General features: G+C 72.3%; 98 protein-coding genes, 3 tRNA genes, 1 pseudogene and 1 riboswitch (2 of these 103 only partly in view). Of the genes and pseudogenes, 59 read left to right on the top strand and 43 right to left on the bottom strand.

The genetic code is table 11. The features are described from left to right. The 4 genes in view from mqnC to mqnE are tightly spaced (at most 55 nt apart) and all read right to left on the bottom strand, a layout consistent with a single transcriptional unit that may run on beyond the window. Positions 1–571 carry the 5' end (the start) of a cyclic dehypoxanthinyl futalosine synthase gene (gene mqnC, locus E4198_RS18000; protein ID WP_136184067.1) on the bottom strand. Its footprint begins 638 nt before the window's first position, so the window shows 571 of its 1,209 coding nt (coding positions 1–571); the start codon lies at positions 569–571; its stop codon lies off the left edge, out of view. 46 nt (positions 572–617) lie between these two features. Further along, positions 618–1,523 carry a menaquinone biosynthesis protein gene (locus E4198_RS17995; protein WP_136184066.1) on the bottom strand — a complete coding sequence of 302 codons (906 nt, stop codon included), beginning with the start codon at positions 1,521–1,523 and terminating at the stop codon, positions 618–620. Next, positions 1,523–1,816, bottom strand: coding sequence for a ferredoxin (locus tag E4198_RS17990; RefSeq protein ID WP_027764860.1), 294 nt, complete (start codon positions 1,814–1,816; stop codon positions 1,523–1,525). Before E4198_RS17990 ends, E4198_RS17995 begins: the two co-directional genes overlap by 1 nt. Positions 1,817–1,871: 55 nt before the next feature. Next, on the bottom strand, positions 1,872–3,038 hold the full coding sequence (gene mqnE / locus E4198_RS17985) for an aminofutalosine synthase MqnE (protein WP_136184065.1): 1,167 nt from the start codon (positions 3,036–3,038) through the stop codon (positions 1,872–1,874). Positions 3,039–3,457: 419 nt separating this feature from the next. Here mqnE and E4198_RS17980 point away from each other — a divergent pair, with 419 nt between their 5' ends. The 5 genes from E4198_RS17980 to E4198_RS17960 all read left to right on the top strand — a co-directional run bounded on the left by E4198_RS17980 (position 3,458) and on the right by E4198_RS17960 (position 8,865). Then, on the top strand, positions 3,458–3,886 hold the full coding sequence (locus E4198_RS17980; RefSeq protein WP_136184064.1) for a DUF6069 family protein: 429 nt from the start codon (positions 3,458–3,460) through the stop codon (positions 3,884–3,886). Positions 3,887–4,076: 190 nt separating this feature from the next. Next, positions 4,077–5,819 carry a thiamine pyrophosphate-binding protein gene (locus E4198_RS17975; protein ID WP_136184063.1) on the top strand — a complete coding sequence of 581 codons (1,743 nt, stop codon included), beginning with the start codon at positions 4,077–4,079 and terminating at the stop codon, positions 5,817–5,819. After that, entirely contained in the window at positions 5,791–6,444 is a 654-nt protein-coding gene (locus tag E4198_RS17970) for an SRPBCC family protein (protein WP_136184062.1), read from the top strand. Before E4198_RS17975 ends, E4198_RS17970 begins: the two co-directional genes overlap by 29 nt. Then, positions 6,441–7,448, top strand: coding sequence for a 3-oxoacyl-[acyl-carrier-protein] synthase III C-terminal domain-containing protein (locus E4198_RS17965; protein ID WP_136184061.1), 1,008 nt, complete (start codon positions 6,441–6,443; stop codon positions 7,446–7,448). Before E4198_RS17970 ends, E4198_RS17965 begins: the two co-directional genes overlap by 4 nt. Before the next feature lie 61 nt (positions 7,449–7,509). Next, the gene (locus tag E4198_RS17960; RefSeq protein WP_136184060.1) at positions 7,510–8,865 is read left to right on the top strand and encodes an aminotransferase class III-fold pyridoxal phosphate-dependent enzyme; all 1,356 of its coding nucleotides are present in this window, start codon (positions 7,510–7,512) and stop codon (positions 8,863–8,865) included. Between the two features lie 82 nt (positions 8,866–8,947). On the opposite strand, the gene E4198_RS17955 is transcribed toward E4198_RS17960, so the two are convergent. From E4198_RS17955 to E4198_RS17930, 6 genes are all read right to left on the bottom strand, one after another. Continuing rightward, positions 8,948–9,676, bottom strand: coding sequence for a 4'-phosphopantetheinyl transferase superfamily protein (locus E4198_RS17955; protein ID WP_136184059.1), 729 nt, complete (start codon positions 9,674–9,676; stop codon positions 8,948–8,950). A 151-nt stretch (positions 9,677–9,827) separates the two neighbouring features. Then, positions 9,828–12,599 (bottom strand): LuxR family transcriptional regulator, encoded by a 2,772-nt coding sequence (locus E4198_RS17950; RefSeq protein WP_136184058.1) that lies wholly within the window; start codon positions 12,597–12,599, stop codon positions 9,828–9,830. Positions 12,600–12,978: 379 nt separating this feature from the next. Then, positions 12,979–14,493, bottom strand: a complete 1,515-nt coding sequence (locus E4198_RS17945) for an acyl-CoA carboxylase subunit beta (RefSeq protein WP_247597948.1) — start codon at positions 14,491–14,493, stop codon at positions 12,979–12,981. Positions 14,494–14,619: 126 nt separating this feature from the next. Further along, a complete protein-coding gene (locus E4198_RS17940) occupies positions 14,620–15,483 on the bottom strand; it encodes a metallophosphoesterase (RefSeq protein ID WP_136184056.1) in 864 nt (287 codons plus the stop codon). Between the two features lie 199 nt (positions 15,484–15,682). Then, positions 15,683–16,045 carry an NAD(P)-binding protein gene (locus E4198_RS17935; protein ID WP_247597726.1) on the bottom strand — a complete coding sequence of 121 codons (363 nt, stop codon included), beginning with the start codon at positions 16,043–16,045 and terminating at the stop codon, positions 15,683–15,685. Positions 16,046–16,316: 271 nt separating this feature from the next. Next, positions 16,317–16,919 carry a response regulator transcription factor gene (locus E4198_RS17930; protein ID WP_136184055.1) on the bottom strand — a complete coding sequence of 201 codons (603 nt, stop codon included), beginning with the start codon at positions 16,917–16,919 and terminating at the stop codon, positions 16,317–16,319. Positions 16,920–17,722: 803 nt separating this feature from the next. Next, positions 17,723–17,880: riboswitch (cyclic di-AMP (ydaO/yuaA leader) on the top strand. A 2-nt stretch (positions 17,881–17,882) separates the two neighbouring features. Here E4198_RS17930 and E4198_RS17925 point away from each other — a divergent pair. Further along, positions 17,883–18,530 carry a transglycosylase family protein gene (locus tag E4198_RS17925; RefSeq protein WP_136184054.1) on the top strand — a complete coding sequence of 216 codons (648 nt, stop codon included), beginning with the start codon at positions 17,883–17,885 and terminating at the stop codon, positions 18,528–18,530. Between the two features lie 577 nt (positions 18,531–19,107). Continuing rightward, on the top strand, positions 19,108–20,043 hold the full coding sequence (locus tag E4198_RS17920; protein ID WP_136184053.1) for an aminoglycoside phosphotransferase family protein: 936 nt from the start codon (positions 19,108–19,110) through the stop codon (positions 20,041–20,043). A gap of 52 nt (positions 20,044–20,095) precedes the next feature. Here the strand turns inward: E4198_RS17920 and E4198_RS17915 are convergent, their stop codons facing one another. Continuing rightward, positions 20,096–21,202 (bottom strand): helix-turn-helix domain-containing protein, encoded by a 1,107-nt coding sequence (locus tag E4198_RS17915; RefSeq protein WP_136185460.1) that lies wholly within the window; start codon positions 21,200–21,202, stop codon positions 20,096–20,098. 293 nt (positions 21,203–21,495) lie between these two features. Here E4198_RS17915 and nhaA point away from each other — a divergent pair, with 293 nt between their 5' ends. Further along, positions 21,496–22,884 (top strand): Na+/H+ antiporter NhaA, encoded by a 1,389-nt coding sequence (gene nhaA / locus E4198_RS17910; RefSeq protein ID WP_136184052.1) that lies wholly within the window; start codon positions 21,496–21,498, stop codon positions 22,882–22,884. A gap of 419 nt (positions 22,885–23,303) precedes the next feature. On the opposite strand, the gene E4198_RS17905 is transcribed toward nhaA, so the two are convergent. Further along, complete coding sequence (locus E4198_RS17905; protein ID WP_136184051.1) at positions 23,304–23,585, bottom strand: hypothetical protein; 282 nt, start codon at positions 23,583–23,585, stop codon at positions 23,304–23,306. Between the two features lie 89 nt (positions 23,586–23,674). Here E4198_RS17905 and E4198_RS24985 point away from each other — a divergent pair, with 89 nt between their 5' ends. Beyond that, positions 23,675–23,830, top strand: coding sequence for a hypothetical protein (locus tag E4198_RS24985; protein WP_168711464.1), 156 nt, complete (start codon positions 23,675–23,677; stop codon positions 23,828–23,830). A gap of 10 nt (positions 23,831–23,840) precedes the next feature. Here E4198_RS24985 and E4198_RS17900 read toward each other — a convergent pair whose 3' ends face one another. From E4198_RS17900 to iolC, 4 genes are all read right to left on the bottom strand, one after another. Then, the gene (locus E4198_RS17900; protein WP_136184050.1) at positions 23,841–24,491 is read right to left on the bottom strand and encodes a hypothetical protein; all 651 of its coding nucleotides are present in this window, start codon (positions 24,489–24,491) and stop codon (positions 23,841–23,843) included. A 164-nt stretch (positions 24,492–24,655) separates the two neighbouring features. Then, positions 24,656–26,548 carry a 3D-(3,5/4)-trihydroxycyclohexane-1,2-dione acylhydrolase (decyclizing) gene (gene iolD / locus E4198_RS17895; protein WP_136184049.1) on the bottom strand — a complete coding sequence of 631 codons (1,893 nt, stop codon included), beginning with the start codon at positions 26,546–26,548 and terminating at the stop codon, positions 24,656–24,658. Next, positions 26,545–27,444 carry a 5-deoxy-glucuronate isomerase gene (iolB, locus tag E4198_RS17890; protein WP_136184048.1) on the bottom strand — a complete coding sequence of 300 codons (900 nt, stop codon included), beginning with the start codon at positions 27,442–27,444 and terminating at the stop codon, positions 26,545–26,547. The genes iolD and iolB overlap by 4 nt, the downstream gene beginning before the upstream one ends. Positions 27,445–27,518: 74 nt before the next feature. Then, complete coding sequence (iolC, locus tag E4198_RS17885) at positions 27,519–28,550, bottom strand: 5-dehydro-2-deoxygluconokinase (protein ID WP_136184047.1); 1,032 nt, start codon at positions 28,548–28,550, stop codon at positions 27,519–27,521. A 120-nt stretch (positions 28,551–28,670) separates the two neighbouring features. Here iolC and E4198_RS17880 point away from each other — a divergent pair, with 120 nt between their 5' ends. The 3 genes from E4198_RS17880 to E4198_RS17870 all read left to right on the top strand — a co-directional run bounded on the left by E4198_RS17880 (position 28,671) and on the right by E4198_RS17870 (position 30,369). Beyond that, positions 28,671–29,573, top strand: a complete 903-nt coding sequence (locus E4198_RS17880) for a sugar phosphate isomerase/epimerase (protein WP_136184046.1) — start codon at positions 28,671–28,673, stop codon at positions 29,571–29,573. Positions 29,574–29,800: 227 nt separating this feature from the next. Continuing rightward, entirely contained in the window at positions 29,801–29,998 is a 198-nt protein-coding gene (locus E4198_RS17875) for a MerR family transcriptional regulator (RefSeq protein ID WP_136184045.1), read from the top strand. A gap of 152 nt (positions 29,999–30,150) precedes the next feature. Further along, on the top strand, positions 30,151–30,369 hold the full coding sequence (locus tag E4198_RS17870) for a heavy-metal-associated domain-containing protein (RefSeq protein ID WP_136184044.1): 219 nt from the start codon (positions 30,151–30,153) through the stop codon (positions 30,367–30,369). A 404-nt stretch (positions 30,370–30,773) separates the two neighbouring features. Here E4198_RS17870 and E4198_RS17865 read toward each other — a convergent pair whose 3' ends face one another. Continuing rightward, positions 30,774–32,075, bottom strand: a complete 1,302-nt coding sequence (locus tag E4198_RS17865) for a citrate synthase (protein WP_136184043.1) — start codon at positions 32,073–32,075, stop codon at positions 30,774–30,776. A 127-nt stretch (positions 32,076–32,202) separates the two neighbouring features. Next, the gene (locus tag E4198_RS17860; RefSeq protein ID WP_136184042.1) at positions 32,203–34,488 is read right to left on the bottom strand and encodes an ATP-dependent RecD-like DNA helicase; all 2,286 of its coding nucleotides are present in this window, start codon (positions 34,486–34,488) and stop codon (positions 32,203–32,205) included. A 232-nt stretch (positions 34,489–34,720) separates the two neighbouring features. On the opposite strand from E4198_RS17860, the gene E4198_RS17855 reads away from it, so the two are divergent. Continuing rightward, positions 34,721–35,644 (top strand): bifunctional helix-turn-helix transcriptional regulator/GNAT family N-acetyltransferase, encoded by a 924-nt coding sequence (locus tag E4198_RS17855; RefSeq protein ID WP_136184041.1) that lies wholly within the window; start codon positions 34,721–34,723, stop codon positions 35,642–35,644. 48 nt (positions 35,645–35,692) lie between these two features. Here E4198_RS17855 and E4198_RS17850 read toward each other — a convergent pair whose 3' ends face one another. The 4 genes from E4198_RS17850 to E4198_RS25190 form a co-directional block, all read right to left on the bottom strand. Continuing rightward, positions 35,693–37,108 carry a S28 family serine protease gene (locus tag E4198_RS17850; protein ID WP_136184040.1) on the bottom strand — a complete coding sequence of 472 codons (1,416 nt, stop codon included), beginning with the start codon at positions 37,106–37,108 and terminating at the stop codon, positions 35,693–35,695. Beyond that, a complete protein-coding gene (locus E4198_RS25200; protein ID WP_210732847.1) occupies positions 37,093–37,650 on the bottom strand; it encodes a hypothetical protein in 558 nt (185 codons plus the stop codon). Before E4198_RS25200 ends, E4198_RS17850 begins: the two co-directional genes overlap by 16 nt. Next, positions 37,647–37,820 carry an FG-GAP repeat protein gene (locus E4198_RS25195; RefSeq protein ID WP_210732846.1) on the bottom strand — a complete coding sequence of 58 codons (174 nt, stop codon included), beginning with the start codon at positions 37,818–37,820 and terminating at the stop codon, positions 37,647–37,649. Before E4198_RS25195 ends, E4198_RS25200 begins: the two co-directional genes overlap by 4 nt. A 64-nt stretch (positions 37,821–37,884) precedes the next feature. Continuing rightward, positions 37,885–38,097: a hypothetical protein gene (locus tag E4198_RS25190; protein WP_210732845.1), complete on the bottom strand. Its 213-nt coding sequence runs from the start codon at positions 38,095–38,097 to the stop codon at positions 37,885–37,887. Between the two features lie 109 nt (positions 38,098–38,206). On the opposite strand from E4198_RS25190, the gene E4198_RS17840 reads away from it, so the two are divergent. Beyond that, on the top strand, positions 38,207–38,692 hold the full coding sequence (locus E4198_RS17840; RefSeq protein ID WP_136184039.1) for an NUDIX hydrolase: 486 nt from the start codon (positions 38,207–38,209) through the stop codon (positions 38,690–38,692). Positions 38,693–38,706: 14 nt separating this feature from the next. After that, positions 38,707–38,931, top strand: a complete 225-nt coding sequence (locus E4198_RS17835; protein ID WP_136184038.1) for a hypothetical protein — start codon at positions 38,707–38,709, stop codon at positions 38,929–38,931. A 13-nt stretch (positions 38,932–38,944) separates the two neighbouring features. On the opposite strand, the gene E4198_RS17830 is transcribed toward E4198_RS17835, so the two are convergent. Together E4198_RS17830 and speB are read right to left on the bottom strand one after the other, a co-directional pair. Next, positions 38,945–42,763 carry an ABC transporter ATP-binding protein gene (locus E4198_RS17830; RefSeq protein WP_136185459.1) on the bottom strand — a complete coding sequence of 1,273 codons (3,819 nt, stop codon included), beginning with the start codon at positions 42,761–42,763 and terminating at the stop codon, positions 38,945–38,947. 570 nt (positions 42,764–43,333) lie between these two features. Continuing rightward, the gene (gene speB / locus E4198_RS17825) at positions 43,334–44,332 is read right to left on the bottom strand and encodes an agmatinase (RefSeq protein ID WP_136184037.1); all 999 of its coding nucleotides are present in this window, start codon (positions 44,330–44,332) and stop codon (positions 43,334–43,336) included. 113 nt (positions 44,333–44,445) lie between these two features. Here speB and E4198_RS17820 point away from each other — a divergent pair, with 113 nt between their 5' ends. From E4198_RS17820 to erm, 3 genes are all read left to right on the top strand, one after another. After that, on the top strand, positions 44,446–45,252 hold the full coding sequence (locus tag E4198_RS17820) for a phosphatase (RefSeq protein WP_210732844.1): 807 nt from the start codon (positions 44,446–44,448) through the stop codon (positions 45,250–45,252). Between the two features lie 88 nt (positions 45,253–45,340). Next, positions 45,341–45,478 (top strand): hypothetical protein, encoded by a 138-nt coding sequence (locus tag E4198_RS24980; RefSeq protein WP_168711463.1) that lies wholly within the window; start codon positions 45,341–45,343, stop codon positions 45,476–45,478. 190 nt (positions 45,479–45,668) lie between these two features. Then, complete coding sequence (gene erm, locus E4198_RS17815) at positions 45,669–46,430, top strand: ErmE/ErmH/ErmO/ErmR family 23S rRNA (adenine(2058)-N(6))-methyltransferase (protein WP_136184036.1); 762 nt, start codon at positions 45,669–45,671, stop codon at positions 46,428–46,430. 47 nt (positions 46,431–46,477) lie between these two features. On the opposite strand, the gene tesB is transcribed toward erm, so the two are convergent. The 3 genes from tesB to E4198_RS17800 are packed head-to-tail and all read right to left on the bottom strand — an operon-like array spanning position 46,478 to position 49,244. Next, positions 46,478–47,395 carry an acyl-CoA thioesterase II gene (gene tesB / locus E4198_RS17810; RefSeq protein WP_247597725.1) on the bottom strand — a complete coding sequence of 306 codons (918 nt, stop codon included), beginning with the start codon at positions 47,393–47,395 and terminating at the stop codon, positions 46,478–46,480. A 5-nt stretch (positions 47,396–47,400) separates the two neighbouring features. Beyond that, complete coding sequence (locus E4198_RS17805; RefSeq protein WP_136184035.1) at positions 47,401–48,558, bottom strand: acyl-CoA dehydrogenase family protein; 1,158 nt, start codon at positions 48,556–48,558, stop codon at positions 47,401–47,403. 50 nt (positions 48,559–48,608) lie between these two features. Next, entirely contained in the window at positions 48,609–49,244 is a 636-nt protein-coding gene (locus E4198_RS17800) for a TetR/AcrR family transcriptional regulator (protein WP_136184034.1), read from the bottom strand. 96 nt (positions 49,245–49,340) lie between these two features. Here E4198_RS17800 and E4198_RS17795 point away from each other — a divergent pair, with 96 nt between their 5' ends. Genes E4198_RS17795 through E4198_RS17780 form a run of 4 tightly spaced genes read left to right on the top strand, consistent with a single transcriptional unit; the run spans position 49,341 to position 55,205 of the window. Next, the gene (locus E4198_RS17795; RefSeq protein ID WP_136184033.1) at positions 49,341–50,972 is read left to right on the top strand and encodes a carboxyl transferase domain-containing protein; all 1,632 of its coding nucleotides are present in this window, start codon (positions 49,341–49,343) and stop codon (positions 50,970–50,972) included. A 17-nt stretch (positions 50,973–50,989) separates the two neighbouring features. Further along, positions 50,990–53,077 carry a biotin carboxylase N-terminal domain-containing protein gene (locus E4198_RS17790; protein WP_136185456.1) on the top strand — a complete coding sequence of 696 codons (2,088 nt, stop codon included), beginning with the start codon at positions 50,990–50,992 and terminating at the stop codon, positions 53,075–53,077. Beyond that, positions 53,074–54,042 (top strand): hydroxymethylglutaryl-CoA lyase, encoded by a 969-nt coding sequence (locus tag E4198_RS17785; protein WP_136184032.1) that lies wholly within the window; start codon positions 53,074–53,076, stop codon positions 54,040–54,042. The genes E4198_RS17790 and E4198_RS17785 overlap by 4 nt, the downstream gene beginning before the upstream one ends. Positions 54,043–54,044: 2 nt before the next feature. Next, on the top strand, positions 54,045–55,205 hold the full coding sequence (locus E4198_RS17780; protein ID WP_136184031.1) for an acyl-CoA dehydrogenase family protein: 1,161 nt from the start codon (positions 54,045–54,047) through the stop codon (positions 55,203–55,205). An 84-nt stretch (positions 55,206–55,289) separates the two neighbouring features. On the opposite strand, the gene E4198_RS17775 is transcribed toward E4198_RS17780, so the two are convergent. Continuing rightward, positions 55,290–56,273, bottom strand: coding sequence for a sigma-70 family RNA polymerase sigma factor (locus tag E4198_RS17775; protein ID WP_136184030.1), 984 nt, complete (start codon positions 56,271–56,273; stop codon positions 55,290–55,292). A gap of 104 nt (positions 56,274–56,377) precedes the next feature. Between E4198_RS17775 and E4198_RS17770 the strand changes: the two genes are divergently transcribed. Together E4198_RS17770 and E4198_RS17765 are read left to right on the top strand one after the other, a co-directional pair. Continuing rightward, positions 56,378–57,139 (top strand): SDR family oxidoreductase, encoded by a 762-nt coding sequence (locus E4198_RS17770; protein WP_136184029.1) that lies wholly within the window; start codon positions 56,378–56,380, stop codon positions 57,137–57,139. A gap of 30 nt (positions 57,140–57,169) precedes the next feature. Continuing rightward, positions 57,170–58,097 (top strand): annotated as a pseudogene (locus tag E4198_RS17765) (DUF4429 domain-containing protein). 49 nt (positions 58,098–58,146) lie between these two features. Here E4198_RS17765 and E4198_RS17760 read toward each other — a convergent pair. Beyond that, a complete protein-coding gene (locus tag E4198_RS17760) occupies positions 58,147–59,772 on the bottom strand; it encodes a beta-N-acetylhexosaminidase (protein ID WP_281727994.1) in 1,626 nt (541 codons plus the stop codon). Positions 59,773–60,007: 235 nt separating this feature from the next. On the opposite strand from E4198_RS17760, the gene E4198_RS17755 reads away from it, so the two are divergent. Together E4198_RS17755 and glmS are read left to right on the top strand one after the other, a co-directional pair. Then, entirely contained in the window at positions 60,008–60,286 is a 279-nt protein-coding gene (locus E4198_RS17755; RefSeq protein ID WP_136184027.1) for a hypothetical protein, read from the top strand. 74 nt (positions 60,287–60,360) lie between these two features. After that, positions 60,361–62,175: a glutamine--fructose-6-phosphate transaminase (isomerizing) gene (gene glmS / locus E4198_RS17750; protein WP_136184026.1), complete on the top strand. Its 1,815-nt coding sequence runs from the start codon at positions 60,361–60,363 to the stop codon at positions 62,173–62,175. A gap of 321 nt (positions 62,176–62,496) precedes the next feature. On the opposite strand, the gene E4198_RS17745 is transcribed toward glmS, so the two are convergent. Further along, on the bottom strand, positions 62,497–63,039 hold the full coding sequence (locus E4198_RS17745; RefSeq protein WP_136184025.1) for a universal stress protein: 543 nt from the start codon (positions 63,037–63,039) through the stop codon (positions 62,497–62,499). Between the two features lie 612 nt (positions 63,040–63,651). Between E4198_RS17745 and E4198_RS17740 the strand changes: the two genes are divergently transcribed. The 6 genes from E4198_RS17740 (at position 63,652) to E4198_RS17715 (ending at position 73,853) form a co-directional block, all read left to right on the top strand. After that, complete coding sequence (locus tag E4198_RS17740; RefSeq protein WP_136184024.1) at positions 63,652–64,920, top strand: helix-turn-helix domain-containing protein; 1,269 nt, start codon at positions 63,652–63,654, stop codon at positions 64,918–64,920. A gap of 10 nt (positions 64,921–64,930) precedes the next feature. Then, positions 64,931–65,536, top strand: coding sequence for an oligoribonuclease (gene orn / locus E4198_RS17735; RefSeq protein WP_136184023.1), 606 nt, complete (start codon positions 64,931–64,933; stop codon positions 65,534–65,536). A 109-nt stretch (positions 65,537–65,645) separates the two neighbouring features. Next, positions 65,646–65,721, top strand: a tRNA-His gene (locus tag E4198_RS17730). A gap of 470 nt (positions 65,722–66,191) precedes the next feature. Continuing rightward, positions 66,192–66,803: a hypothetical protein gene (locus E4198_RS17725; RefSeq protein WP_136184022.1), complete on the top strand. Its 612-nt coding sequence runs from the start codon at positions 66,192–66,194 to the stop codon at positions 66,801–66,803. Between the two features lie 26 nt (positions 66,804–66,829). Beyond that, the gene (locus tag E4198_RS17720; protein WP_136184021.1) at positions 66,830–68,839 is read left to right on the top strand and encodes a flotillin family protein; all 2,010 of its coding nucleotides are present in this window, start codon (positions 66,830–66,832) and stop codon (positions 68,837–68,839) included. A gap of 91 nt (positions 68,840–68,930) precedes the next feature. Further along, on the top strand, positions 68,931–73,853 hold the full coding sequence (locus tag E4198_RS17715; RefSeq protein ID WP_136184020.1) for a DNA repair ATPase: 4,923 nt from the start codon (positions 68,931–68,933) through the stop codon (positions 73,851–73,853). A gap of 146 nt (positions 73,854–73,999) precedes the next feature. Here the strand turns inward: E4198_RS17715 and E4198_RS17710 are convergent, their stop codons facing one another. Further along, positions 74,000–74,635 (bottom strand): M23 family metallopeptidase, encoded by a 636-nt coding sequence (locus E4198_RS17710; protein ID WP_136184019.1) that lies wholly within the window; start codon positions 74,633–74,635, stop codon positions 74,000–74,002. A gap of 301 nt (positions 74,636–74,936) precedes the next feature. Between E4198_RS17710 and E4198_RS17705 the strand changes: the two genes are divergently transcribed. The 4 genes from E4198_RS17705 (at position 74,937) to E4198_RS17690 (ending at position 79,755) form a co-directional block, all read left to right on the top strand. Further along, the gene (locus tag E4198_RS17705) at positions 74,937–76,262 is read left to right on the top strand and encodes an extracellular solute-binding protein (RefSeq protein WP_136184018.1); all 1,326 of its coding nucleotides are present in this window, start codon (positions 74,937–74,939) and stop codon (positions 76,260–76,262) included. Between the two features lie 14 nt (positions 76,263–76,276). After that, entirely contained in the window at positions 76,277–77,338 is a 1,062-nt protein-coding gene (locus tag E4198_RS17700) for a sugar ABC transporter permease (RefSeq protein ID WP_136184017.1), read from the top strand. An 11-nt stretch (positions 77,339–77,349) separates the two neighbouring features. Then, a complete protein-coding gene (locus tag E4198_RS17695) occupies positions 77,350–78,222 on the top strand; it encodes a carbohydrate ABC transporter permease (RefSeq protein WP_136184016.1) in 873 nt (290 codons plus the stop codon). A gap of 84 nt (positions 78,223–78,306) precedes the next feature. Then, positions 78,307–79,755, top strand: a complete 1,449-nt coding sequence (locus E4198_RS17690) for a GH1 family beta-glucosidase (RefSeq protein ID WP_136184015.1) — start codon at positions 78,307–78,309, stop codon at positions 79,753–79,755. Between the two features lie 38 nt (positions 79,756–79,793). Here E4198_RS17690 and E4198_RS17685 read toward each other — a convergent pair whose 3' ends face one another. Together E4198_RS17685 and E4198_RS17680 are read right to left on the bottom strand one after the other, a co-directional pair. Beyond that, a complete protein-coding gene (locus E4198_RS17685) occupies positions 79,794–80,672 on the bottom strand; it encodes a fused MFS/spermidine synthase (protein WP_136184014.1) in 879 nt (292 codons plus the stop codon). Between the two features lie 56 nt (positions 80,673–80,728). Then, entirely contained in the window at positions 80,729–81,115 is a 387-nt protein-coding gene (locus E4198_RS17680) for a hypothetical protein (protein ID WP_247597946.1), read from the bottom strand. A 184-nt stretch (positions 81,116–81,299) separates the two neighbouring features. On the opposite strand from E4198_RS17680, the gene E4198_RS17675 reads away from it, so the two are divergent. After that, complete coding sequence (locus E4198_RS17675) at positions 81,300–82,772, top strand: tetratricopeptide repeat protein (protein WP_136184012.1); 1,473 nt, start codon at positions 81,300–81,302, stop codon at positions 82,770–82,772. Positions 82,773–82,782: 10 nt separating this feature from the next. After that, positions 82,783–82,968: a hypothetical protein gene (locus tag E4198_RS17670; protein ID WP_136184011.1), complete on the top strand. Its 186-nt coding sequence runs from the start codon at positions 82,783–82,785 to the stop codon at positions 82,966–82,968. A gap of 49 nt (positions 82,969–83,017) precedes the next feature. On the opposite strand, the gene E4198_RS17665 is transcribed toward E4198_RS17670, so the two are convergent. Next, a complete protein-coding gene (locus E4198_RS17665) occupies positions 83,018–83,638 on the bottom strand; it encodes a histidine phosphatase family protein (protein ID WP_136184010.1) in 621 nt (206 codons plus the stop codon). A 186-nt stretch (positions 83,639–83,824) separates the two neighbouring features. On the opposite strand from E4198_RS17665, the gene E4198_RS17660 reads away from it, so the two are divergent. The 6 genes from E4198_RS17660 (at position 83,825) to E4198_RS17635 (ending at position 89,578) form a co-directional block, all read left to right on the top strand. Next, on the top strand, positions 83,825–85,030 hold the full coding sequence (locus tag E4198_RS17660; RefSeq protein WP_136184009.1) for a hypothetical protein: 1,206 nt from the start codon (positions 83,825–83,827) through the stop codon (positions 85,028–85,030). A 115-nt stretch (positions 85,031–85,145) separates the two neighbouring features. Beyond that, positions 85,146–86,774: a hypothetical protein gene (locus E4198_RS17655; protein WP_247597724.1), complete on the top strand. Its 1,629-nt coding sequence runs from the start codon at positions 85,146–85,148 to the stop codon at positions 86,772–86,774. Between the two features lie 38 nt (positions 86,775–86,812). Then, on the top strand, positions 86,813–88,156 hold the full coding sequence (locus E4198_RS17650) for an AAA domain-containing protein (RefSeq protein WP_136185455.1): 1,344 nt from the start codon (positions 86,813–86,815) through the stop codon (positions 88,154–88,156). Positions 88,157–88,297: 141 nt separating this feature from the next. Further along, positions 88,298–88,669 (top strand): hypothetical protein, encoded by a 372-nt coding sequence (locus E4198_RS17645; RefSeq protein ID WP_136184008.1) that lies wholly within the window; start codon positions 88,298–88,300, stop codon positions 88,667–88,669. 188 nt (positions 88,670–88,857) lie between these two features. Further along, a complete protein-coding gene (locus E4198_RS17640; protein ID WP_136184007.1) occupies positions 88,858–89,514 on the top strand; it encodes a hypothetical protein in 657 nt (218 codons plus the stop codon). After that, positions 89,505–89,578, top strand: a tRNA-Lys gene (locus E4198_RS17635). Before E4198_RS17640 ends, E4198_RS17635 begins: the two co-directional genes overlap by 10 nt. 74 nt (positions 89,579–89,652) lie before the next feature. Here the strand turns inward: E4198_RS17635 and E4198_RS17630 are convergent. Further along, positions 89,653–90,927, bottom strand: a complete 1,275-nt coding sequence (locus E4198_RS17630; RefSeq protein WP_210732843.1) for a M6 family metalloprotease domain-containing protein — start codon at positions 90,925–90,927, stop codon at positions 89,653–89,655. A 358-nt stretch (positions 90,928–91,285) separates the two neighbouring features. Between E4198_RS17630 and E4198_RS17625 the strand changes: the two genes are divergently transcribed. Next, complete coding sequence (locus E4198_RS17625) at positions 91,286–93,076, top strand: EAL domain-containing protein (RefSeq protein WP_247597723.1); 1,791 nt, start codon at positions 91,286–91,288, stop codon at positions 93,074–93,076. A gap of 121 nt (positions 93,077–93,197) precedes the next feature. Continuing rightward, on the top strand, positions 93,198–94,049 hold the full coding sequence (locus E4198_RS17620) for a pentapeptide repeat-containing protein (RefSeq protein WP_136184005.1): 852 nt from the start codon (positions 93,198–93,200) through the stop codon (positions 94,047–94,049). 37 nt (positions 94,050–94,086) lie between these two features. On the opposite strand, the gene E4198_RS17615 is transcribed toward E4198_RS17620, so the two are convergent. The 3 genes from E4198_RS17615 to E4198_RS17605 all read right to left on the bottom strand — a co-directional run bounded on the left by E4198_RS17615 (position 94,087) and on the right by E4198_RS17605 (position 97,257). Continuing rightward, a complete protein-coding gene (locus tag E4198_RS17615) occupies positions 94,087–95,175 on the bottom strand; it encodes an LLM class flavin-dependent oxidoreductase (protein ID WP_136184004.1) in 1,089 nt (362 codons plus the stop codon). 170 nt (positions 95,176–95,345) lie between these two features. After that, positions 95,346–96,071 carry a decarboxylase gene (locus tag E4198_RS17610; protein WP_136184003.1) on the bottom strand — a complete coding sequence of 242 codons (726 nt, stop codon included), beginning with the start codon at positions 96,069–96,071 and terminating at the stop codon, positions 95,346–95,348. 181 nt (positions 96,072–96,252) lie between these two features. Further along, positions 96,253–97,257: an aspartate/glutamate racemase family protein gene (locus tag E4198_RS17605; protein ID WP_136184002.1), complete on the bottom strand. Its 1,005-nt coding sequence runs from the start codon at positions 97,255–97,257 to the stop codon at positions 96,253–96,255. 250 nt (positions 97,258–97,507) lie between these two features. On the opposite strand from E4198_RS17605, the gene E4198_RS17600 reads away from it, so the two are divergent. Both E4198_RS17600 and E4198_RS17595 read left to right on the top strand, forming a co-directional pair. Further along, positions 97,508–98,470, top strand: coding sequence for a D-2-hydroxyacid dehydrogenase (locus tag E4198_RS17600; RefSeq protein WP_136185453.1), 963 nt, complete (start codon positions 97,508–97,510; stop codon positions 98,468–98,470). Between the two features lie 43 nt (positions 98,471–98,513). Continuing rightward, on the top strand, positions 98,514–99,920 hold the full coding sequence (locus tag E4198_RS17595; protein WP_247597722.1) for an amidase: 1,407 nt from the start codon (positions 98,514–98,516) through the stop codon (positions 99,918–99,920). 119 nt (positions 99,921–100,039) lie between these two features. Here E4198_RS17595 and E4198_RS17590 read toward each other — a convergent pair whose 3' ends face one another. Continuing rightward, positions 100,040–100,540, bottom strand: coding sequence for a DUF3830 family protein (locus E4198_RS17590; protein WP_136184000.1), 501 nt, complete (start codon positions 100,538–100,540; stop codon positions 100,040–100,042). Between the two features lie 210 nt (positions 100,541–100,750). Between E4198_RS17590 and ehuB the strand changes: the two genes are divergently transcribed. The 9 genes from ehuB to E4198_RS17545 all read left to right on the top strand — a co-directional run bounded on the left by ehuB (position 100,751) and on the right by E4198_RS17545 (position 108,788). Continuing rightward, positions 100,751–101,665 (top strand): ectoine/hydroxyectoine ABC transporter substrate-binding protein EhuB, encoded by a 915-nt coding sequence (ehuB, locus tag E4198_RS17585; protein WP_136183999.1) that lies wholly within the window; start codon positions 100,751–100,753, stop codon positions 101,663–101,665. 2 nt (positions 101,666–101,667) lie between these two features. Next, entirely contained in the window at positions 101,668–102,411 is a 744-nt protein-coding gene (gene ehuC, locus E4198_RS17580; protein WP_210732938.1) for an ectoine/hydroxyectoine ABC transporter permease subunit EhuC, read from the top strand. Beyond that, positions 102,408–103,061, top strand: a complete 654-nt coding sequence (ehuD, locus tag E4198_RS17575) for an ectoine/hydroxyectoine ABC transporter permease subunit EhuD (protein ID WP_136183997.1) — start codon at positions 102,408–102,410, stop codon at positions 103,059–103,061. Before ehuC ends, ehuD begins: the two co-directional genes overlap by 4 nt. After that, positions 103,051–103,866 carry an ectoine/hydroxyectoine ABC transporter ATP-binding protein EhuA gene (gene ehuA / locus E4198_RS17570; protein ID WP_210732842.1) on the top strand — a complete coding sequence of 272 codons (816 nt, stop codon included), beginning with the start codon at positions 103,051–103,053 and terminating at the stop codon, positions 103,864–103,866. The genes ehuD and ehuA overlap by 11 nt, the downstream gene beginning before the upstream one ends. A gap of 229 nt (positions 103,867–104,095) precedes the next feature. Beyond that, positions 104,096–104,854 carry an IclR family transcriptional regulator C-terminal domain-containing protein gene (locus tag E4198_RS17565; RefSeq protein ID WP_136183996.1) on the top strand — a complete coding sequence of 253 codons (759 nt, stop codon included), beginning with the start codon at positions 104,096–104,098 and terminating at the stop codon, positions 104,852–104,854. Between the two features lie 79 nt (positions 104,855–104,933). After that, a tRNA-Lys gene (locus E4198_RS17560) sits at positions 104,934–105,007 on the top strand. Between the two features lie 217 nt (positions 105,008–105,224). Beyond that, positions 105,225–105,929: a GAF and ANTAR domain-containing protein gene (locus E4198_RS17555; protein ID WP_136183995.1), complete on the top strand. Its 705-nt coding sequence runs from the start codon at positions 105,225–105,227 to the stop codon at positions 105,927–105,929. Between the two features lie 794 nt (positions 105,930–106,723). Next, positions 106,724–107,194, top strand: coding sequence for an ANTAR domain-containing protein (locus E4198_RS17550; protein WP_136183994.1), 471 nt, complete (start codon positions 106,724–106,726; stop codon positions 107,192–107,194). 217 nt (positions 107,195–107,411) lie between these two features. Further along, positions 107,412–108,788, top strand: a complete 1,377-nt coding sequence (locus E4198_RS17545; RefSeq protein ID WP_136183993.1) for an N-acetylmuramoyl-L-alanine amidase — start codon at positions 107,412–107,414, stop codon at positions 108,786–108,788. Between the two features lie 80 nt (positions 108,789–108,868). Here the strand turns inward: E4198_RS17545 and E4198_RS17540 are convergent, their stop codons facing one another. Then, positions 108,869–109,876, bottom strand: coding sequence for a helix-turn-helix domain-containing protein (locus tag E4198_RS17540; RefSeq protein WP_136183992.1), 1,008 nt, complete (start codon positions 109,874–109,876; stop codon positions 108,869–108,871). Positions 109,877–110,264: 388 nt separating this feature from the next. Here E4198_RS17540 and E4198_RS17535 point away from each other — a divergent pair, with 388 nt between their 5' ends. Then, positions 110,265–110,699 (top strand): hypothetical protein, encoded by a 435-nt coding sequence (locus E4198_RS17535; protein WP_136183991.1) that lies wholly within the window; start codon positions 110,265–110,267, stop codon positions 110,697–110,699. 107 nt (positions 110,700–110,806) lie between these two features. Beyond that, on the top strand, positions 110,807–112,153 hold the full coding sequence (locus E4198_RS17530; RefSeq protein ID WP_136183990.1) for a VanZ family protein: 1,347 nt from the start codon (positions 110,807–110,809) through the stop codon (positions 112,151–112,153). 137 nt (positions 112,154–112,290) lie between these two features. Here the strand turns inward: E4198_RS17530 and E4198_RS17525 are convergent, their stop codons facing one another. From E4198_RS17525 to E4198_RS17510, 3 genes are all read right to left on the bottom strand, one after another. Next, on the bottom strand, positions 112,291–113,610 hold the full coding sequence (locus E4198_RS17525) for an ATP-binding protein (RefSeq protein ID WP_136183989.1): 1,320 nt from the start codon (positions 113,608–113,610) through the stop codon (positions 112,291–112,293). A 1,260-nt stretch (positions 113,611–114,870) separates the two neighbouring features. Then, on the bottom strand, positions 114,871–115,140 hold the full coding sequence (locus E4198_RS17515; RefSeq protein ID WP_136183988.1) for a DUF397 domain-containing protein: 270 nt from the start codon (positions 115,138–115,140) through the stop codon (positions 114,871–114,873). Beyond that, positions 115,124–115,343: the end of a helix-turn-helix transcriptional regulator gene (locus E4198_RS17510; protein WP_136183987.1), read on the bottom strand. Its footprint extends 605 nt past the window's final position; 220 of the gene's 825 nt are visible here — the last part of the coding sequence; its start codon lies beyond the right edge, outside the window; it ends in the stop codon at positions 115,124–115,126. The genes E4198_RS17515 and E4198_RS17510 overlap by 17 nt, the downstream gene beginning before the upstream one ends.

Here is a 115,343-nt window from a genome sequence, read left to right as displayed (position 1 = left end):
TCCGCGGCCGTTCCGGCAGCAGCTCCGCGCCCGCCCCCGCGAACGAGTCCAGACCCGCCTCGTGGATGCGGCGGACCGCCTCCTCGGGAGTGACCTCGGAGACCTTCGACATGTGCGCGACCTCGGAGGCTCCCAGGGAGTGGATGACCAGCTCCGGGTAGGCCTTCTTGATCTCGCTGAACATGCGCTCGTAGTACTCGACGCCGTGGTCCGGGTGGTGGCCGCCCTGGAACATGATCTGCGTGCCGCCCAGCTCGACGGTCTCGCCGCAGCGGCGCAGGATCTCCTCCAGGTCCCGCTCCCAGCCCGCCTCCGACTTCGGCGGGGCGTAGAACGCGCAGAACTTGCACGCCGTCACGCAGACGTTGGTGTAGTTGATGTTCCGCTCGATGATGTACGTCGCCAGGTTCTCGCGGCCGGCGTACCGGCGGCGGCGCACGGCGTCGGCGGCCTGCCCGAGCGCGTGCAGCGGAGCGTCGCGGTAGAGCTCCAGCGCCTCTTCGGGCGTGATGCGGCCTCCCTCGGCGGCACGGTCCAGAGCAGCGGTGAGACGACTGGTCGGGTTGGCCACTTCGGGCCGCCTTTCTCTCTCGGGTGAGGTGCGCAGACCGGCGGCGTCAGGCCGAGGGTCCGGTCTCCAGCAGGTCGATCCGTACGTCCGGCGGGAAGCCCGCCTCGGCGCCGCCGACGCGGCGGGCGAACTCCTTGAGGCCGGCGAGCTGCCGCTCGCCGAGCCGGAAGTCGAGGGCGGACAGGTAGTACCGCTTCAGCGTCTCCGCGTCGAAGTCCTCCCAGCGCGCGGCCTTGGTGCACACCTCGTCGATCTCGTCGAGGAACAGCTCGCGGGAGGCGAGGAATCCGGCGTGCACCTCGCGGACCGTCTCCGGACGGGCCTTGAGGAATTCCCGCCGCGCCGCGAAGACGGCGAAGACGAAGGGGAGGCCGGTCCACTCCCGCCACATGTCGGCCAGGTCGTGGACCTCGAAGCCGAACGTGCCGGCGTCGAGCAGCGAGGCGCGCAGCGCCGCGTCACCGATGACCACGGCCGCCGGGGCGCCGGCCATCATGGTCGGTAGGTCGGGCGGGCAGCTGAAGTACTTCGGCTTCACCCCCACCGACTCGGCGAGCAGCAGTTCGGCGAGCCGCACCGAGGTGCGGCTGGTCGTCGTGCAGGCCAGCGGCACGTCGTCCAGCTCGTCCAGCGGCACCTTGCTGAGCAGGAGGCAGGACATCACCGGGCCGTCGGCGCCGACCGCGATGTCCGGCAGCAGGACCAGGTCCTCGGCGTTGCGCAGGTACTCCATGACGCTGATCGGGCCGACGTCCAGTTCTCCGGCCACCAGCGCGTCGCTCAGCCGCTCGGGCGACTCCCTGCGCAGGTCGAAGTCGAGCAGGTGGCCCGTGCGGGCCAGGCCCCAGAACAGCGGGAGGCAGTTCAGGAAGTCGATGTGTCCGACCCGGGGACGGCGCGCCGTCTCCCGGGTCTCCCCTCCGGCGGACGGCCGGCCCGCGACGACCGGCATCAGTCGTCTTCTGCGTTCGGTCCGTACACCTCGACGCCGTCGCTCTGCCGGCGCACGTGGATGCAGTCGCCCGGACAGTCCTTGGCGGAGTCGCGGACGTCGCGGACGGCGATGGTGGGGACGAGGACGGAGGAGCCCTCCTTCTGCAGGAGCTCGCCCTCCTCGTCCTTCACGTACGCCAGACCGTCGATGTCGAGTTCGAAGATGTCGGGCGCGTACTGGCAGCAGATGCCGTCACCCGTGCACAGGTCCTGGTCGATCCAGACCTCGAGCTTCTCGTCCTGGTCAGTCATCACGTGCCTACCGATCTGTGAGGTCGTCTTCGGGTCGCCGTGTGCAGCGGGCGGTTCACACCCGCATCGGCTGCGGGGTGTCGCGTCGCGCGGCGTCCGGGCCGTCGAACTCGGCGATGACCTCGTAGCGGGTGTTGCGCTCCACCGGCTGGAAACCCGCGTCCCGGATCAGGTCGAGCAGGCTCTCGCGGTTCATCTTGTCGGGGGTGCCGTAGGCGTCGGCGTCGTGCGTGATCTTGTACTCGACGACCGAGCCGTCGATGTCGTCCGCGCCGTGCGAGAGGGCGAGCTCGGCGGTGCGCAGGCCGTGCATGACCCAGAAGACCTTCACGTGCGGCACGTTGTCGAACAGCAGACGGGAGACGGCGAAGGTCTTCAGCGCCTCGGCGGGCGAGGCCATCTTGGTCCGCTCCATGAGGCGGTTGCGGACCTTGCCGTCCATGGAGTCGTGGAAGTCGTGCTGGTAGCGCAGCGGGATGAAGACCTGGAAGCCGCCGGTCTCGTCCTGGAGTTCACGCAGCCGCAGCACGTGGTCGACGCGGTGGCGCGGCTCCTCGATGTGGCCGTACAGCATGGTGCACGGGGTCTTGATGCCCTTGGAGTGCGCGAGGCGGTGGATGCGCGACCAGTCCTCCCAGTGGGTGTCGTGGTCGACGATGTGCTGGCGGACGTCCCAGTCGAAGATCTCGGCACCGCCGCCGGTCAGCGACTCCAGGCCGGCGTCGATCAGCTCGTCCAGGATCTCCGAGGCGGGCATGCCGGAAATCCGCTCGAACCAATGGATCTCGGTGGCGGTGAACGCCTTGACCGCGACGGTGTCCGGCAGCGCCTCCTTCAGCGCGCGGATGGAACGCGGGTAGTAGCGCCAGGGCAGCGTGGGGTGCAGGCCGTTGACCACGTGCAGCTCGGTGAGCTGCTCGTTCTCCATGGCCTTGGCGAGCTTGACGGCCTCCTCGATGCGCATGGTGTAGGCGTCCTTCTCCCCCGGCTTGCGCTGGAAGGAGCAGTACGCGCACGACGCCGTGCACACGTTGGTCATGTTCAGGTGCCGGTTGACGTTGAAGTGGACGACGTCGCCGTTCTTCCGCGTCCGCACCTCGTGGGCGAGACCGCCGAGCCAGGCCAGGTCGTCGCACTCGTACAGCGCGATGCCGTCCTCGCGGCTGAGCCGCTCGCCGGCCGCCACCTTCTGCTCGACCTCGCGCTTGATCCCTGCGTCCACCCGTGCCATCTCCTCAGGTATGTGTTCGGCATGAGTACAGTCCGGTCGGCACCGCACGGGTCGTCCGCGCCGGTCCCCGCGAACGCCACCGCGCCGACGCGGCTTTCCGCGCGGTTCGGCGCGTCGGTGCGTACGGGACGCCCGAGGTGCTCCGGGCATGCGGAGGGAACGGCTCGTCACGGGGAGCGGTCGGTTCGCGGTCGCCCTGGACCGGTCGGCCGAGCGAGCACAACACCCCAAGCCAGTGCGGCTCCAGCCTGGACGAGAGGCCCCTAAGGGAATCCCTACAGGCCAGCCCGGACGGTCCGCGCGCCGCCCGCAGCGGGTGCCGCTGCCGTTACCGTCAGCCGCGCCGAGAGCCTCCGCGCACCCATGCCGGGGATCGGCACACCCCCACCCCCCAGCAGGAGGCTGACGCCATGACCAGCACGAACGCCGCCCCCGGCCTGACGCCGGTGAAGCAGAGCACCAACGGCCCCCGAATCGTCACCATGGTCGTGGCGACGCTGGTGGGGGCCGCGGTGTGGTTCGTCGCCCGGGTCGCCTTCGACGTGAAGGTGATCGCGAAGACGGGTGCGACCGAGACGACCGTCCAGCTGCCGTCGGTCATCGTCGCCGGCGTCCTGTCCGGCCTGCTCGGCTGGGGCCTGCTGGAGCTGCTGGAGCGCAAGGCGTCGAAGCCCGGAACCGTGTGGAGCGTCATCGCCTCGGTGGTGCTGGTGCTGTCCCTGTTCACCGGCCCGCTGAACGGCGTCACCACGGGTGCGAAGGTCACCCTCGTGCTGCTGCACCTGGCCGTCGGTCTGGTGCTCATCGCAGGGCTCGCCCGCACCGCGCGCAAGCGCTGAGCGCTGCCGACGGCGCAGGGTTGGCCCGGCCGGGGAGGCTCTAGAACAACCACTACCGTCTGCCCACGACCGTGGCCCGCCCCGACGGCGCGTCCCTACGCTTCCGGCCTGTTCCGACCGTTTCTCCCGGCAGGCCGCACCCGGGTGCAGCCTCCCGTGGAGACGGGTCACCTGCTCCACGGGAGGCTCCATGCACAGCGGTGGGCCGCGCGTCGCCGACTACCTGGTGGAATCCCTGGCAGCGCTGGGGGTCCGACACGTCTTCGGCGTCGGTGGCGCGAACATCGAGGACCTCTACGACGCCGCCCACCACTCGGGCCGCCTCACCCCCGTGGTGGCCAAGCACGAGTTCGCCGCGGCCTGCATGGCCGAGGGCAGCCACCGCACGGGCGGCGGCCTCGGCGTCGTGATGACCACCTCCGGCGCCGGAGCGATGAACCTGGTGCCGGGCGTCTCCGAGGCGTACGCCGCACGGGTCCCGCTGCTCGCACTCGTCGGCCAGCCGCCCCGCCCGCTCGAGGGTCGCGGCGCCTTCCAGGACTCCAGCGGCCTCTCCGGCTCGCTGGACGCCGTACAGCTCTTCGGCTCCATCAGCCGCTTCTGCGCCCGGATCGACGATCCCGCCGACGCCGGCGAACTGCTCGCGGCGGCGGTGGACGCCACCCGCGGCCCGCGCGGCGGCCCTGCGGTCCTGCTGCTGCCCAAGGACGTCCAGCAGGCGGCCGCCGAGGGGCTGCTCCCCGTGCGGGACCTGCTGCCGGTCCGCGAGGAACCAGCCGCCGTCCTGCGCGGCGCCGCCGCCGAACTGCTCACCACGGAGGCGGCGCGCGGCGCGGACGTGGTGCTCGTCGCGGGCGACGGCGTGGCGCACCAGGACGCCCGCGCCGAACTCGCCCGGCTGGCCGCACTACTGGACGCCACGGTGGCCGTCACCCCGGAGGGCAAGGACGCCTTCGACAACCACGATCCGCGGTTCCTGGGCGTCACCGGTGCGATCGGCCACCCCACGGTGCTGCGCGGCATCGAGAAGGCAGCGGTGTGCGTACTGGTCGGGACCCGGCTGCCGGTGATGGCGCGGGCGGGCCTCGACGTGGCGCTCGCGGATACCCCGCTGGTCGCCTACGACCCCGAGCCGCCCTTCCCCGAACCGCGCCCGGGGGGCCCTCCCGCCCTGCACGTGGACGGCTGCCTGCGCACCGAACTGCACGCGCTCAACGAGGCGCTGGCCGCTCTCCCCGAGCGCCCCGCGACCTGCGCGGCGGAGGGTCCCGAGCACCTGCTGCTGCCCGACACCGGCACCAGCGGCGTACGGCTGGTGGACGCGGTTCGGGCCATCGAGGCCGCCGTGCCCGATGACGCCACCGTCGTCTCCGACGCGGGCAACGCCAGCGCCGCGGCCATCCACTACCTGGCGACGCCCCGCCGCGGGAACTACGTCATCGCCATGGGCATGGGCGGCATGGGCCACAGCTTCGGCGCAGGCATCGGTGCCGCCTTCGCCACCGGCCGCCGCACCTACGTGCTCTCCGGCGACGGCGGGTTCTACGCCCACGGCATGGAGCTGCACACCGCCGTCGAGTACGGCCTTCCGGTGACGTTCGTGATCTTCGACAACAACGCGCACGGCATGTGCGTCACCCGCGAACAGCTCTTCTACGAGGGCACCTACTCCTACAACTCCTTCAAGCCCGCGGACATCGCGGCCGGAGCTCGGGCGATGTTCCCGTCGCTCACGGCCGTCGAGGCGCACACCGCCGAGCAGCTCCGCGACACGCTGCTCGACACCAACGAGACGGCGGGTCCGGCGCTGATCGGCGTCCGATGCGACCCGGACGACATACCGCCGTTCACGCCGTTCCTCCACCTGCTGAACGCCCGGAACACCCACACCTCAGGAGCACCACATGGCCACCCTGCCCCCCCAGTTGGCTGACATCCCCGGCATCGTCCACTGCGAGATCACGCCCCCCGAGCAGCTGATCCAGGACGCCCGCGAGATGCAGAAGGACGCCTACCCGCACGACGAGATGTTCGGCGACTTCTGCCCGATCCAGAGCTACATCGACTGCCCGCCGGAGGACGTCTTCCGCTACCTCTGCGACGTCAAGAGCCTGGAGGAGTACACGGTCAGCACCCGTGACTTCGAGCCCACCGACGTCCCGGGCGTCTACCTGGGCCGGGACATCATCGTGCCGGACACCAAGATCTACATGCGCCTGGTGGCGAGCGCCGAGGCAATGACGCTGGACTACCACTGCGCGTGGGACCAGGGCGACGACCTGTGGATGCGTTACTTCTTCCGGGTGCTGCCCGCCGAGGAGGTCCTGGGCAAGCCGGGCTCGGTGGTGACCTGGATCAACTGCCACCACCAGAACTACGACAAGAACCCCTACCCCGAGCTGGCCCCGAACTCCGAGCGCCCCTGGGTCGGCGACCTGTGGGACATGTTCTACGCGGGCCACATGATCGAACTGACCAACCTCAAGCGGATCCTGGAGTACCGGCACGCCAACGGCCTGCCGATCCTGGGCTCCGAGCAGCCCGGGGCCGCCGAGTGATACCGGTCAGCCTGGTCGACGTCGACGCGTTCCTCCCGGAGCGCGTCGTCGGCGCCGACTTCTACCTCGCCCCGGACGCGGAGGAGGCCGACTCCGAGAACCACTTCCTGCGGGCGCCCTCCGAGCGGCGGCACATCGACCCGCGGGAGACTGCGTCCCAGCTGATGGAGCGGGCTGTCGCACCGATGCTCGAACGCGTCCGCGCCCGGGGCGAGGACGCCCACGTGGACATGGTGCTGACCAACGTCACCATCCCGGACCGCATCATCAACGGGTCCGGGGCGGAGCTGGTCAACCGGCTGGGCCTGAAACCGGCTCCCGAGTGGATCATCGACGTCCACAACAGCGGGTGCATCTCCTTCGTCCACATGATCAAGATCGCGCGGCAGGTCATCGCGAGCGGAGGCGCCCGCAGCGCACTGATCTGCAACGTGGCCAACATGGCCGGCCAGTTCTTCGCCCGGCCCGAGATGCGGCATCGGCGGCACGCGCCGATCCCGGGCGACGGTTGCGGCGTCGCGTTCCTGCGGGCCGGGGACGAGTCTCCGATCCTGGACGCGGTGACGCTGCACGAGCCGCGCTACACCTACGACATGAACCTCTCCGTCGACACCCGCAAGTACTGGGAGCCGGGCGAGGGCGAGGTCGACTTCGGGTTCACCAACTCCGGTGTGCAGGAGATCGTCGAGCGGGGCAACCGCATGGTTCCCCGCGTCACCACCGAGCTGTGCGAGCGCCTGGGCACCCGGACGGCGGACATCGACCTGCTGGTCACCAACCAGCCGAACCGGATGTTCCTCGCCAACTGGCGGGAGTCGCTGGGGGTCAAGCCCGAGCGGCACCCGGACACCTTCGACTCCTACGGCAACCTCTTCGGCGCCGGCGTCCCGGTGACCCTGGCCAAGGCACGCGACGACGGAATGCTGCGCAAGGGCGACCTCCTGGTGCTCTCCGGCTTCGCCTACGCGGGTGACTTCGCCGCCGCCACGGCCGTCCGCTGGTGACCTTCCGCGCCAGGCGCCGCACGCACCCGACTCCCCCGGTCTTCCCCTGGAGATACCGCCGATGAACGACACCCCGTCCACCGCACCGACCTCGCCGAGCGGTGACGAGCTCGTCGCCCTGGACCGCCGACACCTGCTGCACCCGTGGACCCCACACGGGATCTCGGAGCAGCTGATGATCGTCGCCGGGCAGGGCTGCGAGGTGACCGACACGCACGGCCGCACCTACCTCGACGGCCGCAGCGGCCAGTTCAACGCCACCCTGGGCTACGGCAACAAGCGGGTGCTGGACGCCCTCTCGGAGCAGGCCGGCAAGCTGATGACGTACGCCTTGCTGGGCGCGTCCAACGAGCCGGCCGTGCTGCTGGGCGCCCGCCTGGCGGAGCTGCTGGGCGAGCCGCTGACCCGGACGCTGTTCTGCAACTCCGGTTCGGAATCGACCGAGGCGGCGCTGCGCATCGTCCGCATGTACCACGCGATCAGCGGGCGTCCGGAGCGGACCACGATCATCTCGCTGGCCGACTGCTACCACGGCACCACCACCGCGGCCACCGCCATGATGGCCAACCCCATGGCCTGGACCGGCTGCGGGCCGCGTCCCGAGGGCTTCGTCCAGATCCCCTCGCCGACGCGCTGCGGCGCGTGCGCCGCGGGCGCGGAGCACGAGGAGTGCGTGGCCCCGGGCCCGGAGGCGCTGGAGGAGGCCATCCTCGCGGCGGGCGCCGACACCGTCGCCGCGTTCTTCGTCGAGCCGGTGCTCGGTGTGGGCGGCATCCGCCCGCTCCCGGACGGCTACCTCCGCACGGTGCGCGAGATCTGCGACCGGCACGGTGTCCTGCTCGTGCTCGACGAGGTGACCACCGGACTGGGCCGCACCGGCGCCTGGTTCGCCCACCAGCGGGAGGGGATCACACCCGACCTGGTCACCATGGCGAAGGGCCTGACCAGCGGGTACGCGCCGCTCGCCGCCGTCACCATGACCGAGCGGATCGCGGACGTGTTCGCGACGGACCCGATGCTGGGCGGCCTGCGCCACGGCCACACCACCAGCGGGCACGGCCTCGGCACGGCGGTGGCGCTGTCCGTGCTGCGGGTCATCGAGGAGGACGGCCTGGTCGAGAACGCCGCGGCGATGGGCGGCCGGCTGCAGAACGGGCTGCGGGAGCAGATCGGTTCCCTGGACGGCGTGCGCGACGTGCGCGGGCTCGGCCTGATGGTCGGCGTCGAGTTCGACTCCATGGCCCGCGGCTTCGAGGTGCAGGCCGCGTGCGCGGCCGCCGGCGTGATCGTGCGCTGCGAGGGGACCGTGCTGTCGGTGGCGCCGCCGCTGATCGTCACAGCCGAGCAGGTGGACCGGATCGTCGAGGCCCTGCGGGGCGCCGTGGCGGCGAGCACCGGGGAGTTCCCGGGCGTCTGACGCGGGACGGTGAGACGCCCGGTGGCGGCGCCCCTGCGTGGGGCGCCGCCACCGGCATGTCAGGGGGTCCGGGGGGTGCGCCTCAGGCGAACACCTCGTCGCCGGCGCGCCGTGCGTCGCGGCCGGTGCCCACTCCGAGGCCGGCGGGGACGCGTGCGGGGAAGGCTATGGCGGTGACCAGCAGGCCGTGTGCGGCGGCCCAGCGCCCGGTGAACTCCTCGGGCGCTCCGGAAATCCCGCGTACGGCGTGCGGAAGCAGTCGAGCGGTGAACTCCCCGTCGGCGGGGTCGAAGGTGATGAGGGCGTCCTCGAATTCCAGCGGACGGCGCATCATCGGAAACCACGTCTTGTAGACGCTTTCCTTGGCGCTGAAGAGCAGCTTGTCCCAGTGCACGGCGGGCAGGTCGCCGAGCAGTTCCTTGACCGCCACCTGTTCCTCGGGCAGGGCAACGGCTTCCAGGACGCCTTCCGGAAGCGGTGCGTCCGGTTCGGCGTCGATGCCGAGGGAGACGGTGCGGGACACGTCGGCGACGGCGGCGGCGCGGTAGCCGCGGCAGTGGGTGATGGTTCCGGTGACGCCGGCGGGCCAGGTCACGGCACCCCGGGGGCCGCGGGGCAGCGGCTGCGGGGTGGCGACGCCGAGGCGGGTCAGGGCGGTGCGGGCGCAGTGCCGGCCGGTGGTGAACTCGCGTCTTCGGGACTCCACGGAATCCCGTATCAGCGCTCTCTCCTCCGGGAAGAGATAGGCGTCGGGCCGGTCGTGGAACGTGTCGAAGGTGGCGACGTGCGTCGGCAGGATCTGTTCAATCATCAGCTTTCCATGGATGAGGGGCCATGACCGTGCGACAGCGGTGTACCGACTCTCCCGGGGAGGTCCCGGGCTCAGCCCGGAGCCTAGGGAGCCGGGCTGCGCGGCGGCAGCCCCGGAAGCCCCCTTGTAGGGGGTTCACCAGGGAATTTCCTCACCGCACGGAAGGCGGAGCGAGTTCGAGTTCGAGCTCCAGCTCGACGGGGAGATCCGTGCGGCTCTTCACCTTGAGCTTGCGGAAGACCTTCGTCAGGTGCTGTTCCACGGTGCTGACGGTGATGAAGAGCTTCGCGGAGATCTCCCGGTTGGTGTAGCCGAGGGACGCGAGCGCGGCCACTTTGCGTTCGGAGAGCGTGAGCACGTCCGTCGCCTTGACCGGGGGCGGCGGCGTGACCGGCCACCGGTCGGCGTCGGAGGGGAGGAGGACGGCGGGCTCCTCCTCCTTCACGGCCGCGGGCTGGGCCGGAGGCTGCGGGGCCCCGCACTCCCGGGCCAGGCGCGCCGCCCGGCGGGAGATCATGCGGGCCTTGCCGACCTCGCCGGCCGCCTGGTGCGCCCGGCCCAGGTCGTGCAGCGCCTGGGCGAGCTGCAGCCGGGCGCCGCGGGCCTGGAGCACCTCGACGGACTCCTGGAGGAGCCGCAGCCGGTCCCGGACACCGGAGGTCGCGGCGAGCAGGCGGAGCGCCGTGCCGTGGGCACGGCCGCGGCGGGAGCCGTCCAGTGCGAGCTGTTCCTCCGCGTAGCGGCGCGCGGTCTGCTTGTCCCCCATGCGCAGGTGCACCTCGGCCAGGTCGTTGCGCCAGGGGAGGAAGGCAGGGGCGTCGATGCCCCAGGAGGTCATCAGCTCCCCGCAGTAGCGGAAGTCGTCGAGGGCGGCCTGGAGACGGTCGGTGGCCAGATAGAAGTGGCCGCGCGCCTGGAGGAACTGGAGGCCGTACCGGGTCTGGAAGGTGCCCTCGGGCACGGGCTTGCGCAGGTACGCGCGGGCGCTGTCGAAGTCGCCCATCGCGGTGGAGACCCGCAGCAGCATCCCGAGCGGTGCGCCGACGACGACGCCCCAGCCGGACATGCCGATCAGCGACAGCGCACGGGCGGCGTACCGTTCGGCCTCGGTCAGTTCACCGCCGCGCAGCGAGATCTCGGCACGGCAGCCGGTGAGGATGGCCTGCCACCAGGCAACCTTTCGGGTGGCCGCCTCGGCGAGCAACTCGTCGCACCAGCGGGCGGCCAGCGGAAGGTGGTCGGTGAAGATCAGCGTCTGGAGCGCGGACGCCACCGGTTCGATGGAGTCGTCGGAGAGCGGGGTGCTCTGGAGGATCTGCTCCGCGACCCGGCTGCACCGCTCGTCCTCCTCCGGCCCCTCGGTGAGGAGGACACTGAGCAGCGTCGCGGCCTGCGTCTTCCGGCCGGGCGGCCGGGCGGTGGGACGGTCGGCGTCCCGGGGGGCCAGTTCGGCTCCGTGCGGCAGGAAGTGCGGGAAGGCGTGCCGCAGCCAGTGCTGGGTGCTGGTCAGCACCGATTCGGCGTGCTCGCTGCGGGGCGGCGTGGCCGCCGCGAGGTGGTCGATGATCTCGGCGCCGTCCCGCATCCGGCCGTGCCACATGCCCACCCGCAGCAGGGCGGTGAGCTGGGAGGTGTCCAGCAGACCGGCGTGGTGGGCGCGCATCAGCTGCTGCCAGTGCCGGTCGACGGCCTCCAGGTCGTTGCGTCGTTCGGCTCGCAGCAGCCGCAGGCGCAGCGCCGCGCTCTCCTCGGGGTCGCCGCACACCGACAGGGCGAACTCGAGGTAGCGCACGGCCGACTTCTCGTCGTCCTCCGCCAGGGCCTCCTCGGCGGCGCGGCGGAGCTCGGCGACGGCCCAGTCGGCGTTGACGCAGCGGGCGGAGACCAGGTGCTCGGCGACCTCGCTGAAGTGGCCGTCCTTGCACATCAGGCGGGCTGCGCGGGTGTGGAGGTCGGAGAGTTCCCCGGTGTCGAGGTCGTCGTAGACGGCGGACCGGGCGTGCGGGTGACGGAAACGGCCGTCGGCGACCAGCCCCACGGTGGCAAGTCCCTGGAGGGCGCGGGTCACGACGTGCGGGTCGCGGTCGAGGAGCTGGGCGATGCGGCTCACCGAACCGGTCGCGTCCAGCACCGCCATCGCGCGGGCGGCCTCCAGCACCTCGGGCCCGCTGCGGTGCAGGCAGGTGAGGACGGCCTGCCGGTAGCTCTCGCCGACCTCCCAGGCGCCGCCGCCGACGTGGTCGAGGGAGTCGAAGTAGTCCTCCACCAGCGCTCGGACGAGGAGCTGGTTGCCGCCGGTGGTGCGGTGAACCTCGGCGGCGATGCTCCGGGCCGCCTCCGGGCCGAGGTGCCGGGAGAGGACCTCGCAGACGCCGCCGATGCTGAGGGGCGCCAGCCGTATGCGGCGGAAGTGCGCCTGACGGACCAGCTCGATACGGCAGCCGACGTGCGTCGGCCAGTTGGAGGCGGATTCCGCGAGGGTCAGCACGATGCGTTCGGAGCGGATGCGGTTGGCGAGCCGCAGCAGCCATTCCATGGACGCGCGGTCGGTGAAGTGGACGTCGTCGACGACGATCACGAGCGGTGCGGTGGTGGAGAGGTCGAGCAGTGCGGTGGCGGCCGCCCGGGCGGTGTTCGGGCCGACGTCCTGCACCGCGAACTCCTCGAGGCCCGGTGCGTCGGCGGGTACGCAGTCGAGGAGCTGACGGACGACGCCGAACGCGTCCTCACGGTCCGCCGTGCTGGCCGTGGCGGACAGGACCAGGCCGCCGTCGGTCGCGCACGCGTCGGTGAAGGAGCGCAGCAGCTCGGTCTTCCCGCTGGCGACGGCCCCGCTGATCAGCGCAATGCGGCCATGCCCCTGGACGCATTCCGAGAATGCCGTCTCGAGAAATCTGATTTCACTTTCTCGTTCCACCAACATTGTCGGGATACACCTTCCCCCGCAATTCCATTCCGAATGCCAAGAAGGGAGCGAGGCCGCCGACCGGACTTCCGTCGAAAATTCTTCCAGCTGAGGTGCGCCGGCAACCTGACGTTCTCTCAATCATGCTGTGACCTGGCCCCTCGTGGTCGTCGAGCCCTGGTCATGCCCGGAACACTAGGCGGCGGTCAGCGGACTGTAAACCCTCGCCCAAGGCACTCCGTGCCACCCCGGAAACCGTCATTGGACGTGACCAATCCGGGCGGGCGGCGCTGCGGGCGCCCTCCGTCGCAGGTCGCACCGTCATGACGTCGGCGGGTCAAATCGGGGCCCGTCACCGGTGAGGTTCAGGCCAGCCCGGCGAATCCCATGACACCTGTCACTGGGGCGGGTTGCCGTGCTTGCGGGAGGGCAGGTCCGCGTGCTTGCTGCGCAGCATCCGCAGCGAGTCGACGAGCACCTGCCGCGTCTGCGCCGGGTCGATCACGTCATCGACCAGCCCCCGCTCGGCCGCGTAGTACGGGTGCATCAGCTCCGCCTTGTACTTCTTGACCATCCGGGCCCGCATCGCCTCCGGATCGTCCGCCGCCGCGATCTGCCGCCGGAAGATCACGTTCGCCGCGCCCTCCGCGCCCATCACCGCGATCTCGTTCGTCGGCCACGCGAACGTCAGGTCCGCCCCGATCGACTGCGAATCCATCACGATGTACGCACCCCCGTACGCCTTGCGCAGCACCACCGAGATCCGCGGCACCGTCGCATTGCAGTAGGCGTACAGCAGCTTCGCCCCGTGCCGGATGATCCCGCCGTGCTCCTGGTCCACTCCTGGGAGAAAACCCGGAACGTCGAGCAACGTCACAATCGGGATGTTGAACGCGTCGCACACCTGCACGAACCGCGCCGCCTTCTCACTGGCCTCGATGTCCAGCACACCCGCCAGCACCTGCGGCTGATTGGCCACGATCCCCACGACCTGGCCACCCATCCGCCCCAGCACGCACAGGATGTTCCCCGCCCACCGCTCGTGGACCTCCAGCAGCTCACCGTCGTCGACGAGCTGCGAGATCACCGCCCTCATGTCGTAGGGCACCTGGCCCTCGGAGGGCACGAGTTCCAGCAGCGCCTCGCTCCGCCGGTCCGCTGGGTCCTCGCAGTCGGTGAACGGCGGCAGTTCGCGGTTGTTCTGCGGGAGGAGGGACAGCAGGTACCTGACCTCCTCCAGACACGTCTGCTCGTCGTCGTACGCGAAATGACACACACCCGACGTCGCCGCGTGCACATCCGCACCACCCAGACCGTTCTGCGACACCTGCGCACCGGTCACCGCCTGCACCACATCCGGACCCGTGATGAACATCTGCGAGGTCTCCCGCACCATGAACACGAAATCCGTCAACGCCGGCGAATACGCCGCACCCCCCGCACACGGCCCCAGCATCACACTGATCTGCGGAATCACCCCCGACGCCCGCGTGTTCCGCTGAAAAATCCCCCCATACCCCGCAAGCGCCGAAACACCCTCCTGAATCCGCGCCCCCGCACCGTCGTTCAACGACACCAACGGCGCACCCGCCGCAATCGCCATATCCATGATCTTGTGAATCTTCGCCGCATGCGCCTCCCCCAGCGCACCACCGAAGATCCGGAAATCGTGGGCGTACACGAACACCGTCCGCCCCTCGACCTCACCCCACCCCGTCACCACACCATCGGTGTACGGCCGCTTCGCCTCCAGCCCGAACCCCGACGCACGATGCCGCCGCAACGTCTCCACCTCACGGAACGACCCCGCATCCATCAGCAGATCGATCCGCTCCCGAGCCGTCAGCTTGCCCTTCGCATGCTGCGCCTCCGTCGCCCGCTCACTCGGCCCCGCATGAGCCTGCTCCCGCATCGCCTGCAGTTCGGTGACCAGGCGCCGTGTGGTGGCTGCGGGCGGCGCATTCTCGGTGCCGCCGTGCGGGACGGTCATCTCACACCACTCCAACTCTGCGACGGCCCGGGCCCCGAGCCGGATCGGTCAGGAAGGGGAACGCGCGGGTTCGGCCTCGGGCAGGACGGGCACCAGCCGACCGGGCACGCCCTGCCGCCGCTGCCACTCGCGCGGGTAGCCGAGCGAGACCTCCCGGTGAGGGACCCCGTCCCGGCTGATGGTCCGTGGGATGTGCAGGTGTCCGTAGACGACGGTCCGGGCCCGGAAGCGCCGGTGCCAGTCGGCCGTGGCGGTCGTTCCGCACCACAACGCGAACTCCGGGTGCCACAGCACGCGTGTGGGTTCGCGGATCAGCGGCCAGTGATTGATCAGGACGGTGTCCCGGTCGGAGGGGATCTCCGCAAGGCGCGCCTCGGTGGCCGCCACGCGCGCGCGGCACCAGGCCTCCCGGCTCGGGTACGGGTCGGGGCGCAGCATGAACTCGTCCGAGCAGATGACTCCGGCCTCGTCGGCGACCCGCAGGGCCTCCGTCTTGTCTGCGGTGCCGTGCGGGCGGAAGGTGTAGTCGTAGAGCAGGAACAGCGGAGCCACGACGACGGGCCCGCCCCGGCCCTCCCACAGCGGGTACGGGTCCTCGGGCGTGACCACGCCGAGGGCACGGCACATCTCGACCAGATGCCGGTACCGCTTCTCGCCGCGCAGCTGCAACGGATCGTCGGGGACGGTCCACAGCTCGTGGTTGCCCGGCGTCCACACCACCTTGGCGAAGCGACGGCTCAGCGTGCGCAGCGCCCATTCCACGTCGGCCGCCGTCTCGCCGACGTCTCCGGCCACGATGAGCCAGTCCTCGTCCGACTGCGGCCTGAGCTCGTCGACGATCCGCCGGTTCTCGGCGTAACGGACGTGCAGGTCGCTGACGGCGAAGAGCCCTCCCGGCCGGTTCTCAGACACACGTCCACTCCATCGCAGACCCCGGAGTGCGACAACCCCTAACCGACGGTCGCGTACCCCTGTCCGGGGCGGCCGGCGTCGTAGGTGTGGAGCGGGGCGCGGTGCGTGCCGCCGTCCGCGCAGTGCAGGGGCACGCCGTCGGCGTCCTCGGTCAGTGCGGTCGCGGTCCGAGCGGTGTGCAGCGCCCCGGCCGGGACGCCTACCCGCAGGGCGGCGCGGAGGTCGGTGTGCCGGACGGCGTAGTGGGGCGCGCCGAGAGCCGTTCGCAGGGAACGCCGTGGGGGATGCGGGCGACGGGACGGCCGTCCCCTCCACGGATCCCGGTCGCCTCCACGCGGCCGGCACAGGCCCTCAGTACGGGTCCGAGGCCGAGCCGGCGCAGGGGCCGGACCGCGTTCGGCGCGAGTTCCTCACCCGCGCCGTCCCCGGCCGACTCCCGCTCCCGCTCGAAGACCTCGCACCGCGTACCGGACGCGGTGAGTGCGGCCGCCGGTGCCAGTCCGCCGATACCGGCACCGACCACAGCGATGCGCGGCCGGTCCTCCACTCCTGCAACGCGCACCGCTCTGCCTTCTCTCCACATCTCAGGCACAGAGGATGTCCACGCCGCGGGGCGGGCACAACGCCGCCCGGAAGGCTGCTGACTTCTGTCGCGTGTGGCATGACATCGGTCATCGTCCCGGCCGTACCGGGTCGCGTCCCGGCCGGGGGTCGCCGCAAGCTGACGTCACCGCAGCGGCGCACCGGCGGCGTCCGGGTCATCCGGGCGTGCGTCGCGGCGGGGCGCCGAATGTGGAGGACTGAGAAGGAGAGGGGCTGAGGCGATGGCGTGGTCAGAGCCAACCGCGGCTGTTCGCTATCCGGGCGGCGTCGAACCTGTTGCGCCCCTCCAGCTTCTTGATGGCGCTGGAGGTGACGTTGCGGACCGTGCCGGGTGACAGGTAGAGCTCCGCAGCGATCTCCTTGATCGGTGCTCCGCCGGCCGTCAGTCTCAGCACTTCTCTCTCCCGGTCGTTCAGCTGGCGGCTGTTGCGGGAGGGAGGGCGCAGCAGGGACGGGTCGATCGTCGGACAACCCGCCACGATGCCCCGGATGGCATGCACCAGATGAGTTAAACGGGCGTGGTTCGGGATGACGCTGAAGACGCCGGCCATGGCGCGGTCCAGGACCGCCCTGCTGGGCTCGGCCGCGATGACGGCGATGCCGCAGTCGGGTGCGGCGGCGCGCAGTTCGTCGGCGAGGTGGAGCTCGTCGCGACCCGTGGTGGTCGCGCCGAGGACGGCGACGGTGGGACGTACGCGCAGCACCGCCGGGACGATCTGCCGGCTGTCGTTGACGGTCTCCACGACGTCGAAGTCCCGTACCTGCTTGAGGGTTTCGGCCAGAGTCTCCGAGATCAGGCGACGTTCGTCGGCCACTAGGATGCGAATTGTCACTGCTTGAACTCCCCGCGTGGACCCGGTGAGCCCGTGGTTCCCAGGCACGCCGAAGTCCCAGCTTGAACGTGAACATACACTGGCCCGTACCGCGAAAACGCCCCGGAGGGTGCCACCCCTCCAACCCCAGTGTCGGCACAAATTCAAACGAACAGCAGAACCCTCTCGGACGCTCTGCCGTGCTCCACCCCTGTCGGTTCACCCCCGTTCGGCGTTGCTCCAGGGTGGAGATCCAAGGCGATCGACCACACCGCCTGCGTTCCGTAGAGTTACAGACCGACTTGAGACCGGTCAATGGCCCTTCACAAAGAGAAGGCGCCCAGGATGTCGCTCTACCTCCCGCTATGCCGGGAAGGCCGATGTCGATTTGAGCTGGACCTGAGCTTCTCCGGTGTGCTACCTACGCGTAGCCGACACGCGCGTATCAGCTGTAACACCCACGACTCCGCCCCGGCGCTTCCACGGTCGCACTCCCTCTCTTCACAAGGTGAACGTCCGGACCCCTGCCTCCCGGCCCATCCCTCCCCGAGTGCGATCGACCGGCTCGACGCCACGTCAGGAGAAGGGCTGCGGCGGCGCGTTCGGTCTCCCTCCAGAGGAGTGACGCTCGCGCGGCGGCATGCACGTCCGACACACCGTCACCACCTGCGGAATCACCGGTTCGGCGCAACACCGGAACACCCGGACGTCCTGTATGTCGGTTTTTGAACACTCCGGTGCGATGTGCTTACGGTCGCATCGCTCGTCGCCTGACGGGCACCGCGGCCGTCACGCCGAATCCTGCCGGCGGCCGGGGGCACTTCGTCGCGTGAGCGCCGTAGGCAGGAGCGGGGGACCCAGGTAGGCCGCCGCACCCGAAGGAGGGAGCGGCTCGGGGCGTATCCGCCCGCGTCAGCGGACGGACGGGCACTCTCCGGCCCGAGCCCGACAGCTCACCTCGCAGGCGTCGGTGAGGAGACGAACATGCTGTTCACTGGCAAGTACCGGGCACACCTGTCCAGCACCCGCGCACGCGTCGCGGCCCTGGTGAGCACGGCGGGAGCCGCGGTCGCGCTTCCGCTGATGTCGGCGTCCAACGCCAGAGCCGCTTCCGTCGACACCTGGGAACAGGTCGCCGCATGCGAGTCGAGCGGAAACTGGCGCATCAACACCGGCAACGGCTACTACGGCGGGCTGCAGTTCTCCCAGTCCAGCTGGGAGGCCGCCGGCGGCACGCAGTACGCCCCGCGTGCGGACCTGGCCAGCAAGCAGGAGCAGATCGCCGTGGCCGAGAAACTGCTGGAGATGCAGGGCCCGGGTGCCTGGCCGGTCTGCGGCAGCGAGGGCGGGCTGACCGCAGGGGCTCCCCCCGCGGAGGCGGCTCCCGACACCGGTGTGCCGGACCAGCAGGCGACGGAGCCGACGGCACCGTCGGCTCCCCAGCAGCAGTCCCAGCCCGTGCAACCGGTGCAGCCGACCGGGTCGGACTACACCGTCCGCTCGGGTGACACCCTCGGCGCCATCGCCGTCGCGTACGGCACCACCTGGCAGCAGATCTACGAGGACAACCGCTCGGTCGTCGGCGACGACCCCGATTTCATTCTTCCCGGTCAGCAGCTCGTGATCCGCTGACCCGCCGTCAGGCCGCCCGCACGACCTTTCCGGCCCCGCGGTCCGCGCCCGCCCGGCTCCCCTCCGGCGCAGGCGCGGACCGCCCCCCCCGTCTCCTCCCCGTTCCTCCACCCCCGAGGCAAGAACCGGGCAACCAGGCCCGGCAGTCGCCCTCCCCCGGCCGGGCGGGCCGGGATCTCCCCGGCGCGGGCCGCCCTCGGGCCGCAGGCGGCTCCGGCGTACCGGCGCCGATACCCCCACCCCCGTGGGAGGTATCGGCGCCCACGCCTTTCACCTGCACAGACAGCCGGTGTCCGATCCCCTCCCATGGGCGGACCCGATCGGACCGGCGCGGGAACCCGGCGCTTGACGCGCCGAGGACTCCTGCGCCGCACCCCCGTGCCGACTGCCTTGCGGGCCTCATCGTGACACGCGGCGCAGGACCCGCACATTGCCAGAACCCGGCAAAGTTCACGGCGCGTTGACGTCCGACTCCAGCGAGCACGCCCCCGTTCCGCCCCGGCGGGGCGCTCAGTGGTTCTCCTACATCGGCGACGACGGGGAGCCTCCCCTCCACGCGCGGCCGTACGTTGCACCGATGACACGTGAAATCCCGCTGCTGTTCGCGCGGAGCATCGTCGACCGGGAGGGGGCCTCCGGCGAGAGATGGCTGGCGGACCTGCCGGGCATCGTGGAGGCCCTGCTGGGCCAGTGGGGCTGCGTACCGGACGGCGAGGCGGCGCACGGCGGCATCGGGGTGGTCATCCCGGTGTCCGGGCCCGCCGGGCGGCGCTGCGTGCTGAAGGTGTCGTTCCCGCACCCCGACCGCGTCCACGAGCCGGACGCGTTCGCGATATGGGCCGGGCGCGGAGCCGTCCTGCTGCACGAACGCGACGACGGCCGGTGCGCGATGCTCCTCGAGCGCGCCCGCCCCTCGACGCTGGCCGACGTCGCGGACGGCGACGAGGTGATGGAGGTCGCCGGACGGCTCAGCCGCCTGCTCGCCGTGCCGGCTCCGCCCGGCCTGCCCAGGCTGCGGGACCGGGCCGACGCCTGGGAGGAGCAACTGCTCAAGGACGCCGCGGAACTGGAGCCGCGGCTACCGGATCACCTGGTGGACGCCGCCCTGGCGACCGTCCGCGAACTCGGCCGGGACCAGCCGGACACGCTGCTCCACGGCGACCTGCACGAGCGCAACATCCTGCGCGCCGACCGGGAGCCGTGGCTGGCCATCGACCCCGAGGGCTGGGCGGGGGACCCCGCGTTCGACGCCGGGACGCTGCTCAAGTCCCGCGCCCTGACATTCCTGACGACCGGCGAGGTGCCGAAGGCCGCCCTGCTCCGGGCGCTGAACGTGTTCGCAGACGCCGCGGAAGTCGACCGTGAACGGGCCCGTCGCTGGGCCCAGCTGCACGCCGTCCAGGACGCGTTCCACGGGCGCCGCCACGGCATCCGCACGGGCACCGGCCCCTCGGGACTGGACTGGCTCACCGCGCTCGGCGACCACGTGGCCGAGTCTCTGACGCAGCGGTAGGGACCCTGGCTCCCGGCCCCGGCCCGTCCTCGCCTCGGGGAAGGCAGCCTCGTCACAGCCCGTCGGCGGGCCAGTTCAGCAGGCGCGCACCCATCGCGGCGGTCTCCAGGGTGTAGCGGTGCAGGGCGTCGCCGGGGTCGTATCCCGTGAGGCTGCGGATGCGCTCCAGCCGGTACGACAGAGTGCGCACGCTGACGCCCAGCCGGCGCGCGGCCTCGGCGTTCACGTAACCGGCGGCGGCGCACTCGGACAGGGTCTCGAGCAGGGGTTCGGCGCCGCCGCGCGCCTCCATCAGCGGGCCGAGCACGGTGCGGACCAGGTCGGCCATCGCCTCCCGGTCGCGCAGCAGCACCGGAAAGACCAGGAGTTCCGACGCGTGCAGCCGCACGCCGTCCAGACCCAGGCGGTCCGCGAGGTCGAGGGCGTTCAGCGCCTCCTCGTAGGAGCGGACCACCCCGCTCGCACCGCTGTGCTGCCGCCCGAACGCGACCCGCCGGGCCGGGGCGTAGGCGGGCCCGCCCGCCTGCGCGTGCGCGGCGAACGCCTCCAGCACGGTGGCCTCGGTGCTGGGCGCGATGCACACCAGCCGGCCGTCCTTGGTGGACAGCAGCACGTCCCGCTCGCCGAACCGGCCCAGCAGCTCGCGCTCGATCCAGCGCACCTTGGGGTGCACGTCGTCGTACTTCTCCGGTCCGCTCGCCACCGCCACCGCGTGCGCGCCCGCAAGCCGCAGCCCGAAGCGCTGCGCGCGTTCGGCGAGGCGGCCCAGGTCGCTGCGCCCGTACAGCAGGTCGTCGATGAACTCGCGGCGCTCGCCCTCCTCCTGCCGCATGGCGAAGCGCAGCGCCCGCTCGTGCCCCTCGCCGAGCGCGGCGACCGCGGCGTCGAGCGCGGCGAGCAGGGCGTCGCCGGTACGGGCCCGCTCAGCACCCGTCGCGGAGCGGGCGATGCCGGGCAGCGAGCCCCACAGCGCCCGGGTGGAGCCGATGTACAGGCCGGCGAGGCGCCGCAGGCCGTGCCCGCGCTCGGCGGCCCGTTCGCCGAGTTCGCGGAACGCGTCCAGTTCATCCCGGCGCGGCAGGCGGCCGGTCTCGGAGACCTCTGTCAGCAGCTCCGGGTAGGGACCGAGGAACTCGTCGGAGATCGCGTCGTCCTGCACCGTGGCGTCCGCCCCCCTGGCGTCGTTCGGCCGTGCTCCGGCCCTGTTCGGGGGCTCAGCGTAGGCGAGCGGGATCTTCGGGGCCACGGACGGGCCCGGCACCGATGGCGCGTCGCGACCCCCGAGGGCGAGCCCGACGGCGATCGAGGTGCCGGCGACTGTGACGGCGACCACTGTGCCGACCTCGGGTGATGCGTATACGGTGGAGGAACAACGTCAAGATCGCACCATGGTGAGCCGGGAAGTCTGGTCGGCAGCGCTTCGCCCTGCCCAGACGCACTCCGGAGTCCCTGATGCGCCTCTTTTCCGACAAGCAGCCCACAGCCCTGTTCGGGCTGCCCTCCGCCCGTGAACGGAAGCTGCTCACCGACGCGCTGCGCACCGAGACGGCCGGCGGCCTCCTGCTGCTGATAGCCGCGGTGGTGGCGCTGGTCTGGGCGAACAGTCCGCTCGACGACGTGTACGAGACCGTCCGCGACTTCCACTTCGGCATCCCGGCTCTGGGCCTGGACCTGTCCGTCGGCCACTGGGCCTCGGACGGCGTCCTCACCATCTTCTTCTTCGCCGCGGGCATCGAGCTCAAGCGCGAACTGGTGGTGGGCGAGCTGCGCCGGCCCGCCGCCGCCGCGCTGCCGATCGTGGCGGCCGTGTGCGGCATGGTCGTGCCCGCGCTGTTCTACGTGGGAGTCAACGTCGCGGGCGGCGGGCAGCTGGACGGCTGGGCGGTGCCGATGGCCACCGACATCGCCTTCGCGCTCGGCGTGCTGGCCGTGATCGGCACCAACCTGCCGTCCGGCATCCGCGCCTTCCTGCTGACGCTGGCGATCGCGGACGACCTCGGCGCCATCCTGGTCATCGCCGTTTTCTTCACCTCGACGCTGAACCTCTTCGCCTTCGCCGGAGCGGTCGCCGGCCTGGTCCTCTACTGGCTGCTGCACCAGAAGCTGCGTGTCCACGGCTGGTACGTGTACGTGCCTCTCGCCGTGGTGATCTGGGCGCTGATGTACAACAGCGGCGTCCACGCCACCATCGCCGGTGTGGCGATGGGTATGCTGCTGCGCTGCACCCCGCGCAACGGCGAGGAGACGTCGCCGGCCGAGCACATCGAACACCTGGTGCGTCCGCTGTCCGCGGGCTTCGCCGTGCCCTTCTTCGCCCTCTTCGCGGCGGGGGTGAGCGTGTCCGGGTCGGCGCTGGCCGAGACCTTCCGGGAGCCGGAGGCCCTCGGGATCATCCTCGGCCTGGTCGCGGGAAAGTTCCTGGGCATCTTCGGCGGCACGTATGTCGCGGCCCGCTTCACGAAGGCCAAGCTCAGTCCCGGCCTGTCCTGGACCGACGTGGCGGGTCTCTCCCTACTCGCCGGCATCGGCTTCACCGTGTCGCTGCTGGTGGCCGAGCTGGCCTTCACCGACGCGGCCACCCGGGAGCACGCGAAGGCGGCGGTGCTGATCGGCTCGCTGATCTCCGCGGTGCTGGCCTGCGTGCTGCTGAAGCTGCGCGACGCGCAGTACGCGAAGCTGTGGGAGGACGAGATCCGGGACGAGGACCTCGACGGCATACCGGACATCGACCAGCCGGAGGACCTGGAGCACCGGCCGACGGAGTACAAGCGCCGCGCGATGGCCGCCGCCAAGGCCCGCATGGAGGCGGAGGCCCAGCGTCGCGTGGAGCAGGAGGAGTAGGGCAATCCGGTCCGGGTCGGGCCGGTCGGTCCGGTCAGCCCCGTCCTCCCGGTCGAGATCGACACGCAGGAAGCGCGACCGGTACCGGGCCACGTCCGCCTGCACGGCGCTCGGGTCGCCCACCACGTCGACGTCGCAGGCGAGCAGCAGCCCGGGCCCGTCGTGGTCCCCGTGGGCCTGCACGTTGTACGCCGTCGCCCAGGCCTGCCGCCGCCCGGCGGCAGGCCGGGGACGGTCACCGCGTCCGGCCCGTGCGGTGTGCACGACCGGTACGACACGACCGTCTGCGAGGGGCGCCCGTCCGGCCCGCCCGCATCCATGCTGAACCGCAGCCACGTGCCGCCGGGTCGTCGAGGCTGCCGCACGGGGCCCGCGCCACGTAGGTGCGGGACGGGCCGCCGCCCTCCGCACCCCGCTCGTCAGACCCCGAAGACGTAGGTCCAGCCGCCGTCCCGTACCGCCGAGGTGCCCCACAGGACGCGATCCCCCGGCGGGGACGAGAGCGGCGGCCGGTGCACCTCGGGGATGTTCTCCAGGCTCGGCCCGGGCAGGGACAGCATGGCCACCTCCGTCGCCCGCGGGACGCCGAAGAGCCACGGCGCTCCGGCCGCCTCCCGCTGCCACAGCAGCACCCGCACCACCCGCGCGCCGGAACCGGGACGGCGCGGCTCCACCACCGCGTCGACCGGCCACCGCCACACCTCCCGGCCGTCCGGCGTGGCCGTGCCGGGGAAGAGGGCGGTGGGGCGGCCGTCGGCGGCCGGGAGGTCGCCCGTGAGGGTCCGCGGGCGTGACGCCCCGGCTGGACGTCACCCGGCAGCGCGACGACCAGCGCGGCGACCACCACCAGCAGCAGCACGAGCGGCACGGCGTGCCGCGGGCGCGGCGGGCGCCACCCGAGGGCCTGGGGTCGTACGGCCGGTCGCTCCATCACGCGTCAGCGTAGGACCTGCCGGTCAGCACCAGGGGATCTCCGCGCACCGGGAGGGGGTGGGCCAGCTGGAGGGCCAGGAGAACGAGGGCCGGGGAGTGGTGGGGGCCGGTTCCGGTACGGCCGGAGTCGGGGCGGGCGGCGTCGGCGACGGTGGCGGCGGTGACGGCTCCGCCGTCTTGGTGGAGGGCGCGGGGCGGGGGTCGGAGCCGGCGATCCGCGGGCTGGGCGTGCCGGAGGGCGTCGGGGCGGAGTCGCTCGGGCGGTCCGTGCGGGGCTGCTCGGTGCGGCGGGTCCCGGGCGTGCCCCCGGCCTGTTCACCGGCGGGCGCGAACACCAGGAAGCCTCCGCACGCGAGCGCGGCGACCAGGACCGCCGCAGCCGCGCCCTTGGCCAACGGCCCGCCCCGGCGACGCCGGTCCGGTACCGCGGGCGGCTCGGCCGGAGGGACGGCGCCGCCCCTCGGTGCGGCGGGCACCGCGGGCGGCAGCGGTCCCGGGCCGACGGGCGGCACACCCACGGATATCGGCGCCGCGTCGGGGGCGTCCGCCTCGGGTGGCAGCGGGCCGGGCCCCGCTGCGGAGCCGTCCGGCTCCACCGGCGTACCGCAATCGGGGCAGCACAGCGACCCGTTGAGGGTTCTCCCGCAGGTCTGGCAGGAGGTGGCGGGTGTCATGGGCGGTCACCTTGTCGCGACGGGCCGGGCGGGGGGCCGCTGCATCCTCCCACCCCCGCCCGGACCGCGGGCAACCCCCGTACGCCGGGATCGCGTTCGCACCTCCGGTCGCTGACGCACCGTCATGCACGTGCCGGGGCACCGCCGGCCAGGGCCCGTGAAGGTCACAGGTGCCGACGGCGGTCGGCGGCGTGCCGGTCGTACTCCCGGCGCGCCTCGACCGCGGCCGGCCGGCTCGCCGTCTCGGCGACGGGCACGTCCCACCAGGCCTGCGGCGCCAGCGCCTCGCGCACCCGGGGGCGCTGGTCCGCGTCGGCGGCACGCGTCTCCACGTACACGCAGGTGGGGCGGCTGGACGCGCGCGCCGCGCGCAGCGCGGCCCGCAGTTCGTCGACCGTTCCGGCGCGCAGCACCTCCAGGCCCAGCGAGGCGGCGTTGGCGGCGAGGTCCACGGGCAGCGGGTCGCCGGTGAAGCGGCCGTCAGCGTCGCGGAAACGGTAGGCGGTGCCGAGGCGTTCGCCGCCGGTGGCCTCGGACAGACCGCCGATGGAAGCGTAACCGTGGTTCTGCACCAGCACCACGTTGATATTCAGGTTCTGCTGGACGGCGGTCACCAGTTCGGTCGGCATCATCAGGTATGTGCCATCGCCGACCAGCGCCCACACCGTGCGGCCGGGAGCGGCGAGGCGGACGCCGAGGGCGGCGGGGATCTCGTAACCCATGCAGGAGTACCCGTACTCCACGTGGTACTGCTGCCGGGAGCGGGTGCGCCACAGCTTGTGGAGGTCGCCCGGGAGCGAGCCCGCGGCGTTGATCACCACGTCCTCGTCGCCGACGACGGAGTCGAGCGCACCGAGGACCTGCACCTGGGTGGGCCGCACCCCGCCGTCCTCGGCTCCCAGCGCCGTCTGCACGAGGCGGTCCCAACGGGCCTTCGCCCCTTCGTACTCCGTCTCGTACCGCGTCGGCACCCGGTGGCCGTCCAGTGCCCCGGCGAGGGCCTCCAGACCGGCCCGGGCGTCGGCGACGAGGGGCAGTCCGCTCATCCGGCCGCCGTCGCACGGCGCGATGTTGAGGTTGACGAAGCGGACTCCCGGCTGCCGGAAGAGCGTCATCGAGGCGGTGGTGAAGTCGGTCCAGCGGGTACCGACGCCGAGCACCACGTCGGCCTCGCGGGCGCGGTCGTCGGCGTTCGGGGTACCGGTGTGGCCGATCCCTCCGAGGTCGCAGGGGTGGTCGTGGCGCAGGGAGCCCTTCCCGGCCTGGGTGGAGGCGACGGGGATGCCGGTGGCCTCGGCGAAGGCGGCGAGGGCCGCCTCGGCCCCGCTGTGGTGGACGCCGCCGCCGGCGACGATCAGCGGGCGTTGCGCCGCGCGGAGGACGGCCGCCGCCTCGGCGAGGGCGTCGGGGTCGGGGAGCGGGCGGCGCACCCGCCAGACGCGTGGCGCGAAGAAGTCCTCCGGCCAGTCGTACGCCTCGGCCTGCACGTCCTGCGGCAGGGCGAGGGTGACGGCGCCGGTCTCCGCCGGGTCGGTGAGCACCCGCATCGCCTCCAGCGCGGCGGGGATCAGCACCTCGGGGCGGGTGATCCGGTCGAAGTAGCGGGAGACCGGCCGCAGCGCGTCGTTGACGGACACGTCGCCGGCGTAGGGGACCTGGAGCTGCTGGAGCACGGGGTCGGCGGGGCGGGCGGCGAAGACGTCGCCGGGCAGCAGCAGTACCGGCAGCCGGTTGACGGTGGCCAGTGCGGCGCCGGTGACGAGGTTGGTGGCGCCGGGGCCGATGGAGGTGGTGACCGCGTGGGTGCGCAGCCGATCGCTCTGCCGTGCGTAGCCGACGGCCGCGTGCACCATGGCCTGTTCGTTGCGGCCCTGGAGGTAGGGCATGGCGTCGCCGCTCTCCAGCAGCGCCTGTCCGACGCCGGCCACATTGCCGTGGCCGAAGATGCCCCAGCAGGCGGTGACCAGGCGCTGCCGGACGCCGTCCCGTTCGGTGTGCTGGGCGGCGAGGAAGCGGAGCAGGGCCTGGGCGACGGTGAGCCGTCGGGTCGGGGTCATCGGGGCGTCTCCTCCCGGGCGGTCGTCAGCGGCAGCCGCGGGTCGATCTCCTGGTCGCGCCAGCTCCGCCGGATCCAGGCGTGGTCGGGGTGGTCGCGGATCAGCCACCGGCGTTCCGTGTCGGGGCCGGCCATCACGTTGAGGTAGTACATCGGGTGGCCGGGGGCGGCGATGGAGGGTCCGTGCCAGCCGTCGGGGATGAGGACCGCGTCACCGGTGCGCACCTCGGCCAGCACGTCGGTGCCGGCTCCCCGACCCGAAGGGGTGACGCGCTGGTAGCCGACACCCTCGGTGCCGTCGTGCGGGGCGATCTCGAAGTAGTAGATCTCCTCCAGTTCGCTTTCCTCCCCGGGCCGGTGCTCGTCGTGCTTGTGCGGCGGGTAGGAGGACCAGTTGCCCCCGGGGGTGAGGACCTCGACGGCGATCAGCCGGTCCGCCTCGAAGACGTCCGCGGCGGCGAAGTTGTTGACCTGCCGGGAGCAGTTCCCGGCGCCGCGCAGTTCGACGGGGACGCCGGACGCGGGCCCGTAGCGGGCGGGCAGCCGCTCCGTGCAGCGTGCGCCGGCCAGGGCGAAGCGCCCGCCGGCGGAGCTGTCGATGCGGACGTGGGCGTCCCGGGGTACGTAGGCGAAGTCGGTGACGGCGGTGAACGGGGACGCGCGGCCGCCGAGGAGGAACGTCTCCCCGTCGGCGTTGACGCCGCAGCCGCCGGACAGCGGCAGCACGATCCATTCGCTGTCTCCGGTGTCGAAGCGGTGGCTGCCGCGTGGCGGGAGTTCCAGCACACGCAGGGCGGAGTGCCGCCATCCGGCGTCAGCGGGCGTGATGTCCAGCCGGTACGGGCCGGGGGCGGCGTCGGCCGGGGTGCGGTGGTGGTGGCCGTGGTGCGAAGTCATGTCGTTCAGCCTCCCCCGGGAGGGGCGTGGTGATGACTTCCCGCGCGCGGATGCGGTGAACCCGGGCCGGGGTGTCAGCCGGTCGGCGTGCGCGCGGGCGGGTTCCCGTCGGGTGCGCCGAGGAAGTCGTCCAGCTCGGCGTCGGTCGGCATGGCAGTGGAGCAGGCGAGGCGGGAGGCGACGAGAGCACCGGCCGCGTTGGCGCGGCGCACCGTGTGCTCGAGGTCCCAGCCGGCGAGCAGTCCGTGGCACAGCGCGCCGCCGAACGCGTCGCCGGCACCCAGGCCGTTCAGCACCTCCACCGGGTGCGGCGGGACCTGCACCCGGGTGCCGCCGCGGTGGGCGGCGAGGACGCCGTCGCCTCCGAGTTTCACGACGGCGAGTTCGGCGCCGCCGTCCAGCAGGGCGTCGGCGCAGGCGGCGGGGTCGCGCACGCCGGTGGCGACCTCGCATTCGTCGAGGTTCCCGACCGCCACGGTGGCGTGTGCGAGTGCGGCGCGGTAGATGGGGCGGGCGGCCTGCGGGCCGTCCGGCCAGAACACCGGACGCCAGTCCAGGTCGAGGACGGTGGCGACGGTCCCGGGGTCCCGGTCCGCTCCGCCACGGGAGTCCGCTCCGCCGCCGCGGGCCGCCAGGGCGGCCAGGGTGGCTTCGCGGCTCGGTTCCTCGCACAGACCGGTGCCGGTGGCCCAGAAGACGCGGGCGTCCCGCACACCCGCCAGGTCGAGTTCGCCGGCGACGATCCGGAGGTCGGGAGCGGACTGCCGGTAGAAGTACAGCGGGAAGTGGTCGGGAGGGAAGATCTCGCAGAAGGTCACGGGCGTGGCCAGACCGGGCACCGGCGTGACCCAGCGGTCGTCGACGCCGAAGTCGGTCAGGGCGCGGTGGCAGTAGTCGCCGAACGGGTCCTGCCCGGTGCGGGTCACCACGGCGGTGCGGCGGCCGAGCCGGGCGGCGGCGACGGCCACGTTCGTCGGGGAGCCGCCGAGGAACTTGCCGAACGTCTCGACGTCGCTCAGCGACACGCCTGCCTGCAACGGATAGATGTCCACGCCGATGCGTCCCATGGTGACGACGTCGAAGCGGTCGGCGGGCGGGGCGGTCATCGAATCGGCCCTCCTGTGGCGTGGACGGGGGTGATCGCACACGGCTCGGTGTCCCATTGTGGACCTGGGCGGTGGTGGCATGGGTAGTTTGAGGCGACAGCGACGTGAGGAGTCCTCTCCATGACCGTCACCCTCGACCGCCTGCGCGTCGGCTCCGCACCCGACTCGTGGGGTGTCTGGTTCCCCGACGATCCGCAGCAGGTCCCCTGGCAGCGCTTCCTGGACGAGGTCGCGGCGTCGGGCTACGAGTGGATCGAGCTGGGTCCGTACGGCTATCTGCCGGTCGATCCGGGCCGGCTGGCCGACGAGGTGGGCAGGCGGGGGCTGCGCGTCTCGGCCGGCACCGTCTTCACCGCCCTGCACCGGGGGCCCGCCGTGTGGGAGGAGACCTGGGCGCACGTGCGGCGCGTCGCGGAGCTGACCCGCGCCATGGGTGCGGAGCACGTGGTGGTGATCCCGTCGTTCTGGCGGGACGACCGGACCGCGCGGGAGATCGAACCGCCGGAGCTCACCCCCGGGCAGTGGCGGCACCTGGCCTCCGGCATGGAACGCCTCGGCCGCGAACTGAGGGACGGGTACGGCCTGGACATCGTGGTGCACCCGCACGCGGACACGCACATCGACACCGAGGAGCACGTCGAGAGGTTCCTCGACGCCACCGACCCGGACCTGGTCGGACTGTGCCTGGACACCGGCCACTACGCGTACTGCGGCGGAGACAGCGTCAAGCTCATCGAGACCTATGGCGAGCGCATCGGCTACCTGCACCTGAAACAGGTCGACCCGGAGGTGCTGGCGGACGTCCGGGCCCACGGGACGCCGTTCGGGCCGGCGGTGCGGCAGGGCGTGATGTGCGAGCCGCCGCGCGGCGTGCCGGCGCTGGAGCCGGTACTGGCGGCGGCGCAGAAGCTGGGCATCGACATGTTCGCGATTGTGGAGCAGGACATGTACCCGTGCCCGCCGGAGCAGCCGATGCCGATCGCATTGCGCACCCGGCGGTACCTGCGGGGCTGCGGGGCCTGACTCCCGCCCGTACGTGTGGAGTCGCGGGTCAGCACCCGGCCGGACGCCCCCTCACGCCCGCCGTGCGGAGGGCCGTTCGGCCGGTTTCCCGGGGGTCACCGGAGTCACTGTTTCGCGCCTCCCGCGTCACGGGGTGGCTACAGAGCCTCGCGGCGGTGACCGGAGGTCGCCTTCCGGTCACAGGGTGGCCCGGGCAATACCGCCGCCCCGTGGGAGGTGCAGGGACATTGACCGACCGTCGGCTCTGGTCCTACAAGGAGATCGCCGCGCACATCGGCGTCCAGCCGGACACCGTGCGCTCGTACCGCAAGCACGGCCTGCTGCCGCCACCGGACCTGGTGGAGGGCGGCAGGCCGTACTGGTGCGCGGACACCGTGCGGGAGTGGGTGGCCCGGCGCCCGGGAAACCGCGGGGGACGGCGCTGAGGGGCACGGCGGCGCGATGGGCGGGGCGAGCGGGGGAGTGCCCTCGCGCCCCGCCTCCCAGGAGGATCGCCTGCGGTGCGATACCCTTGGGGGGTATCGACCGAGGTATCGACGACCGGAGAAGAACCGGCCCGAGGGCGAGGAGCACTGCGATGAGCACCGTCACGACCACCTACAAGGTCACCGGCATGAGCTGCGGCCACTGCGAGAAGGCCATCACCAAGGAGGTCGGCGGCGTCGCCGGCGTGACCGCCGTGCAGGCCGACGCCAAGAGCAGCCTGGTGACGGTGACCTCCGCCGCCGAGCCGGACGACACGGTGATCGGCGTCGCGGTGGACGCGGCAGGTTACGAACTGGTCGGGCGCGCCTGAGACGCCGCCCCCCACGGGCGGCGCGACACGCACACGGAAAACGCCCCGGCCGGCAGGTCCCCCCACGGGCCCACCGGCGGGGCGTTTCCATGTCCCGGTCATGGATTCCCCCCACGGGATCCTGGCCGGGTGCCTTCGGGTGCATCCGCTCCGGGAGGGCCGCTCAAAGCTCTTTCGGTCCGGTTGCACCGTGAGCCGACTCCGCCGGGTGTCGACTCACACCCCTAAGACCCACGACCCCCGCAAAGGGTTGGACTCCTTTTACTGTGACCTGCGTCACATTTTTGCACCCTCTTCACCACTGGCGCCATACCCGCACACCGCGTGCGAACAGAACGAGCCGAGGCCCCGGTCCGGGGACCGAGGCCTCGAAGGGCGGTGCGGGACGCGGGGCGCGGGACGCGTCAGCGGGACTCGACGGGGACGTACTCTCGCTCGACGACACCCGTGTAGATCTGCCGCGGACGGCCGATGCGGGAGCCCGGTTCCTTGATCATCTCGTGCCACTGGGCAATCCAGCCGGGCAGCCGGCCGATGGCGAACAGCACGGTGAACATGCTGGTCGGGAAGCCCATCGCGCGGTAGATCAGGCCCGTGTAGAAGTCCACGTTCGGATAGAGCTTGCGCTCGACGAAGTAATCGTCTGCAAGCGCGTGCTCCTCCAGCTTGAGCGCGATGTCCAGCAGCTCGTCGCTCTTGCCCAGGGCGGACAGCACGTCGTGCGCGGCCGCCTTGATGATCTTCGCGCGCGGGTCGAAGTTCTTGTAGACCCGGTGGCCGAAGCCCATCAGCTTGACGCCGTCTTCCTTGTCCTTCACACGGCGGATGAAGGAGCCGACGTCGCCGCCCTCGCGCTGGATGCGCTCCAGCATCTCCAGCACGCTCTGGTTGGCGCCGCCGTGCAGCGGGCCCCACAGGGCGTTGATGCCGGCCGAGATGGAGGCGAACATGTTCGCCTGCGAGGAGCCGACCAGGCGGACGGTGGAGGTGGAGCAGTTCTGCTCGTGGTCCGCGTGCAGGATGAGCAGCTTGTCCAGGGCGCTGACCACGACCGGGTCCAGCTCGTACTCCGCGGCGGGGACGGAGAACGTCATCCGCAGGAAGTTCTCGACGTAGCCGAGGTCGTTGCTCGGGTACACGACCGGGTGGCCGATCGCCTTCTTGTAGGCGTAGGCCGCGATGGTCGGGAGCTTGGCGAGCAGCCGGATCGTCGAGAGGTGCCGCTGCTCCTCGTCGAACGGGTTGTGACTGTCCTGGTAGAACGTCGACAGCGCGCTGACCACCGAGGACAGCATGGCCATCGGATGGGCGTCGCGCGGGAAGCCGTCGTAGAAGCGCTTGACGTCCTCGTGCAGCAGGGTGTGCCGGGTGATCTCGTTCTTGAAGTTCGCCAGCTGGTCGACGGTGGGCAGCTCGCCGTTGATGAGCAGGTAGGCGGTCTCGATGAAGGAGCCGCGCTCCGCGAGCTGCTCGATCGGGTAGCCGCGGTAGCGCAGGATGCCCTGCTCACCGTCGAGGTAGGTGATGGCGGACTTGTAGGCCGCCGTGTTGCCGTAACCGGAGTCCAGGGTCACCAGACCGGTCTGAGCGCGCAGCTTGCCGATGTCGACTCCACGGTCGCCGACCGTGCTGTCCACCAGCGGGTAGCTGTACTCGCCGTCCCCGTACCGCAGTACTACGGCGTTGTCATCGCGGTTGTCGCTCACTTCTTCCCTCACCGACGTCGTGCCTCTTCTTCGAGGTGCCCTGACTCTCTCCACTGTCCCCCATCCGGTGCCGTGCGGTGCACTCGGGGTCGGCGAACGGGCCCCACGGTGGCACGGAGTGCCGCCGTCAGGACCATCCTGCACCCTCCCGGGGGCGCTGGTCACCCCCGCCGACACGGGCACCTCCCCCGCCCGGCCGGGGAGCGGGCACCGCCCCACTCAGCCGGTGGTCCAGCGCCGTGCACCGCCGGCCCGCCGACACCGTGCGCACCGCCTGGGCGATCGCCCTGCGTGCACCCACCAGAACGACCAGTCGCCTGGCCCGCGTGACCGCCGTGTAGAGGAGGTTCCGCTGGAGCATCATCCAGGCACTGGTGGTGACGGGGATCACCACCGCCGGGTACTCGCTGCCCTGCGAGCGGTGGATGGTGACGGCGTAGGCGTGGGCCAGTTCGTCCAGTTCGTCGAAGTCGTACCCCACCTCCTCGTCCTCGTCCGTGCGCACGGTGAGGCGCTGCTCCTCGGCGTCGAGCGCGGTGACGACGCCGACCGTGCCGTTGAAGACGCCGTTCGCCCCCTTGTCGTAGTTGTTGCGGATCTGCGTGACCTTGTCGCCGACCCGGAAGACGCGGCCGCCGAACCGCTTCTCCGGCAGGTCCGGCCGGGCGGGGGTGACGGCCTGCTGGAGCAGCCCGTTGAGCGTGCCGGCGCCGGCCGGGCCCCGGTGCATGGGGGTGAGCACCTGTACGTCCCGTCGCGGGTCGAGCCCAAACTTCGCCGGGATGCGCCGGGACACGACGTCGACAGTGAGCCGGCCCGTCTCCTCGGTGTCGTCCTCGACGAAGTGGAAGAAGTCCGGCAGGCCATGGGTCACCGGGGGCACACCGGAGTTGATGCGGTGCGCGTTGGTGACGACACCGGACTGCTGCGCCTGCCGGAAGATCCGCGTGAGCCGTACGGCCGGGACCGGGCCGCCCTCGGCGAGCAGGTCCCGCAGCACCTCCCCCGCGCCGACGGAGGGCAGTTGGTCGACGTCGCCGACCAGCAGCAGATGGGCGCCCGGGGGCACGGCTTTGATCAGCTTGTTCGCCACCAGCAGGTCGAGCATCGACGCCTCGTCGACCACCACCAGGTCCGCTTCCAGGGGACGGTCCCGGTCGTAGGCGGCGTCACCGCCGGGCTTGAGTTCGAGCAGCCGGTGCACGGTGGACGCCTCGGCACCGGTCAGCTCGGACAGCCGCTTCGCGGCCCGGCCGGTCGGCGCGGCCAGCACCACACGCGCCTTCTTCGCGCGCGCCAGCTCCACCACGGAGCGCACCGTGAAGGACTTTCCGCAGCCCGGGCCGCCGGTGAGCACGGCCACCTTCTGCGTCAGCGCGAGCCGGACGGCCTGCGACTGCTCCGGGGCGAGGTCGGTGCCGGTGCGACGGCCGAGCCAGCCCAGCGCCGCCTCCCAGTCGACGTCGCCGAAGGCGGGCAGCCGGTCCTCGTCGGTCCGCAGCAGCCGCATCAGCTGCGCGGCGAGGGAGATCTCGGCTCGATGGAAGGGCACCAGGTAGACCGCGGTCACCGGCTCCCCGTCCTCCCCCGGCACCCGCTCCCGCACCACGCCCTCCTCGTCCTGCGCCAGCTCCGTGAGGCATTCGATGACGAGCCCGGTGTCGACCTGGAGGAGCTTGACCGCGTCGGAGATCAGCTGCTCCTCGGGGAGGAAGCAGTGGCCCTGGTCGGTGGACTGCGAGAGGGCGTGCTGCAGGCCGGCCTTGACCCGCTCCGGGCTGTCGTGCGGGATGCCCAGCGCCTGCGCCAGCCGGTCCGCGGTGAGGAAGCCGATGCCCCAGACATCGGCGGCCAGCCGGTAGGGCTGGTTCTTCACCACGGAGATGGAGGCGTCGCCGTACTTCTTGTAGATGCGGACGGCGAGCGAGGTGGAGACGCCGACGCCCTGGAGGAAGACCATCACCTCCTTGATGGCCTTCTGTTCCTCCCAGGCGGCGGCGATCTTCTTCGTCCGCTTGGGCCCCAGGCCCGGCACCTCGATCAGCCGCTGCGGCTCCTGCTCGACGACGTCCAGGGTGTCCAGGCCGAAGTGGTCCACGATCCGTTCGGCGATACGCGGCCCGATGCCCTTGATCAACCCCGATCCCAGGTAGCGGCGGATGCCCTGCACCGTGGCGGGGAGCACCGTCGTGTAGTTCTCCACCGTGAACTGCCGCCCGTACTGGGGGTGCGAGCCCCAGCGCCCCTCCATCCGGAGCGACTCGCCCACCTGCGCGCCCAGCAGCGAGCCGACGACGGTGAGCAGCTCACCGCCCCGGCCGGTGTCCACCCGGGCGACGGTGTAGCCGTTGTCCTCGTTGGCGTAGGTGATGCGCTCGAGGACACCCTCGAGCACGGCGGGCTGGAACGACATGTGACAGACCGTAGCCCCCGCCACCGACAGTCCGCACCGGTGCGGCGGCGGCGAACGGCAGGAGACGACCGAGTGTCACCCTCCGGGGTGAGATTCCGGGCGGGGTCTTCCGCCGTCGACCCGGAGGCACCTATCTTTGACTCAGTCAAGTTTCTCGGGGCTTCCGGGCTCCGGGCGCCCTGCCCGGTGGCCGCACGCCCCGGAGCCGGCGTCGTTCCCCAGGGGGCCTGTCATGACCGTCCAGGAAGTCCGCGCGTTCAACCGCTTCTACACCAACCTGATCGGCGCCCTCGACTACAGCCGTCACCTCTACACGCCGTACACGCTCACCGAGGCCCGCATCCTCTACGAGCTGGCGCACGCCAGCCGGCTGGACGCCGCCGATCTGCGCACCTCGCTGCACCTGGATGCCGGCCACCTGAGTCGGCTGCTGATGAAGTTCGAGAAGGATGGGCTGCTCACCCGGGAGCCCTCCGCCGAGGACGCACGGCGGCAGCGGATCACCCTCACCGAGGACGGACGCGAGGCGGCGACACTGCTGGAGGAACGCTCCCTGGAATCGGTGGGTGCCCTGCTCGACCGGGTCTCCTCGGACGACCGCGACCGACTGGCCGAGGCGATGAGCACCATCCGCACCGTGCTGGGCGAGGGGCGGTCCGTGCGGCCCTCGTCGCGCGTGCGGCTGCGCGGGCCGGAGCCGGGCGACCTGGGCTGGATCGTCCAGCGCCACGGCGAGCTGTACGCCCGCGAGTACGGCTGGGACGCGGGCTTCGAGGCGCTGGTGGCCCGCATCGTAGGCGAGTTCGCGGCCGGGCACGACGCGGAGCGGGAGCGGGTGTGGATAGCCGAACTCGACGGGGAGCGCGCAGGTTCGGTGATGTGCGTACGGGACACCGGCATACCGGGCGCCGCCCGGCTCCGGCTGCTGCTCGTCGAGCCCGACGCCCGGGGCCACGGGCTGGGCGACCGCCTGGTGCGCGAGTGCGTCGGGTTCGCCCGGGAGCAGGGGTACCGGGAGATGGTGCTGTGGACCAATTCCGTCCTGGACGCGGCCCGGCGCATCTACCAGAGGGCCGGCTTCACCCTGACCGGAGAGAAGTCGCACCACAGTTACGGGGCGGACCTGGTGGGGCAGGACTGGCGCCTGGAGCTGTGAACGGACGGCGTGGGGGCGCTGCCGCCACCCACGCCGTCCGTGGTCAGGTCACGGGCGGAAGGTCCGCTGCCGCTCGACCTGCTTGTCCAGCTTCCGGTCCGGCTCGGTCAGCCGCTTGGTGGCGGTGTCGGTCTCCGGCTGCTCGTTCTCCACGTCCGCCCAGTCGAGCAGGGCTTCGGTGGCGATCCGCCGTTCCCCGTCCTTCAGGCTCGCGATGTCGGCACCGTGATTGGCGCCCGGCGCGGTGAAGACGTAGGAGTCGTCGGCCTTCTTGCCGACACGGAAGGGCTCGGCGCCCCACGGGTCGTTCTCGCCGTTGACGAAGAGCATCTCGGAGGAGTGCTTGCGCACCCAGCGGTCGATGTCCCGCATGGCGCGCCGCTCGAACTCCATCGGGATGTCCTCGGGCACGAAGCTGCGCGGCGCGTTGATGCCCGGGTAGCGCAGCAGCCCGTCGAGGTGCGCGTTCTCCATGTCCGGGTTACCCATCTGGGTGCCCGCCTGGTAGTAGTACGGCACGTACGGCGTCAGGCCCTGGTCGGTGTAGAAGGAGAAGCCGGAGACGGCGTCGACGAAGTTCCAGATCTCGTCGGTCGAAGCGTCGGCGGCGGGCACGTTCGCGCACTCGGTCTCCGGCTGGTACTGCCAGAAGGCGTACACCAGGTCCAGCACGACGACCTCGTAGGCCCGGTCGACGTCGCCGATCAGGTCGAAGGTCCAGCCTTCCGCCTCCGCCTGCTGCCGGTAGCGCTCGACCATCTCGTCGCGGCGCACGAACGCCTCGCGCTGCACCGCGTTGAGCGCGGTCCGGCATTTCTCGGTGCCCACGGTGGCGAAGAACTCGTCGTACGCACGGTCGTCGCGGTCGTCGACGTTGTTCGGCGCCACGTAGGCGATGGTGCCGTCCATGTCGTACGGGTAGAAGCGGCGGTAGTAGGTGGCCGTCATGCCGCCCTTGCTGCCGCCGGTGGCCACCCAGTTCTGGTCGTAGACGTCCTCCAGTGCGTCGTGGATGCGGTGCTGGTCGCTGGCGGCCTGCCAGATGGTCAGCTTGCTCCAGTCGGCGGGCTCCGGCCGCGAGGGCGTGAAGAACCGGTACTCCATGGACACCTGGTTGCCGTCCACGATCTGCGTCGGTTCGCTGCGGCGCGGCTGGGTGCTCAGGTTGTAGCCGGAGGTGAAGAAGACCGTGGGCCGGTCGACGTGCTTGTGCAGGATCGAGAGCCGCTGCTGGAACGTGCCGGCCTCCGGGTTCCGGTGGTCGACGGGCTGTTCGTAGTTCAGGAGGAAGAAGCGGTAGCCGTCGACCGGCTTCTCCTCGATGAGACTCATCCCGGGTATGGCCAGGAGTCTCTGCTTGATGTCCGCGTGCTCGGCCGATTCGGCCGACGCGGAAGCGGTGCCGATCCCGACGGTGCCTATGAGCACCACCAGCGACAGCAGCCACCTCAGCGCCTTGCGCATACGCCCTCCCCTGGGTCGCAAAGGTCGCCCGCGAACCTATCCCCGCACCGCCCGGCCCGCCAGAGTCGTTCGGGGATTCCAGCCGACCGGCTACCCGGCGAGCCCGGGGACCGGCACCGTTCGCAGCGCCGCGCGCGGGCCTCGTCCGCGGCGAAGGATGTCGTGGCGAAGGAGGTCATGTCGTCGGAGCCGGTGCCCTCGGTGATCCACCAGTGGGTCGGGTACTCGCCGTACAGACCGAACGACAGGCCCGGACCCCTGTGGAGGACCAGTTCGTCGTCCCCGTCGGCGTCGAAGTCGGCGGCTCCGGCGGGACGCGCGCGCAGGTACTCCTCCGGCATGCACTCCTCGCCCTCGTCCGTCGCAGGTGCCGGGTCACGCCCGATCTCGACGCGCCGGTCGCCGTCGATCAGCGTGGCGCCCTGGTAGGTGGCGACCAGGATGCCGTCGCGGCCGTCACCGTCCGGATCGGCGGCGAAGAACGCGCCCGGACCGTAGTCCGTCGCGCGCCCCTCCGGCACCTCGGGCAGTGTGTGCGTCACCGGTGCCTCCCACTGCAGGGATACACCGCCAGCGACCCGGCCACTTCCGGCGCCTCCGTCCGGTAGCCCGGCTCGTCGTTGCGGCTGCCGCTGTCGCCGACGGCAACATCCCGCAGCCCGTCGCCGTCGAAGTCCCCGCGGACCAGGGACCGCAGGCCCTCCTCGGCCACGCTCCGCGGCATCCGTACCGGAGTGGCCCCGCCCTCCTCCGCCCCGGGACCGCGGGGACCGCCCTTACACGGGAAGGAGCAGGTCGCGGTGCCCGTCGCCGTTGAGGTCGTCCGGATCCTCCGAGCCCGTTCCGGCGGCCGGACGGCGGCTCTCGGCAGGCTCGGCCGGCAGCTCGTCCGCGGAGCATCCGGCCAGACCCGCGAGGACGACGAGAACGGCGAGGACGAGCCACGCCACGGGCGGTTGGGGCGCGGACGGGCGGGCGGGACGCGTCATCGTCCGAGCGTCACCCGCATACCACCCCGCGCTCCAGGGGGGACGACGGGCTTGTTGCGGAATCGTCGCACGCCCGCGCGGGCCGGACCGCGCGGCATAGGGTCGGGGCATGAGCGACGCCGAGGCGACGACGCCCCTTGCGACCGGTCCGCTGGGCTTGGAGCTGCTGTCCTTCCACCCCGAGCCCGAGGACACATGGTTTCCCGACGCCGCGGTGGGCTACGCGCTGGTCGTGCTCCGGCACGAGGACCGGGTGCTGATGGCGCTGGAACGGCACCGCGGCTGCTGGGAGATCCCGGGCGGCGGCATCGAGCCGGGTGAGACGCCGCGCGAGGCGGCGGTGCGGGAGTTGCGGGAGGAGGCGGGCCAGCACATCGCGCCGGAGGACCTGCGCTTCGCCGGTTTCGCACGCACGAAGCTGCCGGGCCGGTCCGTTCTCTACGGCGCGGTGTTCACCGGGAGCGTGAACGTCCGGCAGCCGTTCACCCCCAACGAGGAGATCTCCGCGATCCGTTGGCGTCGCGAGGGCGAGAGCCTGCCCGGCGGTCGGGTGCAGACGGTCGACGAATATCTGGTGGCGCGCTGCGCAGGGTGACGTACTGTCGCGGCATGCCGAGACCTCACGGGTTCGCCTACGCGCAGCACGGCGACGGAGCCGTCGTCGTCACCCACCACGGCCGGGAGGCCGCCACCCTCCGCGGGGGCCGCGCCGCGCGGTTCCTCGCCGAGGTGGCGGCCGGGGGCGAGCAGCTGGTGATGGCCCGCTGGACCGGCGCCTACAAGCACGGCAACGAGCGCACCGCCCGCAACCACCCCCGCAACCGGGGGCGTTGACCGCCCCCGGCGGTCACGCGGCGGGTGTGGGAGCGGTCTCCCCCGCGTAGACGCGCCACAGCTCGGCGTAGCGGCCGTCGCGGGCCAGGAGCTCCTCGTGCGTGCCGGTTTCCGCGATGCGGCCGTGGTCGAGCACGACCACCCGGTCCGCGCGTGCCGCGGTGGAGAGCCGGTGTGCCACAACGAGGGTCGTGCGGCGGCGGGCGAGCCGGTCCGTGGCGCGGTTCACCAGCGATTCGGTGGCCAGGTCGAGCGCGGCGGTCGCCTCGTCGAGCAGCAGCACGTCCGGGTCGACGAGCTGTGCCCGGGCGAGGGCGATGAGCTGCCGCTGACCGGCGGAGAGGTTGCGCCCGCGTTCGGAGACCGGGTGCAGGTAGCCGCCGGGCAGGGAGGCGACCATGTCGTGTGCGCCGACCGCACGTGCCGCCGACTCGACGTCGGCGTCGGTCGCGCCGGGGCGGCCGTAGGCGATGGCATCCCGGACGGTGCCGGGGAACAGGTACGGCTCCTGGGGCACGACGCCGAGGCGGTGCCGGTAGGCGGTGAGGTCGAGTTCGCGCAGGTCTGCGCCGTCAACCCGTACCGTGCCGCGGGTCGGGTCGTAGAACCGGGCCACGAGCTTGACCAGCGTGGACTTGCCGGCCCCGGTCTCGCCCACGAAGGCCACGGTGGTGCCCGCCTCCACCGTGAGGTCGATGCCCGCCAGCGCCGCCTCGTGGGGGTCGGAACCCGTCCCGTCGGCGGTGGCGTAGTGGAAGTGGACGTCCTCGAACGCGACCTCGCCGCGCAGCTCACGGACCTCGCGCGGCGTCGCGGCGGGCGGCGTGGTGGTCTGCTCACCGAGGAGCTGCTGGATGCGGCCCAGCGCGACGGCCGCCTGCTGGTAGCCGTCGAAGACCTGGGAGAGCTGCTGCACGGGGGCGAAGAACAGCTCGATGTACAGCAGATAGGCGACCAGGGCACCGGCTGTGAGCGTCCCGTCGTCGACCCGGCCGGCGCCGACCACCAGCACCGCGGCGGTCGCGAGGGCGGCGAGCAGCTGCACGAAGGGGAAGTAGACGGAGATCAGCCACTGGCCGCGGATACGGGCCCGCCGGTAGGCGCCGCTGCGGGCGGCGAACCGCTCGGCGCCGCCGTCCTCCCGGCGGAACGCCTGCACCATGCGCAGCCCGGCGACGCTCTCCTGGAGGTCGGCGTTGACCACGCTGACCCGCTCACGGGCGAGTTCGTACGCCTTCACGCTCTGCCGGCGGAAGAAGACGGTGCCGACGATCAGCAGCGGCAGCGCGGCGAACACGACCAGCGCGAGTTGCAGATCGATGACCAGCAGGGCCACGAGGATTCCGAAGAAGGTGAGCAGCGCGACGAGCGCGGTGACCAGCCCGGTCTGCAGGAACGTGGACAGCGCGTCGACGTCCGTGGTCATGCGGGTCATGACGGCGCCGGTCAGGTGCCGTTCGTAGTAGTCGAGGCCGAGCCGTTGGAGCTGGGCGAAGATCTTTACACGCAGCGCGTACAGCACGCGTTCGCCGGCACGGCCGGTGAAGCGCATGGCGGCGAACTGCGCGCCCCACTGCCCGACGACGATGAGCAGTGCGAGCGCGGACGCCCACCACACGGCGTCGAGGGCGCGCTGGGAGACGCCCTCGTCGATGCCGTGCCGGATCAGGACGGGCAGCAACAGCGCGGCGAGCGCGTCGAGAGCGACGAAGGCGAACGCGACGGAGAGCGGGCGGCCGAAGCCGTGCAGCAGCCGGCGCAGGCCGTAGGAGGGCTCGGGGCGTGTGGCGTGCCGCTCGTCGACCTCCGGCTCGTCGTCGGCAGGTGGCAGCGCGGCGACGCGGGCGAGGAGTTCGGGGCTGCCGGGCATGGCGGCGAGTTCGGCGGCGAAGCTTCCCGGGCGTCCGGCCTGGGCGTGGGCGGTCGCCGTGCGGCCGCCGTCGGAGCCGGTGGTGGCGGCGTCCTCGTCCTCCTCCGGGCGCACCCACAGCTCGGGGGTCACCCCGTCGACCCGGCGGTGCGCGTCGTGGCCGGCGAGTCCGGCCGGGTCGCGTTCGACGTCGGCGAGTTCGTCGGGGTCGGTGAGCAGGCGGCGGTACAGGGAGCAGCGGCCGGTCAGTTCGTCGTGCGTGCCGAGGTCGACCAGGCGGCCGCCGTCCAGGACGGCGATGCGGTCGGCCAGGGCGAGGGTGGAGAGGCGGTGCGCGATGAGCAGCGTCGTCCGGCCGGCCATCACGCCGCGCAGCGCCTCGTGGATCTCGTGCTCGACGCGGGCGTCCACGGCGGAGGTGGCGTCGTCCAGGACGAGGAGCCGGGGGTCGGTGAGGATGGCGCGGGCGAGCGCGACGCGCTGCCGCTGGCCGCCTGAGAGGGTCAGGCCCTGCTCGCCGACCATGGTGTCGTAGCCGTCGGGCATCTCGGAGATGAAGCCGTCGGCCTGGGCCGCGCGGGCGGCGGCGCGGACCTGCTCGTCGGTGGCGTCCGGGGCGCCGTAGGCGATGTTGTCCCGCAGCGACTCGGAGAAGAGGAAGCTGTTCTCCGGGACGAGGCCGATCGCGGCGCGCAGTGAGCCCATGGAGAGGTCGCGCACGTCGTGTCCGCCGACCCGGACGGCGCCGCCGGTGACGTCGTAGTAGCGGGGCAGCAGCAGCGAGACGGTCGACTTCCCGGATCCGCTGGTGCCCACGACGGCGACCGTCTCGCCCGGCTCGATGCGCAGGCTGAGCCCGTCCAGCACCGGTGGGCCGTCGCCGTAGCCGAAGGTGACGTCGTCGAACTCGACGGAGGCGTCCGCGTCGGCGGGCAGTTCGTGCGCGCCCGGGCGCTCGGTCAGCTTGGGCTCGGTGTCGATGAGGTCGAAGACGCGCTCGACGCCGGCCCGAGCCTGCTGGCCGACGGTGAGCACCATGGCCAGCATCCGCACCGGCCCGACGAGCTGGGCGAGGTAGGTGGAGAAGGCGACGAACGTACCGAGGGTGATGCGCCCCTCGGTGGCGAGCCAGCCGCCGAGCGCCAGCATGGCGACCTGGCCGAGCGAGGGCACCGCCTGGAGGGCGGGGGTGTAGCGGGCGTTGAGCTTGACGGTGCGCAGCCGGGCGGCGAAGAGCGTGCGGCTGATGCGGCGCAGCTTCGCCGTCTCCTGCTCCTCCTGACCGAAGCCCTTCACCACGCGCACGCCGGTGACCGCGCCGTCCACGACCGAGGCCACCGAACCGGCCTGCTGCTGGGCGTACCAGGTGGCTGGAAACAGCCGGGCGCGGCTCCGGTTGGCGATGATCCACAGCAGCGGCGCGACGGCCAGCGAGACGAGGGTCAGTAGCGGGGAGAGCACGAGCATGACGACCAGCGCGACCAGGAAGAGGAGGGCGTTGCCGATCATCATGGGGAGCATGAACAGCAGGCTCTGCACGAGCTGGAGGTCGCTGGTGCCGCGTCCGACGACCTGGCCGGTGCTGAGTTCGTCCTGCCGGTGGCCGTCGAGGCGGACGAGCGCCTCGTACATGTCGGTGCGCAGGTCGTGCTGGACGTCGAGCGCGAGGCGTCCGCCGTAGAAGCGGCGGACGTAGGTGAGGCCGTAGACGGCGACGGCGACGGCGACCAGCAGGCCGACCCAGATCTCCAGGCCGCCCTGGTCGCCGACCACGACGTCGTCGATGACCACCTTGACGAGGAGCGGCACGAGCGCCATCAGGCCCATGCCGGCCAGCGAGGCGCCGAGGGCCAGCAGTACGTTCCGCCGGTAGTGCCAGCAGTACGCGCTCAGCCTGCGGGCCCATCCGCGGCGGCCCTCCGGCCCGTCTCCGCTTCCGGTCCGCCCGGCGGCTCCGGTCACCTTCTCCCCCACGCTCGCGCTCCCCTCCGGTCGGTCACTGACGGAAGGGTGCAACGTCGCGGGCGGGGGATTTCATCCCGGAGGCTGCTGCCGGCGGGGCATTGCCTCCGCGATCGGGGGAAGAACCCGGTCGGGCCCCGGAGGAGCCGCATACTTCTCCGGGGCCGTACCGGCTGGGGGCGTCCGTCTCGGTGGCCTTCGGTGGACCAGGCACCCCCCACAGGGCCGGCCCTCCGTCCGCTCGACGGCGCCCCATCCCGCGGGGCAGCGCTCAGGATTCTGTCGGAAACTTTTACGCCGCGCACATCGACCGCACAGAATCGGTAACGTTGCGTATTAAACTGCTTTCATAACGTCACATGACAACAGAATGTCACCCGGGTGCGGCACGCCACCCACCAGCGGTTTTTCGCCAGTGGCCCCCACCAGGGAATGTGACGCACCGCACAGGATTCGCCACGAACGGTGCCGGCTCTGCGTCGCCAAGTTGGCCGAGAACCGATGCTCCCCGGCGTGGAACCGGCGTTCGACGAGGCGTGGGAGCACCGGCCGCCCGGCCGGGCGGGTGCTTCAGGAGGTCCCGCCCCGGGCCTCGGCGATCTGCCGCGTCATCAGGGTGGTCAGCTCGTACGCGGTGTGCGAGGCGGCGACCGCGGTCATCTCCGCGTGGTCGTACGCCGGGGCCACCTCCACCAGGTCGGCCGAGACCAGATGGCAGCCTGCCAGGCCACGCAGAATCTCCAGCAGCTCGCGCGAGGTCAGGCCGCCCGCCTCCGGAGTGCCGGTGCCGGGCGCGTGCGCCGGGTCGAGCACGTCGATGTCGATGGACACGTACAGCGGGCGGTCGCCGATGCGCTCCCGCAGCTGCTGGGCGATCTCGTCCACGCCGCGCCGCATCACGTCGGCCGAGGTGACGATGCCGAAGCCCATCTTCTCGTCGTCGGTGAGGTCCTTGCGGCCGTACAGCGGACCGCGGATGCCGACGTGGCTGAGCGCCTCGGTGTCGAGGATGCCCTCCTCCACCGCCCGGCGGAACGGCGTGCCGTGGGTGTAGGCAGCGCCGAAGTAGGTGTCCCAGGTGTCCAGGTGCGCATCGAAGTGCAGCAGCGCCACCGGGCCGTGCTTGCGCGCGACCGCGCGCAGCAGGGGCAGCGCGATGGTGTGGTCGCCGCCCAGCGTCATCATCCGGGCGCCGGAGCCGAGGATCTCGTCAGCAGCCGCCTGCACCGTCTCCACGGCCTCGTCGATACGGAACGGGTTCGCCGCAATGTCCCCCGCGTCCGCGACCTGGGCCAGGGCGAAGGGCGACGCGTCCTGCGCCGGGTTGTAGGGGCGCAGCAGCCGGGACGCCTCCCGGATCGCGTTGCCGCCGAAGCGGGCGCCCGGCCGGTAGGAGACGCCGGTGTCGAACGGCACGCCGACCACCGCGACGTCGGTCCGGCCGCCCACCTCGTCCAGGCGGGGCAGCCGGGCGAAGGTCGCCGGCCCGGCGTAGCGGGGGATGCGGGAGGAGTCGACGGGCCCGACGGGCTCGGGGCGTGCAGCGGACTGCTCGGAGGGGGTGCTCATGAGGGGAAGGGTAGGCAGCCCGCGAGGGCCTCCCCATGGACGGATGTGCAGATCCCGGACCACCTATTTGGACACTCCGTCCATCGACCAGGCGTACGGGACACAATGGCGGCATGTCTTCGTCGCTCCCACTGCCCGCCGTTCCCAGCCGCACCGCGCTCCTCGAGCACCTGGTGCACACCCGGATCGCCGGGCACGTGGCCACGCCGCGCGAGAACAACCTGGCGCACTACCGCGAGCTGGCGAACGGCAACCGGCACTACTGGCTGGGCCTGGAGCTGGGCGACCGGTGGTCGGACGAGCAGGACGTGCTGGCGGTGATGGCCGAACGGGTGGGCGTGAGCGACGACCCCGACCACCGGCACGGCCAGGACACCATCGACCCGGAACTGACCGTCGGCGCGCTCGACCGGGCCGCCGCGGAGCTGCGCAAGGCGGCGGAGGACCGCAAGAGGGTGCTCTTCGCCACCGGCCACCCCGGCGGCCTGCTGGACGTGCACGGCACGGTCGCCCGGGCGCTGCGGTCGGCGGGCTGCGACATAGCCCGCGTGCCGCTCGGGCTGTACGCCGACGAGGGCGTGGTGGTGCAGTTCGCGGGCGTCGCGGTGCACGAACGCGGCGCCTCGCTGTGGCACACGCACTCGCCCGAACCGATGCGGCAGATCCTGGACGCTTACGAGCGGGCCGGGCACGGCATGCCCGACCTGGTCTTCGCCGACCACGGCTGGGCGGGCTGCGCGGCGCAGCGCGGCCTCGACACGGTCGGCTTCGCCGACTGCAACGACCCCGCGCTCTTCCTCGGCGAGGCGGAGGACACGCTCTCCGTCGCGGTGCCGCTGGACGACCACGTGGCCGACCCCCGGTTCTACGAGCCGATGATCGCGTACCTGCTGGACGCGGCCGGCCTCACCGACGCCTGACCCTCGGTGCCCGACACCCGTGCGGCCCTGCGGGGGCCGCCGGAAAACCGCTTGCCGCGCCCGCACCGGGCGGCCTAGCGTTCCCCTCATGTCCGCCTCCTTCGCGGCGATCATCGACGGCGCGCACGCCGACGCGCGGCGCACCGGCTGGTCCGCCCGGCTCTGCCTCCGCCCGCGCGCTCGGCGCTGGGCCCTGGCCGCGCGCCAGGACGCCCTCGGCGCCTGAGTCCGCCCCGCGCTTCCCCGCCCGCCGCACGCACCGTCGTGCGCGCGGCGGGTCGCACCCTCGCGCACTCCTGATCCGAGCCGCGCTCCGTCAACGTGCCCGCCCAGGGCCTCCGGTGTCCCCATCACCCCGGACAGGCCCGGCCGCCGCCCGCGCGCACCCGCCTGTCCTCACACCAGAGGACTTCACCGTGGCACGCCGCCGCAGCACGCTCTCCCAGAACTTCCTGCACGACCCCGCCGCCGTACACCGCCTCGTGCGCGCCTCACGGCTGCGCCCGGACGACCTGGTGGTCGAACCGGGCGCGGGCGAAGGGGTGCTGACCCGCGCCCTGGCCCGCCGTTGCCGGCAGGTGGTGGCGTACGAGATCGACCCGCGCCTCGGCGCCGCGCTGCCCCAGCGGCTGCGGAACGAACCCAACGTGCGCACCGTGACCGGCGACTTCCTGCGGGCGCGGCCGCCCCGGGAACCGTTCACCGTCGTCGGCAACATCCCCTACGCGCGCACCTCGGACATCGTCCGGTGGTGTCTGGGCGCGCCCGCGATGACCTCCGCGACCCTGCTCACCCAACTCGAGTACGCACGCAAGCGCACCGGCGGCTACGGGCGCTGGTCACTGGTGACCGTGGGCAGCTGGCCGGAATTCACCTGGCGGGTGGAGGGGCGCGTGCCGCGCGGGTCCTTCACGCCGGTGCCGCGGACGGATTCGGCAGTGCTGCGGATCGCACGCCGGCCGGCGCCGCTCCTGCCGCGTCCGGTACTTCCCGCCTACAGAGAGTTCGTCGCCCACGGCTTCACCGGCGTCGGTGGTTCCCTCGGCGCCACCCTGGCCCGCCGGCACCGCACCCATCGGGTCCGCGAGGCCTGCGCGGCCGCCGGGCTGGAGCCGGGCACGCCGGTCGGCCTGGTGCCGCCGGACACGTGGGTCGAGCTCTTCCGGCGCCTGGGCTGATCCCGCGCGGTCGCGCCGGGCGGCGGGGCACGGGGCCGTCGTCCGGGTCAGCGCGGGACGCGGACGACGCCCTCCTGAATAACGGAGACGGCGAGCCGGCCGTCGCGGGTGAAGATCCGTCCGGCGGCCAGCCCTCGGCCGCCCTGCGCGGTCGGCGACTCCTGGTCGTACAGCAGCCATTCGTCGGCCCGGAAGGGGCGGTGGAACCACATCGCGTGGTCCAGGCTCGCGCCCACGACGTCGCCGACCGCCCAGCCGCCGCGCCCGTGCGCCAGCAGCACCGAGTCCAGCAGGGTCATGTCCGAGACGTAGGTGGCCAGGCAGATGTGCAGTGTGGGGTCGTCCAGGAGACCGTCGAGCTTGCCGTTGGTGCGGAACCACACCTGGGAGCGCGGCTCCCGGGGCTCGCCGGCGCGGGCGAACGGCGGCGCCTCCACGTACCGCAGGTCGACCGCCGCCCGGGCCTTGAGCAGCTTCTGAGGCACCCGCGGGTCGCTGAACAGGTGCGCGTACCGCGGCATCATCTCCTCGGCGCGCGGCAGCGTGTCGGGGTCCGGGGTGGCGGGCATCCGGGCCTGGTGCTCCATGCCGTCCTCGTGCGCCTGGCAGGAGGCGGAGAGGTGGAAGACGGGCTGCCCGTGCTGCACGGCGACGACCCGGCGGGTGGTGAAGGACCGGCCGTCGCGGATGCGGTCCACCGTGTAGACGATGGGCGCCCCGGGGTCTCCGGGGCGCAGGAAGTACGCGTGCAGCGAGTGCGGCAGCCGCCCCTCCGGAACGGTGCGGCAGGCCGCGACCAGGGCCTGCGCCGCCACCTGGCCGCCGAAGACCCGGGGGATCACGGCCTGGCGGCTCGTGCCTCGGAAGATGTCCTGCTCGATCCGCTCCAGGTCGAGCAGATCGAGCAGGTCGAGCAGGTCCTCCGGGGCCGGGTCGTGCGGTTCGGGGGTGACGGGGTCGTTCACACTCCTCACAGTCCCATGGACTTGGCGATGATGGAGCGCATGACCTCGCTGGTGCCGCCGTAGATCCGGGTGACGCGGGTGTCGGCGTACAGCCGGGAGATGGGGTACTCCGTCATGTAGCCGTAGCCGCCGTGCAGCTGGAGGCACTTGTCGATGACGTGCGCGGCGGTCTCGGTGGTGAAGAGCTTCGCGGAGGCGGCGTCGGCCGCGGTCAGCTCGCGGGCGTCGTGCGCCTCCAGGGCACGGTCGACGACGGCCTGCATGGCGTCGACGTCGGCCTGGCAGTCGGCGAGCACGAACTTGGTGTTCTGGAAGGAAGCGACCTCCTTGCCGAAGACCGTGCGTTCCTTGACGTACTCCTTCGCGAAGCGGACGGCCGCGGCGGCCTGCGCGTAGGCCCCGAACGCGATGCCGAGGCGCTCCTGCGGCAGGTTGTGGGCGAGATAGCCGAACGCCTCGCCCTCCTCGCCGAGCAGGTCCTCGACGGGCACCTTGACGTCGGTGAAGGAGAGCTCCGCGGTGTCGGAGGACTTCAGGCCCAGCTTGTCGAGGGTGCGGCCGACGGCGTACCCCTCCGAGGAGGCGTCCACCACCAGGATGGAGATGCCGGCCCGGCGGTCCTCGGGGCTCGGGGGGGCGGTGCGGCAGCAGACGAGCACCCGGTCGGCCTGCGCGCCGCCGGTGATGAAGGTCTTGGCACCGTTGAGGACGTAGTGGGTGCCGTCCTCGGACAGCTTGGCCGTGGTGCGCATACCGGCCAGGTCGGAACCGGTGCCGGGCTCGGTCATGGCGATCGCGGTCATCATCTCGCCGGACACGAACGCGGGCAGCCAGCGCTGCTTCTGTTCCTCGGTGCCGTAGGCAAGGATGTAGGGCAGGCACAGCGCGGTGTGCACGCTGGAGCCGCCGAAGCTGACCCCGGCGCGGGCGCACTCCTCGCTGATGACCGCGTTGTACTTGAAGCTGGTCTCGCCCGCGCCGCCGTACTCCTCGGGCACCTCGATGCCGAAGACGCCCAGATCGCCCAGCTTCTTGTAGAAATCGCGCGGGACGTATCCCTGCGCGGCCCACTCGGGGTAGACCGGGACGACTTCGGCCTCGATGAAGTCGCGGACGGTCCGCCGGAACGCCTCGTGGTCGTCGTGGAACACCGTACGCCGCACTGCGCCACCTCCCGCTGTCTAAGCGCTTGCTCAGAAAAGTTACCCGGCAGTCAGTGCGGCTGTCCAGAGCCGCCGTCCGCCCGGGCGGCGGCCAGCGCGCCGCGCGCCAGCCGGTGCAGCAGGGCGGCGGTCGTGCTGCGATCCGGGAGGGAGGAGGACCCGGAGAGGTGGGGCGTGGAGTTGAGCAGCCCGAAGACGGTGTGCACCGAGACCCGGGCCTCCAGTTCGGTGAGCCCCGGATACACGGCGCGCACGGCGCCCACCCAGAGCTCGACGTACTGCCGCTGCAGCTTGCGCACCTGCTTGCGGTCGTCGTCCCGCAGCCGGTCCAGTTCCCGGTCGTGGAGGGTGATCAGCGAGCGGTCATCGAGCGCGAAGTCGATGTGACCGGCGATCAGCGCATCCAGCGTGGCCTCCGGGGCGAGACCGGCGGAGACCGACTCCTCCACCCGCGCCACGCCGCCCTCGTGCAGCCGTTCGCTGATACCCACCAGCAGCTCCGCCAGCATCGCGTCCTTCCCGGCGAAGTGCCGGTAGAGACCGGGGCCGCTGATGCCGACGGCCGCACCTATCTCGTCGACGCCCACGCCGTGGAAGCCGCGCTCGGCGAAGAGCCGGGCCGCCTCCCGCAGGATCTGGTCGCGCCGGGTCGGGGTGGCTCGGTCACGTGCCGCGCTGGTGGTCATGCCGACCATTCTAGACAGGCACGTTAATGAGCGTTAACCTGTGGGTGCGAAGTTAACGCTCACTAACGCACGCACGGAGCAAGGGGGCTCAGCGGCATGGAGCAGGCAACGGCGCTGGTCAGCGGCGTCGATCCGGCATCGGACAACTGCCGGGCGAACGAGGCCGCGCACCGCGAACTGGCGGCGCGGCTGCGCGAGAAGCTCGCCACGGCCCGGCTGGGCGGCGGCGAGAAGGCCCGCGCCCGGCACACCGCGCGCGGCAAGCTGCTGCCGCGCGACCGGGTGGACGCGCTGCTCGACCCGGGCTCCCCGTTCCTGGAAATCGCGCCGCTGGCGGCCGACGGGATGTACGGCGGGGCCGCTCCCGCGGCCGGCGTGATCGCCGGCATCGGCCGGGTGTCCGGCCGCGAGGTCGTGATCGTGGCCAACGACGCCACGGTCAAGGGCGGCACGTACTACCCGATGACGGTGAAGAAGCACCTGCGGGCCCAGGAGATCGCCCTGGAGAACCGCCTGCCGTGCGTCTACCTCGTGGACTCCGGCGGCGCGTTCCTGCCCATGCAGGACGAGGTGTTCCCGGACCGCGAGCACTTCGGCCGCATCTTCTACAACCAGGCGCGCATGTCCGGCGCCGGCATCCCGCAGATCGCCGCCGTCCTCGGCTCCTGCACCGCGGGCGGCGCGTACGTCCCCGCCATGAGCGACGAGGCGGTCATCGTCCGCGAGCAGGGCACGATCTTCCTCGGCGGCCCGCCGCTGGTGAAGGCCGCGACCGGCGCGGTGGTCACCGCGGAGGAGCTCGGCGGCGGGGAGGTCCACTCGCGCACCTCCGGCGTCACCGACCACCTCGCCGAGGACGACCCGCACGCGCTGCGCATCGTGCGGAACATCGTCGGCACCCTGCCCGGCCGCCCGGCCCCGCCCTGGACGGTCACCCCGCCGGAGGAGCCGCGGGCGGACCCGTCCGGCCTCTACTCCGCCGTCCCGGTCGACTCGCGCACGCCTTACGACGTGCGCGAGGTCATCGCCCGCGTGGTGGACGGCTCCCGCTTCCAGGAATTCAAGGCCGAGTACGGCACCACCCTGGTGACCGGCTTCGCCCACATCCACGGCCACCCGGTCGGCATCGTGGCGAACAACGGCATCCTCTTCTCCGAGTCCGCCCAGAAGGGCGCCCACTTCATCGAGCTGTGCGACCAGCGCGGCATCCCGCTGCTCTTCCTCCAGAACATCTCCGGCTTCATGGTCGGCAAGGACTACGAGGCGGGCGGCATCGCCAAGCACGGCGCCAAGATGGTGACGGCCGTGGCCTGCACCCGGGTGCCCAAGCTGACCGTGGTGATAGGCGGTTCGTACGGCGCGGGGAACTACTCGATGTGCGGCCGGGCGTACAGTCCGCGCTTCCTGTGGATGTGGCCGAACGCCAAGATCTCGGTGATGGGCGGCGAGCAGGCCGCCTCCGTGCTGGCCACCGTCAAGCGCGACCAGATCGAGGGCCGTGGCGAGGCGTGGAGCGAGGAGGAGGAAGAGGCCTTCCGCGCTCCGGTCCGCGCCCAGTACGACGAGCAGGGCAACGCGTACTACGCCACCGCGCGCCTCTGGGACGACGGAGTGATCGACCCGATGGAGACCCGGCAGGTGCTGGGCCTCGCGCTGACCGCCTGTGCCAACGCTCCGCTGCCGCAGAAGGATCCGAACGCGCCCGCCTTCGGCGTGTTCCGGATGTGAGGGGGACGACGATGACGATGTTCGACACCGTGCTGGTGGCCAACCGCGGCGAGATCGCCGTGCGGGTCATCCGCACCCTGCGCGCCGAGGGCGTCCGTTCGGTCGCCGTCTACAGCGACGCCGACGCCGACGCCCGCCACGTGCGCGAGGCCGACACCGCCGTGCGCATCGGCCCGGCCGCCGCAGCCGAGAGCTACCTTTCGGTGGACCGCCTGCTGGACGCCGCACGCCGGACCGGAGCCCAGGCCGTGCACCCGGGGTACGGCTTCCTCGCGGAGAACGCCGCGTTCGCCGCGGCCTGCGCCGACGCGGGGCTGGTCTTCATCGGGCCGCCCGCCGCGGCCATCGACCTCATGGGCGACAAGATCCGCGCCAAGGAGACCGTCGCGGCGGCCGGTGTTCCGGTCGTCCCCGGCTCCTCCGGCTCCGGCCTCTCTGACGCCGAACTGGCATCCGCAGCCCGGGAGATCGGCATGCCGGTGCTGCTCAAGCCGTCCGCGGGAGGCGGCGGCAAGGGCATGCGCCTGGTGCGCGACGAGGCGCTGCTGGCCGACGAGATCGCCGCCGCGCGTCGCGAGGCCCGAGGCTCCTTCGGTGACGACACGCTCCTGGTGGAGCGCTGGATCGACCGGCCGCGGCACATCGAGATCCAGGTGCTGGCCGACGCCCACGGCAACGTCGTGCACCTCGGCGAGCGCGAGTGCTCCCTCCAGCGCCGCCACCAGAAGATCATCGAGGAGGCGCCCAGCCCGCTGCTCGACGAGGCCACGCGCGCCGCGATGGGCGAGGCCGCGGTGAACGCCGCCCGCTCCTGCGGCTACCGGGGCGCGGGCACGGTGGAGTTCATCGTGCCCGGCGGCGAACCGGCGGCCGACGGGCGGCGCGACTACTTCTTCATGGAGATGAACACCCGCCTCCAGGTCGAGCACCCGGTCACCGAGCTGGTCACCGGGCTGGACCTGGTGGAGTGGCAGCTCCGGGTGGCCGCGGGCGAGCCGCTCGCGTTCGGCCAGGACGACGTCACCCTCACCGGACACGCGGTGGAGGCCCGGGTCTGCGCCGAGACCGCCCGGGTGTCCGGCGGTCGCGTGGACTTCCTGCCCTCCGCCGGCACGGTCCGGCTGCTCCGCGAACCGCAGGGCGAGCGGGTCCGCACCGACTCCGGACTGTCCGAGGGCACCGAGGTCGGCACCTCCTACGACCCGATGCTCTCCAAGGTCATCGCGTACGGCCCGGACCGCGCCGCGGCGCTGCGCGGGCTCCGCGCCGCCCTGGGCGTCACCACCGTGCTCGGCGTGGACACCAACGTCGCGTTCCTGCGGGCGCTGCTCGCGCACCCGGACGTGGTGACAGGCGACCTGGACACCGGGCTGGTCGACCGCGACGCGGCCGGCCTGGTCCCCGTCGGCGTCCCGGACGAGGTGTACGCCACTGCGGCGCTGCTGCGTCACGCAGCGCTGGAGCCCGCCGCACCGCGCAGCGGCGCGGGTGACTGGGTGAACCCGTTCACCGTGCCGTCCGGCTTCCGGATGGGCGGCGAGGCCGCCTGGACGGTGCACCACGTGCGCGTCCCCGGCCACGAGCCGGTGGCCGTGCGGGTCCGCGGCCTGGCGCACGACGCGCTGGTCCGCGTCGGGGACGCCGAGCCGGTCGTCGCGCGACTGACCGACACCGCTCCCGCCGGTACCCGGCTGGAGTGGGGCGGGGTCACGCACCGCTTCACCCGGGTGGCCGACGACAGCGGTGCCTGGCTCGGGCGCGACGGCGAGGCCTGGCACGTGCAGGCCCACGACCCGGTCGAGGCGGCGTTGCGCGGCGGCGCCGGGGCGCACGGCGCGGACGCGCTCACCGCTCCCATGCCGGGCACGGTCACCGTGGTCAAGGCGCAGGTCGGCGAGGAGGTCGCCGCGGGACAGAGCCTGCTGGTGGTCGAGGCGATGAAGATGGAACACGTCATCGCCGCCCCCTACGACGGCGTGGTCACCGAGCTGGACGTGTCGGCGGGGAGCACCGTCGCGATGGACCAGGTGCTCGCCGTCGTGGAGCCGAAGGAGCCGCAGGACTCCGAGGATGCGCAGCAGGCGAAGGGGGGCGATCCGGCATGACCGCCGCACCGCGCACCCCGGGCGTCGAGGGCCTGCCCATGGCGGTGCCCGCCCCCGGGCTGCCGCCCCGCGTCCGCATCCACGAGGTCGGACCGCGAGACGGCCTGCAGAACGAGCAGGCGATCGTCCCGGTCGAGGTGAAGGCGGAGTTCGTCCACCGGCTCGTCGACGCCGGCCTGCGGACCGTCGAGGCGACCAGCTTCGTCCACCCCAAGTGGGTGCCGCAGCTCGCCGACGCGGAAGAGCTGTACCCGAAGCTCTCCGACCTGGGCGACGGCGTGCGGCTTCCTGTGCTGGTGCCCAACACCCGCGGTCTCGAGCGCGCGCTCGCGCTGGGCGCCCGCGAGATCGCGGTGTTCGCCAGCGCCACCGAGTCCTTCGCCAAGGCCAACCTCAACCGCACGGTCGACGAGGCGCTGGCGATGTTCGAGCCCGTGGTGCGCGGGGCCCGGGAGGCCGGAGCGAGCGTCCGCGGGTACCTCTCGATGTGCTTCGGCGACCCCTGGGAAGGCCCGGTGCCCGTCGAGCAGGTGGTGCGGGTGTGCCGCAGCCTGGTGGACATGGGCTGCGACGAGCTGAGCCTCGGGGACACCATCGGCGTCGCCACGCCCGGACACGTCGGTGCGCTGCTCGCCGCGCTGGACGCCGAGGGCGTCGGTGCCGACCGGATCGCGGTCCACTTCCACGACACCTACGGCCAGGCACTGGCCAACACGCTCGCCGCGCTCCAGCACGGCGTGCACACCGTGGACGCCTCCGCGGGCGGCCTCGGCGGCTGCCCGTACGCGAAGAGCGCCACCGGCAACCTCGCCACCGAAGACCTCGTGTGGATGTTGCACGGCCTCGGCATCGAGACCGGGGTCGACCTCGGCCGGCTCACCGCCACCAGCGTGTGGATGGCCGAACGGCTGGGACGCCCCAGCCCCTCCCGTACCGTCCGAGCGCTCTCCCACAAGGAGCAGTAGTCATGTCTCTCGATCACCGTCTCGCCCCCGAGCACGAGGAACTGCGCCGCACCGTCGAGGAGTTCGCGCACGACGTCGTGGCTCCGAAGATCGGCGAGTTCTACGAGAACCACGAGTTCCCCTACGACATCGTCCGGCAGATGGGCGAGATGGGCCTGTTCGGGCTGCCGTTCCCCGAGGAGTACGGCGGCATGGGCGGCGACTACCTCACCCTGGGCCTGGCCCTGGAGGAGCTGGCCCGGGTCGACTCCTCGGTCGCCATCACCCTGGAGGCCGGTGTCTCGCTGGGCGCCATGCCGGTCCACAGCTTCGGAACCGAGGAGCAGAAGCGCACCTGGCTCCCGAAGCTCTGCTCCGGCGAGATGCTCGGCGCGTTCGGCCTCACCGAGCCCGAATGCGGCTCGGACGCCGGCGGCACCCGGACCACCGCCACCCGGGACGAGAAGACCGGCGAGTGGGTGATCAACGGCTCGAAGTGCTTCATCACCAACTCCGGCACCGACATCACCGGCCTGGTCACGGTCACGGCCGTCACCGGGCGCAAGCCCGACGGAGCGCCGCTGATCTCCAGCATCATCGTGCCGTCCGGCACGCCGGGCTTCACCGTCGCCGCCCCCTACTCCAAGGTCGGGTGGAACGCGTCGGACACCCGCGAGCTGTCGTTCTCCGACGTCCGCGTCCCCGGCGAGAACCTGCTGGGCGAGGAGGGCCGCGGCTACGCGCAGTTCCTGCGCATCCTGGACGAGGGCCGCATCGCCATCGCGGCGCTGGCCACGGGGCTGGCGCAGGGCTGCGTGGACGAGTCCGTGGCGTACGCGAAGACCCGCAGGGCGTTCGGCAAGGCCATCGGCGAGAACCAGGCCATCCAGTTCAAGCTGGCCGACATGGAGATGCGCGCCCACACCGCGCGCCTGGCCTGGCGGGACGCCGCGTCCCGGCTGGTGGCGGGCGAGCCGTTCAAGAAGGAGGCGGCGCTGGCAAAGCTCTACTCCTCCGAGGTCGCCGTGACCAACGCCCGGGAGGCCACCCAGATCCACGGCGGGTACGGCTTCATGAACGAGTACCCGGTGGCCCGGATGTGGCGCGACTCCAAGATCTTGGAGATCGGTGAGGGGACGAGCGAGGTGCAGCGCATGCTGATCGCCCGCGAGCTGGGTTTCTGACCGCTCTCGCAGCCACGACCGTCTGCCCCGCCCGTGCCGCGCGGGGGCGGGGCACAGCGGGGCCCGAACCCGGCCCGGGGCGGGTCAGGCGTCCGGTTCGTCGACACCGTCCGGCCCCTCCGGGCCCTCGGAGCCGTTCAGGTCCTCAACCGCTCCCCTGCATGCGGCCCCGTCCAGGACGTCGACCCGCAGCGCGCTCAGCTGCTCGGGCTCGGCGATCAGGTCGATGCCGGTGATCAGTCCATCGGTGATCGTGAAGGCCATCACCAGCGCCAGCCGTCCGCCGTCGGCCATCAGGAGCGCCGGCGCCCCGTCCACCATTGCCGGCTGAGTGGCACGTGCCCGGGCCGTGGCGGCCGACGCGCCCCTGGCCACGTTGCGGGCACCGGCCACCACCAGCGGGTGCCGTGTCGGGCCGACCGCCGCGTCCGCCCGCAACACCACCTCGGGATCGAGGACCGCGAGCAGCGCGTCGAAGTCGCCTCCACGGGCCGCGGCGAGGAACGCCTCCACGACCCCGCGCCGCCTCGCCAGGTCCGCCGAGGGCATGGCCGAGCCGCCGCCCACCCGGCGGCGCGCGCGACTCGCGAGCTGCCGGGCCGTTGCCGGGGACTTCTCCAGCAGCTGTCCGATCTCGTCGAAGGGCACGGCGAACATGTCGTGCAGCACGAACGCGACACGTTCGGCCGGGGAGAGCGTGTCGAGCACCACCAGCATCGCCAGTCCCACCGACTCCGCCAGCACCGCTTCGTCCTCCGGCGCGGGGGCTTCCGTCCCGCTCCGGACACCTTCGGCATGCCCGCTCTCCAGCCCCTCGACGGCCTCGAGTCCTTCCTCGCGCCGCGCTTCCCGGGAACGCAGCAGGTTCAGGCACACCCGGGCCACCACCGTGGTGGTCCAGCCGCCGAAGTTGCGCACCTCTGCGGTATCGGCGCGGCTGATGCGCAGCCACGCCTCCTGCACGGCGTCCTCCGCCTCGCTCACCGAGCCGAGCATGCGGTACGCCACCGCCCGCAGCCGTCCGCGCTCGCCCTCGAATCGCTCCGCCAGCAGCTCGCCCTCGCTCACCTGTCACATTCCTTCCTCGCCGCGTGTCACAGCAGTAGAACCCGAAACCCGGCACGACGGAGCTGGGAAGCGCCACCTTCGGGCCGACGCGATGAGGAGAGACGATGGCTTCCACGATTCTGGTCACCGGCGGTACCGGCACCCTCGGACGGCACGTGGTGCCGCTGCTGCGCGGCGCGGGCTGCTCCGTGCGTGTCCTGAGCCGCCGGGAGCGGCCGGACGAGGACGGCGTCGTGTACGTCACGGGGGACCTGCGGGAGAACAGGGGCGTGGCCGCCGCCGTGGCGGGCTGCGAGACCGTACTGCACCTCGCCGGCGGTCCCAAGGGGGACGACGAGGCGACCGCGCACCTGGCCCGCGCCGCCGCGGAGGCTCAGGTGAAGCACCTGGTGTACATCTCCGTCATCGGCGCGGACCGGGTGCCGCTGGCCTGGCTCCGGTCCAAGCTCGCCGCCGAACGCGCCGTGGCGGACTCCGGCGTGCCCTGGACGACCCTGCGGGCCGCCCAGTTCCACGACCTGGCGCTGGCCATGGTGGAGAAGATGGCGAAGCTGCCGGTGGTCCCTTCCCCCGGCGGGCTCCGGCTCCAGCCCGTGGACGCGCGCGAGGTGGCGGAACGGCTGGTGGAGCTGACGTTGGGCGCGCCGGCTGGACTGGTCCCGGATCTGGCGGGGCCGCGGGTGTACGGCCTCTCCGAGCTGAGCCGCGGCTACCTGCGGGCGCGCGGCAAGCGGCGCCCCCTGATGCCGGTCCGCATCCCTGGCAAGGCGGGGCGCGCCTACCGGGCGGGCGCCAACCTGACGCTTGAGGGCGCCACCCTGGGCGAGCGCACCTGGGAGGACTTCCTGTCCGAACGGGTGGCCTGAACGCGGTGCCCGTGCGCGAGAATCGTCGGCATGGCGGAAATCATCCAGCGCGCGGGCACCTGGACGTTCGACGGCGACACGCTGCGGATCGTGCCGGGGAACGGCAAGTCCACCCACACGCTGCGCCGGGAGCTGGGCGAGGTCGCCGTGCCGTTGGAGGCGGTGGCGGGGATCGCGTACGAGGCGGGGCACGGCCGGAAGGCGGGACGCCTGCGTTTGCGGCTGCGCACCGGTGCGGATCCGCTGGCCCATGTCGCGGGCGGCCGGCTCCCGGACGCCGCCGACCCGTACCAGCTCGCGGTCGCCGGCGACCGGGCGGGCGTCGCCGAGTACGTCGTGGACGAGGTGCGGAACGCGCTGCTGCTGGAACAGGTGCCGGACGGTCCGTGCGACCGGTACGTGCTGCCCGGCCCGTCCGTGCCGCGCACGGCGGCCGGTACGGACGGCACGGCCGTCTTCGACGGCGAGCGGGTGCAGTTGGAGTGGAACTGGATGGCCGAGTCGAGCAAGTCCTCCGGCGGCCCGAGGACGTTGCCGCTCGACGAGCTGACCGCGGTGGAGTGGACTCCGGCGGTGGGCTGGCAGAACGGCAGCCTGCGGTTCCGGCAGCGCGGCGGCCACGCGGCGCCGAAGCCGGAGCACGACCCCAACTGCGTGCTCCTGTGGGGGTGCGGCAGGCGCGGGAGACGGGCGGCGCCGTGCTGCTGGCCGCCGCCGTCGCGGCCCGGCTTCCGCACCCCGGAGCCGGGCCGCCTCCCGCGCTCGCGGAGGGGGCCCCGCGGTGGCGGCGGGGGCGACGGCCTCCGCGCCGCCGTCCCTGATGAAGTCCGCTCCCGAGGACGCGGACCACGACGCGCTGCTGCGCAGGCTGCGGGAGCTGGGCGAACTGCACCGTGAAGGCGTCCTGACGGACGATGAGTTCGCGGCGGCCAAGCGCGCGGTGCTGAACCGCTTCTGACCCCGCCGCCCGGCCGTGCGACGTCGCCGCACGGCCGGGTCGGCACGCGTCAGCGCGTCCCGGAGTCCCAGGGGACCTGCGGGGAGCGGTAGTAGTCGATGCCCAGGGCCTCCCAGCGCGGCGCCTGCGCCGCGAGACGGACGCGGTAGTCCTCCCAGTCGTGGGTGGCCGCGGGCGACCAGCCGAGTTCCGCGACGCCCGGCAGCCGCGGGAACGCCATGTACTCGATGTGGTCGCTGTTCTCCAGGGTCTCCGACCACAGCGGCGCCTCGACGCCGAGGATGGCGCTTTCCGGCACTCCCTGGAAGTAGCGGCCCGGGTCCCAGTCGTAGGACTGCCGCACTTCGACGTATCCGGCCCAGCTCAGCCCCAGCGGCGTGTCCTCGTTGTACTTCATGTCGAGGTAGACCCGGTCGGCGGGCGAGAGCACCAGCCGGTTGCCGTTGCGGGCGGCCTCCGCGACGTCCTCCTCCTCGCCCGTGACGCCCCAGTACTGCACGACGGCGTCCTCGGCGGGCTCGGCACCGGTGAGCTGGTGCCAACCGACGACGGTCTTGCCGTACTTCCCGATGACGGTCTGTGCGCGGTCCATGAAGGCGGCGTAGTCCTCGTGGCTGGTGGAGTGCGCCTCGTCGCCGCCGATGTGCAGGTAAGGCCCCGGTGTCATGGCCGCGATCTCGCGCACCACGTCGTCCACGAAGTCGTACGTGCGCTCCAGCGGCACGCACAGCGAGCTGAAGCCGACCTCGATGCCGGTGTAGAGCGGCGGCGCGACACCGTCGCAGTTGAGTTCGGCGTACGAGGCGAGGGCCGCGTTGGTGTGGCCGGGCATGTCGATCTCCGGGACGACCATCAGCTGGTGGTCGTCCGCGTAGCGCAGGATCTCCCGGTACTCGGCCTTGGTGTAGTAGCCGCCGGGGCCTCCGCCGACCTCGGTGCTGCCGCCGTGGGTCGCGAGCCGCGGCCAGGAGTCGATGGCGATGCGCCAGCCCTGGTCGTCGCTCAGGTGCAGGTGCAGGCGGTTGAACTTGTAGAGGGCGAGCTGGTCGATGTAGCGCTTGACCTCCTCGACCGTGAAGAAGTGCCGGGAGACGTCGAGCATCGCACCGCGGTGCTCGAAGCGCGGGGTGTCGGTGAGGGTGCCGCCGGCGATCCGCCACGTTTGCGTCCCGGTCCGCGCGGCGTCCGACTCGACCTGCGCGGGGAGCAGTTGCCGCAGCGTCTGCACGCCGTGGAAGAAGCCGGCGGCCGCCCGCGCCTGGAGCACGATGCGGTGTTCGCCCACCCGCAGCCGGTAGCCCTCCTCCCCCAGGCTGTGCGGCCCGCCGTGGGCCAGCACGATCGCGCCGGAACCGCGGTGTGCGTCGCCGCCGGTGGTGACCGGCAGGTCGTAGCCGGTGAAGGGCCGCAGGATCTCCGCGAGTTCCTGCGCCGCGTCCCGCGCTCCCCGCGCGGCCGCGGCGTGTCCGCCCACCCGGATGCGGGTGTCGTCGGTGAGGGTGAACGGGTCGCCGTGCGCGCGCACGGACGCCGGTGCGGGGATGACCTGGTCCAGCGGCCGGGGGTCTCCCCCGGTTCCGGCCGGGGCGGGGGCGGCGTTCGCCGCGGCGCCGGTCGCCGGCACCGCGCCGAGCAGCAGCGCGGCGCTGAGCAGGAGGGGCCTGAGACGTCTCACGAGCGATCCCTTCGGCGGCGGTTCGTCCTCCGGGCCTCTCGCGGCCGGGGGCACGTTCCGAGCGATGGCATGTGCATGAAGCGACGCACGCTGACGTTCGTACCGCGCCCGGGACCCGGGGTCAAGGTGTAGACCATTTCCCGCGACCGGACACCTGAGCCGCATTTTCTCGTGATCCTGCCCGGTATCGGGCAGAAATGTTGCGAAGGCCGCCCTGGAGGCGCACTATCGACGGGTGCTGGAGCGCCGGACGCCGGTCCACGAGGACCTGATCGACCACCTGACCCGCACCACCGTGCTGCCGCGCAACGAGGCGGTCCGGGTGGTCCTCGACGTGCTGGCGTACTTCGACGAGACGACCGAGGACTACGTACGCCGCCGACACCGCGAGCTGAAGTCCGGCGGGCTGGTGAACTCCGACATCTTCGAGCGGATCGCCGCCGAACTGCCGCACCGCGCGGTGGCGCCGCCGGAACTGTCGCTGCGGCAGATCCGGCGCATCGTCTACGGCTGACGCGACGCGCCGCCCCGCGGCGCACCCGCCTCGGCGCGCCGGCACACCGACCGACCGTTCGAAGGAGAAGCGCCATGTGCGGGATCGTGGGATACATCGGGAAGCGCGACGTCGCGCCGCTGCTGCTGGAAGGGCTTCAGCGCCTGGAGTACCGGGGCTACGACTCCGCGGGCATCGCCGTCCAGACCCGCGGCTCCGGCCTGAAGTCCGTCAAGGCCAAGGGCCGGGTACGCGATCTGGAGGCGAAGCTCCCGAAGCGCTTCGCCGGCACCACCGGCATCGCGCACACCCGCTGGGCCACCCACGGCGCCCCCAACGACGTGAACGCGCACCCGCACCTCGACCCCGACGGCAAGGTAGCCGTCGTGCACAACGGCATCATCGACAACGCCTCCGACCTGCGGGCCAAGCTCGCCGCCGACGGCGTGGAGCTGGTCTCCGACACCGACACCGAGGTCCTCGCCCACCTGGTCGCCCGCGCCCAGGCCGGCACCCTCGAAGGGCGCGTGCAGGAGGCGCTGCGGCACATCGACGGCACGTACGGCATCGCGGTGCTGCACGCCGACTTCCCCGACCGCATCGTCGTCGCCCGCAACGGCTCGCCGGTCCTCCTGGGCATCGGCGAACACGAGATGCTGGTCGCGTCCGACGTCGCCGCGCTCGTCTCGCACACCCGCCAGGTCGTCACCCTGAACGACGGCGAGATGGCCACCATCAAGGCCGACGACTACCGCACCTACACCACCGAGGGCTCCCGCACCTCCACCTCCCCGGAGACCGTGGAATGGGCCGCCGAGTCCTACGACATGGGCGGCCACGACACCTACATGCACAAGGAGATCTCCGAGCAGGCGGACTCCGTGGACCGGGTGCTGCGCGGCCGCATCGACGACCGGTTCGCCACCGTCCACCTGGGCGGCCTCAACATGGACGCCCGCGAGGCGCGCGGGGTGCGGCGGGTGAAGATCCTCGGCTGCGGGTCCGCGTACCACGCCGGCATGATCGGCGCGCAGCTCATCGAGGAGGTGGCCCGCATCCCCGCGGACGCGGAGCCCGCCAGCGAGTTCCGCTACCGGAACGCCGTGGTGGACCCGGACTGCCTCTACATCGCCGTCAGCCAGTCCGGGGAGACCTACGACACCCTCGCGGCCGTGCAGGAACTCAAGCGCAAGGGCGCCCGGGTGCTGGGCGTGGTGAACGTCGTGGGTTCGGCGATCGCCCGCGAGACGGACGGCGGCGTGTACGTGCACGCCGGGCCCGAGGTGTGCGTCGTGTCCACCAAGTGCTTCACCAACACCGCGGTGGCGTTCGCGCTGCTGGCCCTTCACCTCGGCCGCATCCGCGACCTGTCCGTCGCGGACGGCAAGCGGCTGATCGCGGGCCTGCGGAGGCTCCCGGAGCAGATCGCCGAGATCCTGGACGGTGAGGAGGCGATCCGGCGGCTGGCCGCGGAGTACGCCCAGGCGCGCAGCATGATGTTCGTGGGCCGGGTGCGCGGCTATCCGGTCGCGCGTGAGGCGTCGTTGAAGCTGAAGGAGGTCTCCTACATCCACGCCGAGGCGTACCCGGCGTCCGAGCTCAAGCACGGCCCGCTCGCACTGATCGAGCCCGCCGTGCCGACGGTGGCGATCCTGCCGGACGACGAACTGCTGGAGAAGAACCGCGCGACGCTGGAGGAGATCAAGGCGCGCCACGGCCGGATTCTGGCGGTCGCCCACGCCGAGCAGGAGAAGGCCGACCACACCATCGTCGTGCCGCGCAACGAGGTCGAGCTCGACCCGATCCTGATGGGCCTGCCGCTCCAACTCCTCGCCTACCACACGGCGCTGTGCCTGGACCGGGACATCGACAAGCCGAGAAACCTGGCCAAGTCGGTCACCGTCGAGTAGCCGTCGCCCGGCCCTCGCGACCGGAGCAGGGCGGGGGCGTCGTAAGAGGCCGGACAGACGGGGGCGGACTTCCGCGCGGGCCACCACCGCGCGGGAGTCCGCTCCCGAGGTAGCCGGCGTCGCCCATTACGCCGGCTGGTGCTGCCGCTCCCGGGACCGTCACCTCCCGGCGGGCAGCATGTCGTTGTTCTCTGTATGCCCCTCACAAGCGCACAATGCACCTCCTGGCCCCGACGGATTTTCGGGGGACCGGGACGACCGGCGCGGAGGGGTGACGCCGGCTCAGCGCGAGGGCGAGCCGAGGGCAGGGCTGAGGCGCCGTCAGGGGATGGTGACGACGGGGCGTTGGGCGCGGCGGGCGAGGCGCCCGGCGACGGAGCCGAAGAGGCGGCCGACCAGGCCGTGGGTGGAACCGACCACGATCGCGTCCGCCTCGTACTCCTGCCCGACCTCTTCCAGCTCGTGGCAGATGTCGCCGCCGCGCTCGACCAGGACCCAGGGGACCTCGGCGAGATGGTCGGCGCAGGCCAGTTCGAGGCCGAGGACTTCGGTGCGGTGGTCGGGGACGTCCACGAAGACGGGGGGCTCGCAGCCCGCCCACACGGTGGTGGGCAAGCGGTTGGCGACATGCACGATGATCAGGCCGGAGCCCGACCGCCGGGCCATGCCGATCGCGTACGCGAGGGCGCGCTCGCTGGAGGTGGAACCGTCGAAGCCGACGACCACGCCGTGCCGGAAGGCCGGGTCGCAGGAGTGGCGCGTGCGCTCCTCCGCCTCGGGCACCGCGGGCACCGCATCCGGTGCCGCCCGGGGGTCGGCGACCTGTCTGCGGTCCGCGGGTTCGGGGATCTCGTGTCCAGCCATGGATGTCTCGGAGCTGTGAGTCCTCTGCGGGAAGCGGTTGCGGAAGGAGCCGGAGCCCGGAAGGGACGAAGGCGGCCGTCACGGGCGGGAACCCTCTTTCCCCTTCCTTTACCCCGAGGATACGGCGGCACTCCCCCGTGCCCGCAACGGGAGGAAGCGGTGCGCGGGCGCGCGCTGACCCCGGAGCATGCACCAGCACCGCCGCTTTGCGCAACGTGCCTCCGCGCCCCTTACACCCCCCGGCACCTGCCCGTGAGCCAGCCGGACGGACCGTCGTCACCCCCGCGCTTTTCAGCCAACTTCTTCGCCGGTCTCACCGGCCGCCGCCCTCACCCGTCAATACGGCTCCCACCAGGGCAGAAACGGGTACTCCGGGTGTGTGGACGGCCCCCCTGAAGGGCAGTGAGGTTATGCGTACTACCCAACGAGCCCGGTCAGTGCAACGCTTCGTGATCGAATGCTTCACGCCACGTGGCCATGTCGACATAGCACCGCGTGCTGAAGTTGGTTCGCCGAGGTCACGCGACACAGTAGATTCGATCTTGGCTATCGCCGCGGGGGAGAGAAGTGCAGGATCTTGAGGACGCGACGATGAGGGGGGCTTACAGTCCGATGAGCGTTCCCACGAGCCAGGAGGACTCCAGGGAAGGTCCGGCGTCGGCCACCGCACGCAAGCTGGCCGCGCGCCGGCGGCGAGAAGTCGTCGCCGTGCTGCTGTTCAGCGGCGGACCGATATTCGAGAGTTCCATCCCGCTCTCGGTGTTCGGCATCGACCGTCAGGACGCCGGTGTCCCCCGCTACCGGCTGCTGGCCTGTGCCGGCGAGGACGGCCCGCTGCGCACCACCGGCGGGCTCCAGTTGACCGCCCCGCACGGCCTGGAGGCGCTGTCCCGGGCCGGCACCGTCGTCGTCCCCGCCTGGCGTTCGATAAGCCAGCCGCCGCCCGCCCCCGCGCTGGAGGCCCTCCGTCAGGCGCACGACGAGGGCGCCCGGGTGCTGGGCCTGTGCACCGGCGCGTTCGTCCTCGCGGCCGCGGGCCTGCTGGACGGGCGCCCCGCGACCACGCACTGGATGTATGCGCCTACATTGGCCAAGCGCTACCCGGCGGTCCACGTCGACCCGCGGGAGCTGTTCGTCGACGACGGCGACATCCTCACCTCCGCCGGCACCGCGGCCGGAATCGACCTGTGCCTGCACGTGGTCCGCACCGACCACGGCGCCGAGGCCGCCGGCGCGCTCGCCCGCCGCCTGGTCGTGCCGCCGCGCCGGGCCGCCGGGGCGGACGGCGCGCACCCGCGCCACCTGGACAGGTCTTTACCGGAGGAGATCGGCGCCGACCCGCTGGCCGAGGTCGTCGCCTGGGCGCTGGAGCACCTCCACGAGCAGTTCGACGTGGAGGCCCTCGCCGCGCGCGCGTACATGAGCCGCCGCACCTTCGACCGGCGGTTCCGCACGCTGACCGGCAGCGCCCCGCTCCAGTGGCTGATCACCCAGCGCGTGCTCCAGGCGCAGCGACTCCTGGAGACCTCCGACTACTCCGTGGACGAGGTCGCGGCCCGCTGCGGCTTCCGCTCGCCGGTGGCGCTGCGCGGCCACTTCCGGCGCCAGCTCGGCGCCTCGCCGGCCTCGTACCGCGCGGCCTACCGGGCGCGCCGCCCGGACGGCGGCGGCGCGGACGACCCGCGGGTGCCGCACGCCCGCAAGGTCCCGGCGGCGCACGAGAGCGGCCGCGACCCCGACGGCTCCCGCAGCCACACGACCGCCCCGGGCAGCGCGGAGGGCCGCGCCGACGGCGCGGCCGAGCCGGGAAAGCCGCAGTCGGACGCCTGGTCGCACCGGCTGCCCCGGCAGCGGGGACGCGGCCACGGGCGGGCGACGTAGGGTAAAGCGCATGAATGATCGCATGGTGTGGATCGACTGCGAGATGACCGGCCTCTCCCTGACCGGCGACGCGCTGGTCGAGGTGGCGGCGCTGGTCACCGACTCGGAGCTGAACGTCCTCGGCGAGGGTGTGGACGTGGTGATCCGTCCGCCGGCCGAGGCACTGGCGCAGATGCCCGAGATCGTGCGGAGCATGCACACGTCATCCGGTCTGCTGGAAGAGCTGGACGGGGGCACCACGCTCGCGGACGCCGAGGAGCGTGTCCTCGCCTACATCCGGGAGCACGTGCCGGAGGCGGGCCGGGCGCCACTGTGCGGGAATTCCGTCGGCACCGACCGGGGGTTCCTCGCCCGGGACATGCCCAAGCTGGAGTCCCACCTGCACTACCGGATCGTGGACGTGTCCTCGGTGAAGGAGCTGGCCCGCCGCTGGTACCCCCGGGCGTACTTCAACAGCCCGGAGAAGAACGGCAACCACCGGGCGCTGGCCGACATCCGGGAGTCGATCGCGGAGCTGCGCTACTACCGCGAGGCGGTCTTCGTGCCGCAGCCCGGCCCGGACTCCGACACGGCGAAGGAGATCGCCTCCCGCCACGTGCTGTCCGGGCCGGAGTAACCCGAGCAGCCGGGGAGGCCGGGGAGGGGGCGGCGGGAAAGCCGCGCGCGAGCACCCCGGCGGACCCTGTACACTCTTTCTCGGCCGGTGCGGAACACAGCCGGTCATGGTGGGCGTAGCTCAGTTGGTAGAGCACCTGGTTGTGGTCCAGGAAGTCGCGGGTTCAAGTCCCGTCGTTCACCCCAGAGGATCAAGGGCTGACCTGCGGAATCGGGTCAGCCCTTGATCGCTTTCCGACGGCGGGGTCCCTCCGGGGCGCCCCGAACGGCATCGCTCCCGCCAAGGCGACCGAGGCCACCCCAGCCCGCCGAGGCCGCGTCGGGCGCTCTCCCGCGACACCGCATCGCCACGTCGCCACCCGCCCGGCGACCGCGCCCCAGAAGCGCACGGCCGCGTTCGTCGCCTTCGCGCACCTTCGGCACCCGCCGCTGCCCGCCGTCCCGCCCCAACCCCGGCGAGGCCCCCGGTTCTTCGACCTCCTCGGCGGGCTCTTCTGAACTCCTTGAGTCCGCGCAGGACTTCGCTCCGGTGAGGTCCGGCACGACGCGGACTCGGCCGTGAACGAGGCGTGAAGACTGCCGGGTTCCGGCAATGCCGCGCGTCCGCGCGCTGTGGCACGGTGAGGCCACACGACAACGGGCACGGGGGTGCGGCGATGGGGGATTTCCTGCGGGCGACGCTGGAATTCCCAGCCGTTCTCTTCACTCCCGCCCTGCCGGCGGTGCTCGTCTACTGGCTCTTCGTGCTGTTCGGAGGCGTGCCACTGGGCACCTTCGCGGAGGGCGGAGGCAGCCGGGAAAGCCCCACGGCAGTAGCCGCTGCCGGCCGTTCGACCCGGCGGGCGTTCCACGGGGCACCGCCGGCCGTGGTGGTCTCGCTGCTCGTCGCGATTGCCTGGTTCTTGTCCCTGGCCGTCACCGTGCTCGTTCCCGGCACACCACTCCGGCTCACCGCGCTGCCCGCGGTGCTCTGGGCCGCATGGCTCCTCACCCGGCTGACGCTGCGGCCGCTGCGCCGCTTCGCGCGGCCCGAAGAGGGCATCTCGCACGCGGAGTTCGTCGGCCGGGTGTGCGTGATCCGCACGGGACGGGTGAACGCACTCTTCGGCCAGGCCGAGGTCGCCGCGCCGGACGGGGCGACGGCCCTGGTCCAGGTGCGCGCGGACGACGTCCTCGCCCCGGAGCTCACCGCCGGCGACACGGCCCTCATCTACGCGTACGACGCGGAAGGCGGTCACTTCCACGTCGCGCCCCACGACGCTTCCTGAAGCTTCCTGAACGAAGGACATCCCCTATGGACGTCATCTCCACCGGACTCGGCGTGCTGATCGCCGCCGCCCTGCTCGTCACGGTCGCCCTGCTCTTCGTGCTGGGCCGCTTGTTCCGCAAGGTGCCGCAAGGCAAGGCGCTGATCGTCTCCCGGATGCGCAAGGTGGACGTCACCTTCACCGGCGCGGTCGTGCTGCCCGTGCTGCACCGGGCGGAGGTCATGGACATCTCCGTGAAGACCATCGAGATCGGCCGCACCGGGCGCGAGGGCCTGATCTGCCGGGACAACATCCGCGCCGACATCCGCATCTCGTTCTTCGTGCGCGTCAACAAGACCGTCGAGGACGTGGTGAAGGTCGCCCAGGCCATCGGCACCGAACGCGCGAGCGACCGGGCGACGCTGCAGGACCTGTTCAACGCCAAGTTCTCCGAGGCGCTCAAGACCGTCGGCAAGCAGCTGGACTTCGCCGACCTCTACACCAAGCGCGACGAGTTCCGCGACCGCATCGTCGCGGTCATCGGCACCGACCTCAACGGCTACAGCCTCGAGGACGCCGCCATCGACTACCTGGAGCAGACCCCGCTGGCGCAGCTCGACGGGAACAACATTCTGGACGCCCAGGGCATCCGCAAGATCACCGAACTCACCGCGGCCGAGCACATCCGCACCAACGAGTGGCAGCGGAACGAGGAGAAGGAGATCACCCGCCAGAACGTCGACGCCCGCGAGGCCGTGCTGGAGCTGGAACGCCGGCAGGCGGACGCGGAGATCCGTCAGCAGCGCGAGGTCGAGACGGTACGGGCGCGGGAGGAGGCCGAGACCGCCCGGGTGCAGGCCGAGGAGCGGCTCCGCTCGCACACCGCGCACCTCAAGACCGAGGAGGCCCTCGGCATCCAGAACGAGAACCGCGAGCGGGAGATCGCCGTCGCGAAGCTCAACCGCGATCGGGTCGTCGCGATCGAGAACGAGCGGATCGAGAAGGACCGCCTGCTGGAGGTCATCGCCCGGGACCGGGAGACCGAGCTGCGCCGCATCGCCGCCGACAAGGAGGTCGAGGCGGAGAAGCGCGACATCGCCGACGTGGTCCGGGAGCGCATCGCGGTGGAGAAGACCGTCGCCCAGCAGGAGGAGGAGATCAAGAAGCTGCGCACGGTCGAGGAGGCCGAGCGCGAGCGGCAGGCCCTGATCATCGCCGCCGAGGCGCAGGCGCAGGAGCGCCTGGTGAAGGACATCAAGGCCGCGGAGGCCGCCGAGCAGGCGGCCGGGCACCGGGCGGCGGAGGAGCTGACCATGGCGGAGGCCCGGCGCAAGGCGGCCGACCTGGACGCACAGTCGGCCGTACGGCTCGCCGAGGGCCGGCGCGCGGAGGCCGCGGCGACAGGGCTGGCCGAGGCCGAGGTCCAGGAGCGGATGGCCGACGCGCTCGCCCGCAGCCGCCAGGTGGAGGCGCAGGCCGCGAAGGACATGGGACTCGCGGAGGCGGAGGCCAAGCGAGAGCTGCTCAAGGCCGAGGCCGAGGGCATCAACGAGAAGGCGGCGGCCATGGCGGCGCTCGACGAGGCGAGCCGGGAGCACGAGGAGTACCGGCTGCGTCTCGACGCGGAGAAGGAGATCCGCATCGCCGGCATCGACGTGCACCGGCAGATCGCCGAGGCGCAGGCCACGCTGGTCGGCGCGGGCCTGGAGAAGGCGAACATCGACATCGTCGGGGGCGACTCGGTCTTCTTCGACAAGCTGGTCGGCGCCATCTCCGCGGGCCGCAGCGTCGACGCGTTCGTCGACGGCAGCACGTCGGTGCAGGCCATGGCCGGTCCGTGGCTGAACGCGGACGGAGACGGCTCGACCTTCACCCGGGACGTGACCCGCATGGTCGCGGGCCTGGGCGCCGGCGGCATGCGCGACCTGACCGTGGCGGGCCTGCTCAGCAAGCTCGTCTCGGCGGACGGGCCGCACACGGCGCAGCTGTCCGCGCTGCTGGAAGCGGTGCGGGGCACGGACGCGGGCGAGGTGCCGGTCTCGGCACTCGCCGCCTGAGGCCGCGCCGGCAGAGACACAGCGGCGGAGACACAGCGGCGCCGCGGCGCCGGGCGGAACGACGGGGCGGAACGGGAAGGGAAGCAGACGGATGGACGGTCGGCTGCAGGCCGGGCAGGGCTCCGGCACCGCCGGAACCGGGCCGGAGACGGACCGCGACGACACGACGTACGAGGTGCTGCGGCGCCGCATCGCCGTGGCCGCCGCGGAGTTGTCCCGGCGTACAACGGCGCTCAACGACCGCCGTACCGAGAGCTTCGGCGCGGGCCGGATCGTGCTCGGGGCGACCCACCGGATCGGGACCGCGGTGCCCTGCGTCCTGCGCGACGTGGCGCAGGTCGGCGGACTGCTGCTGACGGGCGGGGACCCCGTGGCGGGCGGCGGCGAGGCGGGTGTGGAGGACGTCCTCGCCCTCCACCGCCGCACCGCCGACGGGTTCGAGGCGCTGCCCGCGTCGGCGCTGCCCGGCCTGCTGGACGACCCCGCTTTCCGGCAGGACTTCGCCGAGCTCCAGCGCTTCTTCCGGGGCGCGCGCCTGCTGCGGCTGCGCCGCACCGGCTCCCGGCTGCTGGCGGTCTTCCGGACGGGCGAGGGCGCCGGGGACGTGCGCGTACTGCACTGGCGGCTCCCCGCGGACGGCGGCGCTCCGCGGTACGTGGACGCCCGCGGCGACCGGGCGGACGTCGCTCCGGCCGCCGTCCCGTCCGCCCTCGCCTGGACGGTCGCCGGACGCGACGCGCACGTGGCCGGGCGGCACCCGCACGTCTCGGTGGACGGGGTGGTCTTCGTCAGCACCGAGGGCGGGCGGCTGACCCTGAAGACGGAGAACGACACCGAGACCGCCGCCGGCGTCTGGTCGGAGCCGGTCGAGGAGCCGCTGCAGTCGCTGGCCGACGCCGACGTGCGGTGGGCCCGGGTCGGTCCGCTCGTGCTGCTGCGGGTCCGTCCCTACAACGAGTCCGCGTACCGGCATCTGGTCGTGAACCGGCGGAACGGCGAGGTCGTCCGTCTCGACGGGACGGCGCGGACGGCGCTGCGGCTGCCCGACGACCAGGGCGTGCTGTTCCCCGGCGGGTGCTACCTGGCCTCGGCCCCCGCGGGCGAGGCGGTACGCGAGTTCCCGGTGCCGGACGGCGACTGGCAGGTCGAGCGCAGCGTCGCCGCGCCGAACGGCGAGGACACGCTGTACGTGTTCCGCGAGGCCGGGAGCGACGCCGACGGCAGGCCGGACGCCGGCGGCGGCGCCCTGCTGGTGCCGTACAACCGGGTGCGGCAGGAGGCCGGTCCGCCGCTGGCCGTACGCGCCTGGACACTCTTCGAGGACGGCGGCCTGGCCGTGCTCAGGGCCGACGCGGACGCGACGGCCGAAGGCGTGCGGCAGCACCCGGCGCAGGTCTGGCGTACGCCGTTCGCCGCGGAAGGACACGACGACGGCGCGCGTCCCGTGACGGGGCCGCTGGCCCGGGTGGGCAACGCCGAGCTGGTCCGCTGCGTGGCCGAATGCCTCGACGTCGCGCGGACGGCCGCGCATCTGCCCCCGGGTACCGACGTGTTCACCGACGTCGCCGCCGCCTGCCGGCAGGCCACGGACCGCTTTCCGTGGCTCCCGGACGAGGGCCTCGGTGGTCTGCACGAGCCGCTCGCCGACCTGCGCGAGGCGGCGGACCTGATCGTGTCCGAGCAGGCACGGGAGGAGGAGGCGCGGGCGCGCGGCGAGGCGGCACTCGACTCCGCCGAGGAGGACGCCCTGGGCCTGACGCGGCGTGCCCGCGGAGAGACGCCCGCGAACTCCGGGCAGTGGGTGGCGCTGCTGACCGGGCTCCGTCGCGCCCGCGGTGAGGCCGAGGCGCTGCGCGAACTCCGCCACACCGACCCCGCCCGCGTGGCGGCTCTGGAGGAGAGCCTCGACGAGGCGCTGCACGAGGCAGGCCGGCGGGCCGTGAGCCGTCTGGCACGGCCGGAGGCGTTCGCCGACACGCTGGCGGAGGTCGCCGGGCTCGAGGCGGAGGCCGCCGAGGCGGCCACGGCCGCCGCGGTCGCGGCGCCGGCCGACGCGCTCGCCGCCCACGTCGAGCGGCTGCGCACGCTGACCGACGTGTTCGAGGCGCTCGAGGTGGGCGACGCCACCGTGCGGACGGCGCTGCTCGGCCGCTTCTCCGAGGTCAACGCCGCCCTCAACCGGGCGCGGGCGGTGGCCGACGGGCGGCGCCGGGACCTCGTGGAGCAGGAGGACCGGGAGGAGTTCGAGGCCGAACTCGCCCTGCTCGGACAGGCGTTGAGTGGCGCTCTGACCGGAGCCGCGACGCCCGAGGCGTGCGACGAGCAGCTCGGCGCGCTGCTCGTGCGGGTGGAGGGCCTGTCCGGTCGCTTCGGCGGTCTGGAGGAGCGGGCGTCGCAGCTCGACGACCGCCGGACGGAGATCGAGGACGCCTTCGCCGCACGACGTCAGGCGCTGCTCGACGAGCGGGCCCGGAGGGTCGAACGGCTCGCCGCCTCCGTCGAACGCGGTCTGGAGACCGTCGTCCGCCGCGCGGCGGCCATGGAGGACGCCGAGGACGTGCGAGCCTACTTCGCCGCCGACCCGATGGTGTCCCGGGTCCGTGCCACCGTGGAGGAGCTGCGCGCGGCGGGTGACGCGCTGCGCGCCGCCGGGTTCGACGGGCGACTCAAGGCGGCCCGGCAGGAGGCGCTGCGGGGGCAGCGCGACCGGGCCGAACTGCGGGACGGCGCTGGTACGGTGCGGCTGGGCCGTCACCGGTTCGCGGTGAACGAGGCGCCGGTCGCACTCACCCTGTCGCCGCGCGACGGGGCGATGTGCCTGGCGGTCACCGGCACCGGCTACCGGGAGGACCTTCCGGCGGAGGCGCTCGCCGGGACGGAGGAGTTCTGGGACCAGCCGCTCGTCTCCGAGTCCCCCGACGTCTACCGCGCCGAGTACCTGGCGGCGACGGTCCTGGAGCGTCTCGGCGGCGACCCGGAGACGTCGGCCGCCCTGGAGGCGGCGACCGACGGCGACGAGAGCCACGACAGGCTGCTCGCCGCCGTGCGGGAGGCCGCCGTCGCCGCGCACGACGAGGGCTACGACCGGGGCGTCCACGACCACGACGCGGCCCGCATCCTGGCCGTGCTCCTCGAGCAGCGCCGCACAGCCGGCCTGCTCCGCTTCTCCCCGGAGGTCCGGGCCGCGGCGCAGCTGTTCTGGGCCCGCGGGGCGGAGCAGGAGGCACGCGAGGCGTGGACGGTCCGTGGCCGGTCGCTGGGGCGTGCGCGCGCCCGGTTCGGCGACCCTTCGGCCAGGGCCGAACTGTCCGGGGAGCTGACCGCCGCCGTGACCGGCTTCCTCACCGACCGGCTGCCGGCCACCGGTTCGGGAGCAGCCCGCTGGGAGACCGCCGGCGGTGCACGCCTCGGCGCGGGCGCCTACCTGTTCGAAGAGCTCGCCGCCTCCGACGGCGACGTCCCCGGCCCCCGGTTCGTCACGGGCGGTGCCGCACGGGATCTCGCGGCCGGGTTCCGTGACGCCCTCGGCGGGGAGGACTCCCCGGCGGTCAAGGAGTTCACGGAGGAATTGCGCGCCGTGGGCGACGATCTGCGGGCCGGCTACCAGCTGGCCGACAGCTGGCTGCACGCCTACGCGTCGGCGCACGGGGCCGACCGGTCCGCGCTGGCCGAGGCCGTCGCGCTGGAGGTGTGCGGCACCGCGCTGCCCCGCCGGGACGCCGCCTCGCCGCAGGCGGACCCGGCGACGGGCCTGCTCGGCGTCCACCCGCGGGTGCGGCAGGGTCTGCTGCCGGTCCGCATCGACGAGTTCCTCGCCCGCACCGAGAAGTTCCGCACCGTCCGGGTGCCCGCCCACCGCGCCTACCGCAGACGGCGGGACGGCCTGCTGGCGCAGGCGCGGGAGCGGCTGGCGCTGGAGCGGTTCCAGCCCCGGGTGCAGTCCGGTTTCGTGCGCAACCGGCTCATCGACGAGGTCTACCTGCCACTGGTCGGGGAGGCGCTGGCCCGGCAGATCGGGTCCGCCGGTGTGGAGAGCCCGGCCGGACAGGGGCTGTTGCTGCTGCTGTCTCCGCCGGGCTACGGCAAGACCACGCTGATGGAGTACGTGGCCTCCCGGCTCGGCATGTTGTTCGTGGCGGTGGACGGGCCGGCGCTGGGGCGGCACACCACCTCCTTGGACCCGGCGGCCGCGCCGGACGGTGCCGCCCGGCGCGAACTGGAGAAGATCGATCTGGCGCTGCGGCTCGGTGACAACGTGCTGCTGCACCTCGACGACATCCAGCACACCTCGCCCGAGCTGCTGCAGAAGTTCATCCCGCTGTGCGATGCGCAGCGCCGGATCGACGGCGCCGACCGGCGTCACGACCTGCGCGGCAAGCGCTTCGCGGTGTGCATGGCGGGCAACCCGTTCACCGAGTCGGGCACCCGGTTCCGGGTGCCCGACATGCTGGCCAACCGCGCGGACGTGTGGAATCTGGGCGACGTGGTCGACGGCCGGGCGGACCTGTTCGCGCTCAGTCACGTCGAGAACGCCCTGACCTCGCACCCGGAGCTCGCGCCGCTCGCGGCACGGGAACGCTCCGACCTCGACCTGCTGCTGCGGATGGCGGAGGGCGACCCCGCCGTGCGGCCGGACATGCTGGCCCACCCGTATCCGGCGGACGAGCGGGAGCGGATCGTCGCCGTACTGCGCAACCTGCTCACGGTCCGGGACACGGTGCTGCGCGTCAACGCCGCCTACATCGCGTCCGCCGGCCAGGCGGAGACGGCCCGGACCGAACCCCCGTTCCTTCTCCAGGGGTCCTACCGGGACACCAACCGACTCGCGGGACGGCTCGCCGGGGTGATGAACGACGAGGAGCTGGAACGGCTGCTCGACGACCACTACGCGGCCGAGGCGCAGGCGCTGGCCTCCGGTGCGGAGGCCGCGCTGCTCAAGCTCGCCGAGCTGCGGGGACGCCTGTCCCCCGAGCAGCGCGAGCGCTGGGAGCACCTCAAGCGCGCCACGGTCTGAGAGCGGCGCCCGGGCCGGGGCCCGGGACCGGCGGACCAGGTGTGGAGCGGGCGCCGACCGGCGTGCCGCGGCCCGTCCCGCTCTGTGCAGGACGGGCCGCGGACGGTTCGGGGGTGGGCGGGGAGACCGACGGACCGGACGGCTCGTCAGACGACCTCGACGCCTCGTTCCTCCAGGTAGGCGACGGGGTTGACGTCCGTGCCGTAGTCACGCCCCTCGCGCACCTCGAAGTGCAGGTGGGGCCCGGTGCTGCGGCCGGTGTTGCCGGACTCGCCGAGCACGGTGCCGGCCTTCACCCGGTCGCCCTCCTCGACGTCGATCTTCGACAGGTGGGCGAAGAGGGTGTACTTGCCGTCGTCCATCCGGACGGTCACGGCCTTGCCGTAGGCGCCGGACCGGCCGGCGAACACGACCTTGCCGGAGCCGACGGAGTGCACCGGGGTGCCGACGGGGACGGCGAAGTCCACGCCGGTGTGGTGACCCGCCGCCCAGTCGCCGCGGATGCCGTACGGCGCGGAGACGGTCGACCCGGTGACGGGGCTGGCCCAGGACTCCGGCGGCCCGGACCGCCAGCCTCCGTAGAGCGCGGGGAGGTCCGACAACCAGGGCCCGCCGAGGGTGTGGGGGCCCGCCCCCAGCGGGTCGTCGTGCGTGTGGGCCGGCTGGGTCGCTGCGGCCGGGGAGGTGAGCCCCCAGCTGCCGCCGACGAGCAGAGCCGCCGTCAGCGAGCCGCAGGCGGCGCGGCGTAGAGCTGCTATCGGGCGTCGCGTTGCTGCATTCATAGCTGCGAGCAAACGGGAGCCGACGGTGCGTCGCATCCGGGGCGTGTCCACAGGGGTGACGCATCGCCAGCCGGCCGGAGGTCCGTGCAGGTGACGCCGGGTACCGGGCCAAAGGTTGGCGGGCGGTGACACCGCACCGGCCCGGCGGAGCCCGCACACCGGCTTCATCACGGTGTCGACATGGTCTCTCCCCGTCTCTTGACACCCCGGACGCACTGGGCAACCCTTCAACTCATCACATCTGGGAGCGCTCCCAAGGACCTGATCGCCTTCAGGTTCCGTACACGTTCGGGAGGATGCGATGCACAGCCAGTACCGACGCACGAACCGCACCACACGCAGATCGGCCCGGCGGCTGACGTCGCTCGGGATCGCCGCGGCCCTGGGCGCCGGGCTGCTCTCCGGCTGTGCCGGGGACGACGACAGCACGGCCGCGAACGGCAAGACGGAGGTCACTGTCGGCCTCTTCGGCACCTTCGGGTTCAAGGAGGCCGGGCTCTACGACGAATACGAGCGCCTCCACCCGGACGTCGTCATCAAGGAGAACGTCACCGCGCAGAACGCCGACTACTACCCCGCGCTGCTCAACCACCTGACGGCCGGGGCCGGCCTCCAGGACATACAGGCGGTCGAAGTCGGCAACATCAAGGAGGTCGCCACCCTCCAGGCCGACAAGTTCGTCGACCTCTCCGACGCCGCGGGCGTGAAGAAGGAGAACTGGCTGGACTGGAAGTGGGAGCAGGCCACCACCGACGACGGCAAGGTCATCGGCCTCGGCACGGACACCGGCCCGATGGCGGTCTGCTACCGCAAGGACCTCTTCGAGAAAGCCGGGCTGCCCACCGACCGGAAGAAGGTCTCCGACCTGTGGGCGGACGACTGGGCCAAGTACGTGGACGCGGGCGAGACGTACGCGGAGAACGCCCCGTCCGGCACCAGCTTCATGGACAGCGCCGCCGGGCTCTACAACGGTGCCGTCTCCAGCCATGCCGAGCGCTACTACGACGAGAGCGGCGAGCTGGTCTACCAGGACAGCGAGGCCGTGGAGACGTCCTGGGACCTGGCCATGCGGGCGGCCGAGGGCAAGCTGAGCGCGAAGCTCCAGCAGTTCACCCCCGCCTGGGACCAGGCGTACGCCAACGGCGACTTCGCGACCGTGGTGTGCCCCGCCTGGATGCTCGGCTACATCGAGAGCAAGGCGGGCAGGAAGAACGCCGACACGTGGGACGTCGCCGACGCCCCTCGCCCCGGCAACTGGGGCGGCTCCTTCCTCGCCGTGCCGGAGAACGCGAAGAACCGCGAGGAGGCCGTCAAGCTCGCCGCCTGGCTGACCGCCCCGGAGCAGCAGGCGAAGCTCTTCCAGAAGCGCGGCAGCTTCCCCAGCTCGCAGGCCGCGTTCGCGCTGCCCGAGGTCGAGGAGGCCACGCATGGGTACTACGGCGACGCCCCGACCGGGAAGATCTTCACCGAGGCCGCGAAGGGAGTCCCGGTCCAGATCCTCGGCCCGAAGGACCAGATCGTCGCCGAGACCCTCGCCGAAGGCATCCGGCAGGTGGAGCAGCAGGGCAAGTCGCCCGAAGAAGGCTGGGACTCCGCGGTCAAGTCCATCGACAACGCCCTCGGCTGACCGGAGCTGTGCGCATGACCTCCGAACGTCTCGACGCCGCGCCCCCCGCTCCTCCGGGGGGCGCGGCCCCGGCCCGGTCGCGCCCTCCGAGCGGCAGCGGCGAGGGCGGCCCGAAGCGTCCCCGCGGGGCGCCGTCCGGCGACGCCGACCGGGCGTCCGCCGCGCGGCGGGCCGCCCGGCGCAGCCGGCGCTACCAGCGCGACGCCCGCTGGAGCCCGTACGCGCTCATCGCACCGTTCTTCCTCGCCTTCGCCGCCTTCGGCCTCTTCCCCCTGCTCTACACCGGGTGGGCGTCGCTGCACCGCGTCTCGCTGCACGCGCCGACGGACATGGAGTGGGCGGGCCTGGAGAACTTCGCCCAGCTGATCCGGAACGACTTCTTCTGGAACGCGCTGGGCAACACCTTCGTCATCGGCGTCCTCTCCACCGTTCCGCAGCTGCTCATGGCCCTCGGCCTGGCTCACCTGCTGAACTACAGGCTGCGCGGCTCGACGTTCTACCGGGTCGCCCTGCTCACCCCGTACGCGACCTCGGTGGCCGCCGCCACGCTGGTCTTCGCCATGCTCTACGGCCGCGACTACGGAATGATCAACTGGGTGCTGGGCTTCTTCGGCGTGGACGGCATCGCCTGGGAGTCCGGTGACTGGTCCTCGAAGATCGCCGTGTCCACCATCGTCATCTGGCGCTGGACGGGCTACAACGCGCTGATCTACCTGGCGGCGATGCAGGCCGTGCCGCACGACCTGTACGAATCCGCGGCCCTGGACGGCGCGTCCCGGTGGCAGCAGTTCCGGCACGTCACGGTGCCGTCGCTGCGGCCGACGATCCTGTTCACCGTCGTCGTCTCCACGATCGGCGCGACGCAGCTCTTCGGCGAACCGCTGCTCTTCGGGACCACCGCGTCGGGCGGCGCCTCGGGGCAGTACCAGACGCTCGGCCTCTACCTGTACGAGCAGGGCTGGGTGAACTTCCATCTCGGCCGGGCCTCCGCCATCGCCTGGACGATGTTCCTGATCCTGGTGGTGATCGGCCTGGTCAACTGGCTGTTCGCCCGTCGGCTCGGCAAGAGCCAGTGAGGAGGCACGCCATGGCACATCCGACGGCCCGCCGCCCGGCACGGTCCGTGGCGCGACGTGCCGGCAGGCACCTGCACGGCGGCTGGATCACGTACACGGTGCTGACCGTCTTCACCGTCGGTTCGCTGTTCCCGCTGGTGTGGACGGCCATCGCCGCCTCCCGCGACAACGAACGGCTCGCCGAGACGCCACCGCCCTTCTGGTTCGGCCAGAACCTGTTCACCAACCTCTGGACGGCGTGGTTCGACGCCAACATGGGGCTGGCGCTGTTCAACACCGTCGTGGTCGCCGGCTCCGTCACGGTCGCCACGGTGCTCTTCGGCACGCTGGCCGGCTTCGCCTTCGCCAAGCTGCGGTTCCGCGCCAAGAATCTGCTGATGCTGCTGGTGATCGGGACGATGATGGTCCCGCCGCAGCTCAGCGTGGTGCCGCTGTACATGGCGATCGCCGAACTGGAGTGGACCAACCAGCTCCAGGCGGTGATCCTGCCGATGATGGTGAGCGCGTTCGGCGTGTTCTTCATGCGGCAGTACCTGGTCAGCGCGCTGCCGACGGAGCTGATCGAGGCCGCGCGGGTGGACGGCGCGCACAGCCTGCGCGTCGTGTGGCACGTGGTCTTCCCGGTGGCCCGGCCCGCCATGGCGGTCCTCGGCATGCTGACCTTCGTGCTCGCCTGGAACGAGTTCTTCTGGCCGATCATCGCGCTGACGCAGGAGAACCCGACCGTCCAGGTCGCCCTCACCGGCCTCGACCGCGGCTACATCCCCGACCAGTCGGTGATCATGGCGGGATCCCTGCTGGGCACGCTGCCGCTACTGCTGGTGTTCGCCCTGTTCGGCAGACAGATCGTCGGCGGCATCATGCAGGGCGCCGTGAAGGGCTGACCCGCAACCACTCGCCGGCCCGCCGGACCCTCTTGACGTGACTGTTCCGGGCGGACGGCCCAGACCTGAATTGGGAGCGCTTCCATGACTGCAGCAACTCCGGCACCCTCCACGACGGGATCCGCGACCCGCCGGTTTCCGCCCGGCTTCGTGTGGGGTGCGTCCACCGCCGCCTACCAGGTGGAGGGGGCGGCGCGGGAGGACGGACGCACGCCGTCCATCTGGGACACCTTCTCCCACACCCCCGGCCGGACGCTGAACGGCGACACCGGCGACGTCGCGTGCGACCACTACCACCGCTACCGGGACGACGTGGCGCTGATGTCGCGGCTCGGACTCGGCGCCTACCGCTTCTCGGTCTCCTGGTCCCGGGTGCAGCCCACCGGGCGCGGCCCGGCCGTCCAGCAGGGCCTGGACTTCTACCGCGCTCTGACCGACGAACTGCTCGACGCGGGCATCACGCCGGTGCTGACCCTCTACCACTGGGACCTCCCGCAGGAGCTGGAGGACGCGGGCGGCTGGCCGGCCCGTGAGACGGCGTACCGCTTCGCCGACTACGCGGCACTCGTCGGGGAGGCGCTGGGCGACCGGGTGGAGATGTGGACCACCCTCAACGAGCCCTGGTGCAGCGCCTTCCTCGGCTACGGCTCCGGTGTGCACGCGCCGGGTCGCACCGACCCGGCCGCCGCGCTGCACGCCGCCCACCACCTCAACCTCGCCCACGGGCTGGGCGTCTCCGCGCTGCGGACGGTGCTGCCGTCCCGGGCGCAGGCGATGGTCAGCCTCAACCCCGCCGCAGTGCGTCCCCGTTCGGACTCCGAGGCGGACCGGGACGCGGCGCGGCGTATCGACGCGCTCGCCAACCGCGTCTTCACCGGCCCGATGCTGCACGGCCGCTACGACGAGGACCTGTTCGCGGACACCGCCCGGATCACCGACTGGTCCTGCGTACGGGACGGCGACCTGGATCTGATCCACCAGCCGCTGGACGCGCTGTGCGTCAACTATTACACCCCGTCCCTGGTGTCGGCGGTCGACAGCGGCGACGTGGAGCGCAGCGACGGCCACGGCGCCAGCACCCACTCCCCCTGGCCGGGGGCCGGCCGGGTCGCCTTCCACCAACCCCCGGGCGCGCGCACCGACATGGGCTGGAGCATCGACCCGACCGGCCTGTCGGACCTGCTGCTGGGGTTCACCCGGGAGGTTCCCGGGCTGCCGCTGTACATCACGGAGAACGGGGCGGCCTGCGCGGACGAGCCGGACGCCACCGGCCGGGTGGACGACCCGGAGCGCATCGCCTACCTGCACGGCCACCTCGCCGCGGTGCACCGGGCGATGGCCGAGGGCGCGGACGTGCGGGGCTACTTCCTGTGGTCGCTGCTGGACAACTTCGAGTGGGCCTACGGGTACACCAAGCGCTTCGGCGCCGTGCACGTCGACTACGCCACGCAGCGCCGTACGCCGAAGTCCAGCGCCGCCTGGTACGCCGAGGTGTGCCGGACGGGCCTGCTGCCGGGCGATCCGACCGTCTAGGTGTGTTGTCCCGGCACGTTGGTGACGGGACAACACGCCTAGAACGAACCGGTCGGTGGGGCCGGTGAAGGCGCGGCGGTCGCGTCCGTCACCGGCTTCGCCCCGGCGGCGAACGACGCCAGCGCGGCGCCGTGCTCGACCCGTCCGGGGTGCGGGTCTCCGGCGACCCGCCGGGTCAACTCGGCCACGTCGAGGCCCGCGTCGGACGCCGCGAGCACGACATTGCCGAACCTCCGCCCGCGCAGCACCGCCGGGTCGGCCACGGCGCACACCTCGCGGAAGACCTCGCCCACCGTCGCCACCTGCCCTCGCAGGTGCGTCAGTCCGCCGCCGTCGGCGAGGTTGGCCGCCCACACCCCGCCGGGACGCAGCACGCGCCGCCCGTCGGCGACGAACTCCACGCTGGTCAGATGGGCGGGCGTGCGTGCTCCGTGGAAGACGTCGCTCAGCACCACGTCGGCCCACCCGTCCGGTACGCGGGCCAGCACCGCGCGGGCGTCGCCGGACCGCACCCGTATCCGCCATCCGGGGTCCAGCGGCAGTGCACGGCGTACGAAGGCGGTCAGCGCGGTGTCGGTCTCGGCGGCCTGCTGCGTGGAGCGGGGCCGGGTCACGGCGACGTACCGCGCGAGGGTCAGGGCGCCGCCGCCGAGGTGCAGCACGCGCAGCGGGCGGCTCGGCGGCGCGGCCAGGTCGAGCACATGGCCGAGGCGGCGCTGATAGGCGAAGTCCAGGTACGCCGGATCGTCCAGGTCGACGTGCGACTGCGGGGCGTCGTCCACCGTGAGCGTCCAGGCGCGCGGACGGTCCGGGTCCGGCTCCAGCCGGGCGAGTCCGCCGCCGACCGGTTCGGCCGGCTCCTCGCGGTGCTGCCGCGTGCGCCGCCGGCCCGCGTCGTCCCGTCGTCTCCTCGCCACGCCCTCCAGTATCGCGGGCGGTGCGGCCGGGGAGGACGGCCGGGCGTCGGCCGGGCTCAGCGGCAGCGGTCGACGGCCTCGATGGTGCGGGCCGCCTCACCGAGCGCGGCGCGCAGCCGGGCCGGTTCGGTGGTGCGCAGTTGCGCGCCCTCCGGCGGCACCAGCCATCCGGTGCCGCTGACCGGAGGCTCGGCGAGGGGCCGCGGACCGGGCTGGAAGGTCTGCGTACAGGCACTGCCCGGCAGGTCCCAGGCCGCCGCGGTGCCCGGCGGCACCAGGAAGCCCAGGGTGTCGCAGGGCCCGTCGTGCAGCACCTGGCCGACGCCCTCCCGGAGCCGCAGGATGTCGACGGCCTCCATCCCCTGCCGGGCCGGCACGGTCACCAGGTCGCACGGTTCCCCGGGCAGGCGGATCGCGCCGGCAACCGAACTGCTCGCCCTCACTCCTCTGTCCCGCACGCGCGCCTCCTCGACTCGTCGCTGTGCCGAGTCCAACGCGCGGCGGCGTCAACGGCCACGGCGGCGGAACGCTGCAAAGGATGGCAGTTCATGGCAGATCACGGTGGGGAATTCCGTTTTATGGTCAAACCGTGCGTGGTGCTCCCGTCACAGCCGGTACGGTCCGGCCATGGCGTCGTCACCATCCACGTCACCGGGGCCGAGACGCGGACCCAACACGGCCTTCCGAAGACTGCGGGGTCCGCTATCACCAGGGGAATTCGCAGCAGCGGTCCGCAGGTCGGCGCGTGAGATCGGTGAACAGGTAGCGTGCGACGCCCGTTACGTGGGCCGGGTGGAGGCCGGAGAGATCCGGTGCCCCAACTACGCCTACGAACGGGTGTTCCTGCACATGTTCCCCGGCCGCACGCTCGCCGACCTGGGCTTCGCACCACGGGAGTCGGTCCGCGGGCGCGCCGCACGCGTGCGAGGGGCGCACGGAGGTGAGACCACGCCTCCGTCCGCCCTGACGCGCCGGGGGGACACTGCCGGGACCGTCGTCGACCACGACCGGCCCGCACACCACTCCGGTGCAGAGCACGACGCCGAGTACGCGATCACGAACGAGAACGACGAGGAGAGCGACGTGCTACGTCGCGCTTTCATGACCGGCGGCCCGGCCGCCCTGGTCGCCGTCTCGCTGACCGGCGACGGACGGTACACCGGCGCGGGCGGCGCCACGACGACCGTCCGCCGCGCCGGCGAGACGGAGGCCGCAGCGGTGGAGGACGCCGTCCACCGCATCCGCCTGCTGGACGACCGGCACGGCGCCGACGGCCTCTACCGCCGCGCGGGCACGGCCCTGCAGTCCGCCTACGCTTACCTCGACGCGGGCACCACACGCCGAGCGGTCGCGGACCGGCTGCACTCCGGGGCCGGTGAACTGGCCATCTCCGTCGGCTGGCTGGCGCACGACTCCGGCCGCTTCGCCGACGCCCGCTCCCACTACGCGGAGGCCCTCGCCACCGCGCGCGTCTCCGGGGACCCGGCGCTGGAGGCACACGCCTTCTGCAACACCGCCTTCCTCGCGCGGGACGCCGGCCGCCCGCGGGAGGCCGTACGCGCGGCACAGGCGGGACACCAGGCCGCGCAGCACCTCGGCTCCTCCCGCCTGCTGTCGCTGCTGACCCTGCGGGAGGCCGGCGGGTGGGCGGGGCTCGACGACCGTTCCGCCTGCGAGGACGCCCTCGTACGGGCGCACCGCCTCTTCGCACGCGGCCCGTCCGACGACGACCCGCCGTGGATGACGTTCTTCGGCGAGGCGGAGATGGAGGGCCTGGAGTCTCAGTGCTGGTCGGCACTGGGGGCCTGGGGACCCGCCGTGGCGCACGCGCGGCGCGCGGTCGCCCTCCAGGAGCCGCACTTCGTGCGCAATCGGGCGCTCTTCACCGCCGAGTTGGCCGGTGACCTGGCCGCCGCGGGCCGACCCGACGAGGCGGCCGCCGCCGCCTCGCACGTGCTCGAACTGCTGGGGCCGGTCAGGTCGACGCGCATCCGCAGCATGCTGGCCGTCACCGCGTCCCGCCTCGCCCCCCACCGCCGCGAACCCTCCGTCTCCGCCCTCCTGCCCCGCCTCCCCGCCCCCCGCGCCGAGCACGCGTAGCGCGTGCCACGTGCGGGAGGCGGAGCGGTCCGCCGTGCAGACGGCCGGGCAGCCCCGACTCCACCTGCGAAAGATCGACCTGGCCGACCGGGTTCTGGTGATCAACCCCGGCGGGTATGTCGGCGTGTCCACGAGCCGGGAGATCGCGTACGCCCGCGCCGCCGACAAGCCGGTCTCCTTCACCGATCCGGTCTGACCGGTCGACACGGGGCGTCCGCGCCGGAGTCGGCCTCCCCGCGTCCCTCTCATCGGTCGAGCGACATGTTCTCGTCGAGGTGGCCGGTGTCGTTCCAGCGGGAGAGGGCGGGGGCGTCGTAGGCCCAGCCGAGGACGGAGAGGCCGACCGGGTCCAGGACCAGCCGGGCACCGTGGCCGACGGGTTCGCCGAGCCAGCGGGCGCCGAGCGCACGGAGCAGGTGACCGTGCGCGAAGACCAGCACGTCGCGATCCGCCGACCGCGCCCAGGCCACGATCTCGTCGGCGCGCCGCGACAGGTCGGTCAGCGACTCACCGTCCCGCGCCCCGTCGCGCCAGACCTGCCAGTCGCCGCCGACCTGCGCGCGGATTTCCGGCGAGGTCATCCCCTCGTAGGCGCCGTAGTCCCACTCGCGCAGGGCGTCCCACTCAGTGGCGCGGTCACCGAATCCGGCCAGCTCGCAGGTGTCGCGGGCGCGGGCGAGCGGGCTGGTGCGGACCTCCACGCCGGGCAGACCGTTCCAGGGCGCGCGGTGCAGGCGCGCGCCAAGTCGTTCGGCCATCCGCCGCCCCTCGTCGAGGAGCGGTACGTCGGTACGTCCGGTGTGACGGCCGCTGCGGGACCATTCCGTCTCGCCGTGCCGTACCAGCAGGATGCGGGGTGCTGCCATGACCGGGAAGCCGCCTCTCGCCGAGTGTCCGGGGTGTGTGCGCTGCGCTGCGTGCGCTGCGTGCGCGCCCCATCATCACCCGGCGGCAGGACTGTTCCGCGGACCCCGGTCGGCGGGCGTTGTCGGTGCCGGATGCGACACTGCGGCTCGATACGGAAAGACCGACGACGCCCGAGGCGTGAGCCTATGACGACTTCCCCCGGCACCTCCGCCGTGCCGGCCCCGCACTCCGCCCTGCACCGGCGGCTCGCCGAACTGCGAGGAGGCCGGGACGTGCCGCCCCGCCCGCTGGACGCGCGGGCGCTGGCCGCCCTCGCGGCCAATCCCGGCTGCCGCCGCCGCGCGCTGCTCGACGGCGCCGGGGTCGACAAGGCCGCGCTGGCCGAGGCGTTGGGGGCGCCGGCCGCGTTCGGCCAGTCGCAGTTCGCCTTCGTCCGCGGCAACGCGTTCGAGGCCCGGGTCAAGGGGGACGGCGGCGCCGAACTGATACGGCTGCTGTGCGGGCGTACCGGGGAGACCGCGCCGTCGGAGCCGGGCGAGGTGGCGGTGCCGGACCTGGCGGCGGCCGGCCCGGTGGGGCGGGCGGAGCGCACCCGGCTCGCGCTCGCGGAGGCGACGGCGAAGGGCGGCTGGGCGCTGCTGGACCACCCGATGCTGACGCTGCGGGTGGCGGGCTCGCCGGTGTACCTGGAGCCGGACGCCGTGGCCGTGCACCCCGACGGCAGCCGGACGGTCGTGGAGATCAAGTCCTTCCCGGTGCTGGACGGTTCGGCCGACCCGGCGAAGGTGGGCGCGGCGGCCCGGCAGGCGGCCGTGTACGCGCTGGCGCTGGAGACCGTGCCCCTCTCCGGCTCCGCTGCGGAGACCGAGCCGGTCGTACGGCCGGACGCGCTGCTTGTGTGCCCGAAGGACTTCACCAACCTGCCCGCCGCAGCGCTCGTGGACCTGCGCAAGCAGGTGGCGAGCACCCGTCGGCAGATCGCGCGGCTGACCCGGCTGGACGAGATCGCCGCCGACGTGCCAGAGGGCACCAGCTTCGCGCCGACGCTCCCGGCGGACCGGCTGGCGTCGGCCGTGGCCGAGGTGCCCGCGCAGTACGCCCCGGAGTGCCTGGCCGGGTGCGAGCTGGCGTTCCACTGCCGGGACGGCGCCCGCCAGGCGGGCGCGGTGACCACGCTGGGCCGGTCGGTGCGCGGTGAACTCGGGGGACTGACCTCCGTGGAGGCGGTGCTGTCGGCGGCCTCGGCCGGCGACGCCGACGGCGACGGCGACGGCGACGGCGACGGCTCCGAGGGTGGGGGCGAACCGGCGGCCGCCGCGCTGCGCCGCGCCGCGCGCCTTCGTGCCGAGGCGCTGGCCGCCTCCCGTGCGTCCGGGGACGGCGCTCGGTGACCGCCGTCCTGAAGCGCTCCGCGACGTCGTTCCGTGCCCGGCCCGAGGGACGCGCGGCGCACGGAGCGGTGCGCACCCGCGGTCCACAGGCATCGGCCAGGCGGAAGGAGGGGGCATGTCGCTGATCGGTGCGCTGGCGCGCATGGAGGCCGTCGCGGCCGGACGTGCGCAGCCGGCCGCGACCGTGCGGCACCGCCATCTGGCCGAACGGCCCATGGTGCTGGTGCCGTTGACCACGGCGGGCGAGGCGGGGGCGCCGCTCGGCGCGCTCGTCGGCACCGACCGGGACGCCCCGCGGCTGCTGGTGGTGCCGCAGCCGCGCGACCGCGACCTGCGGTTCGCGTTCCTCGCCGCGCTGGCGGAGATCGTGCTGCCGCACCTGGAGTCCGCCCAGGACGAGGTCGAGCACGGGGAGCGCGGCGGCGAGGAGACGGAACTCTGCGCGGACGCACCGCAGTTGATCGTCCCGAACGGTCCCGGCGTCGACTTCGTGCGCCTGCTGGGCCGGTCGACACGGTTCCGCCGCACCGCGGAGCAGGACCCGGAGACCCCGCACCCCGCCCCGGCGCACGTGCCGCTGCTGGGCCGCTGGCTCACGCACTACGGCGAGCGCGCCCGGGTGCCCGGCTCCGCGCTTCTGGTGGCGATGACCGAACTACTCACCCGGCACTGGGCCACCGGCCAGAGCCATTTGGAGGACCAGCACCTGGGCGCGCTGCTGGCCTGGATCGAAGCTGCGGAGGACGGCCGCGACGACGGCGCGGCGGCCGCGCTGCAAGCGGAGACCGCGCGGGACGCGAAGGGCCTGCTGCTCACCCCGCCGGCCGGTCCGGCGACGGACCCGGCGTTCGACAACCACCGGCTCGCACCGGCCGTCCAGCGCTTCGACGCCGGGCTGACGGGAGCGGAGCAGGAGATCCACGACCTGATCGAGAGTCAGCTGCTGCCGACGTGGCGGTCCGTGTGGCACGGCGTGGACCTGCTGCGTGCGCTGCCGGAGGGGGCGAGCGTCGCCGACCGCTGGCGCCGTGACCGCTTCTCCTACACCCACCACCGTGACCGGGTGCGCGCGGGCGAGCCGCCGCAGCCCAAGCGGGACGACGCGGTGACCGCGGCGAACAAGCTGGCTTCGCGAGAGCAGGCGCAGGCCCGTCTGGACGCGCAGGAGGCGCTGGACGACCCGCTGGTCATGGCCGCCCGCCGGCTGGCCGGGGAGGCGTTCGCCGGGGTCGTGGTCGGCGTGGAGGAGGCGTGGTCGGAAGGGAAGCGGCCGCGACCGCGTCCTCTGGTGACCGTCCGCACGGACGACAGGCCGCATCTGGCCGAGCGCGGCACGGTGCACCGGAGGCTCGGCGACGGCGCCACCAAGCAGAGCGCGGAGCTGGCCGGCGTGCCGGGCGAGGGTCTGCTCACCCTGCGGCTGACCAACGGCATGGGACGCGGCAAGGAGCCGGCGCCGGGTTCCGTCCCGGAGCCCGGTGACCGTCTGGTGTGGACGCTTTTCGAGCACAGTCCGCGCGGCGGACCGGGCCTGCCGGAGCCGGAGGACACCCCCTGGACGCACGGCGGCCCGCCCGGCGGTTTCGCCGCACCCGCCGCCCTCGTCGACGCCGCCGAGGCCGCCGAGGCCGCCGAGGCCGCCACCAGGGGTGAGAGCGCCCCCGAGGCTGGCGCGGAGACCGCATTGCGGGTGCTGCGGCCCGCCGATCCCCCCGACCCCGAGACCGCGGAGGACTTCCTGTGACGGTGACCGGCGACGCCCGTGCGGACGCGGCGGGTGTGGTGAGCCTCGCGCGGGCGCGGGCGGGCCTGCCGCCCGGCGAGGCGGCGGCGCAGGCGACGGCGGCCATCCTGCGGGACACGCTGCACGGCGACCGGCCCGGCGTGGTCGTGGACTCGCCGCCGGGGGCGGGCAAGTCGACGCTCGTGGTGCGCGCGGCACGGGAACTGGCCGCGGCCGGGCGGCGGCTGATGATCGTGGCGCAGACGAACGCGCAGGTGGACGACCTGGTGGACCGTCTCGCGCGGGAGGACCCGGAGCTTCCCGTGGGGCGGCTGCACAGCAGCGACCCGGAGCCGTACGACCGGGTGCTGGACGCGCATCCGTCGGTGCGTCCGTCGGCGAAGGCGGCCGACCTCGCGGAGCTGCCCGTGGTGGTCTCGACGGCCGCCAAGTGGGCCTGGGTGAAGACGGACACCCCGTGGGAGCACGCCATCGTCGACGAGGCGTACCAAATGCGGTCGGACGCGCTGCTGGCGGTGGCCGGGCTGTTCGAGCGGGCACTCTTCGTGGGCGACCCGGGTCAGCTCGACCCGTTCAGCCAGGTCGGGGTGGAGCAGTGGGCGGGCCTGACGTACGACCCGTCGGCGAGCGCGGTGAGCACGCTGCTCGCGCACAATCCGGACCTACCGCAGCACCGGTTGCCGGTGTCCTGGCGGCTGCCCGCCTCGGCGGCGCCGCTGGTCTCCCGTGCGTTCTATCCGTTCACGCCGTTCACCAGCGGCACGGGGCCGGGCGACCGCACGCTGGCGTTCGCCGGGGCGCCGGACGGGTCGCCCGTGGACCGGGTGATCGACGAGGCGGCGGCGTCGGGCTGGGGCCTGCTGGAGTTGCCGGCCCGGCACACGCCGCGCACCGACCCGCAGGCGGTCGCCGCGGTGGCGGACGTGGTGCGGCGGCTGCTGGCGCGGGACGGCGAGACGCGGAGCGAACGGTCGCACGAGGGTGTGCCGTTGACGGCGGACCGGGTCGCGGTGGGCACCGCGCACCGTGACCAGGCCGCCGCGGTGCGGGCCGCGCTCGCCGCCCGTGACGTGACGGACGTGGTCGTGGACACCGCGAACCGGCTCCAGGGACGGGAGTTCGACGTCACGGTGGTGCTGCATCCGCTGTCCGGGCGTCCGGACGCCACCGCGTTCCACCTGGAGACGGGTCGCCTGTGCGTGCTCGCCTCCCGCCACCGGCACGCCTGCATCGTGGTGTGCCGGGCGGGCGTCCCGGAGCTGCTGGACGACCATCCCTCGACGGAACCGGTGCAGCTCGGAGTCACCGTGAAGTTCCCCGACGGCTGGGAGGCGAACCACGCGGTGCTGGCCCTCCTCGCGGAACACCGCGTGGCGCTCTGACGGCCGTCCACGGGCGGGCCGGTCGCCCGGACCCGGTGCGAGACGGGTCGGGGTCGGCTGCGGCGGACGTGACGCGGCAGGAGGAGTCGGACGGCGCTTCGGGGGGAGAATGGGGGTGGCAGTCGACCTGGAGGTACTCGCATGCCCGAGCCGCACCCGGCTCCCGACCCCGCCGGCAACGGCGGCGGCACACCGCGTTTCCGGCGTCCCGCCGCACTGCTCTTCGAGCCCGCGGCGGCCTCCGGCGAGGACGAGCACTTCTTCGACCTCGACGCATTGGAGGACCCGCGCGAGCTGCTGTCACGGGCGACGGAGCTGACGCTCGCGTTCCGGTCGGCCGCCGACCGGGCCATGGAGTTCCAGGCCGTCGCGGCGGCTCAGCTCGCCGACCCCAAGCGCTTCGACCGTTTGCCCGCGGCCGTGATCGCGGAACGGGCGGACTGGACCGAGGACTACGCGCACAAGATGATCGAGTTCGGGCGCGAGCTGCTCTCCGAACGCACGCACGACTGACAGACCGACCGGTCCCCCGGTGCAACAGCTGGGCGCACCCCGCCCCGTGGTGCGCCCCCGGCGCACGGCACGGCAGCGTGCGCCGCACCGCAGTGCGGGGGACGGAAGGTACCGGACATCCGTCCCTCCCGTGCGGGTTTCCGTCAATTCCACACTCCGTCCCCGCGAGGTCGCTAGATGTATATGCCATGAGCAACCCCGCTGATCCGGCCGACTGTCCCGCCGCCCACGTCACTCTCGCCGGCGCCGACTGGCTCGCCTCCGCGAGCTGCTTCCCGCGCAGCGTGCACGCCCTGTGGGCGCTGCGTCCCACCGCGCCCAGCGTGTTGCCCTGCGGCACGGCGTTCGACGTGGTGTCCGCCTCGCAGGTGGACGGGCGGCGGCTGCTGGACCGGCTGTGGTCGACGGGGCCGGGCAGCGGACCGGTCGCCGTCCACCAGGGCAGGATGCTGCTGTTCTGCGCGCCCGGTACGGCCGGCCGGCTGCCGGCCCTGCTCGACTGGGAGGAGTGGGGCAGCCGTCGCGCGGACCCGCGCCGGGAGACCGGGGGCCGCCGCCTGCTCTGCCACGGCGCCGGGGACACGGTGACGGTCCCGCCGCTGTCGCCTGCAGCCGCTTCCGCGTCCCTCTCGCGCTGGCTGGTGGCGCCGGACGTGCGGCACCCGTGGCTGCCCGGGCCGGAGATGCTGCTGTGGGCATATGTGCGCGCGTACGTACGGCCTGGTCGGGAGGTACGCCGCCCCCGTCCCGGCGGTCCGGGCGGGCCGTCCGGGAGGAGCCAAGTATCGATTTTCTTTCCGCAGGACCGTGGTGCTAAGGTCTACGACGTCAGCAGGCGCCGCTAGCTCAGTTGGTTAGAGCAGCTGACTCTTAATCAGCGGGTCCGGGGTTCGAGTCCCTGGCGGCGCACAGACGGTCGAAGGCCCTCCGCTCCGGCGGGGGGCCTTCGATGTTTCCGGCGGGATCCGTCGGGTCGGCCGGGGTCACCGGGTCGCCGCGGGACCCCGGGTGATCTGCACGGACCAGCCGCCGTCCGCGGCGCCCCGGTCCGCGACGCGGACGCGGATGCCGCCCGCCTCCTCCAACACGATCTGCTCGCCGAGGCCGAGCGGTGCGTCCGCCAACGGCGGGTACACCGAGCTGCGCCGGCACGCCGAACTCTTCGGGTGGCCGTCGATCACCTCCACCGGCCCCTCCGCCGAGTCGGCGTCGGAACGCACCCGGTAGAGCAGCACCCCGCTGGTGCACACCCCGATGTCGTTGCCGACGGGGGCCCGCGCCTCGACGGCCAGCACCTCGTGCGGTCCGGTGCGCACCACCAGGAGGCGGGTGTCGCGGCGCAGCAGGAAGCCCGGGTCGAGCGGCGCCCCGAGCGCGCGCAGCGTGTGCCGCGTGGTACCGGTGTCGTCCGCCACGCAGGCGACGTTGCGCTTCCCCAGCCAGCCGAGCTTCCACTTGTGCCAGCCGAGGAGGTCCGGGGCGAGTCCGAACTGGCTGCCCATGACGTCCCAGTCGCCGACGAACGTGTCCCAGTCGGCGCCGCCCTCGACAGGCCGGTGGTAGAGGTCGGGCAGGTCGAAGAGGTGGCCGGTCTCGTGGGCGAGGACGTACCGGTCGGGCGGGTGGCGTTCGAAGACGGTGACGACGCGCTGCACCTCGTGGCCGTCCAGGACGGCCGGCTCCTCGAAGTTGACGACCTTGGTCGCGTCGGAGTTCACGCCGGGCGCGTCCGGGTCGGCGACGAGATAGACCACGTCGTAGTCGGAGAAGTCCACGTGCGGGTCGGCCGCGCTCAGGGCGTCGCGCAGGTAGGCGCCGCGCAGCACCGGGTCCCAGTCGCGCTGTATGCCGTAGGAAGTGGAGGCGGCGGGCATCTCGATCCAGCGCTCCCGAGGGTGCACTTCGAGGGAGAAGGTGTCATAGGAGGCGCGGGCGAAGAAGTCCGAGGTCATCGGGAAGTGGTCGCGCACCAGCGCGCCGGGTTTCATCATCGGTTCCCAGTCCGGGAAGGACAGGAAGAGCATCAGGGCGTCCGCCCGGCGGTGCGGACGGGGATAGGCGGAGTCCCAGCCGTCGACGCCCTCCGTGTGGTGGGCATCGGTGCGCGGGAGGACGCACTCCCCGGGCGGAGCGACGGCTGTGGCCGGGCCGGCGACCAGCGCGGTGCCGATGATCGCGGCCAGGGACGTGAGCACGGACGAGGTGCGGCGCAGCACCGGCCGGCCCTCCACCCGCTCACGTCTCCTCGGAACCGCCACGTACGACCTCCTGGACGAGCCATTTCGGTCCCGTCCAGCATGTCCCGCTTCGTCCAGTACGTCGCCTACCGTTAGTCCGATCGGGTTATCCCCGTGTCGGACACCGTGTGTGATGTTCTGCCCAGCCCTCGCCCTGCCGGGCGAAGCGCCGCAGGTACGCCGTTCGGGGACCGTTCGTCTGCGCGGGCGTACGCCCGCGAGGCGCACGCCGTGCCTCGTGCGCCCCCGCGCCGCTGCTGGCTCGGCCGCTCGGACAGCCTCTATGATCGGCACATTTCCAGCGCGGACCGGCCGCCAGGTGGACCAGGGCAGTCACCCGACCGGCGCCGCACGCGACGAGTCCCGTGGGGAGCGATCGGTGAACGGACCCTCAGGCGGACCGGACGATGACGCCGCGACCGCCTCCACGACCCCACCGCGGAATCTCACGTACGGTGACCACGATCAGCCGCCCGCCGCCCCGTGCGACAGCGACTTCCGCGCCGCCTTCAACGCCGCGCAGTTCGCGATGGCGGTCGTCGACCACGAGGGCCGGGTGCGCAGCGCCAACCGCGCGCTCGGCGCCCTGCTCGGCACCGACCCGGACGCCCTCGTCGCCGCCCCGATCGCCGACCTGACCGGCATCGGCACCGACCGCCGCACTCGCAGCGCCTACCACGAGGCGCTGCGCGGCCGGACCGACCGGATGTCGTGCACCCGGCGACTCAAGCACGCCGACGGCCACTCTCTCTGGGCCGAGATCACCGTCACGCCCACCACGCCCGTCTCCGACGCGGAGGAGGGCCGGGCACTGCTGTCGGTGGTGGACATCAGCGAGCGCCGCGCGCTCCAGAAGCGCCTGCGGCACCTCCAGATGCACGACCCCGTGACCCGGCTGCCCAACCGCGCCCTGTTCTTCGAACGGCTCTCCGCCGCGCTGCGCGAGACCGCCACCGGCCGCGTGGGGCTCTGCTACCTGGACCTGGACGGGTTCAAGGCGGTCAACGACACCCTCGGCCACCGCGTCGGCGACCGGCTGCTCGAGGCGGTGGCCCGGCGATTGGCGAGCTGCGTGGAGAACGACGGGCATCTGGTGGCCCGGCTCGGCGGCGACGAGTTCGCCGTACTGGTGGAGAGCACCGCCGACACCGCGCAGGTGACCGGCCTCGCACAGTCGGTGCTGCGGGCGCTCCAGCAGCCGATCGACCTGGCCGGGCAGCGGCTCGCGGTGTCCGCCAGCATCGGCGTGGTGGAGCGCGCAGCCGCCGGCACGACCGCCACCTGCCTGATGCAGGCCGCCGACACGACCCTCTACTGGGCCAAGGCCGACGGAAAGGGCCGCTGGACGCTCTTCGACCCGGAGCGCAACGCCCACCGCGTCACCCGCCAGGCGCTGTCGAGCACGCTGAGACCCGCCCTGGAGCGGGGCGAGTTCGCGCTGGAGTACCAGCCGATCGTTGGACTGGACGACGAGACACTGCACGGCGCCGAAGCCCTCGTACGGTGGCGGCACCCGCGGTTCGGCACCCTCGGGCCGGACCGATTCATCGGGCTCGCGGAGGAGAACGGCGCCATCGTGCCGCTCGGCCGGTGGGTGCTGGACGCCTCCTGCCGGCAGGCGCGGCAATGGCTCGACGACCGCCCGCACAACCCGGTCTACGTCAGCGTCAACGTGGCCGTGCGGCAGGTGTGGGACTCCGACCTGGTCGCCGATGTCGAACGCATCCTCGACGACACCGGACTCCCCCCGGGGCTGCTGCAGCTGGAGCTGACCGAGTCGGCGGTGATGGGGTCGGCCGGTCGGCCCCTCCAAGCGTTGCAGGCGCTGAGCGAGATGGGCGTGCGCATCGCGATCGACGACTTCGGCACCGGCTACTCCAACCTCGCCTACCTCAGCCGCCTCCCGGTACGCGCGCTGAAGCTGGACGGCACGTTCGTCAGCGGCTTCCGCACCGCCCGGCACGAGAACCCCGCGGACGAGACAATCGTGACCGCGCTCGTCCAGCTCGCGCACGAGCTGGGGCTGACGGTCACCGCGGAGTGCGTCGAGGGGCGTGAGCAGGCGGAGCGGCTGCGCGGCATCGGCTGCGACACCGGGCAGGGCTATTACTACGCCCGGCCCATGCCCGCGCCCTCCCTCACCGCCTGGCTCTCCCGCGCCTCCACCTGACGCCGGGCCCGGTCGACGGCGACGCCCCGGCCCCCGTTCCGGCTCCCGCAACACGACGGGTCCGCCGCCGCGCGGGAAAATGGGGTGAACGGGAGCGGCGCCAGTGCGAGGATGCCCCACCGTGACACCCGACGCCGCACCCGCACGCGACCCCGCGCCCGTGCCCGAGGCGCTGCGCGCGGACTGCGCTCGCTGCTTCGCCCTGTGCTGCGTGGCGCTCCCCTTCGTCGCCTCGACCGACTTCCCCGTCGACAAGCCAGCCGGGACGCCCTGCGCCAACCTCCGCGACGGCTTCGGCTGCGGCATCCACTCCCGCCTCCGCGAACGCGGCTGGGCCGGCTGCGCCGTCTACGACTGCCTCGGTGCCGGACAGAAGGTGTCACAGACCACGTACGGGGGCCGCGACTGGCGTCGGCACCACGGCCTGGCGCGGGAGATGTTCGCCGTGTTCCCGGTGGTGCGGCAGCTCCACGAGCTGCTGCGGTACCTGACCGAGGCGGTCGGGCTCGCCCGGAAGGGCGACCTTCGGGACGCGCTGGGCGAGGCACTGGCCCGCGTCGACCGGCTGAGCCGCGGACGCCCGGACGAGCTGCTGGCCCTCGACGTGGGCGGCGTGCGCGCCGAGGTCAACCCGCTGCTGTCGGCGACCGGCGCGCAGGTGCGGGCGACCGCCGTGCCCGGGAGCCGGGGCGGCGCGGACCACCGGGGAGCCGACCTGTTCGGGGCACGCCTCCGGGGCGCGGACCTGCGGGCGGCGAACCTGCGGGGCGCCTGCCTGGTCGCCGCGGACCTGCGCCGGGCCGACCTGCGCTCGGCCGACGTCACCGGCGCCGACCTGCGCGACGCGGACCTGCGGGGCGCGGACCTCACCGGCGTGCTGTTCCTGCTTCCGTCACAGCTGGACGCCGCGCGCGGCGACGCGGCGACCCGGCTTCCGGACCGGGTCGCCCGGCCGGCGCACTGGCCCGGCTGAGCGGACGGTTCGCCGCGCGGTGGTGCCGTCGCGGAGGTCAGAGGATCGGCAGATCGTACGCGTCGGCGATCAGGGCGTAGCTGCGGACCCGGGCGTCGGGGGTGTGCGCGTTGGCCGTCAGCATCAGTTCGTCCGCGCCGGTGCGCTTGGCCAGCGCGTCGAGCCCGTCCCGTACGGCGTCCGGGGTGCCGTGCACCACGTTCGCCAGCCACCCGTCGACGAAGTCCTGCTCCGCCGGGCCGAACGGGTACGCCGCGGCCTCCTCGGGCGTGGGGACGAGTCCGGGCCGTCCGGTGCGCAGCCGCAGCATCGCCAGTGCGCCGGTCATGACCTGGCGCCGTGCCGCCTCCTCGTCGCCCGCCGCGAGCGCGGAGACGCCGATCAGCGCGTAGGGCTCGGACAGCGCCTCCGAGGGGCGGAAGGTCTCCCGGTACAGGGCGAGAGCGGGCTGCGTATGGGCGGCGGAGAAGTGGTGGGCGAAGGCGAACGGCAGGCCCAGCTCCCCGGCGAGGCGGGCGCTGAAGCCGGAGGAGCCGAGCAGCCAGATCGGCGGACGCGACCCGTCGCCGCCCTGGACCGGCCCCGGCACTGCGTGCACGCGGCCGTGGTAGCGGTGCGCGGGCGGGAAGTCGTCGTCGAGGAACCGGGTCAGTTCCCGTAGTTGCTGTGGGAACTCGTCGGCGTCCGGGCGCGGCTGGTCGGTGCGGCGCAGTGCGGAGGCGGTGAGCCCGTCGGTTCCGGGAGCGCGGCCCAGGCCGAGGTCCACGCGGCCGGGCGCGAGGGCCTCCAACGTGCCGAACTGTTCGGCGACGGTGAGCGGGGCGTGGTTGGGGAGCATCACACCGCCGGAGCCGAGGCGGATGCGGTCGGTGTGGGCGGCGAGGTGCGCCAGGATCACGGCCGGCGCGGTGCTGGCGACGCCCGGCATGGAGTGGTGCTCGGCCACCCAGTGGCGGGTGAAGCCGCGGGATTCCGCGAGGCGTGCGAGGCGGACGGAGGTGCGGAAGGCGTCGGTCGGGGTGTGTCCGGCGCCGACGGTGGCCAGGTCGAGGACGGAGAGGGGGACGGGCGCGGTGCCCCTCGCCTCGCCGCGTATCGCTTCGCTGTTCGCCGCCGGGTCACTCACGGGTGGGGCTCGCCTTCTCGTTCGGTAGCGCCTTCGTGAGGCGGCAACCGTGCGCCGGGCTGCGTCATTCCCGCGCTGGTACGGGTGAGGCGCCGGCGGCGGGCACCGGGCCTGCTTCCCGGGTGTGGGACGGCTCCCGGAGGAGCCCTCCCACACCCGGGGCGGCGCGGCTACGCCCCGAAGAGGCGGCCCAAGGGCGGGCAGGTGACCGTGCGGTCGAGGAGGCGGAGCCCTTCCCAGACGGTGACCTGGTTGGCGGTGAGGACCGGCTTGCCGAGGACCGCCTCGATCTCCGGAATCCACGCCGCCGTGTGCAGCGCCGTGTCCGGCAGTAGGACGGCCTGCGCGTCGGGGTGGTCACCGCCGCGGGCGAGGGCGAGCACCTCCTCCTTGCCCCAGGTGCCGACCTCGGCCGCGGTGATGATGCCGCTACCGCACATCGACACCACCTCCGCGCCGGCCGACTTGAGGAACGCGGTGAAGAGTTCCGCGACGTCCTCCGGGTAGGTCGCCGCGATCGCGACGCGCTCGGCGCGGAGCGCCTGGACGGCGCGGGCGAAGGCGAACGAAGTGCTGGAGGCGGGCAGGCCCGCCGTGGCGGACAGCTCGCGCACCTGCTCGTGCGCACCCTCCCAGCCGAAGACGAAGCTGGCGCTGGTGCAGGACCAGACGACGGCCTCGACATCGTGCCGTTTGACCTCCGCCACGCGGTCGGCGAGCCGGTGGGCGGAACCCATCTCCAGCAGCGCGTCGGCCCGGTGGGCGTCCTCGCCGATGTCGGTGTGCACGAGGGGCAGGCGCACACCGGCGCCCGTCTCGTTCAGGATGCCCTCCAGCCGCGGGTAGTCGTCCTCCGCCGAGTGGCCGGGGTAGAGGAACCCCACAGCGTTCGCCATCTACGCCTCCTTCGTCTCTTTCGTTCGTTCGTTTCTGCCGGAGCGCTGCCGGAGACCCGCCGGCCTTGCGCCGGGGCACACCGGCCTGCCGCCGTGTCCGTACCTTCATGGCGGTGCCGGGCCCTCGCAGGGCCCGGCACACCGTCCGTCGCAGCCTTCGTCGTGCTCCGCCGGACAGGCCCTACACGGGAGGCTGCGGGCCTCTGCCCCACTCCTCGTACCAGGGCTGTGCCTCGACCTCGTGACCTTCGAGCACCGGGTCGGCCGGGGAGGGCGCGGCTGCGGTCGCGGGCGAGGGCAGTACCGGCTCGGCCGGTTCCTCCTCCATCACGGCCGCCCCCGGCAGCTCTTCGGCGACCGGCTCGAACACGGTCTCCCGGACGACGGGCTCGCCCTCCGCGACCGCCGGCTCGGCCGCTGTCGGCGTCATCGCCGCCGGGCCGCGTCGGGCCACCGGGTCAAGCAGTGCCTGGTAGGCGCCCACGGCGTCCTTGCCGATGCGGCGCAGCGCGGCCCAGACGGTCACCTGGTTCGCGGAGACCACCGGCATCCGCAGCTCCGCTTCGAGCTGCGGGATGACGTCGTAGGTGGGCAGGTTGGTGCAGCTGATGAAGAGTGCGTCGGGCTGGTCGTCGGCGACCGCCTCGCGGGCCATGCCGACCACGTCCCGGTAGGGCACGCGCCAGATCTCGCGGGTGAGGCCGAGGTAGCTGCGGCCGGTGACCGCGATGCCGGCTTCGCCGAGGAAGTCCTCCAGCGAGTCGGTGACCGACTTGGTGTACGGGGTGACGACGGCGACGCGGCGCACGCCGAGCTCCTCCAGCGCTTCCAGCAGCGCGCCGGAGGTGGTGAGGGCGGGTGCCTCGCCCGCGCTCTCCATCGCGACGCTCATCGCGCGTTCACCCGCCGTGCCACCGACGAAGCTGCCGGACGTGCAGGCGTAGGCCAGCACTTCGGGGGCCACGGCGCCGAGCGCGTTGACGGCCTCGCGCAGCGTCTCGTGCTCGCTGACGAGCCGGGCCAGGTCGAGGCTGACCTCGACGGGGACGAACGGGGTCCGCGTCAGGTGCAGCGACACGTCGTCCGGCACCCAGCGCCACAACTCGCGGTCCAGCGCGAAGTCGAAGGGTGCCACGATTCCGACGCCGCGCTGCGGCTGCGGTCCACCGAGGAAGGAGACATCCATTTACACGAGCCCCAAACAGACGAAGGGGTGGCGGACATGCCAAGAGGATGGGGGGAAAGAAAAAGGAAAACCGGCCGGGCCGGGACGCCGGGACAGATGCCTTCATTGACGAATGTAGAGCCCGCTACCTACCGTGGTCAATCCTTCCCGGTGGGCCGCCTCGCGGCTCTTCGTCACACGCCCTTCCACCCCTGCCCGGCGCACCGCACGGCACTCTCCGGCCACCCTCCTCCGATTGGTTGACGCCTGTATGTCCGACACCTGCGTACTGGTCCTGGACACCGATCCGCTGCCCGACCTCGACCGCCTCTCGGGTCGCGCGAGGGTGGTGCACGCGGACGAGAAATCCCTGGCAGAGCGGCTGCCGGAGGCGGATGTGCTGCTCGTGTGGGATTTCCTGTCGGACGCCGTGCGGGAGGCGTGGCCGGGTGGTGGACCCCGCCCACGCTGGGTCCACACGCCGTCCGCCGGGGTGGACCGGCTGCTGCCCGAGCTGGCGGATTCGGACACCGTCATCACCAACGCACGCGGCGTATTCGACCAGCCCATTGCCGAATACGTGACCGGTCTCGTCGTGGCCATGGCCAAGGATTTTCGCGGGAGCTGGGAATTGCAGCGCGAGCGGCGTTGGCGGCACCGTGAGACATTCCGCGTCGGCGGCACCCGGGCGGTGGTGGTGGGTTCGGGCCCGATCGGCCGGAAAATCGGCCGCACGCTTATGGCACTCGGTGTCACGGTGGATCTCGTGGGGCGCACGGAGCGGGAGGGGGATCCGGACTTCGGACGGGTCCACGCCATCGACGGCATGAACACCCTTCTGGCCGGGGCCGACTGGGTGGTGTGCGTCGCTCCGCTGACCGAGTCCTCGCGCGGCATGTTCGACGCGGCGGCGTTCTCCCGGATGAAGCCGGGGGCGCACTTCATCAACGTGGGCCGCGGTCAGCACGTGGTGGAGGCGGACCTGCTGGAGGCGCTGCACGGCGGGCGCATCGCCGGGGCGGCGCTCGACGTCTTCCACACCGAGCCGCTGCCGGAGGACAGCCCGCTGTGGGAGGCGCCCGGCCTGTGGATCTCCCCGCACATGAGCGGCGACACCGTCGGCTGGCGCAACGACCTGGCCGTGCAGTTCCTGGACAACTTCGACCGCTGGTACGCCGGCGAGCCGCTGCACAACGTCGTGGACAAGGGCCTCGGCTATGTCCCCGCGACCTGACCCGTCCCACCGTCCCGTACCTCACGGCACTCAGGAGGCCGCGTTGTCCGATCTCACCGCCCTGACCGCGTCCCGGCTCGTCGCCGGGTACGCCGCCGGCGATTTCTCGCCCGTCGAGGTCACCCGTGCCGCGCTGGAGCACGCCGAGGCCGCGCAGCCGCGGCTCAACGCATTCGTCCGCCTTCTGGGCGAGACGGCGCTGGAGGAGGCGCGGGCCAGCGAGGACCGGTGGCGCCGCGGCGAACCGGCCGGGCTGGTCGACGGGGTGCCGGTGACGGTGAAGGACATCCTGCTGCAGCGCGGAGTCCCCACCTTCAAGGGCTCGTGGTCCGTGGGTGAGGACTCCCGGCCGTGGGACGAGGACGCCCCCTCGGTGGCGCGGCTGCGGGAGAACGGCGCCGTCTTCCTGGCCCGGACCACCACGCCGGAGTTCGGCTGGAAGGGTGTGACGGACAGCCCGCGGCACGGCGCGACCGGCAACCCGTACGACCCGGAGCGCACGGCGGGCGGGTCCAGCGGCGGCAGTGCGGCCGCGGTGGCGGTCGGTGCCGGGCCGCTGAGCCTGGGCACGGACGCGGGCGGCTCGGTGCGCATCCCGGCGTCGTTCACCGGCACCTTCGCGCTGAAGCCGACATACGGCCGGGTGCCGATGTACCCGGCGAGCGCGTTCGGCACTCTGGCGCACGTCGGCCCCATGGCGCGGGACGCGGAGGACGCGGCGCTGCTGATGGACGTGATCAGCGGCCCGGACGCGCGGGACTGGTCGCAGCTCGGCCCGGTCGCGGGCAGCTTCCGCGACGGCCTGGCGGGCGGGGTGGCGGGCCTGCGGATCGCCTACTCCCCCAGCTTCGGCGGGCAGGTGGACGTGGACCCGGAGGTGGCCGCCGCCGTGCGGCGCGGCGTGGAGCTGCTCACGGACCTGGGCGCGGACGTGGTGGAGGCGGACCCGGGCTTCACGGACCCGGTGGAGTCCTTCCACGTGCTGTGGTTCTCCGGCGCGGCGCGCACCACGCAGTTCTTCACCGACGCGGAACGGGAACGGATGGACCCGGGCCTGCGGGAGGTCAGCGAGCTGGGGGCGCGGATGAGCGCGCTGGACTACCTCGCCGCCGTGGACGAGCGGATGGCGCTGGGCCGGCACATGGGCCGCTTCCACGAGGAGTACGACCTGCTGGTGACGCCGACCATGCCGATCACGGCGTTCGGCAACGGGGTGGAGGTGCCCGCCGGGTCGGCGAACCCGCGCTGGACGAGCTGGACGCCCTTCACCTACCCGTTCAACCTCACCCAGCAGGCGGCGTGCTCGCTGCCCTGCGGGGTGGACGGCGACGGGATGCCGATCGGCCTCCAGATCGTGGGACCCCGGCACGGGGACGCGCTGGTGCTGCGGGCGGCACACGCGCTGTACGGCGCGGGTGTGGCCTCCGGCGTACGGCCTCCCGCGGCCTGACGCCGGGCACCCGGCCCGACCCGGCCGCCTGCGGCCTCGGGACACGGACGGCACGCCCTCGGGTACGCGTACGGCCCCCGCCTCGGGCGGGGGCCGTACGCGCCTGTGCGGGGCGCGGGTCAGGCGCGGCGGAAGCTGAGCGTCTCGCCGAGCGCGCCGGCCCGCCACAGGTCCTGGCAGGCGTCAGCCATCCGGTCGAGGCCGTCCACGACCGCCCCCCACACGATGCCGGGCACCCACCCTGCGTCACCGTTGATCAGCAGGTTGTTGCGCTCGTAGAACAGCGCCAGGTCCACAACGGTCCTCCGGCCCTGATGCTTGGCCTCGGTCTCGTAGCCGTAGGACTTCGTGCCCAACTGCGTGTCGGTGAAGGTGAAGTAGCACAGGTCGCCGGGGATGGGCGTGATGGTGGGGTTCTCCAGCGGGGGTTCCTCGGGGGCGAACGGCGGGAGGAGGGCATAGATCTCGTTGCGCGCGTACTTGGCGTGGTACACGTCGCCGCCGAGGGGCAGCGCGTTCCACACCGCGTCACAGGTGATCGGCGCGCGATCGTCGAGGAGCCTGGCTGTGCAGCTCACCCCTCGCTTGTCCAGGGACACTTCGATGAAGCGGTCCGGCATGCTGCCTCCCTCTCACGTTCTGGCCCGGCGCGGTACCCCGGGGCGGTGCCGACGGGTGACCCCGCCGTCGTGTCGGGCGGGGATCTTCTTCCTGCCCGTCAATACTGGCGCGACCTGTCAATACCGGCGCCGTCGTCAAGCCCACAACGGTGTCATCAAGGGCTGGAAACGATCTGCATGCTTTTCCTCAGCTTGGGTAGCCGCGCGCCCATGGCTCCACCACTCAGGGCGAGAACGCCATTCGAAGGAAAAGGTATCGGCCGTCGCTCACTCCTTGCAGGAGCGGCGGCGTTCGGTGCGTTCGGCGCGGCGGGGTGCACCATCGCACCGCCGCAGGGAAAGGTCGAGGGGGGCGACCTGCTCAAGCGCCTGCAGGACAAGGGCGTGGTCCGGCTCGGCATCGCCAGCGAGCCGCCGTACGGCTTCGTCAACAAGGAGGGCGAGGCCACGGGTGAGGCTCCCGCCATCGCCAAGTACATCTTCGAGAAGCTGGGCGTGCCGGAGACCCAGGCCGTCCCGGTCGAGTTCAGCGCGCTGATCCCCGGGCTGAAGGCCCAGCAGTTCGACACGGTCGCGGCGGGCATGTACATCAACCCGGTCCGCTGTGAGCAGGTGCTCTTCGCGGATCCCGACTACATCATGCTCGACTCCTTCATCGTGCCGAAGGGCAATCCGAAGGGCATCAAGACCTACAAGGAGATCGCCGAACAGGGGCTGAAGCTCGCCACCGGCGAGGCGTACGCCGAGATCGACTACGCGCTGGGCAACGGCGTGAAGGAGAGCGACCTGCTCATCCTTCCCGACCAGGTGGCCGGCGTGAGCGCGGTCAGCTCCGGCCGGGTCGCCGCGTTCGCCGGCACCAACATCACGGTGACGCGGGCGGTGAAGGGCTCCGACCGCGTCGAGGCGACCGACGCCTTCCAGCCGTACGTCGACGAAGAGCCGATGTACGGCGCGGGCGGCTTCGCCTTCCGCCTGTCGGAGAAGAACCTGCGTGACGCCTTCAACGAGGAGCTGCTGAAGCTCAAGGAGAACGACTACGCCGGTCTGCTCAAGCTGATGAAGCCCTTCGGCTTCACGAAGGACGAGATGACCGATCTGACGGCGAAGGAGCTGTGCTCCTGATGATGACCTCAGGCATGTTCACGACCTGGTTCCTGCCAGGCATCTGGATCACCATCCAGGTACTCCTGTACAGCGCGGCGCTGGCCGCCGCGGTGTCGTTCGTCGTCGGCATCCTGCGCACCTCGGACGTGTGGATCGTCCGCTTCCTCTCCGGCGCCTACTTCGAGATCTTCCGTGGGACCTCGGCGCTGGTGATGATGTTCTGGATGGTCTTCGCGGTGCCCACACTGCTGAACCTCCAGTTCGTGCCGATGTTCGCGGGCGTGCTCGCGCTGGGCCTCACCTACGGGGCCTACGGCTCGGAGATCGTGCGCGGCGCCCTCGCCGCTGTGGCACCTGCTCAGCGCGAGGCGGGGATCGCACTGAGCTTCACCAAGATGCAGCGGCTGCGGCGGGTCGAGATTCCGCAGGCCTGGCCCGAGATGGTGCCGCCGTTCAACAACCTGCTGATCGAGCTGCTCAAGGGCACGGCGCTGGTCTCCACCATCACCGTCGCCGACATGCTGTTCGCGGCGAACCTGATCAGGATCGTCGACGTGGAGAGCGCGCCGATCTACACCCTGATCCTGGTCCTGTACTTCGTCATCGCCTTCGCACTCACCCGCGGCATGCGCGCTCTGGAGCGGCAGGCCAAGGCCGGCATCGGCCAGAAGCCAGAGAAGAAGGGCGGCCTGCTGAGCCGGCGGCTGAGCCCCACCGGCATGAGCACGGAAGCCCGTAGTCACGGCGCGGGAGGCGCGGCATGAACGACGCATGGGACTGGAGTGTCGTCGAGGAGTTCATGCCTCGCTTCTGGGACGGTGTGATCGTCACCTTCCAGGCGCTGCTGCTGGGCTCGCTCATCGCGTTCACGCTCGGCCTGGTCTGGGCCATCGCGCAGCGCTCCGAGAAGGTCTGGATCAGCTGGCCGGTGACGGCGTTCACGGAGTTCATCCGGAACACGCCACTGCTGGTGCAGCTGTTCTTCCTGTTCTACGTGGTGCCCGAGTGGGGTCCTGCGATGTCGCCGCTCACCACCGGTGTGATCGGCCTCGGCCTGCACTACTCGACGTACACCGCCGAGGTCTACCGCGCCGGCATCAACGGTGTGCCGGTCGGCCAGTGGGAGGCCGCCACCGCGCTGAGTCTGCCGAAGGTCCGCACCTGGACCTCGGTGATCCTGCCGCAGGCCATCCGCCGGGTCGTGCCCGCGCTGGGCAACTACGTGGTGTCCATGCTGAAGGACTCGCCGCAGATCGCGGTCATCGGCGCCTTCGAGATGTTCGGAGAGGCGTCGGCCTTCAGCAACGAGACCTTCACCACGGAGGCCATCACCGTCGTCGGTATCGCGTTCATCGTCATCGCGTACCCGGCATCCGTTCTTCTTCGAGCTCTGGAGCGTCGTCTTGTCCAGTGACCACACCCCTTCGAACGCCACCGCGAACCCGTCCGTGGACGGAAGCGAGCTCATCCGCTTCGACGGCGTGACCAAGCGCTTCGGGAGCAACGTCGTCCTGGACAACCTGGACTTCACCGTCTCCTCGGGCAAGCACGTCACCCTGATCGGCCCCTCCGGATCGGGCAAGACCACGATCCTGAGACTGCTGATGACCCTGCTCAAGCCGGACGACGGCACCATCAAGGTCGCCGGCGACTACCTCACGCACGAGCAGAAGGGCGGCCAGCTCGTCCCGGCGGGCGAGAGGCACGTCCGTGAGGTGCGCAAGAAGATCGGCATGGTCTTCCAGCAGTTCAATCTGTTCCCCAACATGAAGGTGCTGCGCAACATCACCGAGGCGCCGGTGCACGTCCTGGGCATGTCCAAGGACGAGGCGGAGCAGCGCGCCCGCGAGCTGCTGGAACTGGTCGGGCTCACCGAGCACATCGACAAGTACCCCACGCAGCTCTCCGGCGGTCAGCAGCAGCGCGTGGCCATCGCCCGCGCGCTGGCGATGCGCCCGCAGGTGCTGCTGCTGGACGAGGTCACCTCGGCGCTCGACCCGGAGCTGGTGGCCGGCGTCCTGGACGTGCTGCGCGACATCGCGCACACCACGGACATCACGATGCTCGTCGTCACCCACGAGATGAACTTCGCGCGGGACATCTCCGACGACGTGCTGATGTTCGACTCCGGTCGGGTGATCGAGTCCGGCGCGCCGGAAAAGATCTTCACCGACCCGGAGCACGAGCGCACCCGCGAGTTCCTCAGCGCGGTGCTCTGACCCGCCCCGCCGTACGGCCGCGGCGCCGCGCCCCTCGGGCGGGGCGCCGCGGCCGTCCGTTCTTTCCGGCCTTCACCGGGCCCCCATATTCCGCTTCCGTGCTGTCGGCATATGACGAGGTGGCAACAGCCCACGCACGGACGGGTGTTGACGGCTATCGTGTACACATGTCCGTCACCCCCCGCTTCGGCAACGCAGCGGATGGTCACTACCTTCCAGGGGGTCTTCCGTGACACTCCGGCCCGATCCGACGGCGCGCACGCACTCGGTCCAGTACGCCCTGCGCGTGCTGGAGACGGTCGCCCGACATCCGGGCGGCATCGACGAGGAGCGCCTCCTCCGGGACACCGGCCTGCCACCCGGTCACCTCTCCCATCTGCTGCTGATGCTGCGTCGCGAGGGCTACCTCGAACAGGTCGAGGACGACGCGTACGTCGTCGGCGAGTCGCTGGTGCTGCTGTCCTCCGGCGGTGACCGGGAGCGGGCGCTGCGCGACCGCATCGACCGGACACTCTCCGAACTGCGCGACACCCTCGGCGCGGCGGTCTATCTGAGCCGCTACGCGGACGGCGAAGTGGAGATCATGCGCTGCGCCGACAGCCCGGAGACCCCGGCGGCCAACGAGTGGGTCGACTTCCGCTCGGCCGGGCACGCGACCGCGATCGGCAAGTGCCTGCTGGGCCAGCTCGACCACGACGGGCGCCGCGACCACCTCTCCCGGCACCGCACCGCCCGCCTCACCTCGCGGACGATCACCGACGAGCAGTTCCTGCTGAACACCCTCGACAGACAGCCGCCCACCGTCCCCGTGCTCGACCTCCAGGAGTACGCGGTGGGCACCGTCTGCGCCGCCGTGCCCGTCACCGCCGGCACCGCCGTGGGCTGCCTCGCCCTCTCGCTCCCCGTCGAACACGCCCACCGCCTGCGCACCGCCGCCGAGACCCTCAACGAACGCGCCGCCCCCGTGATGCTCTCCCTGGCCATATGAGGACGTAAGGGCACAAGGGGGGTGGGGGCCGTGGTCACGAGCACCGCCCGGGACCAGGTAGTATTTCCTCCGTCGACACGCGCCGTTAGCTCAGTTGGTTAGAGCAGCTGACTCTTAATCAGCGGGTCCGGGGTTCGAGTCCCTGACGGCGCACAGACACCGAAGGCCCCTCGCCGAGCGAGGGGCCTTCGCCGTTTCCGGCCGGACGGGCCGCCGGCCGCCGCCTCACACCCGCCTCACTCCCGCCGGTGCGGCAGGGCCGCGAACCGGGCCCAGAGGTTAAATGGAGGGTGAGGGGCGTCGAGACGTTACCGCGCCTCACCCGAGGAAGAGGCAGAGCCCGGGAGAACCACCGACGGAGAGGGCGGCAGTGGACGACAGCTCGTGGAAGGACTTCGCCTCCCACCTGGCGGAACTGGCCCGGAACCTGCTGGCCCAGGAGTCCGTGCAGGACACCCTCGACCTGATCGTGGACAACGCCGTGCGGCTCGTGGACGGCTGCGACTACGCCGGCATCCTCACCGTCGAGGGCGGCAGGAAGGTCCGCACCCTGGCGTCGACCCACCAGCTCGTGCGGGAGTCGGACGCGGCCCAGGAGGAGTACGCCCAGGGGCCGTGCTTCGACGCGGCCCGCAAGCGCAACGAGATCTACCGCATCAAGGATATGACGACCAAAGTGGAGCAGTGGCACCGCTACGCGCCACAGGCCCGGCAGCTCGGCATCGGCTCCATGATGGGCATCCTGCTCTACACCGAGGACGACAACCTCGGCGCGCTCGACATGTACGCGGCCGAGCCGCGCACCTTCACCCAGGAGTCCGAGCAGGCGGGCTGGCTGCTCGCCTCGCACGCGGCGGTCGCCCTCTCCAGCGCCCGGAGCCACGCCCAGCTCGCCACGGCGCTGGAGTCGCGCAGTGAGATCGGCGAGGCCCTGGGCATCCTCATGGAGCGGTACAAGGTCTCCGAGGCCGAAGCGTTCGCGGTGCTGCGCAAGAGCTCGCAGGACCAGAACGTCAAGCTCCGGGACATCGCCCGCCGGGTGACCGAGACCGGCGAGATCCCCGGCGCACGCTGACCCCAGCCCGGCCCCCTCGTGCGGGTCCGGGCACACCGGCCCTCTCCCGGTCGTCCTCGTGGTCTCCCAGCCCGCCTGCCTGCCCGCCGGCCGGTGGCCGACGCCACACCCTCCGGCACGCCCCCGCCCCGGGTGAGTGTTTGGGCTGTTCGGAGCGGGGCAGCGGTGTGATCAGTGCTTCAGATCGGGAGGCACACAGCGCGGGAGTTCTCCGCTTCCGTGTGACCAGGCGCGGCGCCGACGGCGCCGGGTCCGGGTCTGTGTGTCCTCTCCCGCGCTGTCCCCTGTCCGGGCAGTCGATGGGAGAGGACCCCGCCGTGACCCTTGCGCCCACCCGAACCTCCGCGCAGGCGCCTTCCGGCGCCACCACCGCGCGCCCTCCGGCGTCGGGCGCGCGCCGCTCTCCGCCCGGGCACGACGCCCGCGGCGGCCCGCCCTCGCCAGGCTGCGCGGTGCCCGCACCCGGATCCTCCGCGCGGGTCGAGCCCTCCGCCCGGCCGCGCGTCCGTCCGGCGAAGCGATTCTGACCGGACCGGGGCGGTTTCGAGGCGCCGTGTCACGGCTACCGGGACGGCATACGCGCGAGCAACCGGTTGCCAGTGCGAAGGCGCCGGAGGTTGGGACCTCACAGCCTCCGGCGCCGCTTTCTCGTCGGGCGACTCCTCTCCTCGCCTGCCGTCCCGAGGTGCCTCCCCGCCTGCCGTCCCGCACCGCGACGTACCCCTTCCCCACCGGCCTTCCGGCGACCGCGACCTGTCGGCGCACGCCGGGGCCACCGTTACCGAGGACGAGGCATGAGCACCTTCGACGACGCAGACCGTGATCCCGAGGGCCGGGGCACCGTCGTGCCGGACGGCGCGGGTCCGGCCGGGGGACCGGCGTCCGTGGGCGGCGACGGCCACACCGGCGGCCACGCCGACGGCGAGGGCCGGGACGACCTCCGGGGCGTGGCACGCAGGGTCGCCCTGGAGGCCGAGGTCGAACGGCTGCGCGACGAGGTGGGGCAGCTCCAGCGAGCGATCGAGAGCCGCGCCGTGATCGACCAGGCCCGCGGCATGGTGATGGTGATGTGCCGCTGCACGCCGCACTCGGCGTGGGACGTACTGGTGGAGGTCTCCCAGCGCACCAACACCAAGCTGCGCACGGTGGCCGGTTCCCTGGTGGCCACCACGGACGGATCGACGCGGATGCCGCGGGAGTTGAGCACCGCGCTGGCCGAGGCGCTGCGCAGACGTCGCGGCCACCGGACCCACCGGCAGCGATGAGGGCCGCGCCGGGCCGTCCAACGCACCGGCGCGGCCTTTCGTTCGAGACGCAATGTCTTGTACCTGACAGAGTCACCCCGCACCATGGCGGGGACCACCGCCTCCCGGGGCCGCGCCGACCCGTCTGCCGGTGTGCCAGTGGTCCGGCGGTCCGCGTCTCCCGGCGCACGCGGCTGCGCCGTATCCCCCCACTCGCGCCGAGAGCGGAGACGAGTCGATGACCTGGAAGGTGTTCAGACGCTCCCGAGGCACGATCCTCGGCATGGCCGTCGCGCTGTCGCTGACCACGGGCGTGCAGGCCGCGACCGCCGCCCCCGCACCCGACGGCCCCCGCGGGCCGGCCGGAAACGCGGTCAACACCGCGTTCGCCGACGCCGCCGCCGAGTTCGACGTCCCCCGCGACCTGCTGGTGGCCGTCGGCTACGGCGAGACCCACCTGGACGGCCACGACGGCGAGCCCAGCCACGCGAACGGCTACGGCGTGATGCACCTGGTGAGCAACCCGGAGCGGCACAGCCTGGAGCGCGCCGCGAAGCTCACCGGCGAGTCCGTCGCCGACCTCAAGGACGAGACCCCGGCCAACATCCGCGGCGGCGCCGCCGTCCTCCGCGACCTCGCAGACGACCTCGGCCTGGACGCGGCCGAACGCGACGACACCGACGCGTGGTACCGCGCGGTCGCCCGCTACGGCACCGCGGACAGCGACCAGGCCGCCCGCCTGTACGCGGACGCGGTCTACGGCATCCTGTCCGACGGCCTCCGCACGTTCGTCGCCGGCGGCGAGAGGGTGCAGGTCGCGCCGCAGGACGTGGCGCCCGAGCGCGGCCGGTACGCCGAGGTGTCCCGCCTCCCGGGCATCCAGAGCGCCGACTACCCGCCGGCCCACTGGGTCCCGGCGAGCTCGAGCAACTACTCGTCCGGCCGGTCCTCCGCGATCACCCACATCGTGGTGCACGTGACGCAGGGCTCGTACGGCGGGACCATCAGCTGGTTCCAGAACCCGTCCGCCCAGGTCAGCGCCCACTACGTGGTCCGGTCCTCCGACGGCGACGTCACGCAGATGGTCCGTGACGGGGACACCGCCTGGCACGCCCGCTCGGGCAACCCGTACTCCGTCGGCATCGAGCACGAGGGCTACGTCGACGACCCGTCGTGGTTCACCGACGCCATGTACCGCTCCTCGGCCGCGCTGACCAAGCACCTCGCCGACCGGTACGGCATCCCCAAGGACCGGGCCCACATCGTCGGCCACCACGAGGTCCCCGGCAACGACCACACCGACCCCGGCCCCCACTGGGACTGGAACTACTACATGTCGCTGGTCGGCGGCGGGGGCGGCGGCACCGGGACGCCCTTCCCGACCTGGGGCTCGGGCGTGAACATCCGCCAGGCCGCCACCACGGACTCCTCCGTCGTCGGCACCCTCGGCGGCCCCACCACGGTGCGCGTCGAATGCCAGGTACGCGGCCAGATGGTCAACTACGACGGCTACAGCAACGACGCCTGGTCGTACCTGCCCGCCTACGACGGCTACATCTCCAACATCTTCATCGACGTCTCCGAAGCCTGGCTGCCGGGCATATCCACCTGCTGAAGTCCCTCTCCCCAGCCGAGGGCCGCGGTTCCCGCCAGGGACCGCGGCCCTCGGGCGTCCGCACGGGGCGGGAGCCGCCGTCAGGGCGGCGGGCCGTCCAGCAGCGCCCGTCCGAGCGGCGTCCTGCGGTGCAGCACGTGCGTACCGTGCCGACTGGTCGTGAGCAGCCCGGCTTCGCGCAGCACCGACGCGTGCCGGCTGGCGGTCGACGGGGCCAGGTCCATCGCGGTGGCCAGGGCGGTCGTCGTCATCGGCCTGCCCAGCAGCTCCAGCATCCGCGCGCGCGAGGCGCCGATGAGCTGCGCGACCGGGGGCGTGGCCCGGCCCTGCCGGGTGCGCAGCAGCCAGCCGGGCGTGGGCGACAGGGGATGCACCAGCACCGGCGGCAGCTCCTCGTCCACCAGGGCGAGCGGGGTGCGGACGCAGAAGAAGCTCGGCACCAGCGTCAACGTGCGTCCCGCGAGGTGCAGTTCACGCCGCACCGGATACGGCGCCAGCAGCGTGTCGCCACGCGCCTGCCAGCCGGGCAGCTCGGTGTAGCTGGCCAGCAGCCCCTCCGCGCCGCCGGCGAGGGCCACTTCGCCGCGCCGCGACCGGTCCGCGGCGGCCTGCGCCCGTATCGCCGGCCCGTACGGCGCGACCGCCACCTCGTAGTACCGGCGCAGCCCCGTGCCCAGCCGGCGCAGCGCCTCCGGCTCACCGGCGGCCAGCGACCGCAGCCCGGACGGCACCGGCCCGCCGGAGTACGTGTGCAGCCGCTCCAGTTCGGCGGCGAGCCGCCGCCTTGGGGTGGACAGCACCCGCTCCACGGCCGCCTCGAAGTCGACGCCGGTCTCGCCGCGCCCGGGCGTGAGGAAGTCCGGGAAGTACGGCGCGGCCGGGCAGACGCGCATCAGGTCCTGGACGACACCGGTCAGTCCGCCCCGCTCCAGCGCCGCCCGCACCTCCCGGCGCCACGGGTCGAACGTCAGCGCCGCCTGCTGGTTCTGCAGCAGATGCAGGCTGAGCACGACCTCCCACATCGGGTCCGCACCCTCGGCGACCCGCAGCCGCGCCAGCTCCCCGCGCGAGAATTCCACTTGCAGCACGACACGACACCCCCGCAGGGTCACGTCCCCGGTCGCCGGGATTCTACCGGCCCCACCCTCGGCCCACCCGCCTCAACAGCCGTCCCCTCCCCGTGATGCGCTTCTCGCGTTGGCTATGGGGCCTGGCGTTCGGCTGCCAGAAGGAAGCTCATCGTGTGTTGATCATCACACAGCGTATGGTGCTCACGAGTTCATTACTTGTTGCGCACATGCCGTGCCGAACATAGTGTGACGCCTTGTTGATCACTGCCCAGATGGCCAACTGGCTGCGGTTTCAACGGAGTTGAAGGCAGGGGGGCTTCAGCCGGCTGATCACGTGATGTTCCTTCTGCTGTCTCCCAGTTTCATCACGGCCACAAGCTGTGACCACTTTTGGAGAGGACACGCAGTGCGATTCTCAATCAAGAACGTTGCCCGCACCGCAGCGCTGGCGGGCGTGACCGTGGCAGCGCTTGGTACCGCTACGACGGCACAGGCGGAGTCGCGTTCTTCCGAGGGCCAGGCATCCCTCATGGCCAGCTGCCCGAGCAGCGGCTACATCTTCCGCTACAAGACCTGCACCACCTTGAGCAGTGGTGTGCTCACTCACGCGAAGTACACCAACGACGTGACATGGACCGAGTACGAAAAGGACAGCGGCAGCCGCATCTACCGCAGACTGGGCTATCAGGGCAACGGCAACGGCTGGGGTGGCTGGGGCTACCAGTCTTCCGGTGAGACGGACGCCAAGACCTGGACGGGCCTGGAGTACTGCAACGCAACGATCGGAGTGATGGAGGTCAGCGGGCAGCAGACCTTCCAGACCCCGCTCGCCGACTGCTGAGGAACACCCCGTGACCGCTCCGGTCGACCCCTGGTTGAGGGGTCGACCGGAGCGGTCCCGTCTGCCTGCCGCCCCGGCCCCGTATACCTCGATAGGCTCTCCTCCTCGTGTTCTCTGCGATCTTCAAAGAACAGACGGCATTCATTGTCGTCGCCTCACTAGCGGTGCTGCTCGTCGCAGCCGCTGGCTACTTCCTCGCCCACCGGCACGCCGAGCGCGCCTGGTCATGGGCCATCCTGGGGGCAGCGGTGGCGGCGGAGGTTGCTCTCACTCTGTTCCTCTCCGGTGGAAGGGGGAACTCGAGCACGGGCAAGTGCGTGGTCAACCACGACTTCGCCGAACCCTTTGCCACCACCCAGGGCATCCTCAACCTTGCGCTGTTCGTCCCCATCGGGATCTTCGGCGTCCTGGCCTCACGCCGGTTGCTGCCCGTGCTGGCCGGCGGGATAGCACTCACAGTGGCCACGGAGTTCCTCCAGACTCTTCTCCCGGGCGTCAGCCGGGGTTGCGACAGCAGCGACTTGCAGATGAACGCCTTGGGGGCCGTCACAGGCGCCCTGGCTACCTACGGCATCCTGCGGGCCTCTGGCCGCGCTGTGAAACCTGCCGGTGCGGCAGCAAAGCCCACCGCTCTGGGTGGCCTCGCAGTCCTGCTCCCGGCTGCTGTCGTCTGGAATCTGTGGATTACCCCCGTACACGTCGATGCCACGAGCCTGCAAGGCCCCGACGATGCACAACGCACCGCTGCCGAGAAAGCCGTGTCCCGAGCTTTCGACGACCACCAGGAAGTCGTGAAGATCCAGTTCAGCCCCGGAGTCGCTGGCGGACCCGAGGCGCTACTCATCGCTCTTGAATCAGGGAGTGCACGACTGAGTTGGCCCGACACCTCACGATTCACCGCGACCCTTGAGGCTTCGAACCGCACCACCAACGGCAGTTTCCCGATTGAGGGTGCCAAACGTAAGCCGGGGAACGAGCAGGATGCCGAAGAGATCGCCCGTCGCTACGCGGAGAGGCGCTATCCGTGGGCAACGCCTGACGCAAAGGTACAGGTCAATCCCATGGGAGAACTGGGCTGGATCGTGAGCTGGCGGCGTCTGAACAGCGACGGCGTGCTCCTGCCCATGCGTCTTGATGTGCAGATCAACACCGAAGGTCGCGTTTCCCAACTTCTGGTGAACGACATCAAGGACCCAAAAAGTCTGCCCGCTCCAACTCTTAGCGAAAAGAAGGCATCGTCGATCGCACGGAAATCGGTCCACGTTCCCAAAGAGATTGTCCTCACGGCGCAGAGGTGTGCGTTGCGAGCGACAAAGCGTAACGGAAACTGGCGTACTGACTGGGTCTGTCCCTTTCAGACCAACGACCCCGACTTCATGGTCGCGCCCATCCACGTCGACGCCGTAACGGGAAAGGCGCACAAGACGCAGGGGCCGCAGGAATTGCAGCGCTAACCTTGATGTTGTGAGGTTCCGTCAGCAAGCTGACGGGACCTTTGGCGAGCGGGTGTTTCGGTGTTCGTGCGGGCCGGTGGCCCGGCTGTCGTGCCGGGTGGACGCGGGGTTCCACCGCGCGCCGCTCGAGCCTCGTCTCAAAGGAGGGGCGCCTGGTCCCGCTCGGCTTCGGAGTTCTCGCCACTGTCGTCCCCCCGCTTCGCCAACGCGTCGGCGAAGCTGTCGTCGATGAACGGCACGCCGCCGTAACTGCCGCCGAGGTAGCGGCGTTCCCGGTTCTCTTCCAGCCGGGGCTTGAAGTCGGCGAGCGCGACGAGTTCCGAGGCCCCCAGCGCGTTCTTCTCCACGAACCACACCTGGTCCCGCTTGAGGACCTCTTCGCCGTCGACGCGCCCGAGCAGGCTGGCGTCGTGGGTGGTGAAGACGAGTTGCGCGCCGCGCGGATTGCTTTCGGGGTGCTGGAAGAGGCGCACCAGCGCCGCAGTCAGGAGGGGGTGCAGGCTGGAGTCGATCTCGTCCACGACGAACGTGCCGCCGCGTGCGAGGACGGACAGGAACTGGGGTGCCTGTTCGATGAGTGCCCGCGTCCCGCTGGACTCGTCCCGCAAGTCCAGCCTGACCACGCCGTCCCGGCCGCGATGCGCCACCCACGGGCGTCGCTGCTCCACCGCGCCCTCCGCATCGAGCTGGCGCTGGAGAGAGCGTGGGACGCGGCCCCGGTACTGGCTGCGCAGCTGGTCCTCGTCCAGGACGACCTGCTCCACGCCCCAGTCCTCGATGCCCAGGTCGGCGGCCCGCAACAGGCTACGGAGCTGGGGAAAGCTGTCGGGGGTCTCGAACATGCGGCTGACGGGCGGCGTCCGCAGACCGTACCGGGCGGTGCGGAAACGCAGCCCGTCCCGGAACCAGTCGTACAGCGGGCGCACGTCGGGCAGCTTCGACCGGGCGGCCAGGGAGATGAAGAGGACGTTCGGCTCCGTGATGCTCTCCACCAGCTCCAGGGCCGACCGGGGCTGCGAATGTCCGGGCTCCACGGCCTCCCCGGAGCGCTGGAAGATGATCCGGCGCTTGCCGTGCGGATACGTGTACAGCCACTCGTCCTGCACCCGCTCGTCGTCCACGCTGAACCCGTACGTGTGCCGGACTCCGCCGAGCATGAGATCGACGACGTACCAGGAGGGTTCCCCGGCGCTCTCCCGGTCGAGGCGGAAGGGCGAGCGAGGAACGCCTCCGTCGGGCTCGGCGTCGCGGTAGGAGTCCACCACCATCCCGGCCATGTACTGCAGCGCGTCGACGATGTTGGACTTGCCGGCCGCGTTCGCTCCGAAGACGCCAGTCACCGGGACGGCGGGCCAGTCCGATCCGGCGAGACGGTCCGCCTCGTACACCCACCTCAGCTGCAGTGCCTGCTCGTCGCGGATCGACCGGTGGTTGGCCACCCGGAAATTCACCAGCATTGATGACCTCCTCTCCACGATCAGAGCCGCCTATGCGCAAGTGAATCGCGCAGATGCCCCTCTGGTAACCGGCAACGAGAGCACAGCCGAACCGAACACCTGTGCCGCACCCAGTCAGGCGACGGTGATCGTGACCGTGTCCTCGGTGCAGTCGCGGCAGAGGCCGGGCGCGGAAGACGCGGTCGCAGCCGTCGCAGTCCTGGAAGCGATGCGGGCGTGGCGCGGCCGTAGGAGCGCGTGAGGCGGCTTCGGCAGGAAGGGCGGGCGGCAGCCACTCCGCCAGACGGTGGGCGAGGAGTCCGGCCGGGCGGCGGATCGGGTCGGCGGGAAGGTCGGCGCTGAGAGTGCGGACGGCCGCCTCGGGAGCCACCCCCCCGCTCCAGCCAGGCGGAGAGGGCGGGCGCGAGGCGGGCGACGTCACGAGTGCTGAGCAACAGGCGCGCGTCGTGCGTACGGAGCCGGGCCAGCAGGTCCGACGCCTCGGGGTGCGCGAGTGGTTCGGCCCCGGCGGGCTTCGCGGCGGGCCGGGGCCTGGGCGTCGGCGGCGCGGGCTTCGCCGGCCGTGGCGGCGGCGCCTGGGAGGCGGCGAGGTGTTCGGGCAGGTCGAAGGAGACGGTACGCGTCACGCGGCGGCCGTTGGGGAGCCGTTCGACGGTACGGCGGAGGTAGCCTGCGGCCTCCAGCTCGCGCAGCGCGCGGGCAATGGTGACCTCGCCTTCGCGGAAGCGGGCCGTCAGCGCACGGATGGAGACGAGGGCGCCGTCGGGCCTGGACTGGATGTGGACGGCGAGCCCGATCGCGACGAGCGACAGGTCGTCGTGCTGGGCGAGGTGGTTGCCGACCACGGTGAAGCGTTCGGTGTGGCGGTGCCGTACGTGGACGACACCGGCTCGCGGAACGCCGTGTCCGGCGCGCGCGAGCGCGTTAAGCTGCTGTTCAGCCATCGGAAGGGCTCACTTCCAGGTGGTCAGACCCTCGTTTGGGATTGCAGTCCCGGGCGGGGGTCGTCCTATGGATGGGTTGTCTCGTCGGCGAGCCTATGCCGATCCGCGACGCATGTGACCATCCGTCAGCGATTGTCACCCGCACGAGGGACACGAACGGGGTTTGGTTGGGGAAGGGTTCTCTCCGAGGGTCTTTTCCCGGGGTTCGTGCATCGCCGGGACCTCGCTGTCCGGGTCCTGAATTCCTCGACCTGGCGCGCAGCGCACGAAAGCCCGGCAGCGTAAGCCGCCGGGCTCGGTGCGGTGAGTCGTCTCCTCAGGCGTCGAACGCACCCTCACGGGCGGCGGAGGTGAACGCCTCGAAGGCGGTGGCCGGGAACGCGAGCACGGGCCCGCTCGGGTTCTTCGAGTCACGCACCGAGACCTCGCCGACGAACTGGGCGACCTCCACACAATCACCGCCCTGGCTACCGCTGTAGGACGACTTCCGCCACTGCGCGGCCACCTCCACGCACTCGCCGCCGTCGCTTCCGCTGTAACTCGACTTGCGCCAGTAGGCCAGTGGCGCCTCAGCCGCGTTGCCCATAAAGCTCCTCCAGGACCTGGACGATGAAGTCCGCCGAGTCGTCGGGAGACAGCGCGGCGGCCCGAAGGAGATCGTATTTCAGCCCACAGTGTTCGACTGTGCTCGGTTCAGTCAAATATCGACCACCACTGTGCCCCTCGTTGTAGGCCAACTCCGGCCCCTCCTCGAAGTCGAGAAGGGTAAGCGACCCGTTCAAGCTTGCG

The sequence above is a fragment of the Streptomyces sp. RKND-216 genome (assembly GCF_004795255.1).
GTDB classification, from domain to species: Bacteria; Actinomycetota; Actinomycetes; order Streptomycetales; family Streptomycetaceae; genus Streptomyces; species Streptomyces hazeniae.
This window is presented reverse-complemented; position numbering and strand designations above follow the sequence as displayed.

Bases quoted from the DNA above. Each gene is read 5' to 3' on its own strand.
- E4198_RS17995 (WP_136184066.1), bottom strand. From the start codon at position 1,523: ATGCCGGTCGTCGCGGGCCGGCCGTCCGCCGGAGGGGAGACCCGGGAG.
- E4198_RS17990 (WP_027764860.1), bottom strand. From the start codon at position 1,816: ATGACTGACCAGGACGAGAAGCTCGAGGTCTGGATCGACCAGGACCTG.
- E4198_RS17980 (WP_136184064.1), top strand. From the start codon at position 3,458: ATGACCAGCACGAACGCCGCCCCCGGCCTGACGCCGGTGAAGCAGAGC.
- E4198_RS17975 (WP_136184063.1), top strand. From the start codon at position 4,077: ATGCACAGCGGTGGGCCGCGCGTCGCCGACTACCTGGTGGAATCCCTG.
- E4198_RS17970 (WP_136184062.1), top strand. From the start codon at position 5,791: ATGGCCACCCTGCCCCCCCAGTTGGCTGACATCCCCGGCATCGTCCAC.
- E4198_RS17960 (WP_136184060.1), top strand. From the start codon at position 7,510: ATGAACGACACCCCGTCCACCGCACCGACCTCGCCGAGCGGTGACGAG.
- E4198_RS17955 (WP_136184059.1), bottom strand. From the start codon at position 9,676: ATGATTGAACAGATCCTGCCGACGCACGTCGCCACCTTCGACACGTTC.
- E4198_RS17950 (WP_136184058.1), bottom strand. From the start codon at position 12,599: ATGTTGGTGGAACGAGAAAGTGAAATCAGATTTCTCGAGACGGCATTC.
- E4198_RS17945 (WP_247597948.1), bottom strand. From the start codon at position 14,493: ATGCGGGAGCAGGCTCATGCGGGGCCGAGTGAGCGGGCGACGGAGGCG.
- E4198_RS17925 (WP_136184054.1), top strand. From the start codon at position 17,883: ATGCTGTTCACTGGCAAGTACCGGGCACACCTGTCCAGCACCCGCGCA.
- E4198_RS17920 (WP_136184053.1), top strand. From the start codon at position 19,108: ATGACACGTGAAATCCCGCTGCTGTTCGCGCGGAGCATCGTCGACCGG.
- nhaA (WP_136184052.1), top strand. From the start codon at position 21,496: ATGCGCCTCTTTTCCGACAAGCAGCCCACAGCCCTGTTCGGGCTGCCC.
- E4198_RS17900 (WP_136184050.1), bottom strand. From the start codon at position 24,491: ATGACACCCGCCACCTCCTGCCAGACCTGCGGGAGAACCCTCAACGGG.
- iolD (WP_136184049.1), bottom strand. From the start codon at position 26,548: ATGACCCCGACCCGACGGCTCACCGTCGCCCAGGCCCTGCTCCGCTTC.
- iolB (WP_136184048.1), bottom strand. From the start codon at position 27,444: ATGACTTCGCACCACGGCCACCACCACCGCACCCCGGCCGACGCCGCC.
- iolC (WP_136184047.1), bottom strand. From the start codon at position 28,550: ATGACCGCCCCGCCCGCCGACCGCTTCGACGTCGTCACCATGGGACGC.
- E4198_RS17880 (WP_136184046.1), top strand. From the start codon at position 28,671: ATGACCGTCACCCTCGACCGCCTGCGCGTCGGCTCCGCACCCGACTCG.
- E4198_RS17870 (WP_136184044.1), top strand. From the start codon at position 30,151: ATGAGCACCGTCACGACCACCTACAAGGTCACCGGCATGAGCTGCGGC.
- E4198_RS17860 (WP_136184042.1), bottom strand. From the start codon at position 34,488: ATGTCGTTCCAGCCCGCCGTGCTCGAGGGTGTCCTCGAGCGCATCACC.
- E4198_RS17855 (WP_136184041.1), top strand. From the start codon at position 34,721: ATGACCGTCCAGGAAGTCCGCGCGTTCAACCGCTTCTACACCAACCTG.
- E4198_RS17850 (WP_136184040.1), bottom strand. From the start codon at position 37,108: ATGCGCAAGGCGCTGAGGTGGCTGCTGTCGCTGGTGGTGCTCATAGGC.
- E4198_RS25190 (WP_210732845.1), bottom strand. From the start codon at position 38,097: ATGACGCGTCCCGCCCGCCCGTCCGCGCCCCAACCGCCCGTGGCGTGG.
- E4198_RS17840 (WP_136184039.1), top strand. From the start codon at position 38,207: ATGAGCGACGCCGAGGCGACGACGCCCCTTGCGACCGGTCCGCTGGGC.
- E4198_RS17835 (WP_136184038.1), top strand. From the start codon at position 38,707: ATGCCGAGACCTCACGGGTTCGCCTACGCGCAGCACGGCGACGGAGCC.
- speB (WP_136184037.1), bottom strand. From the start codon at position 44,332: ATGAGCACCCCCTCCGAGCAGTCCGCTGCACGCCCCGAGCCCGTCGGG.
- E4198_RS17820 (WP_210732844.1), top strand. From the start codon at position 44,446: ATGTCTTCGTCGCTCCCACTGCCCGCCGTTCCCAGCCGCACCGCGCTC.
- E4198_RS24980 (WP_168711463.1), top strand. From the start codon at position 45,341: ATGTCCGCCTCCTTCGCGGCGATCATCGACGGCGCGCACGCCGACGCG.
- E4198_RS17800 (WP_136184034.1), bottom strand. From the start codon at position 49,244: ATGACCACCAGCGCGGCACGTGACCGAGCCACCCCGACCCGGCGCGAC.
- E4198_RS17795 (WP_136184033.1), top strand. From the start codon at position 49,341: ATGGAGCAGGCAACGGCGCTGGTCAGCGGCGTCGATCCGGCATCGGAC.
- E4198_RS17790 (WP_136185456.1), top strand. From the start codon at position 50,990: ATGTTCGACACCGTGCTGGTGGCCAACCGCGGCGAGATCGCCGTGCGG.
- E4198_RS17785 (WP_136184032.1), top strand. From the start codon at position 53,074: ATGACCGCCGCACCGCGCACCCCGGGCGTCGAGGGCCTGCCCATGGCG.
- E4198_RS17780 (WP_136184031.1), top strand. From the start codon at position 54,045: ATGTCTCTCGATCACCGTCTCGCCCCCGAGCACGAGGAACTGCGCCGC.
- E4198_RS17770 (WP_136184029.1), top strand. From the start codon at position 56,378: ATGGCTTCCACGATTCTGGTCACCGGCGGTACCGGCACCCTCGGACGG.
- glmS (WP_136184026.1), top strand. From the start codon at position 60,361: ATGTGCGGGATCGTGGGATACATCGGGAAGCGCGACGTCGCGCCGCTG.
- E4198_RS17745 (WP_136184025.1), bottom strand. From the start codon at position 63,039: ATGGCTGGACACGAGATCCCCGAACCCGCGGACCGCAGACAGGTCGCC.
- E4198_RS17740 (WP_136184024.1), top strand. From the start codon at position 63,652: ATGAGCGTTCCCACGAGCCAGGAGGACTCCAGGGAAGGTCCGGCGTCG.
- orn (WP_136184023.1), top strand. From the start codon at position 64,931: ATGAATGATCGCATGGTGTGGATCGACTGCGAGATGACCGGCCTCTCC.
- E4198_RS17725 (WP_136184022.1), top strand. From the start codon at position 66,192: ATGGGGGATTTCCTGCGGGCGACGCTGGAATTCCCAGCCGTTCTCTTC.
- E4198_RS17720 (WP_136184021.1), top strand. From the start codon at position 66,830: ATGGACGTCATCTCCACCGGACTCGGCGTGCTGATCGCCGCCGCCCTG.
- E4198_RS17715 (WP_136184020.1), top strand. From the start codon at position 68,931: ATGGACGGTCGGCTGCAGGCCGGGCAGGGCTCCGGCACCGCCGGAACC.
- E4198_RS17710 (WP_136184019.1), bottom strand. From the start codon at position 74,635: ATGAATGCAGCAACGCGACGCCCGATAGCAGCTCTACGCCGCGCCGCC.
- E4198_RS17705 (WP_136184018.1), top strand. From the start codon at position 74,937: ATGCACAGCCAGTACCGACGCACGAACCGCACCACACGCAGATCGGCC.
- E4198_RS17700 (WP_136184017.1), top strand. From the start codon at position 76,277: ATGACCTCCGAACGTCTCGACGCCGCGCCCCCCGCTCCTCCGGGGGGC.
- E4198_RS17695 (WP_136184016.1), top strand. From the start codon at position 77,350: ATGGCACATCCGACGGCCCGCCGCCCGGCACGGTCCGTGGCGCGACGT.
- E4198_RS17690 (WP_136184015.1), top strand. From the start codon at position 78,307: ATGACTGCAGCAACTCCGGCACCCTCCACGACGGGATCCGCGACCCGC.
- E4198_RS17675 (WP_136184012.1), top strand. From the start codon at position 81,300: ATGGCGTCGTCACCATCCACGTCACCGGGGCCGAGACGCGGACCCAAC.
- E4198_RS17665 (WP_136184010.1), bottom strand. From the start codon at position 83,638: ATGGCAGCACCCCGCATCCTGCTGGTACGGCACGGCGAGACGGAATGG.
- E4198_RS17660 (WP_136184009.1), top strand. From the start codon at position 83,825: ATGACGACTTCCCCCGGCACCTCCGCCGTGCCGGCCCCGCACTCCGCC.
- E4198_RS17655 (WP_247597724.1), top strand. From the start codon at position 85,146: ATGTCGCTGATCGGTGCGCTGGCGCGCATGGAGGCCGTCGCGGCCGGA.
- E4198_RS17645 (WP_136184008.1), top strand. From the start codon at position 88,298: ATGCCCGAGCCGCACCCGGCTCCCGACCCCGCCGGCAACGGCGGCGGC.
- E4198_RS17640 (WP_136184007.1), top strand. From the start codon at position 88,858: ATGAGCAACCCCGCTGATCCGGCCGACTGTCCCGCCGCCCACGTCACT.
- E4198_RS17610 (WP_136184003.1), bottom strand. From the start codon at position 96,071: ATGGCGAACGCTGTGGGGTTCCTCTACCCCGGCCACTCGGCGGAGGAC.
- E4198_RS17605 (WP_136184002.1), bottom strand. From the start codon at position 97,257: ATGGATGTCTCCTTCCTCGGTGGACCGCAGCCGCAGCGCGGCGTCGGA.
- E4198_RS17600 (WP_136185453.1), top strand. From the start codon at position 97,508: ATGTCCGACACCTGCGTACTGGTCCTGGACACCGATCCGCTGCCCGAC.
- E4198_RS17590 (WP_136184000.1), bottom strand. From the start codon at position 100,540: ATGCCGGACCGCTTCATCGAAGTGTCCCTGGACAAGCGAGGGGTGAGC.
- ehuB (WP_136183999.1), top strand. From the start codon at position 100,751: ATGGCTCCACCACTCAGGGCGAGAACGCCATTCGAAGGAAAAGGTATC.
- ehuC (WP_210732938.1), top strand. From the start codon at position 101,668: ATGACCTCAGGCATGTTCACGACCTGGTTCCTGCCAGGCATCTGGATC.
- ehuD (WP_136183997.1), top strand. From the start codon at position 102,408: ATGAACGACGCATGGGACTGGAGTGTCGTCGAGGAGTTCATGCCTCGC.
- E4198_RS17550 (WP_136183994.1), top strand. From the start codon at position 106,724: ATGAGCACCTTCGACGACGCAGACCGTGATCCCGAGGGCCGGGGCACC.
- E4198_RS17545 (WP_136183993.1), top strand. From the start codon at position 107,412: ATGACCTGGAAGGTGTTCAGACGCTCCCGAGGCACGATCCTCGGCATG.
- E4198_RS17525 (WP_136183989.1), bottom strand. From the start codon at position 113,610: ATGCTGGTGAATTTCCGGGTGGCCAACCACCGGTCGATCCGCGACGAG.
- E4198_RS17515 (WP_136183988.1), bottom strand. From the start codon at position 115,140: ATGGGCAACGCGGCTGAGGCGCCACTGGCCTACTGGCGCAAGTCGAGT.